Source organism: Streptomyces sp. Y2F8-2, assembly GCF_014905555.1.
GTDB classification, from domain to species: Bacteria; Actinomycetota; Actinomycetes; order Streptomycetales; family Streptomycetaceae; genus Streptomyces; species Streptomyces cynarae.
Window position 1 is genome coordinate 224,373 of record NZ_BNGS01000003.1, and the last position, 113,320, is coordinate 337,692.

General features: G+C 71.5%; 101 protein-coding genes and 2 pseudogenes (2 of these 103 only partly in view). 76 read left to right on the top strand and 27 right to left on the bottom strand.

Going from position 1 to position 113,320, the window contains the following annotated elements:
* The 19 genes from rpmD to SY2F82_RS11135 form a co-directional block, all read left to right on the top strand.
* Positions 1–103: the 3' portion of a 50S ribosomal protein L30 gene (gene rpmD / locus SY2F82_RS11045; RefSeq protein ID WP_009190145.1), read on the top strand. It extends 80 nt beyond the left edge of the window; the window shows 103 of its 183 coding nt (coding positions 81–183); the start codon falls outside the window, past its left edge; its stop codon occupies positions 101–103.
* 2 nt (positions 104–105) lie between these two features.
* Entirely contained in the window at positions 106–561 is a 456-nt protein-coding gene (rplO, locus tag SY2F82_RS11050; RefSeq protein WP_059127184.1) for a 50S ribosomal protein L15, read from the top strand.
* 251 nt (positions 562–812) lie between these two features.
* Positions 813–2,126, top strand: a complete 1,314-nt coding sequence (gene secY, locus SY2F82_RS11055) for a preprotein translocase subunit SecY (protein ID WP_200418831.1) — start codon at positions 813–815, stop codon at positions 2,124–2,126.
* Positions 2,126–2,788, top strand: coding sequence for an adenylate kinase (locus tag SY2F82_RS11060; protein WP_200418832.1), 663 nt, complete (start codon positions 2,126–2,128; stop codon positions 2,786–2,788). Before secY ends, SY2F82_RS11060 begins: the two co-directional genes overlap by 1 nt.
* Before the next feature lie 190 nt (positions 2,789–2,978).
* Positions 2,979–3,815 carry a type I methionyl aminopeptidase gene (map, locus tag SY2F82_RS11065; RefSeq protein ID WP_200418833.1) on the top strand — a complete coding sequence of 279 codons (837 nt, stop codon included), beginning with the start codon at positions 2,979–2,981 and terminating at the stop codon, positions 3,813–3,815.
* 347 nt (positions 3,816–4,162) lie between these two features.
* A complete protein-coding gene (gene infA, locus SY2F82_RS11070; RefSeq protein ID WP_003948620.1) occupies positions 4,163–4,384 on the top strand; it encodes a translation initiation factor IF-1 in 222 nt (73 codons plus the stop codon).
* A gap of 62 nt (positions 4,385–4,446) precedes the next feature.
* Positions 4,447–4,560, top strand: coding sequence for a 50S ribosomal protein L36 (rpmJ, locus tag SY2F82_RS11075; protein ID WP_003998809.1), 114 nt, complete (start codon positions 4,447–4,449; stop codon positions 4,558–4,560).
* 199 nt (positions 4,561–4,759) lie between these two features.
* Positions 4,760–5,140 (top strand): 30S ribosomal protein S13, encoded by a 381-nt coding sequence (gene rpsM, locus SY2F82_RS11080; RefSeq protein ID WP_067240336.1) that lies wholly within the window; start codon positions 4,760–4,762, stop codon positions 5,138–5,140.
* 65 nt (positions 5,141–5,205) lie between these two features.
* Complete coding sequence (rpsK, locus tag SY2F82_RS11085) at positions 5,206–5,610, top strand: 30S ribosomal protein S11 (RefSeq protein WP_003956432.1); 405 nt, start codon at positions 5,206–5,208, stop codon at positions 5,608–5,610.
* 141 nt (positions 5,611–5,751) lie between these two features.
* Positions 5,752–6,774, top strand: a complete 1,023-nt coding sequence (locus tag SY2F82_RS11090) for a DNA-directed RNA polymerase subunit alpha (protein WP_003966937.1) — start codon at positions 5,752–5,754, stop codon at positions 6,772–6,774.
* A gap of 179 nt (positions 6,775–6,953) precedes the next feature.
* Entirely contained in the window at positions 6,954–7,475 is a 522-nt protein-coding gene (gene rplQ, locus SY2F82_RS11095; protein WP_200418834.1) for a 50S ribosomal protein L17, read from the top strand.
* Positions 7,476–7,548: 73 nt separating this feature from the next.
* Positions 7,549–8,412 (top strand): tRNA pseudouridine(38-40) synthase TruA, encoded by an 864-nt coding sequence (gene truA / locus SY2F82_RS11100; protein ID WP_200418835.1) that lies wholly within the window; start codon positions 7,549–7,551, stop codon positions 8,410–8,412.
* Between the two features lie 237 nt (positions 8,413–8,649).
* A complete protein-coding gene (locus tag SY2F82_RS11105) occupies positions 8,650–10,179 on the top strand; it encodes a glycosyltransferase family 2 protein (RefSeq protein ID WP_236041343.1) in 1,530 nt (509 codons plus the stop codon).
* Entirely contained in the window at positions 10,176–11,195 is a 1,020-nt protein-coding gene (locus SY2F82_RS11110) for a glycoside hydrolase family 26 protein (protein WP_200418837.1), read from the top strand. Before SY2F82_RS11105 ends, SY2F82_RS11110 begins: the two co-directional genes overlap by 4 nt.
* The gene (locus tag SY2F82_RS11115; RefSeq protein WP_200418838.1) at positions 11,192–13,048 is read left to right on the top strand and encodes a glycosyltransferase family 39 protein; all 1,857 of its coding nucleotides are present in this window, start codon (positions 11,192–11,194) and stop codon (positions 13,046–13,048) included. Before SY2F82_RS11110 ends, SY2F82_RS11115 begins: the two co-directional genes overlap by 4 nt.
* A complete protein-coding gene (locus SY2F82_RS11120) occupies positions 13,045–14,667 on the top strand; it encodes a glycosyltransferase family 39 protein (RefSeq protein WP_200418839.1) in 1,623 nt (540 codons plus the stop codon). The genes SY2F82_RS11115 and SY2F82_RS11120 overlap by 4 nt, the downstream gene beginning before the upstream one ends.
* 133 nt (positions 14,668–14,800) lie before the next feature.
* Positions 14,801–15,556 carry a polyprenol monophosphomannose synthase gene (locus SY2F82_RS11125; protein ID WP_200418840.1) on the top strand — a complete coding sequence of 252 codons (756 nt, stop codon included), beginning with the start codon at positions 14,801–14,803 and terminating at the stop codon, positions 15,554–15,556.
* Between the two features lie 7 nt (positions 15,557–15,563).
* Entirely contained in the window at positions 15,564–16,121 is a 558-nt protein-coding gene (locus SY2F82_RS11130) for a GtrA family protein (RefSeq protein ID WP_200418841.1), read from the top strand.
* Positions 16,118–17,209, top strand: a complete 1,092-nt coding sequence (locus SY2F82_RS11135) for a sugar phosphate nucleotidyltransferase (RefSeq protein WP_200418842.1) — start codon at positions 16,118–16,120, stop codon at positions 17,207–17,209. The genes SY2F82_RS11130 and SY2F82_RS11135 overlap by 4 nt, the downstream gene beginning before the upstream one ends.
* A 224-nt stretch (positions 17,210–17,433) precedes the next feature.
* Here the strand turns inward: SY2F82_RS11135 and SY2F82_RS11140 are convergent, their stop codons facing one another.
* Positions 17,434–18,309, bottom strand: a complete 876-nt coding sequence (locus tag SY2F82_RS11140; RefSeq protein WP_200418843.1) for a hypothetical protein — start codon at positions 18,307–18,309, stop codon at positions 17,434–17,436.
* A gap of 316 nt (positions 18,310–18,625) precedes the next feature.
* Here SY2F82_RS11140 and rplM point away from each other — a divergent pair, with 316 nt between their 5' ends.
* From rplM to glmM, 3 genes are all read left to right on the top strand, one after another.
* The gene (gene rplM, locus SY2F82_RS11145; protein WP_200418844.1) at positions 18,626–19,069 is read left to right on the top strand and encodes a 50S ribosomal protein L13; all 444 of its coding nucleotides are present in this window, start codon (positions 18,626–18,628) and stop codon (positions 19,067–19,069) included.
* Between the two features lie 42 nt (positions 19,070–19,111).
* Positions 19,112–19,624 (top strand): 30S ribosomal protein S9, encoded by a 513-nt coding sequence (rpsI, locus tag SY2F82_RS11150; RefSeq protein WP_200418845.1) that lies wholly within the window; start codon positions 19,112–19,114, stop codon positions 19,622–19,624.
* 400 nt (positions 19,625–20,024) lie between these two features.
* Complete coding sequence (gene glmM / locus SY2F82_RS11155; protein ID WP_200418846.1) at positions 20,025–21,383, top strand: phosphoglucosamine mutase; 1,359 nt, start codon at positions 20,025–20,027, stop codon at positions 21,381–21,383.
* Here glmM and SY2F82_RS11160 read toward each other — a convergent pair.
* Both SY2F82_RS11160 and coaA read right to left on the bottom strand, forming a co-directional pair.
* Positions 21,380–22,327, bottom strand: a complete 948-nt coding sequence (locus tag SY2F82_RS11160) for a DUF389 domain-containing protein (protein WP_200418847.1) — start codon at positions 22,325–22,327, stop codon at positions 21,380–21,382. The two genes, glmM and SY2F82_RS11160, sit on opposite strands and share 4 nt — an antisense overlap.
* 16 nt (positions 22,328–22,343) lie before the next feature.
* Positions 22,344–23,312 (bottom strand): type I pantothenate kinase, encoded by a 969-nt coding sequence (gene coaA / locus SY2F82_RS11165; RefSeq protein WP_200419408.1) that lies wholly within the window; start codon positions 23,310–23,312, stop codon positions 22,344–22,346.
* A gap of 341 nt (positions 23,313–23,653) precedes the next feature.
* On the opposite strand from coaA, the gene glmS reads away from it, so the two are divergent.
* Positions 23,654–25,501: a glutamine--fructose-6-phosphate transaminase (isomerizing) gene (gene glmS / locus SY2F82_RS11170; protein ID WP_200418848.1), complete on the top strand. Its 1,848-nt coding sequence runs from the start codon at positions 23,654–23,656 to the stop codon at positions 25,499–25,501.
* 51 nt (positions 25,502–25,552) lie between these two features.
* On the opposite strand, the gene SY2F82_RS11175 is transcribed toward glmS, so the two are convergent.
* Both SY2F82_RS11175 and SY2F82_RS11180 read right to left on the bottom strand, forming a co-directional pair.
* Positions 25,553–27,352 carry a pitrilysin family protein gene (locus SY2F82_RS11175; protein WP_236041345.1) on the bottom strand — a complete coding sequence of 600 codons (1,800 nt, stop codon included), beginning with the start codon at positions 27,350–27,352 and terminating at the stop codon, positions 25,553–25,555.
* 14 nt (positions 27,353–27,366) lie between these two features.
* A complete protein-coding gene (locus SY2F82_RS11180; RefSeq protein ID WP_200418849.1) occupies positions 27,367–28,314 on the bottom strand; it encodes a hypothetical protein in 948 nt (315 codons plus the stop codon).
* A gap of 149 nt (positions 28,315–28,463) precedes the next feature.
* Between SY2F82_RS11180 and SY2F82_RS11185 the strand changes: the two genes are divergently transcribed.
* Entirely contained in the window at positions 28,464–28,619 is a 156-nt protein-coding gene (locus tag SY2F82_RS11185) for a hypothetical protein (protein ID WP_308437756.1), read from the top strand.
* Between the two features lie 78 nt (positions 28,620–28,697).
* On the opposite strand, the gene SY2F82_RS11190 is transcribed toward SY2F82_RS11185, so the two are convergent.
* Positions 28,698–29,174, bottom strand: a complete 477-nt coding sequence (locus SY2F82_RS11190; RefSeq protein WP_200419409.1) for an Rrf2 family transcriptional regulator — start codon at positions 29,172–29,174, stop codon at positions 28,698–28,700.
* Between the two features lie 152 nt (positions 29,175–29,326).
* On the opposite strand from SY2F82_RS11190, the gene SY2F82_RS11195 reads away from it, so the two are divergent.
* The gene (locus tag SY2F82_RS11195) at positions 29,327–30,055 is read left to right on the top strand and encodes an SDR family oxidoreductase (RefSeq protein WP_200418850.1); all 729 of its coding nucleotides are present in this window, start codon (positions 29,327–29,329) and stop codon (positions 30,053–30,055) included.
* Positions 30,056–30,197: 142 nt separating this feature from the next.
* Here the strand turns inward: SY2F82_RS11195 and SY2F82_RS11200 are convergent, their stop codons facing one another.
* Positions 30,198–30,371: a CsbD family protein gene (locus SY2F82_RS11200; protein WP_200418851.1), complete on the bottom strand. Its 174-nt coding sequence runs from the start codon at positions 30,369–30,371 to the stop codon at positions 30,198–30,200.
* Between the two features lie 211 nt (positions 30,372–30,582).
* Between SY2F82_RS11200 and SY2F82_RS11205 the strand changes: the two genes are divergently transcribed.
* The 7 genes from SY2F82_RS11205 to SY2F82_RS11235 all read left to right on the top strand — a co-directional run bounded on the left by SY2F82_RS11205 (position 30,583) and on the right by SY2F82_RS11235 (position 36,453).
* Entirely contained in the window at positions 30,583–30,750 is a 168-nt protein-coding gene (locus SY2F82_RS11205) for a hydrophobic protein (RefSeq protein ID WP_200418852.1), read from the top strand.
* Positions 30,751–31,059: 309 nt separating this feature from the next.
* Positions 31,060–31,431, top strand: a complete 372-nt coding sequence (locus tag SY2F82_RS11210; protein ID WP_200418853.1) for a holo-ACP synthase — start codon at positions 31,060–31,062, stop codon at positions 31,429–31,431.
* 85 nt (positions 31,432–31,516) lie between these two features.
* Positions 31,517–32,950, top strand: a complete 1,434-nt coding sequence (locus SY2F82_RS11215) for an NAD(P)H-hydrate dehydratase (RefSeq protein WP_200418854.1) — start codon at positions 31,517–31,519, stop codon at positions 32,948–32,950.
* A 209-nt stretch (positions 32,951–33,159) separates the two neighbouring features.
* Positions 33,160–34,323: an alanine racemase gene (gene alr / locus SY2F82_RS11220; protein ID WP_200418855.1), complete on the top strand. Its 1,164-nt coding sequence runs from the start codon at positions 33,160–33,162 to the stop codon at positions 34,321–34,323.
* Between the two features lie 68 nt (positions 34,324–34,391).
* Positions 34,392–35,624, top strand: a complete 1,233-nt coding sequence (locus SY2F82_RS11225; protein WP_200418856.1) for an alpha/beta fold hydrolase — start codon at positions 34,392–34,394, stop codon at positions 35,622–35,624.
* Complete coding sequence (gene tsaE, locus SY2F82_RS11230; protein WP_103837516.1) at positions 35,593–36,120, top strand: tRNA (adenosine(37)-N6)-threonylcarbamoyltransferase complex ATPase subunit type 1 TsaE; 528 nt, start codon at positions 35,593–35,595, stop codon at positions 36,118–36,120. The genes SY2F82_RS11225 and tsaE overlap by 32 nt, the downstream gene beginning before the upstream one ends.
* 150 nt (positions 36,121–36,270) lie before the next feature.
* The gene (locus SY2F82_RS11235) at positions 36,271–36,453 is read left to right on the top strand and encodes a hypothetical protein (protein ID WP_200418857.1); all 183 of its coding nucleotides are present in this window, start codon (positions 36,271–36,273) and stop codon (positions 36,451–36,453) included.
* A gap of 87 nt (positions 36,454–36,540) precedes the next feature.
* Here SY2F82_RS11235 and SY2F82_RS11240 read toward each other — a convergent pair whose 3' ends face one another.
* The gene (locus SY2F82_RS11240) at positions 36,541–37,095 is read right to left on the bottom strand and encodes a hypothetical protein (protein ID WP_200418858.1); all 555 of its coding nucleotides are present in this window, start codon (positions 37,093–37,095) and stop codon (positions 36,541–36,543) included.
* 123 nt (positions 37,096–37,218) lie between these two features.
* Here SY2F82_RS11240 and tsaB point away from each other — a divergent pair, with 123 nt between their 5' ends.
* The 8 genes from tsaB (at position 37,219) to SY2F82_RS11280 (ending at position 43,905) form a co-directional block, all read left to right on the top strand.
* Positions 37,219–37,872, top strand: a complete 654-nt coding sequence (gene tsaB / locus SY2F82_RS11245) for a tRNA (adenosine(37)-N6)-threonylcarbamoyltransferase complex dimerization subunit type 1 TsaB (protein WP_200418859.1) — start codon at positions 37,219–37,221, stop codon at positions 37,870–37,872.
* Between the two features lie 8 nt (positions 37,873–37,880).
* Positions 37,881–38,411 carry a ribosomal protein S18-alanine N-acetyltransferase gene (rimI, locus tag SY2F82_RS11250; protein ID WP_200419410.1) on the top strand — a complete coding sequence of 177 codons (531 nt, stop codon included), beginning with the start codon at positions 37,881–37,883 and terminating at the stop codon, positions 38,409–38,411.
* Entirely contained in the window at positions 38,404–39,501 is a 1,098-nt protein-coding gene (gene tsaD / locus SY2F82_RS11255; RefSeq protein WP_200418860.1) for a tRNA (adenosine(37)-N6)-threonylcarbamoyltransferase complex transferase subunit TsaD, read from the top strand. The genes rimI and tsaD overlap by 8 nt, the downstream gene beginning before the upstream one ends.
* Positions 39,498–39,755, top strand: coding sequence for a hypothetical protein (locus tag SY2F82_RS11260; RefSeq protein WP_200418861.1), 258 nt, complete (start codon positions 39,498–39,500; stop codon positions 39,753–39,755). Before tsaD ends, SY2F82_RS11260 begins: the two co-directional genes overlap by 4 nt.
* Before the next feature lie 72 nt (positions 39,756–39,827).
* The gene (locus SY2F82_RS11265) at positions 39,828–40,877 is read left to right on the top strand and encodes a LacI family DNA-binding transcriptional regulator (protein WP_200418862.1); all 1,050 of its coding nucleotides are present in this window, start codon (positions 39,828–39,830) and stop codon (positions 40,875–40,877) included.
* Positions 40,878–41,026: 149 nt separating this feature from the next.
* Positions 41,027–42,112, top strand: a complete 1,086-nt coding sequence (locus tag SY2F82_RS11270) for an LCP family protein (RefSeq protein ID WP_200418863.1) — start codon at positions 41,027–41,029, stop codon at positions 42,110–42,112.
* Positions 42,113–42,232: 120 nt separating this feature from the next.
* Positions 42,233–42,589: a YciI family protein gene (locus SY2F82_RS11275; protein WP_200418864.1), complete on the top strand. Its 357-nt coding sequence runs from the start codon at positions 42,233–42,235 to the stop codon at positions 42,587–42,589.
* Between the two features lie 44 nt (positions 42,590–42,633).
* The gene (locus SY2F82_RS11280) at positions 42,634–43,905 is read left to right on the top strand and encodes an RNA polymerase sigma factor (protein WP_268980380.1); all 1,272 of its coding nucleotides are present in this window, start codon (positions 42,634–42,636) and stop codon (positions 43,903–43,905) included.
* Here SY2F82_RS11280 and SY2F82_RS11285 read toward each other — a convergent pair.
* Complete coding sequence (locus SY2F82_RS11285; RefSeq protein WP_374707144.1) at positions 43,902–45,131, bottom strand: methyltransferase domain-containing protein; 1,230 nt, start codon at positions 45,129–45,131, stop codon at positions 43,902–43,904. The genes SY2F82_RS11280 and SY2F82_RS11285 overlap by 4 nt on opposite strands.
* Before the next feature lie 246 nt (positions 45,132–45,377).
* Between SY2F82_RS11285 and SY2F82_RS39850 the strand changes: the two are divergent.
* From SY2F82_RS39850 to groL, 4 genes and pseudogenes are all read left to right on the top strand, one after another.
* Positions 45,378–45,479 (top strand): annotated as a pseudogene (locus SY2F82_RS39850) (polysaccharide deacetylase family protein); the annotation flags it as partial.
* Positions 45,476–46,288: a polysaccharide deacetylase family protein gene (locus SY2F82_RS11295; RefSeq protein WP_236041346.1), complete on the top strand. Its 813-nt coding sequence runs from the start codon at positions 45,476–45,478 to the stop codon at positions 46,286–46,288. The pseudogene SY2F82_RS39850 and the gene SY2F82_RS11295, both read left to right, overlap by 4 nt.
* Positions 46,289–46,567: 279 nt before the next feature.
* Positions 46,568–46,876 (top strand): co-chaperone GroES, encoded by a 309-nt coding sequence (gene groES, locus SY2F82_RS11300; RefSeq protein ID WP_009190181.1) that lies wholly within the window; start codon positions 46,568–46,570, stop codon positions 46,874–46,876.
* 119 nt (positions 46,877–46,995) lie between these two features.
* Positions 46,996–48,621: a chaperonin GroEL gene (groL, locus tag SY2F82_RS11305; protein ID WP_200418865.1), complete on the top strand. Its 1,626-nt coding sequence runs from the start codon at positions 46,996–46,998 to the stop codon at positions 48,619–48,621.
* A 65-nt stretch (positions 48,622–48,686) separates the two neighbouring features.
* Here the strand turns inward: groL and SY2F82_RS11310 are convergent, their stop codons facing one another.
* The 3 genes from SY2F82_RS11310 to SY2F82_RS11320 all read right to left on the bottom strand — a co-directional run bounded on the left by SY2F82_RS11310 (position 48,687) and on the right by SY2F82_RS11320 (position 51,007).
* Complete coding sequence (locus tag SY2F82_RS11310; protein ID WP_200418866.1) at positions 48,687–49,394, bottom strand: ester cyclase; 708 nt, start codon at positions 49,392–49,394, stop codon at positions 48,687–48,689.
* Between the two features lie 75 nt (positions 49,395–49,469).
* A complete protein-coding gene (locus SY2F82_RS11315) occupies positions 49,470–50,243 on the bottom strand; it encodes an SDR family oxidoreductase (RefSeq protein WP_200418867.1) in 774 nt (257 codons plus the stop codon).
* Positions 50,244–50,332: 89 nt separating this feature from the next.
* A complete protein-coding gene (locus SY2F82_RS11320) occupies positions 50,333–51,007 on the bottom strand; it encodes an MOSC domain-containing protein (protein ID WP_200418868.1) in 675 nt (224 codons plus the stop codon).
* A gap of 81 nt (positions 51,008–51,088) precedes the next feature.
* On the opposite strand from SY2F82_RS11320, the gene SY2F82_RS11325 reads away from it, so the two are divergent.
* The gene (locus SY2F82_RS11325; protein WP_200418869.1) at positions 51,089–51,988 is read left to right on the top strand and encodes a LysR family transcriptional regulator; all 900 of its coding nucleotides are present in this window, start codon (positions 51,089–51,091) and stop codon (positions 51,986–51,988) included.
* Positions 51,989–52,264: 276 nt separating this feature from the next.
* Here SY2F82_RS11325 and SY2F82_RS11330 read toward each other — a convergent pair whose 3' ends face one another.
* Positions 52,265–52,603: a WhiB family transcriptional regulator gene (locus SY2F82_RS11330; RefSeq protein ID WP_200418870.1), complete on the bottom strand. Its 339-nt coding sequence runs from the start codon at positions 52,601–52,603 to the stop codon at positions 52,265–52,267.
* A 379-nt stretch (positions 52,604–52,982) separates the two neighbouring features.
* Between SY2F82_RS11330 and SY2F82_RS11335 the strand changes: the two genes are divergently transcribed.
* The 4 genes from SY2F82_RS11335 (at position 52,983) to SY2F82_RS11350 (ending at position 57,462) form a co-directional block, all read left to right on the top strand.
* Entirely contained in the window at positions 52,983–53,594 is a 612-nt protein-coding gene (locus SY2F82_RS11335; RefSeq protein WP_003948568.1) for a response regulator transcription factor, read from the top strand.
* A gap of 293 nt (positions 53,595–53,887) precedes the next feature.
* Positions 53,888–54,463 (top strand): sigma-70 family RNA polymerase sigma factor, encoded by a 576-nt coding sequence (locus SY2F82_RS11340; RefSeq protein WP_055493219.1) that lies wholly within the window; start codon positions 53,888–53,890, stop codon positions 54,461–54,463.
* 230 nt (positions 54,464–54,693) lie between these two features.
* Positions 54,694–56,199 carry an IMP dehydrogenase gene (gene guaB, locus SY2F82_RS11345; RefSeq protein WP_200418871.1) on the top strand — a complete coding sequence of 502 codons (1,506 nt, stop codon included), beginning with the start codon at positions 54,694–54,696 and terminating at the stop codon, positions 56,197–56,199.
* 138 nt (positions 56,200–56,337) lie between these two features.
* The gene (locus tag SY2F82_RS11350; protein WP_200418872.1) at positions 56,338–57,462 is read left to right on the top strand and encodes a GuaB3 family IMP dehydrogenase-related protein; all 1,125 of its coding nucleotides are present in this window, start codon (positions 56,338–56,340) and stop codon (positions 57,460–57,462) included.
* 302 nt (positions 57,463–57,764) lie between these two features.
* On the opposite strand, the gene SY2F82_RS11355 is transcribed toward SY2F82_RS11350, so the two are convergent.
* Positions 57,765–58,973, bottom strand: coding sequence for a nucleotide sugar dehydrogenase (locus SY2F82_RS11355; RefSeq protein WP_200418873.1), 1,209 nt, complete (start codon positions 58,971–58,973; stop codon positions 57,765–57,767).
* A 263-nt stretch (positions 58,974–59,236) separates the two neighbouring features.
* On the opposite strand from SY2F82_RS11355, the gene SY2F82_RS11360 reads away from it, so the two are divergent.
* The 10 genes and pseudogenes from SY2F82_RS11360 to SY2F82_RS11400 all read left to right on the top strand — a co-directional run bounded on the left by SY2F82_RS11360 (position 59,237) and on the right by SY2F82_RS11400 (position 76,645).
* Positions 59,237–60,943: a glycerol-3-phosphate dehydrogenase/oxidase gene (locus SY2F82_RS11360; RefSeq protein WP_200418874.1), complete on the top strand. Its 1,707-nt coding sequence runs from the start codon at positions 59,237–59,239 to the stop codon at positions 60,941–60,943.
* 306 nt (positions 60,944–61,249) lie between these two features.
* Positions 61,250–63,292 carry a serine/threonine-protein kinase gene (locus SY2F82_RS11365; protein ID WP_200419414.1) on the top strand — a complete coding sequence of 681 codons (2,043 nt, stop codon included), beginning with the start codon at positions 61,250–61,252 and terminating at the stop codon, positions 63,290–63,292.
* A 174-nt stretch (positions 63,293–63,466) separates the two neighbouring features.
* Positions 63,467–65,941, top strand: coding sequence for a protein kinase (locus SY2F82_RS11370; protein WP_200418875.1), 2,475 nt, complete (start codon positions 63,467–63,469; stop codon positions 65,939–65,941).
* Between the two features lie 174 nt (positions 65,942–66,115).
* Entirely contained in the window at positions 66,116–67,753 is a 1,638-nt protein-coding gene (locus tag SY2F82_RS11375; RefSeq protein ID WP_200419415.1) for a serine/threonine-protein kinase, read from the top strand.
* 119 nt (positions 67,754–67,872) lie between these two features.
* On the top strand, positions 67,873–69,489 hold the full coding sequence (locus SY2F82_RS11380; protein WP_200418876.1) for a serine/threonine-protein kinase: 1,617 nt from the start codon (positions 67,873–67,875) through the stop codon (positions 69,487–69,489).
* An 88-nt stretch (positions 69,490–69,577) separates the two neighbouring features.
* Entirely contained in the window at positions 69,578–71,212 is a 1,635-nt protein-coding gene (locus tag SY2F82_RS11385) for a serine/threonine-protein kinase (protein ID WP_200418877.1), read from the top strand.
* An 88-nt stretch (positions 71,213–71,300) separates the two neighbouring features.
* Positions 71,301–72,128 (top strand): annotated as a pseudogene (locus SY2F82_RS38770) (serine/threonine-protein kinase); the annotation flags it as partial.
* Between the two features lie 121 nt (positions 72,129–72,249).
* The gene (locus tag SY2F82_RS38775; RefSeq protein ID WP_236041347.1) at positions 72,250–73,032 is read left to right on the top strand and encodes a hypothetical protein; all 783 of its coding nucleotides are present in this window, start codon (positions 72,250–72,252) and stop codon (positions 73,030–73,032) included.
* A gap of 115 nt (positions 73,033–73,147) precedes the next feature.
* Positions 73,148–74,788, top strand: coding sequence for a succinic semialdehyde dehydrogenase (locus SY2F82_RS11395; protein ID WP_200418878.1), 1,641 nt, complete (start codon positions 73,148–73,150; stop codon positions 74,786–74,788).
* A gap of 51 nt (positions 74,789–74,839) precedes the next feature.
* A complete protein-coding gene (locus SY2F82_RS11400; protein ID WP_200418879.1) occupies positions 74,840–76,645 on the top strand; it encodes a GMC family oxidoreductase N-terminal domain-containing protein in 1,806 nt (601 codons plus the stop codon).
* A 101-nt stretch (positions 76,646–76,746) separates the two neighbouring features.
* On the opposite strand, the gene SY2F82_RS39675 is transcribed toward SY2F82_RS11400, so the two are convergent.
* Positions 76,747–77,322 (bottom strand): LPXTG cell wall anchor domain-containing protein, encoded by a 576-nt coding sequence (locus SY2F82_RS39675; protein WP_308437757.1) that lies wholly within the window; start codon positions 77,320–77,322, stop codon positions 76,747–76,749.
* A gap of 58 nt (positions 77,323–77,380) precedes the next feature.
* Here SY2F82_RS39675 and SY2F82_RS39680 point away from each other — a divergent pair, with 58 nt between their 5' ends.
* Positions 77,381–77,734 (top strand): hypothetical protein, encoded by a 354-nt coding sequence (locus SY2F82_RS39680; RefSeq protein ID WP_308437758.1) that lies wholly within the window; start codon positions 77,381–77,383, stop codon positions 77,732–77,734.
* Between the two features lie 802 nt (positions 77,735–78,536).
* Here the strand turns inward: SY2F82_RS39680 and SY2F82_RS11410 are convergent.
* Positions 78,537–78,827 carry a chorismate mutase gene (locus SY2F82_RS11410; protein WP_200418881.1) on the bottom strand — a complete coding sequence of 97 codons (291 nt, stop codon included), beginning with the start codon at positions 78,825–78,827 and terminating at the stop codon, positions 78,537–78,539.
* Between the two features lie 347 nt (positions 78,828–79,174).
* On the opposite strand from SY2F82_RS11410, the gene guaA reads away from it, so the two are divergent.
* A complete protein-coding gene (gene guaA / locus SY2F82_RS11415; protein WP_200418882.1) occupies positions 79,175–80,755 on the top strand; it encodes a glutamine-hydrolyzing GMP synthase in 1,581 nt (526 codons plus the stop codon).
* Positions 80,756–80,764: 9 nt separating this feature from the next.
* Here the strand turns inward: guaA and SY2F82_RS11420 are convergent, their stop codons facing one another.
* Complete coding sequence (locus SY2F82_RS11420; RefSeq protein WP_200419416.1) at positions 80,765–81,238, bottom strand: pyridoxamine 5'-phosphate oxidase family protein; 474 nt, start codon at positions 81,236–81,238, stop codon at positions 80,765–80,767.
* Between the two features lie 423 nt (positions 81,239–81,661).
* Between SY2F82_RS11420 and SY2F82_RS11425 the strand changes: the two genes are divergently transcribed.
* From SY2F82_RS11425 to SY2F82_RS11435, 3 genes are all read left to right on the top strand, one after another.
* The gene (locus SY2F82_RS11425) at positions 81,662–82,456 is read left to right on the top strand and encodes a class II aldolase/adducin family protein (protein ID WP_200418883.1); all 795 of its coding nucleotides are present in this window, start codon (positions 81,662–81,664) and stop codon (positions 82,454–82,456) included.
* Positions 82,457–82,832: 376 nt separating this feature from the next.
* On the top strand, positions 82,833–84,122 hold the full coding sequence (locus SY2F82_RS11430) for a hypothetical protein (protein ID WP_200419417.1): 1,290 nt from the start codon (positions 82,833–82,835) through the stop codon (positions 84,120–84,122).
* A 254-nt stretch (positions 84,123–84,376) separates the two neighbouring features.
* Positions 84,377–84,907, top strand: a complete 531-nt coding sequence (locus tag SY2F82_RS11435; RefSeq protein ID WP_200418884.1) for a DoxX family protein — start codon at positions 84,377–84,379, stop codon at positions 84,905–84,907.
* Here SY2F82_RS11435 and SY2F82_RS11440 read toward each other — a convergent pair.
* Together SY2F82_RS11440 and SY2F82_RS11445 are read right to left on the bottom strand one after the other, a co-directional pair.
* A complete protein-coding gene (locus SY2F82_RS11440; protein WP_236041349.1) occupies positions 84,898–85,161 on the bottom strand; it encodes a hypothetical protein in 264 nt (87 codons plus the stop codon). The two genes, SY2F82_RS11435 and SY2F82_RS11440, sit on opposite strands and share 10 nt — an antisense overlap.
* Complete coding sequence (locus tag SY2F82_RS11445) at positions 85,148–86,794, bottom strand: PspC domain-containing protein (RefSeq protein ID WP_200418885.1); 1,647 nt, start codon at positions 86,792–86,794, stop codon at positions 85,148–85,150. The genes SY2F82_RS11440 and SY2F82_RS11445 overlap by 14 nt, the downstream gene beginning before the upstream one ends.
* A 179-nt stretch (positions 86,795–86,973) precedes the next feature.
* Between SY2F82_RS11445 and SY2F82_RS11450 the strand changes: the two genes are divergently transcribed.
* The 3 genes from SY2F82_RS11450 (at position 86,974) to SY2F82_RS11460 (ending at position 89,700) form a co-directional block, all read left to right on the top strand.
* The gene (locus tag SY2F82_RS11450) at positions 86,974–88,272 is read left to right on the top strand and encodes an ATP-binding protein (protein WP_236041351.1); all 1,299 of its coding nucleotides are present in this window, start codon (positions 86,974–86,976) and stop codon (positions 88,270–88,272) included.
* Positions 88,269–88,976 carry a response regulator transcription factor gene (locus SY2F82_RS11455; protein ID WP_200418887.1) on the top strand — a complete coding sequence of 236 codons (708 nt, stop codon included), beginning with the start codon at positions 88,269–88,271 and terminating at the stop codon, positions 88,974–88,976. Before SY2F82_RS11450 ends, SY2F82_RS11455 begins: the two co-directional genes overlap by 4 nt.
* A gap of 154 nt (positions 88,977–89,130) precedes the next feature.
* Positions 89,131–89,700 carry a DUF6817 domain-containing protein gene (locus SY2F82_RS11460; protein WP_200418888.1) on the top strand — a complete coding sequence of 190 codons (570 nt, stop codon included), beginning with the start codon at positions 89,131–89,133 and terminating at the stop codon, positions 89,698–89,700.
* Between the two features lie 37 nt (positions 89,701–89,737).
* On the opposite strand, the gene SY2F82_RS11465 is transcribed toward SY2F82_RS11460, so the two are convergent.
* Positions 89,738–90,805, bottom strand: coding sequence for a C40 family peptidase (locus SY2F82_RS11465; RefSeq protein ID WP_200418889.1), 1,068 nt, complete (start codon positions 90,803–90,805; stop codon positions 89,738–89,740).
* Between the two features lie 433 nt (positions 90,806–91,238).
* On the opposite strand from SY2F82_RS11465, the gene SY2F82_RS11470 reads away from it, so the two are divergent.
* Positions 91,239–91,592, top strand: coding sequence for a hypothetical protein (locus SY2F82_RS11470; RefSeq protein ID WP_200418890.1), 354 nt, complete (start codon positions 91,239–91,241; stop codon positions 91,590–91,592).
* Here the strand turns inward: SY2F82_RS11470 and SY2F82_RS11475 are convergent.
* Positions 91,570–92,544, bottom strand: coding sequence for a tellurite resistance/C4-dicarboxylate transporter family protein (locus SY2F82_RS11475; protein ID WP_200418891.1), 975 nt, complete (start codon positions 92,542–92,544; stop codon positions 91,570–91,572). The two genes, SY2F82_RS11470 and SY2F82_RS11475, sit on opposite strands and share 23 nt — an antisense overlap.
* A gap of 234 nt (positions 92,545–92,778) precedes the next feature.
* Between SY2F82_RS11475 and pcrA the strand changes: the two genes are divergently transcribed.
* A complete protein-coding gene (gene pcrA / locus SY2F82_RS11480) occupies positions 92,779–95,289 on the top strand; it encodes a DNA helicase PcrA (RefSeq protein ID WP_200418892.1) in 2,511 nt (836 codons plus the stop codon).
* A 118-nt stretch (positions 95,290–95,407) separates the two neighbouring features.
* Here pcrA and SY2F82_RS11485 read toward each other — a convergent pair whose 3' ends face one another.
* Together SY2F82_RS11485 and SY2F82_RS11490 are read right to left on the bottom strand one after the other, a co-directional pair.
* The gene (locus tag SY2F82_RS11485) at positions 95,408–97,045 is read right to left on the bottom strand and encodes a M23 family metallopeptidase (protein WP_200418893.1); all 1,638 of its coding nucleotides are present in this window, start codon (positions 97,043–97,045) and stop codon (positions 95,408–95,410) included.
* A gap of 188 nt (positions 97,046–97,233) precedes the next feature.
* On the bottom strand, positions 97,234–98,091 hold the full coding sequence (locus tag SY2F82_RS11490) for an alpha/beta fold hydrolase (RefSeq protein WP_200418894.1): 858 nt from the start codon (positions 98,089–98,091) through the stop codon (positions 97,234–97,236).
* A 645-nt stretch (positions 98,092–98,736) separates the two neighbouring features.
* Between SY2F82_RS11490 and SY2F82_RS11495 the strand changes: the two genes are divergently transcribed.
* Positions 98,737–99,153: a cobalamin B12-binding domain-containing protein gene (locus SY2F82_RS11495; protein WP_030233524.1), complete on the top strand. Its 417-nt coding sequence runs from the start codon at positions 98,737–98,739 to the stop codon at positions 99,151–99,153.
* Between the two features lie 129 nt (positions 99,154–99,282).
* Here the strand turns inward: SY2F82_RS11495 and SY2F82_RS11500 are convergent, their stop codons facing one another.
* Both SY2F82_RS11500 and SY2F82_RS11505 read right to left on the bottom strand, forming a co-directional pair.
* Positions 99,283–100,905: a DUF5691 domain-containing protein gene (locus SY2F82_RS11500; protein ID WP_200418895.1), complete on the bottom strand. Its 1,623-nt coding sequence runs from the start codon at positions 100,903–100,905 to the stop codon at positions 99,283–99,285.
* A 41-nt stretch (positions 100,906–100,946) separates the two neighbouring features.
* A complete protein-coding gene (locus tag SY2F82_RS11505; protein ID WP_200418896.1) occupies positions 100,947–102,299 on the bottom strand; it encodes an SWIM zinc finger family protein in 1,353 nt (450 codons plus the stop codon).
* Positions 102,300–102,433: 134 nt separating this feature from the next.
* Between SY2F82_RS11505 and SY2F82_RS11510 the strand changes: the two genes are divergently transcribed.
* From SY2F82_RS11510 to sucD, 5 genes are all read left to right on the top strand, one after another.
* Positions 102,434–103,654, top strand: coding sequence for an AAA family ATPase (locus SY2F82_RS11510; protein WP_200418897.1), 1,221 nt, complete (start codon positions 102,434–102,436; stop codon positions 103,652–103,654).
* On the top strand, positions 103,651–106,005 hold the full coding sequence (locus SY2F82_RS11515) for a DUF5682 family protein (protein ID WP_200418898.1): 2,355 nt from the start codon (positions 103,651–103,653) through the stop codon (positions 106,003–106,005). The genes SY2F82_RS11510 and SY2F82_RS11515 overlap by 4 nt, the downstream gene beginning before the upstream one ends.
* Positions 106,002–107,180: a VWA domain-containing protein gene (locus SY2F82_RS11520; protein ID WP_200418899.1), complete on the top strand. Its 1,179-nt coding sequence runs from the start codon at positions 106,002–106,004 to the stop codon at positions 107,178–107,180. The genes SY2F82_RS11515 and SY2F82_RS11520 overlap by 4 nt, the downstream gene beginning before the upstream one ends.
* 513 nt (positions 107,181–107,693) lie before the next feature.
* Positions 107,694–108,875 carry an ADP-forming succinate--CoA ligase subunit beta gene (gene sucC / locus SY2F82_RS11525; protein WP_200418900.1) on the top strand — a complete coding sequence of 394 codons (1,182 nt, stop codon included), beginning with the start codon at positions 107,694–107,696 and terminating at the stop codon, positions 108,873–108,875.
* A gap of 21 nt (positions 108,876–108,896) precedes the next feature.
* Positions 108,897–109,781: a succinate--CoA ligase subunit alpha gene (gene sucD, locus SY2F82_RS11530; protein ID WP_200418901.1), complete on the top strand. Its 885-nt coding sequence runs from the start codon at positions 108,897–108,899 to the stop codon at positions 109,779–109,781.
* A 131-nt stretch (positions 109,782–109,912) separates the two neighbouring features.
* Here the strand turns inward: sucD and SY2F82_RS11535 are convergent, their stop codons facing one another.
* On the bottom strand, positions 109,913–110,719 hold the full coding sequence (locus SY2F82_RS11535) for a sigma factor-like helix-turn-helix DNA-binding protein (protein WP_200418902.1): 807 nt from the start codon (positions 110,717–110,719) through the stop codon (positions 109,913–109,915).
* 108 nt (positions 110,720–110,827) lie between these two features.
* Here SY2F82_RS11535 and SY2F82_RS11540 point away from each other — a divergent pair, with 108 nt between their 5' ends.
* Complete coding sequence (locus SY2F82_RS11540) at positions 110,828–112,414, top strand: DUF6350 family protein (RefSeq protein ID WP_200418903.1); 1,587 nt, start codon at positions 110,828–110,830, stop codon at positions 112,412–112,414.
* Positions 112,415–112,614: 200 nt separating this feature from the next.
* On the opposite strand, the gene SY2F82_RS11545 is transcribed toward SY2F82_RS11540, so the two are convergent.
* Positions 112,615–113,320: the 3' portion of a hypothetical protein gene (locus SY2F82_RS11545; RefSeq protein WP_200418904.1), read on the bottom strand. 71 nt of this gene lie beyond the right edge of the window; 706 of the gene's 777 nt are visible here — the last part of the coding sequence; the start codon falls outside the window, past its right edge — the gene reads right to left on this strand; it ends in the stop codon at positions 112,615–112,617.

Here is a 113,320-nt window from a genome sequence, read left to right on the forward strand (position 1 = left end):
CCTCAAGCGCCTGGGTGACGTGGTCGTCAAGGAGGACCGTCCCGAGTTCCGCGGCATGGTGCACACCGTCCGCCACCTCGTGACGGTCGAGGAGGTCGACTGATCATGGCGGAGCAGAACCCGCTCAAGATCCACAACCTCCGTCCCGCCCCGGGCGCCAAGACCGCCAAGACCCGTGTCGGTCGTGGTGAGGCGTCGAAGGGTAAGACGGCCGGTCGTGGTACCAAGGGCACGAAGGCCCGCTACCAGGTTCCGGAGCGCTTCGAGGGTGGCCAGATGCCGCTGCACATGCGCCTCCCGAAGCTGAAGGGCTTCAAGAACCCGTTCAAGACCGAGTACCAGGTCGTGAACCTCGACAAGCTGGCCGCGCTCTACCCCGAGGGTGGCGAGGTCACCGTCGAGGGTCTGGTGGCCAAGGGCGCCGTTCGCAAGAACGCGCTCGTCAAGGTGCTCGGCCAGGGCGAGATCTCCGTGGCGCTGCAGGTGACGGTCGACGCCGTCTCCGGCTCCGCCAAGGAGAAGATCACCGCCGCCGGCGGTACCGTCACCGAGCTCGTCTGAAACCTTCGGGCGTCTCGATGACCTGAACGAACCCGACCGGGGATACCTCACACAGGGGTATCCCCGGTCGGTCGTTCCAAGGGGGGCAGTCTCGCCGGTATGGTGGCCTGCACTGCCCAGTTTCACCGGGTGTCGCGGTTCGGGCACCCGGGGCGGCAGTCGACCGTTACGTATGTCGTTGTTGTCCTTGTTCAGTCGGAAACTCAGACCGTCACCCTTGACGCAGTTGCGCGGGGGTCGCAGGAGGCACCGTGCTCACCGCGTTCGCCCGGGCGTTCAGGACGCCCGACCTGCGCAAGAAGCTGCTCTTCACGCTCGGGATCATCGTGCTCTACCGGGTCGGTACGCACATCCCGATCCCCGGCGTCGACTACAAGAGCGTTCAGACCTGTATCGACGTGGCCAAGGGACAGCAGGGCCTGTTCGGTCTGGTCAACATGTTCAGCGGCGGCGCGCTGCTGCAGATCACGGTTTTCGCGCTGGGCATCATGCCGTACATCACGGCGAGCATCATTCTCCAGCTGCTGACCGTGGTCATCCCGCGCCTCGAGGCCCTGAAGAAGGAGGGCCAGGCGGGTACGACGAAGATCACCCAGTACACCCGCTACCTGACGGTGGCGCTGGCGATCCTCCAGGGCACCGGTCTGGTGGCCACCGCCCGCAGCGGCGCCCTGTTCTCGGGCTGCCCGGTCGCGTCCTCGATCGTGCCCGACCAGTCGATCTTCACCACCATCACGATGGTCATCTGCATGACCGCCGGTACCGCCGTCGTCATGTGGCTCGGCGAGCTGATCACCGACCGCGGCATCGGCAACGGCATGTCCATCCTGATGTTCATCTCGATCGCCGCGACCTTCCCGTCCGCGCTGTGGGCGATCAAGAAGCAGGGCACCCTGGCCGGCGGCTGGATCGAGTTCGGCACGGTCATCCTGGTCGGCCTGGTCATGGTCGGCCTGGTGGTCTTCGTCGAGCAGGCGCAGCGGCGCATCCCCGTGCAGTACGCCAAGCGGATGATCGGACGCCGGTCCTACGGCGGCACGTCCACGTACATCCCGCTCAAGGTCAACCAGGCGGGTGTGATCCCCGTCATCTTCGCGTCGTCGCTGCTCTACATCCCGGCACTGATCGCGCAGTTCGCCGGGGGCAACTCCGGGTGGAAGTCCTGGATCCAGCAGAACCTCACCAAGGGCGACCACCCGATCTACATCACCCTCTACTTCCTGCTGATCGTGTTCTTCGCGTTCTTCTACGTGGCGATCTCGTTCAACCCCGAGGAAGTCGCGGACAACATGAAGAAGTATGGTGGCTTCATCCCGGGCATCCGGGCCGGTCGGCCCACCGCTGAGTACCTGTCGTACGTACTCAACCGGATCACCTGGCCGGGATCGCTGTACCTGGGTCTGATCGCTCTCGTACCGACAATGGCGTTGGTGGGCTTCGGGGCGAGCCAGAACTTCCCGTTCGGTGGCACCAGCATCCTGATCATCGTGGGTGTCGGCCTCGAGACGGTGAAGCAGATCGAGAGCCAGCTCCAGCAGCGCAATTACGAAGGGTTCCTCCGCTGATGCGAATCGTGCTCGTCGGGCCGCCTGGTGCCGGCAAGGGGACGCAGGCCGCGTTCCTCGCCAAGAACCTGTCGATCCCGCACATCTCCACGGGCGACCTGTTCCGCGCCAACATCAGCCGGCAGACGGAGCTCGGGAAACTCGCGAAGTCCTACATGGACGCGGGCAACCTGGTGCCCGACGAGGTCACCATCGCGATGGCCAAGGACCGCATGGAGCAGCCGGACGCCCAGGGCGGCTTCCTCCTGGACGGCTTCCCGCGCAACGTCTCGCAGGCCGAGGCGCTCGACGACATGCTCGAGGCCGAGGGCATGAAGCTGGACGCGGTGCTCGACCTGGAGGTCCCCGAGGACGAGGTCGTCAAGCGCATCGCGGGCCGCCGGGTGTGCCGCAACGACTCGTCGCACGTGTTCCACGTGTCGTACAAGGCGCCGAAGCAGGAAGGCGTCTGCGACGTCTGCGGCGGGGAGCTGTACCAGCGGGACGACGACTCCGAGGAGACGGTCCGCAAGCGCCTCGAGGTCTACCACACGCAGACCGAGCCGATCATCGACTACTACAAGGCCCAGGGCCTGGTGGTCACGATCTCGGCCCTCGGCAAGGTGGAAGAGGTCACGGCACGCGCGATGGAGGCGCTCCAGCAGAAGGTGGGCGACAGGTAGTCGCTCCCGGCGCTCCACGGCCGCGGTCCCCGGCGGGGGCCGCGGCCGTCGTGTGGGGTGCCACTGCTGTGCGCCCCCGGGCGCGGGTGCCGACCCGACGGCCGTTCGGAAGCGCCGGACGGGCTGGACGTGCCGCCCCGTATCTTTGTTGGTGTCCGTCTCTCCCCGGTCCAGAAAGGCCGCAGCCCCCATGGTGCAGATCAAGACCCGCGAGCAGATCGCCAAGATGCGTGAGGCGGGGCTGGTCGTCGCCGCCGTGCACGCGGCCACGCGCGAGGCGGCCGTGCCGGGCGCCACGACGAAGGACCTGGACGAGGTCGCCCGCAAGGTGCTGGCCGAGCACGGGGCGAAGTCGAACTTCCTGGGGTACGGCGGATTCCCCGCCACCATCTGCACCTCGGTCAACGAGGTCGTCGTCCACGGCATCCCCTCCGACGAGGTGGTCCTCAAGGACGGCGACATCATCTCCATCGACGCCGGGGCGATCGTGGACGGCTGGCACGGTGACGCCGCGTTCACCGCGTTCGTCGGCTCCGGCCACGCCCCGGAGCTCATCGAGCTGTCCCGGGTGACCGAGGAGTCCATGTGGGCCGGCATCGCGGCGGTGAAGCAGGGCAACCGCCTCGTCGACGTCTCCCGGGCCATCGAGACGTACATCCGGCGGCAGCCGAAGCCGGGCGGCGGCCGGTACGGGATCATCGAGGACTACGGCGGCCACGGCATCGGCACCGAGATGCACATGGACCCGCACCTGCTGAACTACGTCGACCGGCGCCGCGGCAAGGGCCCGAAGCTGGTGCCCGGTTTCTGCCTGGCGATCGAGCCGATGGTGTCGCTGGGCACCCCGAAGACCGAGGTCCTGTCGGACGACTGGACGGTCATCACGACGGACGGCACGTGGTCGTCCCACTGGGAGCACTCCGTCGCCCTCACCGAGGAGGGCCCCCTGGTGCTGACGGCTCCCGACGGGGGCAAGGCGAAGCTCGCCGAGCACGGGGTCGTCGCCGCGCCGGATCCGCTGGGCTGACGTCGGCCTGGACCCACGACCGCCGGTCGGAGGCCGGCGCAGCCGCTCGAAGCCTGTGCGGCGCCCCAGGCGCCGAGCCCGCGAGAGCGGCGTCGAGGAGAGGTCGGGGGCAGGGCGAAGCTCGCCGAGCACGGGGTCGTCGCCGCGCCGGATCCGCCGGGCTGACGTCGGTCAGGGAACCGTTCCCCCGTGCATAGCGATCACCCCGATGGGGCAGACTTTCGCGATTCGTCTTTCCGGGTGCGCTGACGTAGACTGACTCGTCGGCTCTTGTGCACCCGCATGTCCGCATGCACGCGTAAGACGCACCAGGAGTCGATCAAGGTAGTCGATTCGAAGGGCGAAGCGTGGCCAAGAAGCAAGGTGCCATCGAGATCGAGGGCACTGTCGTCGAGTCTCTTCCGAACGCCATGTTCAAGGTCGAGCTCCAGAACGGCCACCAGGTCCTGGCACACATCAGCGGCAAGATGCGTATGCACTACATCCGCATCCTCCCTGACGACCGGGTCGTGGTGGAGCTGTCTCCGTACGACCTGACGCGTGGCCGGATCGTCTACCGCTACAAGTAGATCTTGCCCACGCCCCGTGTGAGCGGGGCCGCCGGCAACTGACCCGGAGAACCTCACATCCCATGAAGGTCAAGCCGAGCGTCAAGAAGATCTGCGACAAGTGCAGGGTGATCCGCCGTCACGGCCGGGTCATGGTCATCTGCGAGAACCCGCGCCACAAGCAGCGCCAGGGCTGACGCACGACCGACCGCACCCTCTGCACCGCTATCGCAGAGTTTCGCGCGACGCGAGCTGAATTTGTTCATACGCAGGGCCCAAGCCGCTCGAGGCGGCTTGACACCCCCGGTTCGGAGGCCGGGGACCCAGTTCGTACCTGATACGGCGACTGGGAACCGGTCCTGTGGAAGACCTCCGAAGATCACCAGGAGCCATTGAATGGCACGCGTTTCCGGTGTCGACATCCCGCGCGAAAAGCGCGTGGAGATCGCCCTCACCTACGTGTTCGGCATCGGCCGGACCCTCTCGAAGGAGACGCTGGCTGCGACCGGCGTCGACCCGAACACCCGTGTTCGGGACCTGACCGAGGAGCAGCTGGTCGCGATCCGCGAGTACGTCGACAACAACATCAAGACCGAGGGTGACCTCCGTCGCGAGATCCAGGCCGACATCCGCCGCAAGGTCGAGATCGGTACCTACCAGGGTCTGCGTCACCGTCGCGGTCTGCCCGTCCGCGGTCAGCGCACCAGCACCAACGCCCGTACCCGTAAGGGCCCGCGTCGCGCCATCGCCGGCAAGAAGAAGCCGGGCAAGAAGTAGTCCGCAGCGGACACCTGTCCACGGTCTTCGCTGTAGGACCGACCACCTCCCGTAGGAGTTAAAGGATGCCCCCCAAGGGACGTCAGGGCGCTGCCAAGAAGGTGCGCCGCAAGGAAAAGAAGAACGTCGCTCACGGTCACGCGCACATCAAGAGCACGTTCAACAACACCATCGTTTCGATCACCGACCCGTCCGGCAACGTGATCTCCTGGGCCTCCGCCGGCCACGTCGGCTTCAAGGGCTCCCGGAAGTCCACGCCGTTCGCCGCGCAGATGGCCGCCGAGTCGGCCGCCCGCCGCGCCCAGGAGCACGGCATGCGCAAGGTCGACGTGTTCGTCAAGGGCCCGGGCTCCGGTCGTGAGACCGCGATCCGCTCCCTGCAGGCCACGGGCCTCGAGGTCGGCTCCATCCAGGACGTCACCCCGACCCCGCACAACGGCTGCCGCCCGCCGAAGCGTCGTCGCGTCTGACGTTCGCTTCTTCGGGCCTTCGGGCGGTACGGCTCGCTTGAGCCGTATCGCCCGTACCCTTGCAGTATCCGCACCCCTCCGGGTGCGGTGTGGTCGGGCGTCATATAGCGGGCGCCCCCGACTGAAGGATTTGATCCACACATGCTGATCGCTCAGCGTCCCTCGTTGACCGAAGAGGTCGTCGACGAGTTCCGCTCCCGGTTCGTGATCGAGCCGCTGGAGCCGGGCTTCGGCTACACCCTCGGCAACTCCCTCCGCCGTACGCTCCTGTCGTCGATCCCCGGCGCTGCTGTCACCAGCATCCGCATCGACGGTGTCCTGCACGAGTTCACCACCGTGCCGGGCGTCAAGGAGGACGTCACCGACCTGATCCTCAACATCAAGCAGCTGGTCGTCTCCTCGGAGCACGACGAGCCGGTCGTGATGTACCTGCGCAAGCAGGGCCCGGGTCTGGTGACCGCCGCCGACATCGCGCCCCCGGCCGGTGTCGAGGTGCACAACCCCGACCTGGTCCTCGCCACGCTCAACGGCAAGGGCAAGCTGGAGATGGAGCTCACGGTCGAGCGTGGCCGCGGTTACGTCTCCGCCGTGCAGAACAAGCAGGTGGGCCAGGAGATCGGCCGTATCCCGGTCGACTCGATCTACAGCCCCGTGCTGAAGGTCACGTACAAGGTCGAGGCCACGCGTGTCGAGCAGCGCACCGACTTCGACAAGCTGATCGTCGACGTCGAGACCAAGCAGGCGATGCGTCCCCGCGACGCCATGGCCTCCGCCGGCAAGACGCTGGTCGAGCTGTTCGGTCTGGCCCGCGAGCTCAACATCGACGCCGAGGGCATCGACATGGGTCCGTCCCCGACGGACGCCGCCCTTGCCGCCGACCTGGCGCTGCCGATCGAGGAGCTCGAGCTCACCGTTCGGTCGTACAACTGCCTCAAGCGTGAGGGCATCCACTCCGTGGGTGAGCTGGTCGCGCGCTCCGAGGCGGACCTCCTCGACATTCGTAACTTCGGTGCGAAGTCCATCGACGAGGTCAAGGCGAAGCTGGCCGGCATGGGCCTGGCCCTGAAGGACAGCCCGCCCGGATTCGACCCGACCGCGGCTGCGGACGCCTTCGGTGCGGACGACGACGCGGACGCGGGCTTCGTCGAGACCGAGCAGTACTAAGAGCTCGGGCCAGACGGTCCGTACTTGGGTGCGGGTGCGCTGTGCTTGATCGCGCAGTTCCCCGCGCCCCTTCCGGGGCGCCCCTTCGGGGACGCCCCGGATCTCCGACGGGCGACCGCCCGCTCGGATACTGACCCCGGTACCTGACACGGCCGGGGCAGACACCTAGGAGAAACACGATGCCGAAGCCCACCAAGGGTGCCCGCATGGGCGGCAGTGCCGCGCACGAGAAGCACATCCTCGCGAACCTCGCGAAGTCGCTGTTCGAGCACGGTCGTATCACCACCACCGAGGCGAAGGCCCGCCGCCTGCGCCCGTACGCCGAGCGTCTGATCACCAAGGCGAAGAAGGGCGACCTTCACAACCGCCGTCAGGTGCTCCAGGTCATCACGGACAAGAGCATCGTCCACACGCTCTTCACCGAGATCGGCCCGCGCTACGAGAACCGTCCGGGTGGTTACACCCGCATCACCAAGATCGGTAACCGCCGTGGCGACAACGCGCCCATGGCCGTCATCGAGCTGGTCGAGGCGCTGACGGTGCAGCAGAAGGCGGTCGGCGAGGCCGAGGCGGCGACCAAGCGTGCCGTCAAGGAGTCCGAGGCCAAGGCCGAGGAGACCAAGGCCGAGGAGACCAAGGCCGACGAGACCACCGAGGCGCCGGCCGAAGAGGCCGCTGCCGAGGAGTCGAAGGACGCCTGAGGTTTCACCTCGCGCTGAGCGGGTCCGCCCTTGCCGGGCGGACCCGCTTTCGCGTACCTGAGAGGATTCCCACGTGAGTGACGAAGTACAGCCCGGTTACGTCCGCATCCGCCTCGACCTGTCCTACGACGGCACCGAGTTCCACGGATGGGCCAAGCAGGCCGGCGGCAGGCGGACCGTGCAGGGGGAGATCGAGGACGCCCTGCGCACCGTCACCCGCTCCCAGGAGACGTACGAGCTGACCGTCGCCGGACGGACCGACGCAGGGGTGCACGCCCGGGGACAGGTCGCCCATGTCGATCTGCCGCTTCACGTGTGGGGCGAACACCGCGGGAAGCTGCTCAAGCGGCTCGCCGGACGGCTGCCCAAGGACGTCAGGGTGTGGGCCCTGCGCGAGGCCCCCAGCGGCTTCAACGCCCGCTTCTCCGCGATCTGGCGGCGCTACGCCTACCGGGTCACCGACAACCCCGGTGGGGTTGATCCGCTGCTGCGCCACCACGTCCTGTGGCACGACTGGCCCCTGGACGTCGAGGCCATGAACGAGGCGGCGCGCGGGCTGCTCGGGGAGCACGACTTCGCCGCCTACTGCAAGCGGCGGGAGGGCGCGACGACCATCCGTACGCTGCAGGAGCTGAGCCTGGAGCGGGGAGCGGACGGCATCATCACCGCCACGGTCCGGGCCGACGCGTTCTGCCACAACATGGTGCGCTCGCTCATCGGCGCCCTGCTCTTCGTCGGCGACGGCCACCGCCCGCCCGACTGGCCCGCCAAGGTGCTGGCCGCCGGTGTGCGGGACTCGGCGGTGCATGTCGTACGACCGCACGGGCTGACGCTGGAAGAGGTCGGCTACCCGGCTGACGAGTTGCTGGCGGCGCGGAACAGGGAAGCGCGAAACAGGCGGACGTTGCCCCTCGGTACCGGCTGCGAAACCTGCTAGTAACGCAGAGTTTCGAGGGAAATATCGCCCATGTCGGAACGTAATGGGCGTAAGAAACTTTGCTGCCCCTTACATATGCCTTACCACTCGGTTACTCTTGCGACGCTCGGCCAATGATTCGAATGGGGACGCCGAGTATGGGTGGGGTACCGGGCCGGTTCGGCCCTGGGGGTTTCTTTCATGAGTAGTGCAGTGCGTGCTGACGCGCGCACGTCTCAGCGCCGCAGGCGCAGGAGGGTGGCCGAAAGCCACGGGCTCCTGCCGCAGCCGCCGGACGAAACAGAGAAGTATTCGTACACCCGCAGGCATCTGTGGATGCTGACGATCGGTTCGCTGATCAGCTTCGCGTGCCTCGCGGTGAGCCAGGCCCTGTTCACGGCATCGAGCCCGTGGTTCTGGCTGACGATGCCGCTGCTCGCCTGCGTCGTCGCCGACTACCTGATCTCGCTGTACCTGGACGGGCTCAGCAAGGACTTCGACATCAAGGCGCACAAGCAGCTGGTGCGCGACTGGCGGCCCGCCGTCTACCCGAGCGTCGACGTCTTCCTGCCGGTGTGCGGCGAGCCGCTGGAGGTGCTGCACAACACCTGGGTCAACGTGAACCGGCTGGCCGGCACCTACAGGGGCGTCGTCAACGTGTACGTCCTCGACGACGGCGACGACTCCGAGGTGGGCGCGATGGCGCACGACTTCGGCTTCCACTACGTGGTGCGGCCCAACCGCGGCTGGTTCAAGAAGGCCGGCAACCTGCACCACGCCTTCGGGATCACCGACGGCGACCACATCCTCATCCTCGACGCCGACTTCGCCCCGCGCGCCGACCTGCTCGACGAGCTCCTGCCGTACATGGACGCCGACGACAAGATCGGAATCGTGCAGTCGCCGCAGTTCTTCCGGATCACCGACCGGCAGAACTGGATCGAGCGCGGGGCCGGCGCCGTCCAGGAGCAGTTCTACCGCTCGGTGCAGACCTCCCGTGAGGACAAGGACGGATCGATCTGTGTCGGCTCGTGCGCGGTGTACCGGCGCGCGGCCCTCGCCCAGATCGGCGGGATCACGCTGATCGAGCACTCCGAGGACATGTACACCGGATTCGACCTGCGGGCGCTGGGCTGGAAGCTGCGCTACGTGCCGGTCGCGCTGTCGGTGGGCGTCTGCCCGGACACGGCGGGCGCCTTCCACAACCAGCAGTACCGCTGGTGCATGGGCTCGCTGGAGCTGATCACCGGCAAGCGGTTCTGGGAGCTGGACCTGAAGTTCACGACACGCCTGTGCTACATCTCGGGCTTCCTGTACTACATCCAGACGGCCCTTGCCACCTTCATCACGCCGATCATCCCGCTCTCGCTGATGATCCTGCGTCCCGACCTGCTGCGCGCGGAGGCCGCCCTGTGGGTGCTGCCCAGCGTGGCCTATGTGACGCTGGTGCTGCCGCTGTGGCACCGGGCGCCGTACCGCCTCGAGGCCTGGGCGGTGCGCGTGATGTACGGCTGGTCGCACGTCTTCGCCGTGTGGGACGTGCTGCGCGGTCGCCCCATGGGCTGGAAGCCGACGGGCTCGCAGGGCGCCAAGAAGAACGGCATGCGCAGGTACTGGATCGGCATGATCGGATGGACCGGCGGCACCGCCGTGCTGTGGGTGATCGTGGCCGGCTGGCGCATGCTCACCGAATACCCGCCGGACTTCGCTCTGATGCTGTCCGCCGGCCTCTTCTACGCCGTCGTCGTCGCACGCGTGCTCGTCCAGCCCCGGGAGCGCACCGCGTGAGCCGACAGATCCGCGCGCTGGCCGTCCTGCTGATCGCCTGCGCGCTCCTTGCGGGCTGCAGCACCTTCTCCGACAAGGGCCGGCAGCAGTACAAGCAAGCCGAGGGCAAGAACCCGGGCGGGAGCGAGGCGTCCGGGTCGCAGACCGAGAAGCCCGTGCCGCCGTACGACGTACGGCCGCTGCTCGCGCCGGCGAAGAAGTACCTCGGCGTGGCCGCCGACGGTGCCCCTGCCAGCATGAAGAACATCACGGACTTCGCGAAGGCGGCGGGCAAGAAGCCCAACCTGATCGAGTTCTACTCCGCGTGGGGCGATCAGTACGAAGCGCGTCTGGTGCGCAGTTCCTGGGACTACGGGGCGCTGGCCTTCATCGCCTGGGAGCCCTTCAAGTCGTCGCTGAAGGAGATCGCGTCCGGCAAGGACGACGCATACATCCGTGAGTACGCGAGTGCCGTCAAGGAGCTCAACCTCCCGGTGGCCATCAGCTTCGCGCACGAGATGAACGGCTTCTGGTACCCATGGGGCACGAAGAAGGCCACCGCGGCGCAGTTCGTCTCCGCCTTCCGGCACGTCCACGACGTCTTCGACGAGGTGGGCGCCACCCAGGTCATCTGGGTGTGGAGCCCGAACGTGGTCAACCCGATGCCCAAGGTGAAGCTGAAGCCGTACTGGCCGGGCGAGAACTACGTCGACTGGGTCGGCGTCATCGGCTACTACGCCAAGACGGGACCGTCCACCTTCCGCACGCTGTACGGGGCGACCTTCGACCAGGTCCGGGCCCTCACCAAGAAGCCGGTGATCATCGCGGAGACGGCCGCCGAGGCAGGGGGCCGCAAGCCCGCTGACATCACCGATCTCTTCCACGGCACGGCCGCGCACGACGACGTGATCGGCTTCGTCTGGTTCAACTTCAACAAGGAAACGGACTGGCGCATCAGCAGCGGACCTCTGTCGGAGCAAACGTTCCGTCGGCAGGCGGCCAGTGACCGTTTCGGATTCGACGTGACGAAGCCATGAGCAGCAGACAGCCGTCCGGTCCGTGGGCGGAGCAGCAGGCGTACGGACAGCCCGGCCCCCATCAGGGACAGGAATACGGCGGACAGGCGTACGGGTCGGAGGCACTTCAGGCTGACGGCCACCCGGCGTATGAGCAGGAGTACGCACAGCAGTCCGTTGCGCCCCATGCGTACGAGTGGCCCCAGCAGCAGGCGGCGCACCCGGGCGCCGCGCAAGCCGCCGATGCGTATCCGCCGTACTACGACGCCTACGACCCCTACGCGGAGCCTGAACCCGAGCCGGCCGCGCAGCCGACGGTGATTGTCGGCGAGGCCGAGCGGGCGCCGGGCTACACCCTGCCCGACGTCCAGGAGTCAGCCTGGGACGTGGACACCCGGCGCAGCAAGTTGCTCGGCCGCGTGGCCCTGCTCTTCCTGCTCCTGGTGCAGGCCGGGCTGTCGCTCAGGCTGAAGGGGACCGCGTTCCAGGACGAGGCCCTGTACATCGCGTCCGGCCACTACGAACTCGACAACCTGTTGCACGGCACCAAGCTGCCGGCGGACTTCGCGAGCTACTTCTCGGGCCACCCGAAGCTGTACCCCGTGCTGGCGGCGGCCGTGGACTCCGCGTTCGGGCTGACCGGCGTCCGGATGGTGAGCCTCGGCTTCATGCTGAGCTCCACCGCGCTGCTGTACGCCCTGACCCGCCGGTTGTTCAACCTGCGGGCGGCGCTCGGTGCCGCCGCGTTGTTCTCCGTGGTGGAGTCCACGACGGTGCTCGGCAACTTCGCCACCTACGACGCCGCCGCGATCTTCCTGCTGACGCTGGCGATGTACGCCGTCGTGCGCACCGACCGGATGCCCGCGGTGGCCGTCCTGCTGGCCGCGCCCCCGGCGGCGCTGGCTTTCGCCGTGAAGTACGCCTCCGGCCTGTACCTGCCCACCTTGGTGGTGCTGGCGATCGTCACCGCCCATCGGCACCGCAGTGTGAAGGCGGCCGGCCGCGGTGTGGTGCTGGGGGCCGGCATCGGGGCCCTCCTCGGTGCCGGATACACCCTGTCCGGTCCGCTCGGCGGCATCAGCTCCACCACCACCAACCGCGCGCACGGCTCGGACTCCGCGCTCACGCTGCTGGAGCACAGCGCGGAGTGGGGCGGCCTGGTCTTTCTCGCCGCCCTGGGCGGCTCGATCGCCTACGCGCTGCGCGGCCGCATGGGTGAGATGCCCTGGATCGAGGGAGTCACCCCGGGACGCTGGCGCCGCGCCGCACTCGGGGCGCTGCTCACCGGGACGGCGCTGCTGGCCCCGGCCTACCAGATCCACCTGCACACCCAGGTGTCCCTCTTCAAGCACGTCGGCTTCGGCCTGCTCTTCGCTGCTCCCATGGCCGGACTCGGCCTGGCCCGCCTTGTCGGCCCGCATTTCCGCCACCCGCAGCTCGGGATCATGCTGTACGTCCTGACGCTGGTGTTCGGCATGGTGCAGGCTCAGCAGGCGTACAGCTTCCCCGACTCCTCCCAGATGACCGCGTACCTGCGCACGATGGTCGACCACAAGGGACGCTATCTGGCCGAGGAGCAGGAGGTGCCCGCGTACTACCTGCGGGACGTCACCGGCTGGAAGCAGTGGCAGAACACCTACTTCATGGACTACAGGGACAAGGCCGGCAAGCAGTACACCGGTCCCGACGCCTACCGGCAGGCGGTGCGCGACGGCTGGTTCGACGTGATCGTGATGCACGGCAACGTGACGCCCGACACGTACCGGGCGGTCCAGGCGGGGCTGAAGGGCAACACGCATTACCGCCTGGCCGCCGTGTTCCCGTACACGACGAGCAGCGGCGAGAGCGCCTACCGGGTCTGGGTCAAGCGATGAGCAGCGATACGACGACCGACTACGCCCCCGCAGGGCACGAGGAACCCGTCCCGGGCGGCCGAAGGTTCCGCCGGGAGACCGAGCGGGCCGACGGCCCCGGCGGCGGACGCCTCACGGCCGCCCTGGTGTTCCTGGTCCCCACCGCCGCCGCGCTGGCCGTGATCCTCCGCGGAATCGGAGTGCGGCAACTGTGGCGCGACGAGCACGCCACCTGGTGGGCGGCCACGCTCTCCTTCCACGAGCTGAGCCATCTGATCCGCACCATCGACGTGGTCTTCACGCCGTACTACGTGCTGATGCACGCGTGGATCGCCGTCGCCGGCGACTCGCCGACCGCGATGCGCCTGCCGGAGGCCGTCGCGATGGCGTGCTCGGCCGGGCTGCTCGCGCTGCTCGGACGGCGGCTGTTCACCACGCAGACAGGCGTCCTCGCGGGACTGGCGTTCGCGGTCGTGCCCACGGTGACGCGGTACGGGCAGGAGATCCGCCCCTACGCCTTCGCCGTGGCCGCCGTGCTGCTGTCGACGCTGCTGCTGGCCCGGGCCCTGGACCAGCCGTCCTTCAAGGTGTGGGTGGGCTACACACTGTCCGTGCCGCTGATCGGCTGGAGCCATCTGGCCTCCATGGCGGTGCTCGGGGCGCACCTGACGATGATCCTGATCGCACGACGCTCCGGGGACCGGATCGCGGGCTGGGCGTACGCGGCGGCAGGCACCCTCGGCCTGTGCTTCGTCCTCCCGGCGGCCATCCAGGGCTCGGGGCAGAGCGGGCAGATCGCCTGGAACAACCCCGTCCAGAAGGACCTGCTGGAGTTTCCGAAGAACCTGTTCGGATCCTGGGCCGTGGCGGTGCCGGTGCTGGCGCTCGGGCTTGTGGGCCTCTTCTTCGCCGGAAAGCGGGCGCTGCCGTTGGCCGTGTGGGTCGTGCTCCCGCCGCTGGCGACCTATGTGACGGCCTCGAAGCTCCACCTCTTCCTGCCGCGCTATCTGCTGTTCACCCTGCCGGCCTGGGTACTGCTCGCGGCGGTCGCCGTGACCCGGCTGGCCGGTCCGGTCGCGGGCGCTAAGGCCGGGACGGGGGCGGCGGTGCGGCGGGGGTTCGGCTGGGTGCTGGCCGCGGCTGCCGTCGCCGGGCTCCTGTGGCAGGCGCTGCCGGGCATCCGGGAGACCCGCCAGAACGCGCAGGGGGAGCCGGACTTCCGGGGCGCCGCCCGCATCATCAGGGCCGAGCAGCGCAAGAGCGACGGGATCGCCTTCAGTGGGGTGATGGCGGAGCGCCGGGCCATGGCCTACGAATTGCGCGACGACCCCGGGCGGCCGCGTGACGTGCTCATGTACTGGACCCCGCAGGAGCTGGGCTCCTTCGGGGCGGGCGAGTGCCCGCAGCCCGCGCCGTGTCTGGCAAAGGCCAAGCGGCTGTGGCTGGTGTCGACCACGTTCGACGGGCAGCCGCTCAGTGGGATGCCGAAGCAGACGGCGGCCGCGGTCGAGAGCGGGTTCCGCGTGGTCAGGACCCGGAAGCTGACCGGCCTCCAGCTGGTGCTGCTGGAGCCTGTGAAGAAGGCCGCGGACGACACAGCGGACAAGGACGACGCGTCCCGGCGCAAGGTGCACGCCTGAGCCGTCCCAGGACGCTCGGGGGACTGGTCGGGAGGGGGTCCGCCGGACCCCCTCCCGACGCCCGGCTGCCGGCAACGGCACCCGGGTGGGCGGAAACGCAACAACCAGGGGATTTCCACGGAGGGGAAACGACATGACGTACGACCTGGGGGGTGTCCGCGTCACCGTGGTGATGCCCACCTACAACGAGGCGGCGAACCTGCCGCGGATGGCCGAGGCGGTGCTGGGACTGCCGATCGACGGTCTGCACCTGAAGGTCGTCGACGACTCCAGCCCGGACGGCACCGGGCGGATCGCCGAGGAGCTGGCCGAGAAGCACAACTGGGACGGCCGGTGGCGGATGAGCGTGCTGCACCGCACCGAGAAGGACGGGCTGGGGCGCGCCTACGTGGCGGGCATGAGCGCCGCACTCGCCGAGGGCGCCGCGTACGTCGTCCAGATGGACGCCGACGGCAGCCACCCGGTGGAGGCGGTGCCGCGGATGCTCGGCACGGCCATGGCCTCGGGGGTCGGCCTGGTGATCGGCAGCCGGTACGTCGAGGGCGGAGCGCTGGACGAGGAGTGGGGCAAGCACCGGGTGCTGCTGTCCCGCTTCGCCAACCGGTACGCCCGAACCGTGCTCGGCACCAAGATCCGGGACATCACCGCCGGCTTCAACCTGTGGTCCGCGCAGACCCTCCGGGACGTCGACCTGGCCACCGTGGACAGCGCCGGCTACAGCTTCCAGGTGGAGCTGAAGTTCAAGGCCGTCCGGGCCGGCCACAGCGCCGTCGAGATCCCGATCCGGTTCGAGGAGCGCACCGAAGGCGTGTCCAAGATGAACCTCGCGACGCAGGTCGAGTCGGCGCTCGTGCCGCTGCGACTGCGGATGCGCAACCGACGGAGCTGACCTCACCATGAGCGGACGGCACGCGCTGCCCTCGCGGCTGGGGAACCTGTACCGCGAGATCGCGAAGTTCGGACTGGTGGGGCTCTCGGGATTCGTACTCAACCTCGCGGTCTTCAATCTCATCAGAAGTGTGGCCCACTGGCAGACGGTCAGGGCGAGCGTGGCCGCGACCGCTGTCGCCATCATGGGCAACTACATCGGCCTCCGGTACTTCGCATACCGGGACCGCGGCCAGGAGGAGCGGAGCGGCCAGAAGAAGGAGCTCGGTCTCTTCCTCTTCTTCAGCGCGGTCGGCCTGGTCATCGAGAACTCGGTCCTCTACGTGACCACCTACGCGTTCGGCTGGGACAGCACGCTCGCCAACAACATCTGCAAGTTCCTCGGCATCGGCATCGCGACCCTCTTCCGCTTCTGGTCCTACCGGACGTGGGTCTTCAAGACGGCCGGCCGCCGGCCGGAACACACGGAGGTGGTCTCCCGTGGTGCTGCGCCCACCTTCCCCGCACCGCAGGCCGAGCCCGCGGAAACCTACTTCAGCTTCTCCGGCGAGAGGACATCATCATGAGCGAAGCCATCCTCCTCGTCGGAGGCAAGGGCACCCGGCTGCATCCGCTGTGCACCTTCACCCCCAAGCCGCTGCTGCTCGTCGCGGGCGTGCCGCTGCTGACCCACCAGCTGGCCCGCGCCGCGGCGGCGGGGGTGACCCGGATCGTCTTCGCCACGTCCTACCTGGCGGAGCTGTTCGAGCGGGAGTACGGCGACGGCGCCGGACTGGGCCTGGAACTCGTGTACGTCACCGAGACCGAGCCCCTGGGCACCGGTGGCGCGATCCGCAACGCCGCCCGCCATCTGACCTGCGGCCCCGACGAACCCGTCCTGGTGTTCAACGGCGACATCCTCAGCGGTCTGGACATCCGGAGCCTCAGGGACGGTCACGTCGCCTCCGGCGCCGGCGTCAGCCTGCACCTGACCCGGGTCGCGGACCCGCGGGCCTACGGGCTGGTCCCCACCGACGAGCACGGCAGGGTCATGACGTTCCTGGAGAAGCCACAGCGCCCCGAGGAGATCGTCACCGACCAGATCAACGCGGGCTGCTACGTCTTCACCCGCTCCGTCATCGACACCATCCCCGAGGGCCGGGTCGTCTCCGTCGAGCGGGAGACGTTCCCGGGCCTGCTGGCCTCGGGCGCCCTCCTGCGCGGCGTCGTCGACGAGACGTACTGGCTGGACCTCGGTACGCCGTCGGCCTTCGTCACCGGGTCCGCCGACCTGGTGCGCGGCCATGTGTCCTCACCCGCACTCCCCGGCCCGACGGGGGACGCCCTGATTCTGCCGGGGGCGCGGGTCGACCCGCTGGCGGTGCTGACGGGAGGCACCGCGGTGTGCGACGGCGCCGTGGTGGAGGCGGGGGCCGTCGTGGAGGGCAGCGTCGTCCTGCCCGGGGCGCGCATCGGCCGGGGGGCGCTGGTCCAGCGGTCCGTGGTGGGGCGCGACGCGGTCGTCGGCGAGTGCACCAGCGTCGTCGAGGCGGTGGTCGGCGACCACGCCCATCTGGGACCGCACAACGAGGTCCCGGCGGGCGTGCGCGTCGACTGCGGTGTTCACCTGCCCGAGCGGGCGGTCCGCGTCTCCGTGCCCACACACCTCGGCTGACCCCGGCCCGGCATCCCGCCCGCCAGGCCCACACCCGCGCGGCCGCCCAGGTCGGGGCGGCCGCGCGGGTGTCCGGCATGAGCCGGGCCTGCCCGGCCGGCCCCTCAGGTCGTGGGGCCGGGATGCTGTGGCGCCGTGATGCCCGAGCAGCCGGTCAGCTCGGCGCAGGCCGGACCGGTTCCCCGATCGTCCGACGGCTTCGCCCCCGGCGGCGGTGCGGCAGGTCACTGGTTGGCCGCCGCCGACGCCTGGGCCTCGCCGCGGCGGCGGATCTGGCGGAACGTGAACTCGGCCAGGTCGTCGCCGGCCTGGAAGACCTTGGCGTCCTTGGTCGTCACGTCCTTGCCGTTGGTGAACCCGGCGAGCGTGAAGTACGCGTAGCGGCCGTAGGTGTTGGTCGTGGAGCGGCAGACGGCCGTACGGCAGAACGCGGGCACGCCCTGGCCGCTCAGCGACGCGATGATGCTCTTGTTGTCGGCTTCCTGCCTGGCCTTCGTGGCCTTGGCCGCGGTGTCGAACAGGGCCACGCCGACCGTGACCGCGACGCCGTCCTTCGTGTAGGTGGCGCGGATCACACGGGTGCAGCCGTTCCTGGTGAGCACCGCGGGCAGGGTGCGCAGAGCGGCCGACGCACAGTTCGTGGTGGAGGCGGTGGGGCCCTTCTTGTACACGTTCGTGCCCATGGTCAGCTGGGTGCCGGGGAACAACGTGTCCGCGCTGATCGGGGCCGTGTCCTTCTTCGCGCTGGATATGAAGTCCATCGGATTCAGCGGCGGAGGGGCCGAGGTCGGCGCGAAGGACGGGGCGGCGTCGGCGCTCTCACTCGGGATGTTCGCCGCACTCGGCAGGGCGCTGGCCGGCCTGTTCGAGGCCCCGCTGCCGCCGTTCGCGGACACCACCGCCACGGCGACGGCGGCGCCGATCCCGACCGTGGCCAGGGCACCGCCGACGATCATCAGCAGCCGGCGGCGCTTGTTGCGGGCCTCCGAGGCCTCGGCAAGCGCGGCCCAGTCCGGCGAACTGCTCTGACTGCCCCACTGGGGTTGCTGGGAACTCGGTTTCCAGGGATCCCACTGGGGCTCCCCCTGCCCATAACTCATGCGGCGCATCTTAGACGGGCGACGGGCACGCTTGTTCCCGTTCGGTAACCCCTGCAGCGACCGCACAGCCACCGGACCCGAGGCGCAACAGCGGCGAAGCCCTCGTTTTGACCCTTCTCATGGGCGCCGTTATCCTGGCTGTTCGTTGTGTGTATTGGCTTGCTCATTCTCACGTGAGGGGCCCTTACACCGGTCCACCGGGCCGATGACCAGCGACCAGCACGCGGCTTGCGTCACCGCTGTGCGGTCAGGGCTGTCGTGATCGTCTTCGGTGACCTTGTCAGGAACCTCACTGAAGAAGCGAAGGCTACGAACCGTGCGTACGTACAGCCCCAAGCCCGGCGATGTGACGCGTCAGTGGCACGTCATTGACGCGCAGGACGTCGTCCTGGGCCGTCTGGCCACCACCGCTGCCACTCTCCTGCGTGGCAAGCACAAGCCCATCTACGCGCCCCACGTGGACGCGGGTGACTTCGTCATCATCATCAACGCGGACAAGGTCCACCTGTCCGGCAACAAGCGGACCCAGAAGATGGCGTACCGCCACTCCGGCTACCCGGGTGGTCTGCGCTCGATCCGCTACGACGACCTGCTGGCGAACAACCCCGAGAAGGCCATCGAGAAGGCCGTCAAGGGCATGCTCCCCAAGAACTCCCTGGGCCGTCAGATGCTCTCGAAGCTGAAGGTCTACAAGGGTGACCAGCACCCGCACGCTGCCCAGCAGCCGGTGCCGTTCGAGATCACCCAGGTCGCGCAGTAAGTCCGGCCACCCCCTAAGACTGAAGAGAATCTGAGGAGAATCGTGGCCGAGATCACTGCCGAGCAGCCGCTCGAAGAGCTTGACATCGACAGCTACACCACCGAGACCGAGGTCCCGCTGGAGGGTGAGTACACCTCCGAGTCCCTCGCCTCCCGCTTCGGTGAGCCCCAGCCGGCCGCCGGCCTGGGCCGCCGCAAGAACGCCATCGCCCGCGTCCGGATCGTCCCGGGCACCGGCAAGTGGAAGATCAACGGGCGCACGCTCGAGGACTACTTCCCGAACAAGGTGCACCAGCAGGAGGTCAACGAGCCCTTCAAGGTGCTCGAGCTCGAGGGCCGCTACGACGTCATCGCCCGTATCGCGGGTGGCGGCGTCTCCGGTCAGGCCGGTGCGCTCCGTCTCGGTGTCGCCCGCGCCCTGAACGAGGCGGACGTCGACAACAACCGCGGTCCGCTGAAGAAGGCCGGCTTCCTGCGCCGCGACGACCGTGCGGTCGAGCGCAAGAAGGCCGGTCTGAAGAAGGCCCGCAAGGCGCCGCAGTACAGCAAGCGCTAATCGCGTCCGCTGGTCACAGCGGGCGACCCCCTGCCTGCTGTGCGCATGCACGCATCGCCCCGGCAGCACGTTCCGTGCCGCCGGGGCGGTTCGTTTACGGGGGACGGTGCTTATCACCGGCTTTTGGAGCTTATGGAGCAATCCCGACAGTCCCGGCGGGGGCTTCGGGGAAGCCATCACAGGACAGGGCCGCGGCACGTGGGCCGGTGTGGCGTAGGGTCTGCGGACGCACGTCGGCGGGACATGCCTCTGTGGCGCATACGTCCACAGGATGTACGTTCGCGGAATTACGCCGGCGGGGTGATGTCGGCGGACGGCGTCGGCGGGACGTACGTATTCCGCTCCTGTCCGGACACTCGACAAGAGCCGCACATTCGCAGCAAGTTCGGAGGACACCACAGTGGGACGACTCTTCGGCACGGACGGCGTGCGCGGTGTCGCCAACGCGGATCTCACGGCCGAGATGGCGCTCGGCCTGTCCGTCGCGGCGGCGCACGTACTGGCCGAGGCGGGCACGTTCGAGGGCCACAAGCCGAAGGCGGTGGTCGGACGGGACCCGCGCGCGTCCGGGGAGTTCCTGGAGGCCGCCGTGGTCGCCGGTCTCGCCAGCGCCGGCGTGGACGTGCTGCGGGTCGGCGTGCTGCCCACCCCGGCCGTCGCGTATCTGACGGGCGCCCTCGGCGCGGACCTCGGCGTGATGCTGTCCGCCAGCCACAACGCCATGCCCGACAACGGCGTCAAGTTCTTCGCCCGCGGCGGCCACAAGCTCGCCGACGAGCTGGAGGACAGGATCGAGGGCGTGTACGAGGAGCACCGCACCGGCGCCCCCTGGGACCGGCCCACCGGGGCCGGGGTCGGCCGGGTGACGTCGTACGACGAGGGCTTCGACCAGTACGTGGCCCATCTGCTGAGTGTCCTGCCGAACCGTCTCGACGGGCTGAAGATCGTCCTCGACGAGGCGCACGGCGCCGCCTCCCGGGTCTCGCCCGAGGCGTTCACGCGCGCGGGCGCCGAGATCGTCACCATCGGCGCGGAGCCGGACGGCCTCAACATCAACGACGGCTGCGGCTCCACCCACCTGGACAAGCTGAAGGCCGCCGTCGTCGAGCACGGCGCCGACCTCGGCATCGCGCACGACGGTGACGCCGACCGCTGCCTCGCCGTGGACCACACCGGCGAGGAGGTGGACGGCGACCAGATCCTCGCCGTGCTCGCGCTGGCGATGCGGGAGCGTTCCGCGCTGCGCTCCGACACCGTGGTCGCGACGGTCATGTCCAACCTGGGCTTCAAGCTGGCCATGGAGCGCGAGGGCATCCAGCTCGTGCAGACCGCGGTCGGCGACCGGTACGTGCTGGAGGAGATGAAGGAGAAGGACTACGCGCTCGGCGGCGAGCAGTCCGGCCACGTCATCATCCTCGACCACGCCACCACGGGCGACGGCACACTGACCGGCCTGCTGCTGGCCGCGCGGGTCGCCCAGACCGGCCGTACGCTGCGGGAGCTGGCGTCCGTGATGGAGCGGCTGCCGCAGGTGCTGGTCAACGTGCCGGACGTGGACAAGTCCCGGGTCGGCTCGTCCCCGGACCTGGCCGCCGCCGTGACCGAGGCGGAGCGGGAGCTGGGCGCGACCGGGCGGGTGCTGCTGCGGCCGTCGGGCACCGAGCCCCTCGTACGGGTCATGGTCGAGGCCGCGGACATCGACCAGGCGCGGTCGGTGGCGGGACGGCTGGCGGACGCGGTGAAGTCGGCGCTCGGCTAGAGACGCCTCGCCTTGCGGGAACGTTCGCGCTGCTTGGACCAGATCCACTTCTGGGCCAGCAGCGTGAGCGTCCCCGCCACCACGATGCCCAGCAGGTTCAGCAGGAGCTGTTTCGTGGAGCCCCAGGTCTGCCCGGTGTCGCCGTAACTCAGCGCGACGGCCGCGTTGGCCGCGGCCGGGACCGTCGTCACGGAGATGGCGACCCCTACCAGAGCGCCGGACTTGGCGGAGGTCAGGGAGAGCGTGCCGGCGGCTCCGGCGAGGACCGCCACGACGAGGGAGAACCAGTCGGGGGCGTAGACGAAGCCGGTGTTGGGCCGGGCGCTCTCCAACTGCTCCTTGCTGAACAGGCCGACCGCGTCCATGAACAGGCTGAACCCCACCGTCACGGCCATCGCCACAGCGAACCCCACCAGCAGCGCGGTCAGCGAGCGCAGCGCGAGCCGGGGCGCCCGCTGCACCAACGCCGTGCCGATCCCCGCCAGTGGGCCGAACTCCGGACCCACCGCCATCGCGCCCACGATCAGGATCGCGTTGTCGAGCACCACACCGCACGCCGCGATCACGGTGGCCAGCGTGATGAACGCGAGGTAGGTGATCGACAGCGTCGACTCCTCGTGCGTGGCCTCCGTCAGGTGCTCCCACAGCACCGCGTCCGCGCCCTCGCCCGGGGCCTCCGCCTCGGCCTTGTCGGCCCGCTTGGACAGCGACAGGTCGATGTTCTCGACGGCGATGGAACCGGTGCCTTCCAGGCCCATCTCCTGGAGCGCGCTGAGGAGTTCGTCCGTGGCCTCGCGCGCGACGTCGCACATCACGACGTCCCCGGCGGGGTTACGGGCGGCACCCGGTAGGACGACGAGGTGCGTGGTGCCGACCGTCCCCTCGATCAGACGCACCGCCTCCGCCGTCTGCTCGGTGGGGGTGATCAGGCGCAGATGCAGCATGCCCGCAGGGTAGCCGTCACAGTTTGCGCAGGCTCAGCCGCTGCACCTTGTGGTCCGGGCCCTTGCGCAGCACCAGGGTGGCGCGGCCGCGGGTGGGGGCGATGTTCTCCACCAGGTTGGGCTTGTTGACGGTGCGCCACATGGTGCCGGCGTAGTCGAGGGCCTCCTCCTCGGAGACCTGGGTGTACTTGCGGAAGTACGAAGAGGGGTCCTGGAAGGCGGTCTCGCGCAGCTTGCGGAACCGGTTGAGGTACCACTGCTCGATGTCCTCGGTGCGCGCGTCCACGTACACGCTGAAGTCGAAGTAGTCCGCGAGACCGACCCGGGTGCGGCCGTCCTTGCCGGGCAGGGCGGGCTGGAGGACGTTCAGCCCCTCGACGATCAGGATGTCCGGGCGGCGCACGGTGAGCTTCCGGCCGGGGACGATGTCGTAGATCAGGTGGGAGTAGACGGGCGCCGTCACCTCGTCCTTGCCGGCCTTGATGTCGGCGACGAAACGGGTGAGCGCGCGGCGGTCGTACGACTCGGGGAACCCCTTGCGCGCCATCAGGCCCCGCGCCTGCAGTTCCCGCGTGGGCAGCAGGAACCCGTCCGTGGTCACCCGCTCGACCCGCGGGTGCTCCGGCCAGCGGGACAGCAGGGCCTGGAGAAGGCGGGCCACGGTGGACTTCCCGACGGCGACGGAACCGGCGACGCCTATCACGAACGGTGTCCCGGACTGGGAGCCCTGCTCGCCGAGGAAGGTGTTCAGGGCGCCCCTGAGGCCGTCCGTGGCCTTCACGTACAGGTTGAGCAGCCGGGACAGCGGCAGGTAGATGTCCCGCACCTCGTCGAGGTCGATGACGTCACCCAGACCGCGCAGCTTCTCGACCTCCTCGGCGGTCAGCGGCAGCGGCGTCTTGTCGCGCAGCGCACTCCACTCGGCACGGGTGAGGTCGACGTAGGGAGTCGCCTCCGGCCTGGGCCGGTGGGCGCTCCGGGGCATCGAGGAGACCGGAGAGATCACAGTCCATTGTTAACGGAGTTTGAACGAGGTGGGGGGTGGGCTGCGTCACGCCGGGGGAGCGCAGAGCGCGATCCGGCCGGTGGAGCGCTGGCCGGCAAGTGATCACCGAGATGGCTGATTGTCGACCTCCGCTTCGGCCTGTGCCTTCGGCCTGTGCCTTCGGCCTGTGCCTTCGGCCTGTGCCTTCGGCCTGTGCCTTCGGCCTGTGCCCTTCAATCTGTGCCTTCGGGCCCGTCCGGCGTTCGTACCCCGGTGGGAATTTCCGATTTCGGGCACGCGAGGGCGGGTATCGGCGGGCGTCGGACCGTAGGCTGCGGATCATGTGCGGAATCGTGGGTTACGTGGGATCGCAGTCGGCACTCGACGTCGTGATGGCCGGGCTGAAGCGGCTGGAGTACCGGGGCTACGACTCGGCGGGCGTCGCCGTGCTCGCGGACGGCGGGCTGGCCGCCGCGAAGAAGGCCGGGAAGCTGGTCAACCTGGAGAAGGAGCTGGTCGACCGGCCGCTGCCGACCGGCACCACCGGTATCGGGCACACCCGGTGGGCCACCCACGGCGCGCCGAACGACCCCAACGCGCACCCGCACCTCGACAACGCGGGCCGTGTCGCCGTCGTCCACAACGGGATCATCGAGAACTTCGCGCTGCTGCGCGCCGAGCTGGAGGAACGGGGCCACACCCTCACCTCCGAGACGGACACCGAGGTCGTCGCGCATCTGCTCGCCGAGGAGTTCTCCGCGACCGCGGACCTCGCGGAGTCGATGCGGCTGGTGTGCCGCCGCCTGGAGGGCGCGTTCACCCTGGTCGCGGTGCACGCCGACGAGCCCGACGTGGTGGTGGGCGCGCGACGCAACTCGCCGCTGGTCGTGGGCGTCGGCGAGGGCGAGGCCTTCCTCGCCTCGGACGTCGCCGCGTTCATCGCCCACACCCGGTCCGCGATCGAGCTGGGCCAGGACCAGGTGGTGGAACTGCGCCGCGACGGCGTCACGGTCACCGGCTTCGACGGCCGGCCCGCCGACGTGCACTCGTACCACGTCGACTGGGACGCCTCGGCCGCCGAGAAGGGCGGCTACGACTACTTCATGCTCAAGGAGATCGCCGAGCAGCCCAAGGCGGTCGCCGACACGCTCCTCGGCCGTATCGACGCGGCTGGTTCGCTGCGCCTGGACGAGCTGCGCATCTCGCCCGCCGAACTGCGCGAGGTCGACAAGGTGGTGATCGTGGCCTGCGGGACCGCCTTCCACGCCGGGCTGATCGCCAAGTACGCCATCGAGCACTGGACGCGGATCCCCTGCGAGGTCGAACTGGCCAGCGAGTTCCGTTACCGGGACCCCATCCTCGACCCGCGCACCCTGGTCATCGCCATCTCCCAGTCCGGCGAGACCATGGACACCCTGATGGCCCTGCGGCACGCCCGCGAGCAGGGCTCCAAGGTGCTGGCGATCTGCAACACCAACGGCTCGACGATTCCCAGGGAGTCGGACGCGGTCCTGTACACGCACGCGGGGCCGGAAGTCGCGGTGGCCTCCACGAAGGCGTTCCTGACGCAGCTCGTCGCCTGCTACCTGGTGGCCCTGTATCTGGGCCAGGTGCGCGGCACCAAATGGGGCGACGAGATCCACGTCGTCATCCGCGATCTGTCGAAGATCTCCGACGAGGTCGAGCGGGTCCTGGAGACCATGGAGCCGGTACGCCGGCTGGCGCGTTCCCTCGCCGACAAGAACACGGTGCTGTTCCTCGGACGGCACGTCGGCTACCCGGTCGCCCTGGAAGGCGCCCTCAAGCTCAAGGAACTGGCGTACATGCACGCCGAGGGCTTCGCCGCGGGGGAGCTGAAGCACGGGCCGATCGCGCTGATCGAGCAGGACCTGCCGGTGGTCGTGGTGGTGCCCTCGCCGCGCGGACGCTCGGTCCTGCACGACAAGATCGTCTCCAACATCCAGGAGATCCGGGCGCGGGGTGCGCGCACGATCGTGATCGCGGAGGAGGGCGACGAGGCGGTCGTCCCGTACGCCGACCACCTGATCAGCATCCCGGCGACCCCTACCCTGCTCCAGCCGCTGGTCGCGACGGTGCCGTTGCAGGTCTTCGCGTGCGAGCTGGCGACCGCCCGGGGCAACGAGGTGGACCAGCCGCGGAACCTGGCGAAGTCCGTCACGGTGGAGTAGGGGGCGTCCGGCACCCGGGCCCGGACGGCGCGGGCCCGGGCGGCACGGGGGTCAGCCGCGGGGGAGCTTGGCGCGGCGGTACGCCCGGAGGGTGTAGCGGATCAGCACCGCGGCCGGCAGGACCGCTCGGGCCAGGATGCTCCACGCCGGGTGGGTCTCGTCGGACAGGCGGACGACGGCGAACAGGAGCCCCAGCCCGAACAGCACGTCCAGCGCCACCATGAGGACCAGGCCGACGGGCCACCTCCGGAACGCCGCCTTCCTGCCGTCGCCGCCCTGCCCCGTCGGCACGGTGGTCTCCCGCTTCCGCGGCTGCGGGATCTGCTCCGGTTCACGGGCCGGCAGCGGGACGACCGCGGCGGTGGGGACGGCCGCGTCCAGCGCGGCGATACGCTCGGCCGTGACGCCCTCGAACAGGGTCGGCTCGACGGCCACGCGGAAGCCGTCGAGGCCGGTCAGCACGCGGCTCCCGTCGGGGCGGGTGGTCATCGCGGCGCATGCGTCGTACCGCACGGTGACCGGGCCGCCCGGCAGCAGCAGGCTCACACCCTCGGCGCCGATGACCAACGTGACGCCGTCGTCCTCCAGCGACGGGTGCCGGGTACCGGTGAGCGCGGACGACGAGTACTGCGGGGCCGGCGCGAAGCCCGCCCAGTCGGCTCCCCGGGTGGGCACCTGGAGCAGTCCGCCGTCCCATGCCTCACGGGCGACCTCGCGCAGGTCCGCGACCGTGACCGCCCGCAACTCGGCCATGTGCTGCTCGGGGGAGAGGATGCGGTGGCCGAGCAGCAGACTGAGCGCGTACGACGGCAGCAGCGCGGCGCCGAGGCCGGGAGTGTCGTACCGCTTGAGCATCTTGCCGCGCGCGGAGTCCAGTTCGGCCTGCTCGATACGGCCGGCGCGGAGGCGGGCGAGCGTGTCGACGAAGCCGCCGACCACCGCGGCCTGCTTCTTGGGCAACGCGTCGGCGTACGCGGTGAGGGTGGCGAAGTCCGCGTCGCGCGGGCTGTAGTCGGCCTCCGCCGTGTACGAGTACCCGCCCTCGTGGCGCAGGTCCTGGAAGAGGGCGCGGCCCAGGACGTCGGCGAAGACGGCGGCCGAGGTGGAGCGGCGCAGTACGGAGTTGAAGACGACGTGGCCGTCGTCGCCGCGGATGTAGGCGGGCGTGACGGGCAGTGCGCTGGACGCGGCCGGTGCCGGGATGCGGTGGCCGGTGGGCAGGGTGAGGTCCAGGCCGTCCGGTACCCGGTCACCGGTGATCCACAGCACGGCGTTGTCCCGGGTGAAGCGGGTCCCGGCCCAGTCCCCTACCTGCTCGGCCGTCAGTCCCCAGGTGCCCAGTTCGTCGTAGCTGGACAGGCCGTAGCCCTGGGCGCCGTAACGCCACAGCGGCATCTGGGAGTTGACGCCGTTCGCCCGGCCCGCCGCCTCCGTGCGGAGGATCTCCTTCTCCGTCTCCAGACGCTCCAGCGGCAGGTCGCGCAGGGCCGCGCAGACGTCGTTGAGGTAGGCGACGACCTCGTGCTCGCCGCCGGTGACGTGGAAGAGGGTGTAGGTGTTGGCCGTGGCGCCGTTGTAGTGCCCGTCGGACATGCCCAGGCGGTGCAGCGCGAGGTGTTCGACGAGGTGGGTGACGCCGGACGTGGCCAGGGTCTCGTCGGCACGGCCCACGCGGAAGAAGAGGCCGGCGGTGATGTCGCCGGGACGCGGGGCGTGCAGGACGGGGATGCCCTGGACGGTGGTGTGGGCGACCAGGCCGTCGAGAGCGGTGAGTTCGGTCAGGTCGGTGAGGCGGGGGAGGCCGGTGAGGTCCGCGGCCTCAGGTCTCATGGTCGCGTCGTGCGTGGTCATCTTCCGTCTCCCCCTCAGAGCGTCGACAGCGCGGCCGTGCGGTACTTCGCGAACCGGCTCTTCCAGTCGGCCAGGTACTGCCACGAGGACTTGGCGGCCGTGTTGCCCAGAGCGGCGAAGTGCGGGGCGGCGTCCTCCAGGTGGCCGCCGAGCGAGAAGGCCAGGGCGAAGGTGCTGTGCCCGGTGATCCAGTGCCAGCCGGGCCGGTAGTCCGTATGCAGCACGGACACCTGGGCCGCGTGACGGAGGTCGTCGCGGACGGGCAGGCCGCGCATGTAGGCCGTCGCCTCGCTCCCGTCCAGCTCCAGCCAGTGTTCGATGTGGGCCTCCGCCACCAGGATCCCGGCGTGTGAGCCGTCCGGCGCCGCGCTCGCGCACTGCTGGGCGAAGCCGTGCGCGTCCTCCCAGGAACCGCCCCACTTCGGGCAGAGCTGTTGCAGCAACTGCGACTGGGCGCGGAAGTGGTGCGGATGATGGACCGACAGCCGGTCGTAGCGGCGCCGGGCCTCCGACTGCCCCAGCTCCAGCCCACGAGCCGTCAGCAGCCGGGCGGTCCAGGCGGGGGCGTACGAGGGCTGCTCCGCGCACACCTCGATGAGTATCTGCTCGGCCCTGCGCAGCCAGGCGTGGAACTGGTCGAACTGCTCCCGCGAGACGTGCTTGGCACGGGCGCCGCTGCGGATGTCCCAGCCGACGCGGATGTACCGCTCGGCGAGCAGCGTGGCCGGCAGCGGGTTGCCGGGCAGCGCCGCGGCGGCCTTCTCCAGGTACTCCTCGGTCCCGTCGACGTCCGCGAGGACGCCGACCGCGAAGGACACCTTGTCGACGGAGTCGAGCCCGGCGAAAAAGGCCTGCGTGGCCGCCCAGTCACCGGCACGTGCGGCGGTGCGCAGCGGGGCGAGTTCGGGCAGCGCGTCGAACGGATCGGTCACCGGCTCCCACGTCGTGCCGGTACTGCTCATGCGTCCGCCCCCCTGGCGTTTTTCGGATGCACCTCGACTGCGCGGCGCGCCGACTGTTCCCCCCAGGGCGCGCGATCGAGCCTGCGCAGGCTAGCAGGGAGCCGTGTCCCGAGGGGACTCGGTTTTGAGGGCCTCGGCGAAGGCGGCGGATGCGGTGGAGCTCCTCGTCGTGGACCGGCATTGCCGCCGCTGTCGGACGCTTCGACACCGACATCCGCGTCATCGGCCCACCACAACTGACCCGTGCGTTCGGCGAACTGGCCGCGCGCTACGCCGACGCGGGCGGCGGGGCATCCGAGACGTAGCCGGGGGTTCTCTCGTCCACGGCCCGAGCGGGACGGGGGAGGAGGCGGCCTCTCCAGGCTTCACCGGCCCAGTGTTTTTCAGGCTTCCGGCGTGGTGAGCCACGCGCTGATGCGGGCCAGCGCGGAGGGGCCGGAGTCCGAGGCGACGTCCTGGACCAGATCGGCGATCGAGACCGCGCGCAGGGCTTCCCGCCAGGCCGTGTCCGCCGCGGTCATCGCGCGGGCGATCGGGCAGGGCGCGGTGCACGCCTCGGCCGGAGTGGCGAGCGGGCCGCGCCGGCGGATCTCCGTGCAGGTGAACGCCTGGCCGGGGCCGTCAACCGCCTGGACCACATCGAGCACCGTGATCGAGGCGGGTTCCCGGGTGAGTACATAGCCGCCCGACTTGCCCTGCACCGAGCGCACGAGCCCGGCCCGGGAGAGCGCCTGCAGCTGCTTGGCCAGATAGCTCGCCGAGACGTCGTGCAGCTCCGCCAGCCTGGTCGCGGGCACGGGCTCCTGGACCGACGTGAGCACGACGCAGCAGTGCAGGGCCCACTCGACTCCGCCGGACATCTTCACTCGCCCACTCTAATCAGACCGCTTGACTCGGACAAATTATGTCCGTGTATAGTCCCGGACAGATCTTGTCCGAGTTTGGCGCATGGCACGCCCAGGTATGGGTTCATATGCCATATTGCGGACATGTAGCCGACGAAAGGCGTGTCATGAAGTTCGCAGTCATCGGGGGCACCGGGTTGATCGGGTCACAGGTCGTCAAGGACCTGAACGCCGCCGGGCACCAGGCGGTACCGCACTCGCAGTCCACCGGGGTCGACGTCATCAGCGGCCAGGGGCTGGACGCGGCGGTGGCGGGAGCCGACGTCGTCGTCAACCTGACGAACTCCCCGACCTTCGACGAGGCCTCCCCGGCGTTCTTCCAGATCTCGATGGACAACCTTCTGGCCGCGGCCCGCAAGGGCGGCGTCGGCCACTTCGTCATCCTCTCGATCGTCGGCGTGGACCAGGTGCCGGAGCTGGACTACTACCGGGCCAAGGTGCTCCAGGAGAACATCCTCGCGGCCGGGCCGATCCCCTACTCGATCGTCCGGGCGACGCAGTTCATGGAGTTCATGGACGCCGTCATGTCCTGGACCGCAGAAGGCGACACTGTGCGGCTGCCCGCCACGCCGATCCAGCCGATCGCCTCGAAGGACGTGGCCGCAGCGGTGGCGGAGGTGGCCGCGGGCGCCCCGCTGAACGGCATTCGCAACATCGCCGGACCCGAGATCTTCGACCTGGACGAGCTGGGCCGGATCACCCTGTCCCACAAGGGTGACAGCCGCACCGTCGTCACCGACCCCACCGCCGGCATGTTCGCCGTCGTCAAGGGCGACGTCCTCACCGACAGGGACGCCCACCTCGCCCCCACCCGCTACACCGACTGGCTCTCCTGATCCCCCGCGGGACAACTCGGCGCCATTCGGCGACCATTCAGCGAGAACCAATGACGAGAACCAATGAGGGTGAAAAGAAAAAAGAACGGCAGGTCCGGGCACCCCATTCGGTGTGAGTGCCCGAACCTGCCGAGAGCGGGGCTCAGTGCCGGAAGACGTCCTTGGTCTTCTCCTTGGCCTCGCGGGCGTCGCCGCGCGCCTGCTCCATTCGGCCCTCGGCCTCCATGCGCTCGTTGCCGACGGTGCGGCCGACGGACTCCTTGACCTTGCCCTTGGCCTGCTCAGTCTTGGCCTGCGCCTTCTGGTTCTCAGCCATGGGTGTCACATCCCTACGTCGTCACTGAGTTCGGTGACGTTCGGATTGCCCCCGTCGTAACGCCCAAACCTCGCAGTAATACGCTGTGCCGTGCACGAGGATTCACGGCGAACCAATCAGAATTCCACTGAAGGCCTCGAAGGAAACCCGAGTTCTTCGGTGCATGCCGAGCCGTCGGCGGGGAACTCGTTCGGCCGGAGGTTGATGAAACATGGTTCCCTTGCTTCTGGTTCTTCTTCTGGCCCTCGTCCTTTTCGGTGCGGGCTTCGCCTTGAAGGCGCTGTGGTGGCTTGCCGTCATCGTGCTGGCGGTGTGGCTGCTGGGCTTCGTCGTCCGCCCGGCGAGTGGCGGTCGACGGGGTCGCTGGTACCGCTGGTAGCGGCGCGCGTCGACGCGTCGCGTAGGGCCCCGGCCGTGTCCGGGGCCCTACGCGTGTCCGCCGACGTGTGTCCGCCGACGGGCCTGTCGTCCGCTCGGTCGTCACATACGAGTGGAAAGGGTGAAAAGGTGCGTACGTTCCTGCTGCGAGGGCATCCGTGGCCCGTCGGGCGCCGGTGCGCAACCGGAACCAGCGGCCTCCAACCCGGCGCCCGGCCCTCGGGCCCCGTCTGACGAAGGGTCGTCGTGCGAGGCCAGGCCCCTTCGTCGCATGGCCAAGGAGCGGTCGGGGCCGCATAGGGTGCCCCGCATGAGCATCATCGGAGTCGGCATCGACGTGGCCGAGATCGATCGCTTCCGGGCCGCCCTGGAACGCACCCCCGGGCTGGCCGAACGGCTCTTCCTGGAGCGCGAGTTGCTGCTGCCTGGCGGTGAGCGGCGCGGGATCGCCTCGCTGGCCGCGCGGTTCGCGGCGAAGGAGGCGGTGGCCAAGGCGCTCGGCGCGCCGGGCGGGCTGCACTGGACCGACGCCGAGGTGTACGTCGAGGACAGCGGTCAGCCCCGGCTGCGCGTGTCGGGCACGGTCGCGGCCCGCGCGGCCGAACTCGGCGTGAAGTTCTGGCATGTGTCGCTCAGCCACGACGCGGGTGTCGCCTCGGCGGTGGTCGTCGCCGAGGGATAGCGTGCGATCCCGGCCCTCGGGGCGGGGCCGGACAACTCCCGCGCCCTCCGTCATGGTGTGAGCGCGGTGGGGGAGACTCGGCCGTATGCGTACTGCGTACAGCGTGGAGACGGTGAGGACGGCCGAGCGTGCGCTCATGGCCCGGCTTCCGGACGGGGCGCTCATGCAGCGCGCCGCCGCCGGACTGGCCGCGGCCTGCGCCCAGTTGCTGGGGCGGGTGTACGGCAGCCGGGTGGTGCTGCTGGTCGGCAGCGGGGACAACGGCGGCGACGCCCTGTACGCCGGGGCTCGGCTCGCCCGGCGCGGGGCCGGCGTGACGGCGGTACTGCTGTCGCCCGAGAGGACCCACCAGGGCGGGCTCGCGGCCCTTCGCAGGGCGGGCGGTACGGTGGCGGACCCCTCTGACGCCGCCGAGGAGGCGGTCCGGGCCGCCGACCTCGTCGTCGACGGGATCGTCGGGATCGGCGGCAAGGGCGGGCTCCGGCCCGACGCCGCACGGCTCGCCGCGCTCGCCGGCGCCTCGCGCGCGGTCGTCGTCGCCGTGGACCTGCCGAGCGGTGTCGAGGCCGACAGCGGACAGGTGCGGGGGGACGCCGTACGGGCGGATCTCACCGTGACGTTCGGCACGCACAAGCCGGCGCTGCTCATCGATCCTGCGCGGGAGTACGCCGGTTCCGTACGGCTCGTCGACATCGGGCTCGAACTGCCCGAGCAGGCCGAGCTGGAGGCGTTGCAGCACGCGGACGTGGCCGCGCTGCTGCCGGTGCCGCCGGCCGAGAGCGACAAGTACCGGCGGGGCGTCGTCGGCATCGCCGCCGGGTCCGCGCGCTATCCCGGAGCGGCCGTGCTCGCGGTCTCGGGGGCGCTGCGCGGCGGGGCCGGGGCCGTGCGGTACGTGGGGCCCGCCGGGAGCGCGGTGATCGCCCGCTTCCCGGAGACGCTGATCTCCGACCGGGGGCCCGCCAGGGCCGGACGGGTGCAGGCCTGGGTGGTCGGTCCGGGCGCGGGCGACGACGCGGCGACCGTGGCCGAGGTGCTGGAGGCGGACGTACCCGTCCTCGTCGACGCGGACGGGCTCAGGCTGGCCGACCGGGACGCCGTACGCGCCCGTACGGCGCCGACGCTGATGACCCCGCACGCGGGCGAGGCCGCCGCACTGCTCGGCGTGGCGCGCGAGGAGGTCGAGGGCGCGCGGCTCGCGGCGGTACGGGAGCTGGCGTCCCGCTACCGGGCGACCGTCCTCCTCAAGGGCTCGACGACGCTGGTGGCGGACCCCGACGGCGGCCCGGTACGCGTGAACGCCACCGGCACCCCGTGGCTGGCGACCGCGGGCAGCGGAGACGTGCTGTCCGGCCTGGCGGGGTCGCTTCTCGCGGCCGGCCTCTCGGCCCGGGACGCGGCGAGCGTGGCGGCGTACCTGCACGGCCTGGCGGGCCGCTACGCCGCGGACGGCGCGCCGGCGGGGGCGCACGACGTGGCCGGCGCCATCCCCGAGGCGTGGCGGGACGTGCGGGGCTGAGCGGGTGGGCCCCGATGGGCCCTGGGGAGCCCTGAATGGGCGTGGACGGCCCTGGCTGGGCGTGCACCGGCCCGAATGGCGTGCATGGGCCGGGCCTGGTCCGGACCAGGCCCGGACCAGGCCCGGTTGAGGGACACCGGCCGCCGGAACGCTACCCGCCGGTACCGTCGTCCCCGTGCCGTCCGGCCCCTCTGAGACACTGGGGCGCGATGGAACGAATCGAGACAGCACCCCTGCGCGCCCGCGCCGAGATCGATCTGGCGGCCCTGCGGGCGAACGTGCGTGCCCTGCGCGCCCTCGCGCCCGGCTCGGCCCTGATGGCCGTCGTGAAGTCGGACGCGTACGGCCACGGGGCCGTTCCGTGCGCCCGCGCGGCCCTCGAAGCCGGCGCCGAGTGGCTCGGCACGGCCACGCCCGAGGAGGCCCTCGCGCTGCGCGAGGCAGGAGTGCCAGGCCGCGTCCTGTGCTGGCTATGGACCCCCGGCGGTCCCTGGCAGCGTGCCGTCGAGGCCGACATCGACGTGTCCGTCAGCGGCCTGTGGGCCCTCGACGAGGTGCGCGAGGCGGCCGCCGCCGCGGGCGTGCCCGCCCGGGTCCACCTCAAGGCCGACACCGGCCTGGGCAGGAACGGCTGCCAGCCCGGCGACTGGCCGGAACTCGTCGCCGAGGCCCTGCGCGCCCAGGCCGACGGCCTGGTCACCGTCGTCGGCCTGTGGTCCCACTTCGCCTGCGCCGACGAACCCGGCCACCCCTCCGTCCAGGCCCAACTGGCCCGCTTCCGCGAGATGGTGGCGTACGCCGAGCAGCAGGGCGTGCGCCCCGAGGTGCGGCACATCGCCAACTCGCCCGCCACGCTGACCCTGCCCGAGGCCCACTTCGACCTCGTACGCACCGGAATCGCGATGTACGGCATCTCACCGAGCCCCGAACTCGGCACCCCCGCCGACCTCGGACTGCGCCCGGTGATGACCCTCAAGGCCTCGCTCGCCCTGGTCAAGCAGGTTCCCGGCGGCCACGGCGTCAGTTACGGCCATCTGTACACCACCCCCGGCGCCACCACCCTCGGCCTGGTCCCGGTCGGCTACGCGGACGGCATCCCACGCCACGCCTCCGGTACGGGACCGGTCCTGGTCGACGGCAAGCTGCGCACCGTCGCGGGCCGGATCGCCATGGACCAGTTCGTGGTGGACCTGGGCGGCGACGAGCCCCCGCCCGGCACCGAGGCGGTCCTCTTCGGCCCCGGCGACCGGGGCGAACCCACCGCCGAGGACTGGGCGCAGGCGGCCGGAACCATCGCTTACGAAATCGTGACCCGGATCGGAACCCGCGTCCCGCGCGTCTACGTAAAGGTGAACGCGGAACAAGATGGGTAATCCACACGGGTGAGCCGGGGCAGACGTACGGCTGAACGAGCGGGGGCCCCGGCACGAAGGAGCGGGACGTGAGCGAGAGCAGCGCGGAGACGGCGGGAGCCGTCGTGGGCGCGACCGCCGCTGCCGCCGGCAACTGGCGTCTCGCCGGTCTCGCCGGCGCCGCGATAGGCGTGGTCGCGGCGGGTGCCGCGGCCGGCGTCGCGATCGAGCGGATGACGGTCGGCCGCGGTATGCGCAGGAAGGCCCGGCTGGCCCTCGACTCGGCGGGGCCGTACGGCACCCTCCGCGGCATCCCCGGCAAGGCGTACGCGGACGACGGCACCGAGCTGTACTACGAGGTCGACGACGTCGAGCGGGCGGAGAGGATCCCCGCACAGCGGCGCCGCCGGCTCTTCGGACGCAAGGCCCCGGCCCCGGTCACCGTCGTCTTCAGCCACGGCTACTGCCTCAACCAGGACTCCTGGCACTTCCAGCGGGCCGCGCTGCGCGGCGTCGTCCGTACCGTGCACTGGGACCAGCGCAGCCACGGCCGCTCCGGGCGGGGCATGGCGCAGGCCGACGGCACACCGGTCTCCATAGACCAGCTCGGACGCGACCTGAAGGCCGTGATCGACGCGGCCGTGCCCGAGGGGCCGATCGTGCTCGTCGGCCACTCCATGGGCGGCATGACGGTCATGGCCCTCGCCGACCAGTACCCGGAACTGATCCGCGACCGGGTCGTCGGCGTCGCCCTCGTGGGTACGTCGTCCGGGCGGCTCGGTGAGGTCAACTTCGGACTGCCCGTCGCTGGCGTCAACGCGATACGCCGCATCCTGCCCGGAGTGCTGAGAGCGCTCGGGCAGCAGGCCGAGCTGGTGGAGAAGGGGCGCAGGGCCACCGCCGACCTGTTCGCGGGGATCATCAAGCGGTACTCGTTCGCGTCCCGGGACATCGATCCGGCCGTCGCCCGGTTCGCCGAGCGGATGATCGAGAGCACGCCGATCGACGTGGTCGCCGAGTTCTACCCGGCCTTCACCGACCACGACAAGACCGAGGCGCTCGCCCGATTCGCCGACCTCCCGGTGCTCGTCCTCGCCGGAGTGCAGGACCTCGTCACCCCCAGCGAGCACAGCGAGGCGATCGCCGACCTGCTGCCGGACGCCGAGCTCGTGCTCGTCCCGGACGCCGGGCACCTGGTGATGCTGGAGCACCCCGAGGTCGTCACCGACCGCCTCGCCGACCTCCTGATGCGCTCGGGAGCGGTCCCCGCAGGGGCTACCGTGGGGGGCTATGGAAGCACCAGCACCGCACAGCCCGGCTGAGGCCCCCACGCCGGGCGTCACCGTCGAGCTCACCGTCACCTCCCCCGAACAGATGCAGGAACTGGGGCGCCGGCTGGCCAAGCTGCTGCGCGCCGGCGACCTCGTGCTGCTGAACGGCGAGCTGGGCGCGGGCAAGACCACGCTGACCCGCGGGCTCGGCGAGGGCCTGGGGGTACGGGGGGCGGTCACCTCGCCGACCTTCGTCATCGCCCGCGTGCACCCCTCGCTCGGGGACGGCCCGCCGCTGGTCCACGTGGACGCGTACCGGCTGGGCGGCGGCCTGGAGGAGATGGAGGACCTCGACCTCGACGTCTCGCTGCCGGAGTCGGTGGTCGTCGTGGAGTGGGGCGAGGGCAAGGTCGAGGAGCTGACGGAGGACCGTCTGCACGTGACGATCCACCGGGCGGTGGGCGACACGACGGACGAGGTCCGGCATGTGACGCTCGCGGGGTTCGGGGAGCGCTGGGCGCAGGTGGATCTGGGAGCGCCCCTTTAGCAGTGCGGGATGCCTGCACCATGCGGGTAACGTCCCGACAAGGCGTCGGCAAGATATTGCGCCGCGGGCATCCGGCGTGGTCACATGGGCGGTAAGGACCGTGGTCAGGTCTGCCTAACCCTGTCGCCCCCGCGACACCAGGAGGCGTCCATGCCGGCTTCAGAACGCGACGAGGCGCAGCCGCGCGTGGTGCCCGGACCGGGCGACGTGTCGATGAAGGATCTGCTCGCGTCGTGCGCCGCGGCCAAGGCGGTCTCGACCCCGCCGAGGGACCCGGCGCCCGACAAGCCCCAGCCGGCTCCCGTGACCGAGGACCGGCGCAAGGCCGCGTAGGGCGCGGCGTCCGCTACGTGCTGCCGCTACGTGATGGCGATACGCGATGCCGATACGCGATTGGTGCCCGCCACGGGACGGCGACCACTACCTGACGACGACCACCTTCTGGTTGATCGTCGCGAACTCCCACATCGTCGTACCGTCCGCACGCGACTCGCGGATCCCGCCCAGCTTCTTGGACGCGTCCGGCTTCGGTGTCGAGCCGTCCACGGCCGCGCTGAAGCCGAACACCACGCCGTCGCTCACCGCGAACCGCACGATGTGCTCCACCTGCTTGCCGTCCGAACCGGTCCCGGCCGCGGTCCGGGACGTCACCGCGTACGTCCCAGGGGCGGGGTCCACCGACCCGGGCATCACGGTGAAGGTCCGTTCCACCTTGTTGTCCGTGTCGACCAGCCACACCCGGTCGTCGCCGAGCGAGTACACCACCCGCTCCCCGGTGCCGGAGTCCCCGGGCAGCGCCGCCGGGTTCGCCTTGTCCCGCGGGGCCTTGGGCGCGCCGGCCCCCGGCGACTTCTTCACCTGCGGCTTGCCCAGCGTGTCGGGCACGTGCGCCGACGCCTGGTAGGCGAGGAAACCGACCGCGGCGACGGCCGCCACGGTGAGCCCGGCCACGAATCCCGAGCTGCTCCTAGCCACCCTTGCCCACCTCTCGACACCGTGCACGCGCTTGCGTCGCACACCTTTGCTGTGACGGTAGCAGCAGCCGCGATGCGGACCGGCCCGGCCGTGCGAGGGGCGCGGGCGCCGTACGCTGTTTGCGTGCTCTTGCTCGCTCTGGATACCGCCACCCCCGCCGTGACCGTCGCGCTGCACGACGGCACGTCCGTCGTCGCCTCGACGAGCCAGGTCGACGCCCGGCGGCACGGGGAACTCCTGCTGCCCGCCGTCGACCGGATCCTCGCCGAGGCGGGCACCCGTCTCGACGCCGTCACCGGCGTCGTCGTCGGTGTGGGCCCCGGCCCGTACACCGGGCTGCGGGTCGGTCTGATGACCGCCGACACGTTCGGACTCGCGCTCGGTGTGCCCGTGTACGGCCTGTGCACCCTCGACGGCCTCGCGTACGCCTCCGATCTGACCGTGCCCTTCGTGGTCGCCACGGACGCACGCCGCAAGGAGGTCTACTGGGCGCGCTACGACGATGCCCGCACCCGTGTCACCGAGCCCGCCGTCGACCGTCCCGCCGAGATCACCGAGAAGGTCGCGGGCCTGCCCGCCGTCGGCGCCGGCGCACTGCTGTACCCGGACACCTTCCCGCACGTCCACGAGCCCGAGCACGTCTCGGCGGCGGCCCTCGCCTCCCTGGCCGCCGAGAAGCTCGCCCGGGGCGAGGAACTGCCCGCGCCGCGTCCGCTGTACCTGCGCCGCCCCGACGCACAGGTGCCCAAGAGCTACAAGGTGGTCACGCCGAAGTGACCGAGCCCGTGACCCCGCCCGAGACGCCCCGGCTGCGCGAGATGCGCTGGTGGGACATCGACCCCGTGCTGGAGCTGGAGAAGGACCTCTTCCCGGAGGACGCCTGGTCGCGGGGCATGTTCTGGTCCGAGCTCGCGCACTCCCGGGGCCCGGAGGCCACCCGCCGCTACGTCGTGGCCGTCGAGGGCGAGCGCATCGTCGGCTATGCGGGGCTGACCGCCCAGGGTGAGCTCGCCGACATCCAGACCATCGCCGTGGCCCGCGACCGGTGGGGCACGGGGCTCGGCGGGCGGCTGCTGACCGAGCTGCTGCGCGCCGCGACCGCGTTCGAGTGCGCCGAGGTGATGCTCGAGTGCCGGGTCGACAACGTACGCGCGCAGAAGCTGTACGAGCGCTTCGGCTTCGAGGCCATCGGGTTCAGGCGCGGCTACTACCAGCCGGGGAACGTGGACGCCCTGGTGATGCGCCTGACCACCACGCCCGACGGCGACTTCGCCGCGGGCTCCCCATCAGTACGAGGAACCGAGATCAATGGCTGACCAACCCCTGGTCCTGGGGATCGAGACGTCCTGTGACGAGACCGGTGTAGGCATCGTCCACGGGACCACCCTCCTCGCGGACGCCGTAGCGTCCAGTGTCGACGAGCACGCGCGCTACGGCGGGGTCGTCCCGGAGGTCGCGTCGCGCGCCCACCTGGAAGCGATGGTGCCGACCATCGAGCGCGCGCTGAAGGACGCGGGAGTCTCCGCGAAGGACCTCGACGGCATCGCGGTCACCGCCGGGCCGGGCCTGGCCGGCGCCCTGCTGGTCGGCGTGTCCGCGGCGAAGGCGTACGCGTACGCGCTCGGCAAGCCGCTGTACGGCGTCAACCACCTGGCCTCGCATATCTGCGTGGACCAGCTCGAGCACGGCGCGCTGCCGGAGCCGACGATGGCGCTGCTGGTCAGCGGCGGCCACTCGTCGCTGCTGCTCTCCACGGACATCACCTCGGACGTACGGCCGATGGGTTCGACGATCGACGACGCGGCAGGCGAGGCCTTCGACAAGATCGCGCGCGTGCTGAACCTCGGCTTCCCGGGCGGCCCGGTCATCGACCGGTACGCCAAGGAGGGCGACCCGGAGGCGATCGCGTTCCCGCGTGGTCTGACCGGCCCGCGCGACCCCGCGTACGACTTCTCCTTCTCCGGTCTGAAGACGGCCGTGGCCCGCTGGATCGAGGCCAGGCGCGCGGCGGGGGAGGAGGTGCCGGTCCGTGATGTGGCGGCGTCCTTCCAGGAAGCGGTGGTGGACGTGCTGACCCGCAAGGCGGTGCGCGCCTGCAAGGACCAGGGCGTCGACCATCTGATGATCGGCGGCGGCGTGGCGGCGAACTCCCGCCTGCGCGTCCTGGCCCAGGAGCGGTGCGAGGCGGCCGGTATCCGCCTGCGCGTGCCCCGCCCCAAGCTCTGCACGGACAACGGCGCGATGGTCGCCGCGCTGGGCGCGGAGATGGTCGCCCGGGGCCGTGCGTCGTCGTCCTGGGATCTGTCGGCGGACTCGTCGCTGCCGGTGACCGACCCGCATGTGCCGGGCAACTCGCACGACCACGACCACGTGCACGAGGTGAGCAAGGAGAACCTCTACTCGTGACGGTCGCGCTGATGTGGGAGGCCCGGGCGGTCGCCGGCCGGGGTGAGGACCTGCTGGCCTGGGCCCGCGCCCAGGAGCTGACGCCCCCGCCCCTGCGCCGTGAGACCTTCCGGGCACCGCAGGACCGCGTCCTCGTCATCACGTGGTGGGACGCGGAGTTCACCGCCGACCTCCCCGAACTGCCGGAGCCGGACGGCGAGTTGGTCACCCGGACGGTGCATCGGTGGCGGTTCGAGTCGGTGACGGCGGACTGACCGCCTCAACTCCCTTTCCCTGCCGAATCTTTCGGGTGGTGCGCCGAATCTTCCGGGCATACGATCCCGCCCATGACTTCCGCGCAATCCGCCGGCACGAACGGAGGGCGGCGCTCCGCGCAGACCGCCACGCTCGCCGAGATAGCCCGTGAGGCCGGGGTGTCGGCGCCCACGGTGTCCAAGGTGCTCAACGGCCGGGCCGACGTCGCCCCGGCGACCCGGGCCCGCGTCGAGGAACTGCTGCGTGCCTACGGCTACCGCCGGCGCCGGGCCGAAGCGAGCCGTGCGCCCCTGATCGACCTCGTCTTCCACGAGCTGGAGAGCGCCTGGGCGATGGAGGTCATCCGTGGGGTGGAGAACGCGGCGCGCGACGCGGGGCTGAGCGTGGTGCTGTCCGAGAGCGCGGGGCGGCTCACACCCGGCCGTACCTGGGCCGACCAGGTCGCCGCCCGCCGCCCGCACGGTGTGATCCTCGTGCTGTCCAGTCTCGACGCCTCCCAGCGTGCGCTGCTGACCAGCCGTTCCATCCCGTTCGTGGTCATGGACCCGGCGGGCGACCCGGGCGACGACGTGCCGTCCATCGGCGCCACCAACTGGCACGGCGGTCTGGCCGCGACCCGGCATCTGATCGAGCTGGGGCACACCCGGATCGGCGCGATCAGCGGGCCCGCGCGCATGATGTGCAGCCGCGCGCGGGTCGACGGCTACCGGGCGGCCCTGGAGACCGCCGGGCTGCCCGTGGATCCGGGCCTGGTCCGGACGGGGGACTTCCATCACGAGGCGGGCTACCGGCTCGGCCGTGAACTGCTGTGCCGCCCGGACCGGCCGACGGCTCTCTTCGCCGGCAACGACCTCCAGGCGCTGGGGGTCTACGAGGCGGCGCGCGAGCTGGGGTTGCGCATCCCGGAGGACCTCAGTGTGGTCGGGTTCGACGACCTGCCGGTGGCTCGCTGGGTGGGGCCGCCGTTGACGACCGTACGGCAGCCGCTCATGGAGATGGCGGAGGCGGCGGCACGGCTGGTGCTGGACCTCGGCCGTGCGGAGGCGCCCACGGCGGCGACCCGCGTCGAGCTGGCGACCAGCCTGGTGGTGCGCAGCAGCACCGGGGCGCCGACCGCGTGACCGATAGGTCCCTGCCGACCGGCAGTTGACGTACCGGCCTCCGAAACTTTCGCGCTTTTCCGCAGTGCCGTCGGGCGCAGGCGGGGCGAGAAGGTGAGATTTTCCGAAGAATGACGCTCCGCTGTCTCTGCTCGCAATAATTCGGACTTATGTTCCTCCGTGTGGCTTCGGTTGATGCACACGGGGGCGGGGACGGGGACGGGGATGGTGACGGGGGCGTGGGGAGACGCGGCGGCCGGCGGACACGGCTGATCAGATTCGTCGGCGCGGTGATCGCGTGCGGCGTCGTCCTCACGACCGCCGGGGCGGCCTGGGCGTACTGGCATCTCAACCACAACATCAAGAGCGTCGACATCGACGGCGCGCTGGGCAGCGACCGCCCGGCGCGCCCGACACCCTCGGTCTCCGCGTCCGCATCGCCCCTGCCGAGCGGCGCCCTGAACATCCTGGTCCTGGGCTCCGATTCGCGCAGCGGCAAGCAGAACGCCGCCCTCGGCGGGGGCGACATCTCGGGTGCCCGTTCGGACACGGCGATGGTGGTGCACATCGACGCGGGCCGCACGAAGGCCACCGTGGTCAGCATCCCGCGCGACACCCTCGTCACCCGGCCGTCGTGCCCGCCGGCGTCGGGCGGCAGGACGGCGGTGGCGTACGGGGTGATGTTCAACACCGCCTACGAGCTGGGCGGTCCCGTCTGTGCGGTCAAGACGGTCGAGTCGATCACACGGATCCGCATGGACCACTTTCTGGAGATCGACTTCTCGGGGTTCGCCAAGCTGGTGGACGCGCTCGGCGGCGTGACGGTGACGACGGACCAGGACATCGACGACGACAAGAGCCACCTGGACCTGAAGGCGGGCGCCCACCACCTGAACGGCACCCAGGCCCTGGCCCTGGCCCGCACCCGGTACGGCATAGGCGACGGCAGCGACCTCGGCCGCATAGCCCTCCAGCAGAAGCTGGTGAAGGCGCTGCTGGACCAGCTCGCCTCGACGGATCTGCTCACCGATCCCGCGAAGCTGTACCGGGTCGCCGACGCGACCACCGGCAGCCTGACCACGGACACGGGCCTGGACTCGCTGCCGGTGCTGACGCGTCTGGGCGAGAGCCTGAAGGGCCTGACGTCGAAGAACGTGACGACGGTGATGATGCCGGTGGTGCCCGCACCCTCGGACGCCAACCGGGTGGTGGCGAAGGAACCGGAGGCGAGCGAGCTGTGGGCGTCGCTGCGGTGAGAACGGCCCGGAAAAAAATCATCGAAGAAAATCGCGGGACGTGTCGATCCCCGGCGCGGTCGTTCGACGTAAGGGGTGTGAGGCCGGGAACAGCCCGGCCGCCGTACCCGAGGAGTCACCATGCCGCGTTTCCTGTCGATCGTGCGCGTCGACGAGACCACCGCGCCCGCTGAGGGCCCCAGCCCCGAGCTGATGCAGCGCATGGGTGAGCTGATCGAGGAGATCACCAAGGCCGGGGTCATGCTCGACACCGCCGGGCTCACGCCGGCCGCCCAGGGCGCCCGGGTGCGCTGGGAGGGCGGGAAACTCTCCGTCACGGACGGCCCGTTCACCGAGTCGAAGGAGGTCATCGGCGGCTACGCGCTCATGCAGTGCAAGGACAGGGCCGAGGCGATCGAGTGGGCCAAGCGGTTCGTGAAGGTGCACGAGGAGTACTGGACGATCACCTGTGAGGTCCGGGAGATCGCCGAGGCGTGAGGGCCGCTTTGCGTCCGCGCGCCGAGGGTGTTGCATGGTGGGCTGTGGAACAGCAGCCCGCCCCCGCCCCCGACGGCCCGGTCGGCGCCATCGAGACCGTCTTCCGGATGGAGTCCCCGCGCGTCATCGCCGGTGTCACGCGGATCGTCCGGGACGTCGGGATCGCCGAGGAGCTGGCGCAGGACGCCCTGGTCGCCGCGTTGGAGCAGTGGCCGCGGGACGGCGTGCCCGACAACCCGGGCGCCTGGCTCATGGCCGCCGCCAGGCACCGCGCGATCGACCTCGTGCGCCGCCGGGAGAGGTACGCGCGCAAGCTGGAGGAGGTCGGGCGGGACCTCCAGGCGGCGCCGTACCACGTGGACGTGCCGTCCGACCCGGACGACATCGACGACGACCTGCTGCGGCTCGTGTTCACCGCCTGCCACCCGGTGTTGTCCGCCGAGTCCCGCATCGCGCTCACCCTGCGGCTGCTCGGCGGACTGACCACGGCCGAGATCGCACGCGCGTTCCTCGTGCCGGAGGCCACCGTCGCGCAGCGCATCGTCCGCGCGAAACGGACACTCGCGACGAAGGGCGTCGCCTTCGAGGTGCCGTACGGCCCCGAGCGCGAGGCCCGGCTCGGGTCCGTGCTCGAGGTCATCTACCTGGTCTTCAACGAGGGGTACGCGGCCACGGCCGGCGACGACCTGCTGCGCCCCGCCCTGTGCGAGGACGCCCTGCGGCTGGCCCGGGTGCTGGCCGAGCTGATGCCCAAGGAACCCGAGGTGCACGGGCTGGCCGCACTGCTGGAGTTCCAGGCCTCCCGAACCGCGGCCCGCACCGGGCCGGACGGCGGGCCCGTGCTGCTGAAGGACCAGAACCGGGCCCGCTGGAACCGCCTGCTCGTCGCCCGCGGCATCGCTGCCCTCGGCCGCGCCGACGCGGTCGCCGCAGGGGCCCCTGGCCCGTACGTCCTGCAGGCCGCGATCGCCGCCTGCCACGCGCTCGCGTACACGTACGAGGAGACGGACTGGGCACGGATCGCCACGCTGTACGGTCTGCTGGCCGACCGCTCCCCCTCACCGGTCGTCGAGCTGAACCGCGCGGTCGCCGTCTCGATGGCGGAGGGACCGGGCCCGGCCCTGGAGATCGTCGACCGGCTGGCCGCTGAACCGGCCCTGCGCGACTACCACTTGCTGCCGAGCGTCCGCGGAGACCTGCTGGCCCGGCTCGGACGCAGGGCCGAGGCTCGTGAGGAGTTCGTCCGGGCCGCCGCCCTCGCCCGCAACGAAAGGGAACGTGAGCTGCTCACGGCACGCGCGGAGGACTGTCGTTAGGCGGGGTGCCCGAGCAGCATCGTCGGCGCCCCGGCGACCCGGGTCAGGAACACGGTCACCGCGTTCGGGCCGTGCGGCTTGGGCAGGACCTTGCGGCGCAGTTCCTCCGGTTCGACGGCCGAGCCGCGCTTCTTCACGGTCAGGATCCCGACCTCCCGCTCCCGCAGCAGCGCCTTCAGCTTCTTCACGTTGAAGGGGAGCCGGTCGGTGATCTCGTACGCGGTGGCGTACGGGGAGCCGCGGCGCCCGTCGGCCGTCACATAGGCGATCGTCTCGTCGATCAGGCCGCCGTCCACGTCCTCGGCCACCTCCGCCACCAGGTGGGCGCGGATCACGGCGCCGTCGGGTTCGTAGAGGTAGCGGCCGAGCGGACGCACCGGCGGGTCGGGCAGGCCGCGACCGCGCAGCACGCGCGGTCCGGGCAGGAGCGTGGCCCGAACCTCGCCCGGCCGCGTGCCGAACCACAGCACCGCCTCCTTCACGTCCCCGCCGTCCGAGATCCACTCGGCCTCCGCCTCGCCGGGCACCATCTCGTGCGGGATGCCCGGCGCCACCTTCAGGGCGGCGTGCCGGGCCTTCAGGGCCGTGGCCACGGCCCAGGACAGCGGGGGCGAGTACGCCTCCGGATCGAAGATGCGGCCGCGCCCTCCTCGCCGCGCGGGATCGACGAAGACGGCGTCGTACGAGGAGACGTCCACCTCGGTGACGTCGGCCTCGCGGACCTCGATCAGGGAGGCGAGGCCCAGCGCGTCGGCGTTCGCGCGCGCCACGGCCGCCGTCAGCGGGTCGCGGTCCACGGCCAGGACGCGGATGCCGGCCCGGGCGAGCGCGATGGCGTCGCCGCCCACGCCGCAGCACAGGTCGGCGACGGATGTCACCCCGAGGGCCCGGAAACGCTCGGCGCGGTGGGTGGCGACCGTCGCCCGGGTGGACTGCTCGACGCCGTTCGGCGTGAAGAACATCCGCTGTGCGTCGCCCGCGCCGAACTTCGCCGCCGCCCGCTCCCGCAGCCGTGCCTGTGCGAGGGCCGCGGACACCAGCTCGGCCGGGTGCTCGCGGCGCAGCCGGGTGGCGACGGCCAGCTCCCGCGCCGGGTCGGTGCCGCGCACCTCGTCCAGGAGGGCGCGGCCCTCGGGGGTGAGCAGGGAGGCGAAGGAGAGGTCGTTCACCCGGTCATTGTCGGCCAGTCGGTGGATGGCGTGCGCCGGGTCGCGGTGTCGGCCCACCGTGGCGGACGGTGGCTGGAAGGATCCGGCACCATGCGACTCGTAGGACAGGATGACAAAAAGTGCGCAAAGTGCACTGATGTGCGTGTGCCGCGCTTGACGGGTCCTGGGTCGACGGTCGCGGCCCGCACGAGCCTCGCCGTCCTGGCCGCCACCGCCCTCGCCGTCGGGTGCACCGGTGGCGAAGGGGTGCACGGCATGCACGGCGCGCACGGCCCGCAGGAGCCCTTCAAGCCTCCGGCGGCGCGGGCGGACCGGAACGGCAAGATGCCCGACCTGATCCGCAGGTTCCCCAAGAAGGTGACCGGCGAGGGGTACGCGGTGGCACGCCTGGAGGACTACCTGTGAGGGCACGGCGGCTGCGCGCACTGCTGGCAGCGGTCCTGGCCGCCGCGGTCCTGGCCGGAGCGGCCGGCTGCGCCCAGTCGGTTGACCCCATCGAACGGCTGGGCAAGAAGGCGGCGCAGAGGGTGCGCAGGTCGTACGGCCCGCACGAGGGGGCGTACCGCCGCTGGGGGCTCGCCGCCCCGCTCGCGCCACCGCCCCGCCCGGCCCGCCCCCTGCCTCGCCACGTCGAACCGGAGGACGAAGGGCTGCCGGAGGTCCTCGACCGCGTCCCCACCCACGACAGGGTCGTCTTCCTCACCTACGACGAGGGCGCCGAGCGTGACCCCCGGTTCGTCGAGATGGTCCGGGACCTGCGGCTGCCCGTCAGTGTGTTCCTCACGGACAGTGGCGACGGACCCGGGTACGCGCGCATCGGCCGGCTGCGGGCTGCGGGGGCGACCATCCAGAACCACACCCTGGACCACGCCGGACTGCGCGGCCGTCCCTACGCGGAACAGCGCGCCCAGATCTGCGCCGGGCGGGACCGTCTGCGCTCCCGCCTGGTCCGGCGGCCTCTTCTGCTGCGCCCGCCCTACGGCAGGTACGACCGCACGACGCTGCGGGCCGCGGCGGACTGCGGCATCAAGGCCCTGATCCTGTGGCGCCCGGCGCACGCCTACGGAAGGTCCACGGCCCTCCATCCGGGCGACATCCTCCGCCCCCACGAACCGGGCCGCCCCCAGACCTCCCTGACCACGGAGACCACCCGGGTCCTGCGCCGCCTGCAGTCGAGGGGCTTCACGGTGGCCCGCTTGGAGGACTACCTCTGACGGGCCGACAGCGGGTCTGGGGCGGAGCCCCCAGGGCGGTCACCCCACCACCGGGTGAACACCGACCGCCGGGCAACCGAACTCACCACGGCGCGCGCGCCAGGCATTGGCACTCCGCTTGACCGAGTGCTAATCGCGGTCATAGTCTCGGCTCTGGCACTCACCACCGGAGAGTGCCAACAAAGCGACGGGCAGGTCCGGCACCCGCGACGACGGATCGACCTGGTCGCCACCTCAGACAGTTAACCCCGTGAGATCTCCGAAGGGGGAGGTCGGATCGTGACGACCGCCAGCTCCAAGGTTGCCATCAAGCCGCTCGAGGACCGCATCGTGGTCCAGCCGCTGGACGCCGAGCAGACCACGGCCTCTGGCCTGGTCATTCCGGACACCGCCAAGGAGAAGCCCCAGGAGGGCGTCGTCCTGGCCGTGGGCCCGGGCCGCTTCGAGGACGGCAACCGCCTTCCGCTCGACGTCAAGGTCGGCGACGTCGTGCTCTACAGCAAGTACGGCGGCACCGAGGTGAAGTACAACAACGAGGAGTACCTCGTTCTCTCGGCCCGCGACGTGCTCGCGATCATCGAGAAGTAGTTCACCTCGAAGCACTCCTTGCTTTGAGCTGCGCCCCTGGCCCCCGCGACCGATAAGAGAAGCCGGGCGCCCGGGGCGCAGTTTCGTTCATCCAGATTTCCGAGAGGGCTCCCGCTGCCATGGCGAAGATCCTGAAGTTCGACGAGGACGCCCGTCGCGCCCTCGAGCGCGGCGTCAACAAGCTGGCCGACACGGTCAAGGTGACCATCGGCCCCAAGGGCCGCAACGTCGTCATCGACAAGAAGTTCGGCGCCCCCACCATCACCAACGACGGCGTCACCATCGCCCGTGAGGTGGAGATCGAGGACCCGTACGAGAACCTCGGCGCCCAGCTGGTCAAGGAGGTGGCGACCAAGACCAACGACATCGCGGGTGACGGCACCACCACCGCCACCGTGCTCGCCCAGGCGCTGGTGCGCGAGGGTCTGCGGAACGTCGCCGCGGGCGCTTCCCCGGCCGCCCTGAAGAAGGGCATCGACGCCGCCGTCAAGGCCGTCTCCGACGACCTGCTGGCCACCGCCCGCCCGATCGACGAGAAGTCCGACATCGCCGCCGTCGCCGCGCTGTCCGCCCAGGACCAGCAGGTCGGCGAGCTGATCGCCGAGGCGATGGACAAGGTCGGCAAGGACGGTGTCATCACCGTCGAGGAGTCCAACACCTTCGGTCTGGAGCTGGACTTCACCGAGGGCATGGCCTTCGACAAGGGCTACCTGTCGCCGTACTTCGTGACGGACCAGGAGCGTATGGAGGCCGTCCTCGACGACCCGTACATCCTCATCAACCAGGGCAAGATCTCCGCCATCGCGGACCTGCTGCCGCTGCTGGAGAAGGTCATCCAGGCCGGTTCCTCCAAGCCGCTGCTGATCATCGCCGAGGACGTCGAGGGCGAGGCCCTGTCCACCCTGGTCGTCAACAAGATCCGCGGCACCTTCAACGCGGTCGCCGTCAAGGCCCCCGGCTTCGGTGACCGCCGCAAGGCGATGCTGCAGGACATGGCGGTCCTCACCGGCGCCACGGTCGTCTCCGAGGAGGTCGGCCTCAAGCTCGACCAGGTCGGCCTGGACGTGCTGGGCTCCGCCCGCCGCGTCACCGTCACCAAGGACGACACGACCATCGTCGACGGCGCCGGCAAGTCCGAGGACGTCGCGGGCCGCATCGCCCAGATCAAGGCCGAGATCGAGACCACGGACTCCGACTGGGACCGCGAGAAGCTCCAGGAGCGCCTCGCGAAGCTGGCCGGCGGCGTGTGCGTGATCAAGGTCGGCGCCGCCACCGAGGTGGAGCTGAAGGAGAAGAAGCACCGCCTGGAGGACGCCATCTCCGCGACCCGCGCCGCGGTCGAGGAGGGCATCGTCTCCGGTGGTGGCTCCGCCCTCGTCCACGCCTCCAAGGTGCTGGCCGACGGCCTCGGCAAGGAGGGCGACGAGGCCACCGGTGTCGCCATCGTGCGCCGCGCGGTCGTCGAGCCGCTGCGCTGGATCGCCGAGAACGCGGGCCTGGAGGGTTACGTCATCGCCTCCAAGGTCGCCGAGCTGGAGAAGGGCAACGGCTACAACGCCGCCACCGGCGAGTACGGCGACCTGATCAAGGCCGGTGTCATCGACCCGGTCAAGGTCACCCGCTCCGCCCTGGAGAACGCCGCCTCCATCGCCTCCCTGCTTCTGACGACCGAGACCCTGGTCGTCGAGAAGAAGGAAGAGGAGGAGCCCGCCGCGGCCGGCCACGGCCACGGTCACGCCCACTGACGTACGTCCTGCGTCGCCGAAGGCCCGGCACCCCGAGGGGTGCCGGGCCTTCCCGCTGCACCGCCCTACCGCTCCAGCTCGTCCAGCGCCCCCAGCTGCTCCATCAGCCCCAGCTGGTCGTGCTGCCACCAGGTCTCGGCGATCTTCGCGTCCGCACCGAAGCGGAAGAGGGTCATACCGGACATGCCGACTTTCCTGCCGGTGGACGGGATGCCCAGGAACTCGCCCTTGTGCGTGGCGTCCCAGGTCCACCGCGCACACACCCGGTCGCCCTGCTCGATCAGGTCCTCGATCGTGAAGGTGAAGTCGAAGGCGTCCCGCCACATCCGGTACTCGCGCCGGATGGCGTCCAGGCCGATGGTGTCCTGCGGGTTGACGGGGTCGTGGCTGTGGCAGCCCTCCGCGATCAGGTCGTTGAGCGGTGGCAGTTCGCCCGCAGTCGCCAGCGTGTCGAACAGGCGTCGCACCGCATCCGTGTACAACTGCTCGTCCCGCACCACCTCCAGATCGACGAAGGTGGGCATCTCGTCACACAGGGCGACCATCTCGCGGAAGACCTGGTCGGTCTCCGGGAGGTTGGAGTTCCGCATCGCCTCCTCGTAGGAGGGGAACTCCACGATCTCGATGAAGTGCGAGGCGTCGGACCGGTCCCTGCCGATCACGTCGTGGGTCGCCGTCCGCCTGCCTCTGGTCTTCTCGACCCATCTGTCCATGATCCGGTTCATCTCGTCGAACCGGCTGGTCTTGCAGTCGATGAGCTGCACGAATGTCATGACGCCGCCTCCGGCCCCCTGGGTCCTGACGCAGATATGCCCTATTTTCCCACCCGAGGGGCGGCGTCACCCGTGCTACTGCGGCCCGTACTTGCGCCCCGTCCGCGAGCTGATCCCGCCCAGCAGCGCGCGCGGCGTCACCTTCACCATGCCCATCAGCACCTTGTACCGCGGGTCCGGGATCGACAGCGTCTTGCCGCGGGCCAGGTCGGCGAGCGCGGTGGCGACCAGCTTGTCCGCGTCCAGCCACATCCAGTTCGGGATGTTGTCCGTGCCCATCCCGGCCCGCTGGTGGAACTCGGTGCGGACGAAGCCCGGGCACAGCGCCATCAGCCGTACGCCCGACCCGGCCAGGTCCTTCGCCGCGCCCTGCGTGAACTGCACGACCCACGCCTTCGACGCCCCGTACGTGCCGCGCGGCACGAACGCCGCGACCGAGGCCACGTTGACGACCCCGCCGCGACCGCGCTTCCGCATCGCCTCCGCCGCCGCGCTCGTCAGCCGTAGCACCGCCTCGCAGTGCACCTTGAGCATCCGCAGCTCGTCGGCCATCGACACGTCGAGGTAACGGCCCTTGTTGCCGAAACCCGCGTTGTTCACGAGCAGGTCGACCGGGTTCTTCAGGTCGGACAGGCGGCCGGCCACCGCCTCGATCCCCTCGTCGGTCGCCAGGTCCGCCGTCAGCACCTCGGCCTCGATGCCGTGCCGGTCGTGCAGCTCGGTCGCCTGCTCCCGCAGCCGCTTGGTGTCACGCGCCACCAGGACGAGGTCATGGCCGTCGGCGGCCAGCCGCCGTGCGAACGCGGCACCGATGCCCGCGGTCGATCCCGTAATCAGAGCCGTTGTCATGACCCAACGATAGTGACCCGGAGTCGGCGAGTCCGCCTGGCGGACCGGGCATTTCACCGGTCGCGCCGCCAACGTCGGTGCGCCTGGGACTAGTTCCGTCCCGCGTACTTGCGCGCGTACTCCCGTGCCGCCGTCACGCTCTCCGGGTGCAGCGCGTCACCCGCCGCCAACAGGCGCGGGAGCAGGTGCCGTTCCGTGGTCACGGCCCGGAACTGGAGGGCGACCGTGACGTCGTGGTCGGGCCGGTGCACGACGGTGATGGGGTCGCCGGCCCGTATCTCACCCGGCTCGATCACGCGCAGATAGGCGCCCGGCGCGCCCTTGTGCGTGAACCGCTTCACCCAGCCGCGTTCGCCCAGGTGCTCCTGGAAGGTACGGCACGGAATCCGCCCGCAGGTCACCTCCAGGACCAGCTCCGCGCCGATCCGCCAGCGCTCGCCGATCCGCGCGCCGGCCACGTCGAGACCCTCAGTGGTGAGGTTCTCGCCGAACGAGCCGCTCGGCAGCGACCGGCCCAGCTCACGCTCCCAGCCGTCGAGGTCCTCCCGGGCGAACGCGTACACCGCCTGGTCGTCACCGCCGTGGTGCCGCAGGTCGCACACCGCGTCCCCGGCCAGCCCGCTCGCGCCGGTCCCCTTCGGCCCGGGCGCGGTCACCCGCACGGGCCCGTCCACCGGCCGCTTGTCGATGCCGGTCAGACCCTCCGGCTGGTCGGTGTAGTCGACGGGCACGGGCCGGCCCACGTTCAGAGACAGAAGCTTCATGCCCGCACGGTAAGGGAGGTGCAGTCAAAGCGTCGACGCATTATTCGCAACCGTGCCCAAGGTTCGCTTATGCTCACCGGCGTGATCGAGGCTCGACATCTCCGTGTGCTGCGCGCCGTCGCCGCCACCGGCTCCTTCTCTGCGGCGGGGCGCGAGCTGGGCTGCACCCAGCCCGCCGTCAGCCAGCAGATGAAGGCCCTGGAGGCGTCGGTCGGCACGCCGCTGCTGGTGCGCAGCGGCCGCGAGATGCGCCTGACGGAGGCGGGCGAGGCGCTGGTGCGGCACGCGGCGGGCATCCTGGCCGGGCTGACCGCCGCCGAGGAGGAGGTCGCCGCCATCGCGGGCCTGAGGGCCGGCCGCGTCCGTCTCGTCTCCTTCCCGAGCGGCAGCTCCACGCTGGTCCCGGCCGCGCTCGCCGCCCTGCGCGCCGCGCACCCGGGCACCCGGGTCTCCCTGGAGGAGGCCGAACCGCCCCAGTCCGTGGAGAAGCTGCGCGCCGGTGACTGCGACATCGCGCTGGCCTTCCGCTACGAGGGCGCGGAGGCGGGCGTCGAGGAGTGGGACGACCTGGTCGTACGGCCGCTGCTCACCGACCGGCTCGTCGGGCTCGTCCCCGAGGGGCACCGGCTGGCGCGCGCGGAGTCGGTCGCCATCGGCGAACTAGCGGGGGAACCGTGGATCGCGGGCTGCCCGCGCTGCCGGGGACAGCTCGTGCAGGTCTGCGCGAGTGCCGGATTCACCCCGCGCATCGACTTCGCGACGGACGACTACCCGGCGGTGGTCGGCCTGGTCGGCGCCGGCCTCGGCGTGGCGGTCCTGCCTCAGCTCGCGATCGAGTCCGTACGTCCGAGAGGGGTGCGCCCGGTCGCGCTGGAACCGGCGGTACGGCGGGAGATCGTCGCGCTCACGCTGCCGGACCTGGCCCAGGTGCCGGCGGTGGCGGCGACATTGGGGGAGCTGGCGCGCGCGGCCGTGCGGTGAGGAAACCGTGGCGGAGACTCTCGCACCGGCGGCGGGTTCTCGGCGCGCTGCGGCGGGTTCTCGAAGAGCGGTGGGGCGGCCCTGAGGCGTGTACGGAACGGCCCCCGAGGTATCCCTTGATCCCCCTGAACGGCCCCCCGGCATCCCCCACAACGGCCCGACCCCGTGAAACGGCCCCCTCGCGGGCGGTGCCTGCCCCCTGAAACAGCCCCCTCTGGGCGGTAGAACGCCCCAAGCCGGGCACATGCGCGTGCCCGTGCGCGAAGAAACGTTCCTTCAGTTGTTCGAGGCGGCGTGGCCGCGGCCTCCACCGGTTGCCGAGGCCGGTACCAGCCGGTTCCGCGCCCGCCCCATGAGCTCTTCGCGCTCGTCCTCGGTCAGCCCTCCCCAGACCCCGTACGGCTCGCGCACCGCCAGGGCGTGGGCCGCGCACTCGGCGCGGACGGGGCACCTCATGCAGACCTCTTTGGCCGAGTTCTCGCGAGCGCTCCGGGCCGCCCCGCGTTCACCCTCCGGATGGAAGAAGAGCGAACTGTCGACCCCACGGCAGGCCGCATGGAGCTGCCAGTCCCACAGATCCGCGTTCGGACCGGGAAGGCGGGAGAAATCTGCCATTGCGTGTCCCCTTGATGCCGTTCTGGGCGGATATGTGTTCTCGACCGTACATCGACGATCTTATGAGATGAAAATATGACTCATTGCGAATCTAGCGCCAGACACCAGCTAACGGGAAGAAAAGCGGCTAAATGGGGCATAGGTTGTGATGAAAGTTGGGGGTTACGCTGCGCGTGTCTGCACCGTGTCCGTGCCCTCACGTACAGTGCCGAAGATGGCTTGCTGCACCGTAACTCTTTCGAGTGACCATCGTTGAGAGTGCGGAGGCGGTTGAAACAACAAGCGCTCGGGCAGGCGTCCGAGGGCGTCGACCGCACAGGTGACGATTCGTACCAGCCTGGAGGCTCAAGGTGACGCGCATCAGCTGCGGAGGGCGGTCATGACATCCGTCCTCGTCTGCGACGACTCCCCGCTTGCCCGAGAGGCGCTCCGCCGCGCGGTGGCGACCGTGCCCGGTGTCGAGCGCGTGACGACGGCGGCCAACGGCGAGGAAGTCCTCCGCCGCTGGGGGGCCGACCGTTCGGACCTGATTCTGATGGACGTACGCATGCCCGGACTGGGCGGCGTCGAGACCGTGCGGCGACTGTTGTCCGCCGACCCCGGTGCGCGCATCATCATGCTCACCGTCGCGGAGGACCTGGACGGGGTGGCGCTCGCGGTCGCCGCCGGCGCGCGCGGCTATCTGCACAAGGACGCCTCGCGTGCGGAGCTGCGCGCGACCGTCACGCAGGCGCTCGCCGACCCGACCTGGCGGCTCGCGCCCAGGCGGCTGCGCTCGGCCGAGATGGGTGCCGCGCCCACGCTCACCGCACGGGAGATCCAGGTGCTGGAGGGCATGAGCCACGGCCGTTCCAACGCGGAGATCGGCCGCGAGCTGTTCCTCTCCGAGGACACCGTGAAGACGCACGCCCGGCGTCTGTTCAAGAAGCTCGGCGCGTCCGACCGCGCACACGCGGTGGCGCTCGGCTTCCGGTGGGGCCTGGTCCGCTAAGTGGATCACCGCGGGGGTGCGCAGATCCCCGCCTGCCGCAGGGCGGGCGGGGCACGGCGACCTCAGGGAAGCTCCTCCCTGGAGCCGCCCGGCGAAGGGGCCCGCCGGATGCCCGCTGCTCGTTTCGTCGCGGATGCCGCATCCTTGAGGGTGTGGAGTTCCTCGGGGACGAGTCGATCGAGCGGGAGGGGAGGGCGCAGGAGATGAGTTCCGGCGCACCTGCTCATAACGCTTCGGTGCACAACTACGGACGCGGTGCCACGGACCGGACGACGCCGAGGCACCATGGACCGATGCGCGACGACGAGACAACGCTGATCGGTGCACTCGTCCATCGCGCCGTCGACGGCGACGAGCAGGCGACCCACGATCTGCTCGCCCGCGTCCACCCTCTGGCGCTGCGCTACTGCCGCACGCGACTGTCCAGGCTGCCCGGCGACGCCCGGCACTTCGTCGAGGACCTGGCCCAGGAGGTCTGCGTCGCGGTCCTGCTCGCCCTGCCGCGCTACAAGGACACCGGGCGTCCCTTCGAGGCGTTCGTCTTCGCGATCGCCGCGCACAAGGTCGCGGACCTGCAGCGTGCGGCGATGCGTCACCCCGGCTCGACGGCGGTCCCCTCGGACGAGATGCCCGAACGACCGGACGACTCCCTCGGCCCCGAGGAGCGTGCCCTGCTCAGCAGCGACGCCGAGTGGGCCAAGAAACTCCTCGCCAACCTCCCGGAGAACCAGCGCGAGCTGCTCCTGCTCCGCATCGCCGTGGGCTTGACGGCGGAAGAAACGGGTCAGATGTTGGGAATGTCACCGGGAGCGGTGAGGGTGGCCCAGCACAGGGCCTTGAGCCGCCTGCGGGCGCTCGCCGAGCAGTAACGAGTTCCTGTCCGCCCTGACGGCGACCAGCCACGACGGCGCAGTTCCGGCGGTGCCGAACTCAGTTGCCCGTGGGGACGGAGGCCGTCGGGCCCGTGCATGAACAGGCAGCTCACCGACTCCGTAGGAACATACGAAGCCGAGCAGCACCCTCAACCGTGGAATGAGAGCCCCATGCTTCCCGTTAGCATGGACATCCGCACCGATCAAGGCCATTTGGGGAAGGTGTCATGACTGCAAACGTCGACGGAGTGCCCGAGAAATTCGCGACACTCGGGCTGACCTACGACGACGTGCTGCTGCTGCCGGGAGCGTCCGAGGTGCTCCCGAGCGCGGTCGACACCTCGTCCCGCATCTCCCGCAACGTCCGGGTGAACATCCCGCTGCTCTCGGCGGCGATGGACAAGGTGACCGAGTCCCGCATGGCGATCGCGATGGCCCGCCTGGGCGGCGTCGGCGTGCTGCACCGCAACCTCTCCATCGAGGACCAGGTCAACCAGGTCGACCTGGTCAAGCGGTCCGAGTCCGGCATGGTCACCGACCCCATCACCGTGCACCCCGAGGCGACGCTCGCCGAGGCGGACGCCCTGTGCGCCAAGTTCCGCATCAGCGGCGTCCCGGTCACCGACCCGGCCGGCAAGCTGCTCGGTATCGTCACCAACCGCGACATGGCCTTCGAAACCGACCGTTCCCGGCAGGTGCGCGAGGTCATGACGCCGATGCCGCTGGTCACCGGCAAGGTCGGCATCTCCGGCACCGACGCCATGGAACTGCTGCGCCGCCACAAGATCGAGAAGCTTCCCCTGGTCGACGACGCCGGTCTCCTCAAGGGCCTCATCACGGTCAAGGACTTCGTCAAGGCCGAGAAGTACCCCAACGCCGCCAAGGACGCCGAGGGCCGCCTGCTCGTCGGTGCCGCCGTGGGCGCCAGCCCCGAGGCGCTCGAGCGCGCCCAGGCCCTCGCCGAGGCCGGGGTGGACTTCCTGGTCGTCGACACCTCGCACGGCCACAACAGCAACGCCCTCAGCTGGATGTCGAAGATCAAGTCGAGCGTGGACGTCGACGTGATCGGCGGCAACGTCGCCACCCGCGACGGCGCCCAGGCCCTGATCGACGCCGGCGTCGACGGCATCAAGGTGGGCGTGGGCCCCGGCTCGATCTGTACGACCCGTGTGGTCGCCGGCATCGGTGTCCCGCAGGTCACCGCCATCTACGAGGCCTCCCTCGCCGCCCGCCCGGCGGGCATCCCGCTGATCGGCGACGGCGGCCTGCAGTACTCCGGCGACATCGGCAAGGCGCTCGCCGCCGGCGCCGACACCGTGATGCTCGGCAGCCTTCTGGCGGGCTGCGAGGAGTCGCCGGGAGAGCTGCTCTTCATCAACGGCAAGCAGTTCAAGTCGTACCGCGGCATGGGCTCGCTCGGTGCCATGCAGTCCCGCGGCCAGGGCAAGTCGTACTCCAAGGACCGCTACTTCCAGGCCGAGGTCTCCTCCGACGACAAGCTCGTGCCCGAGGGCGTCGAGGGCCAGGTGCCCTACCGCGGCCCGCTGTCCAACGTGCTGCACCAGCTCGTGGGCGGTCTGCGCCAGACCATGGGCTACGTGGGCGCCGCCACCATCGAGGAGATGGAGTCCAAGGGCCGCTTCGTGCGCATCACCTCGGCGGGCCTGAAGGAGAGCCACCCGCACGACATCCAGATGACGGTCGAGGCGCCGAACTACAGCGCCCAGAAGTGACGCACGCGCACGCGTGAAGCTCGCGGCGAGGGCGGTCCCGGACTCCGGGGCCGCCCTCGCCGTACCTGCGGAGGGCCGTCGTCGCAGCCGTCGGCGATACTGGAAGACGCTGAAACGCATCAGGGAAAGGCCACAGACGTGACTGAGATCGAGATCGGGCGCGGCAAGCGCGGCCGCCGGGCGTACGCCTTCGACGACATCGCCGTCGTCCCCAGCCGCCGTACGCGGGACCCGAAGGAGGTCTCGATCGCCTGGCAGATCGACGCCTACCGCTTCGAGCTGCCGTTCCTGGCCGCCCCCATGGACTCCGTCGTCTCCCCGGCCACCGCGATCCGCATCGGCGAGCTCGGCGGCCTCGGCGTGCTGAACCTCGAGGGCCTGTGGACGCGGTACGAGGACCCGCAGCCGCTGCTCGACGAGATCGCCGGGCTGCCGGCCGACACCGCGACCCGGCGCCTTCAGGAGATCTACGCGGCCCCCATCAAGGAGGAGCTGATCGGCGCGCGCATCAAGGAGGTGCGCGACTCGGGCGTGGTCACCGCGGCCGCTCTCTCCCCTCAGCGCACGGCGCAGTTCTCCAAGGCGGTCGTCGACGCGGGCGTGGACATCTTCGTCATCCGCGGCACCACGGTGTCGGCGGAGCACGTCTCCGGCTCGCACGAGCCGCTGAACCTGAAGCAGTTCATCTACGAGCTCGACGTCCCCGTGATCGTCGGCGGCTGCGCCACGTACACCGCGGCCCTGCACCTGATGCGCACCGGCGCGGCGGGCGTCCTGGTCGGCTTCGGCGGCGGCGCCGCGCACACCACGCGCAACGTGCTCGGCATCCAGGTGCCCATGGCGACGGCGGTCGCGGACGTGGCGGCGGCCCGCCGCGACTACATGGACGAGTCCGGCGGCCGGTACGTGCACGTGATCGCGGACGGCGGCGTCGGCTGGTCCGGTGACCTGCCCAAGGCGATCGCCTGCGGTGCGGACGCGGTGATGATGGGTTCGCCGCTCGCGCGTGCGACCGACGCCCCGGGCAAGGGCCACCACTGGGGCATGGAGGCCGTGAACGAGGAGCTGCCGCGCGGCAAGAAGGTCGACCTCGGCACGGTCGGCACCATCGAGGAGGTCCTCACGGGCCCGTCGCACACGCCGGACGGCTCGATGAACTTCTTCGGCGCGCTGCGGCGGGCGATGGCCACGACCGGGTACAGCGAGCTGAAGGAGTTCCAGCGGGTCGAGGTGACGGTGGCGGACTCGCAGCACCGGCGGTAGCCGTACGGCGTTCAGGGGCCCGGTTCACCCTTCGGGGCGGACCGGGCTTTTTCGTATGCGCTGTGCGTTTTCGCAGGTGGGGGCACGTGCGGTGGGACGGGGGCGCACGGTTGCCTTCGAGGCCGATACGCCGGGGGAGGGCTGTTCAGCGGCCACCCCCAAGAGAGCTAGGGGTGGACACTCCGATCACTTTTCAGGAGCCTGCCGCAGTGGCCGCTGCGGGCTCCACCTGTTCCGTACCGTAGCGGCGGAGCCGGCCGCGCCACCAGCCCCAGAGTCTCAGCCACCCGCACGCGCCCCCTTCACAACCGGTGCGCCGCCCCCGTAGGCGTGGCCCCCCGCGTGTCCAGCAACAACTGCGCTTTCACCGACAGCCCCTGAAGGTCGTACGTCCGGTGCTGTTGCAACAGAACCGTCAGGTCCGCCCCCGCCGCCGCCTCGTACAGGGAATCCGCGCGCGGGATCGGCCGGTCGAGGACGCTCCACCCGGGGACGTACGGGTCGTGGTAGCTGACGGACGCGCCCAGTTCCATCAGCCGTAGCGCGACCTCCTGAGCGGGGGAGCCGTGCAGGTCGGCGACGTCCGGCTTGTACGTCACGCCGAGCAGCAGGACGCGGGCGCCGCGGGCCGACTTGCCGTGCTCGTTCAGGAGGGTGGCGGCGCGCTGGACGACGTACTGGGGCATACGGCCGTTGACCTGCTGGGCCAGTTCGACCATCCGCAGGGTGCGCCCGGCCGTGCCCGACAGGTCCTGGGCCACGGAGTGGCCGCCCACGCCGGGGCCGGGGCGGAAGGCCTGGAAGCCGAACGGCTTGGACTCCGCGCAGCGGATGACGTCCCACAGGTCGACGCCGAGGTCGTGGCAGAGCACCGCCATCTCGTTGACCAGGGCGATGTTGACCTGCCGGTAGTTCGTCTCCAGCACCTGCACGGTCTCCGCCTCGCGGGGTCCGCGCGCCCGTACCACCTTGTCGGTGAGGCGCCCGTAGAAGGTGGCGGCCGACTCGGTGCAGGCGGGGGTGAGACCGCCGATGACCTTGGGGGTGTTGGCGACGTGGAAGTCGCGGTTGCCGGGGTCGACGCGGCTCGGTGAGTACGCGAGGTGGAAGTCGCGTCCGGCGCGCAGCCCGGAGGTCTTTTCGAGGAGCGGGCGCAGGAAGCCCTCCGTGGTGCCCGGCGGCACCGGTGACTCCAGGATCACGGTGGTGTGCGGGCGCAGCCGCGCGGCGAGAGTGCGGGCGGCGGCCTCCACCTGGGTGAGGTCGAGCCCGCCGTCGGCGCCGCGCGGGGCGGGGGCGCAGATGACGGCGGTGCGGACGCGGCCGAGCTCGGCGGGGTTGGCGGTCGGGCGGAAGCCCCGCGCGAGCATCCGGCGCAGTTCGGCGGCGGTGAGGGAACCGGCCTCGGGGCCGGTCCGGTAGCCGAGCGTGGAGATGTCGGCGGCGACGGCGGCCTGGGCCAGGGGCAGGCCGAGATGACCGAGTCCGATGACGGCGAGATCTGCGGGCATGGCGTGGGCCGTCCTTCCCAATAGCCGAGGTGGGAGAGGTGCGCAAGCGCTGTGGACAGAACGAGCGAGCGCAATGTCAGACTAAGAGTAAATATGACCGATTTGCGGTATTGACTGGTGGCGTTTCCGTGAGTGTTGTCCACAGGCCGTGGGCGCGTGGTGGCCGAAGTCGGGCATCACGGTCAGACTTTGGGCATGGGGGAAAGGAGCAGGGCTTCGCCTGACTGACGGGTGCGGCCGGCGCGACCGAGCGGGAGGCAGCGGTGAGGACAGCGGCACTGGGGCCGGCGCAGCGCGCCGAGTCACTGGCGGGAATGGCCGAGCGCGAGCTGGACGTGCTGGTCGTGGGCGGCGGTGTGGTCGGTGCGGGCGTCGCGCTGGACTCCGTCACCCGTGGTCTGTGCACCGGCCTGGTCGAGGCACGTGACTGGGCGTCGGGCACCTCGAGCAGGTCCAGCAAGCTCATACACGGCGGCCTGCGCTATCTGGAGATGCTGGACTTCGCCCTCGTGCGCGAGGCGCTGAAGGAGCGCGGGCTGCTGCTGGAGCGCCTGGCGCCCCATCTCGTGAAGCCGGTGCCGTTCCTGTATCCGCTCCAGCACAAGGGCTGGGAGCGGCTGTACGCGGGCTCGGGCGTCGCCCTCTACGACGCCATGTCGATGGCCCGCGGCCACGGCCGGGGCCTGCCGCTGCACCGTCACCTGAGCCGTCGTCACGCCCTGCGCGTGGCCCCTTGCTTGAAGAAGGACGCGCTGGTCGGGGCGTTGCAGTACTACGACGCGCAGATGGACGACGCCCGCTTCGTCGCGACGCTGGTGCGCACGGCCGCGTGGTACGGCGCGAAGGTCGCCAACCGCGCGCGGGTGACCGGCTTCCTGCGGGAGGGCGAGCGGGTCGTCGGCGCGAGGGTGCAGGACGTGGAGGCCGGCGGGGAGTACGAGATCCGCGCCCAGCAGGTCGTCAACGCGACGGGGGTGTGGACCGACGACACCCAGGCGATGGTGGGTGAGCGGGGCCAGTTCCACGTGCGGGCGTCCAAGGGCATCCATCTGGTGGTGCCGAAGGACCGGGTCAACTCCACGACGGGCCTGATCCTGCGGACCGAGAAGTCGGTCCTCTTCGTCATCCCCTGGGGCCGGCACTGGATCATCGGGACGACCGACACCGACTGGAGCCTCGACAAGGCGCACCCGGCGGCCTCCAGCGCGGACATCGACTACCTGCTGGAGCACGTGAACTCCGTCCTGGCGGTACCGCTCACCCGCGACGACGTGGAGGGCGTGTACGCGGGCCTGCGGCCTCTGCTCGCCGGGGAGTCGGACGCGACCAGCAAGCTCTCCCGCGAGCACATCGTGGCGCACCCGGTACCCGGCCTGGTGGTCGTGGCGGGCGGCAAGTACACGACGTACCGGGTGATGGCCAAGGACGCCGTCGACGAGGCGGTGCACGCCCTGGACCGGCGGGTCGCCGACTGCGTCACCGAGGACGTCCCGCTGCTGGGCGCCGAGGGCTACCGGGCGCTGTGGAACGCACGGGCCCGCACAGCGGCGCGCACGGGGCTGCACGTCGTGCGGGTGGAACACCTGCTGAACCGCTACGGCTCGCTGGCGGAGGAAGTGCTCGACCTGATCGCCGACGACCCGTCACTGGGCGAACCGCTGCAGGCGGCCGACGACTACCTGCGCGCGGAGGTCGTCTATGCGGCGTCGCACGAGGGAGCGCGCCACCTGGACGACGTGCTGACCCGGCGGACCCGCATCTCGATCGAGACGTTCGACCGCGGCGCGCGCAGCGCCCGGGAGGCGGCCGAACTGATGGCGCCGGTGCTCGGCTGGGACGGCGACCAGATCGAGCGCGAGGTGGAGCACTACGAGAAACGGGTCCAGGCGGAGAGGGAGTCCCAGCGGCAGCCCGACGACCTGACGGCTGACGCGGCGAGGCTGGGAGCGCCGGACATAGTCCCCTTGTAGACAGGGCGAGGAAGGGCGAGGAAGGGTGCGGGCAGTGTGGGGGTGACACGTACGGCCTGAAGGCGCGTCACAGCACTGTGCGGGGACGCCGGCGGGCAGGCCGTGGCGGTGCGGTGCGGCAGGGTGCGACATCGGCGCGATCCGGGTGCCCGGCGCACGCCCGGGCCGCCGCACCGCCCCGGTGCGCCGCCTCCGGGCGTCCTCCGACCGGGGGGAGCCGTCGAATCAGGGGCACCCTGGGCGTGGGGCGGTCCGCGCGTGGGGGACAATGGAGGCTCTGTCAGGGCGGGTTGCATGAGGGGACGCATGTCGGAGGCGGAGCGGGCGGGGACAACCCGTCAGGACAAGAGCGAACGTCTCCTCGCCGGGCGGTACCGGCTGGGGGACGTACTCGGCCGCGGCGGCATGGGCACGGTGTGGAGGGCCGAGGACGAGACCCTGGGGCGTACGGTCGCCGTCAAGGAGCTCAGGTTCCCGTCGAACATCGACGAGGACGAGAAGCGCCGGCTCATCACGCGCACGCTGCGGGAGGCCAAGGCGATCGCCCGGATCCGCAACAACGGCGCGGTGACCGTCTACGACGTGGTCCACGAGGACGACCGGCCCTGGATCGTCATGGAGCTGATCGAGGGCAAATCGCTCGCCGAAGTCATCCGCGAGGACGGTCTGCTCGAACCGAAGCGCGCCGCCGAGGTCGGGCTCGCGATCCTCGACGTGCTGCGCGCCGCGCACCGTGAGGGCATCCTGCACCGCGACGTGAAGCCGTCGAACGTGCTGATCGACGAGGACGGCCGGGTCGTGCTCACCGACTTCGGCATCGCCCAGGTCGAGGGCGACCCGTCCATCACCTCCACCGGCATGCTCGTCGGCGCCCCCTCCTACATCTCGCCGGAGCGGGCCCGCGGGCACAAGCCCGGCCCGGCGGCGGACCTGTGGTCGCTCGGCGGACTGCTGTACGCGGCCGTCGAGGGCGTGCCGCCGTACGACAAGGGGTCGGCCATCGCCACCCTGACCGCGGTGATGACCGAGCCGCTCGAGGAGCCGAAGAACGCCGGCCCGCTGAAGAACGTCATCTACGGCCTGCTCACCAAGGACCCGGGGCAGCGGCTCGACGACGCGGGCGCGCGGGCGATGCTCAACGAGGTCATCCACGCGCCCGATACGGAGGAGGAGGTGCCGGCGGACGCGACGCGGGTCGTGGCGTTGCCGCCGGTGCCGGAGGAATCCAAGGAGAAGGAGAAGCGCGCGTCGGGCTCCGGGGCCAAGCGGGGCGAGGAGGCCGCGGATCGGCTGCGCGGGGCCCTGCGGTCGGTGCGCAAGGCGGCTGCATCGGCGGGCGCGGCGACGGCCGGTGCCGCGACGGCCGCGCGGACCAAGGGGTCCGCCCCCGCCAAGGTGGCCGAGGGCGCGGTGGCCGAGCGTGTGGACGCTCCCGCGACCGGGGCCTCCGACGCCGGACGCGCGGGGTCCGCCTCGGCGGACGCACGGTCACACACGGCTGCCGTCGGATCGAACTCCGGTCCGGCGAAGCCGAGTTCGGGGTGGCCCATCGTGCCGGACCCGGACCGGCCGCCACGGCCGGTGACGCCGCCCCGGGCGCCGCTCACCGACGTGGTGCCCAAGCGGACACTGGTGATCGTCGCCGTAGTCGTGGTGCTCGCGGTGCTGGGGACCGTGCTCGCGCTCATCCCGTGGGGCGGGGACGGCGGCTCGCAGACCGGCTCGAAGGGCGCCACCAAGCCCGCCGTGACCACCGGCGGCGGCAAGGGCAGCGGTGGCAAGGGCGGTGGCGGGACCCCCTCGGGCAGTGGCAGCAACGGCACGACCACGACGGACGGATCGGACCAGCAGAACGCGTCGGACAGCACGCCCGCCGCGAGCGCCAGTGCGTTGGCCTCCGGCGCGGCGGGCGGCGGAGCCGCGGTGACGACGCACAAGGGCGGGCAGGGCTACTCGATCGGGCTGCCGGCCGGCTGGAAGTACGCGTCGTCGGACGACGCCGGCGACCGCTTCACCGGGCCGAACGGGCAGAAGCTGCTGGTCGCCTGGACGTCCACGCCCAAGGACGACCCGGTGGCGGACTGGAACAGCCAGGAGCGCTACATGGTGCGCCCCCAGTACCACCGGATCGCTATCGAGGAGGTGGACTACCGCGGCTGGAACACCGCCGACTGGGAGTTCACCTACGTGGACTCGGGCACCACCTACCGGGTGATCGACCGCGGATTCGTCGTCAACTCGCACCTGGGGTACGGGCTGATGTACACGGCGAAGGCGGACGACTGGAACGGGGACCTGCGCAAGAACACCTGGAATACGCTGACCCAGACGTTCCGGCCGAAGTCGTGACGTACCAAGCGTCCGTCTGACGTTCCGTCCGATCGTGTCGCGGGCAGATATGACATCCCCGGGTTGCGGGTTGCCTCCGGCACGTATCGTGAAGGACGGATCGCGAACCGTACGCATCCGGAACAGGACGCGGGGCGAACGGACTTGACCGACCGGGCGGCCGGGGGAGGCATCGTGGACGACTATGCGGGACGGGTACTCGCCGACCGCTACCGCCTGCCGCTGCCCCCCGCCGACGAGTACGAGTTCGCCGAGACACGGGCCTTCGACACCTACAGCGGGCAGGAGGTGCTGATACGGCAGGTGCCGTTGCCCGAGGTCGTCGAGGCGGAGGTGCTCGACGCGGACGGGCTGCCCGCGGGGTTCGTGGCACGCGACGGCCGCGGCGGCCCCGGCGGTGGTCCGGGCCGGACGACGGCCACGCGCCGGCCCACCGATCCGGCCGTGCGGCGCGCCGTCGAGGCCGCGCAGGCCGCCGCGCAGATACCCGACCACCCACGCCTCGACCAGGTCTTCGACGTGTTCGCAGAGGGCGGCTCGCTGTGGATCGTGAGCGAACTCGTGGCCGCGACCCCGCTCGCCGCGCTGCTCGCGGAGCAGCCGCTGACGCCGTACCGCGCGGCCGAGGTCGCCTCCGACGTCCTCATGGCGTTGCGCGTCCTGCACGCCCACGGCTGGGTGCATCGCAACATCACCGCCCGCACGGTGCTCGTCTGCGAGGACGGCCGCGTGATACTGACCGGCCTGGCCGCCGGAGCGGCCGAGGAGGCGCTGTGCGGGTACGACCCGGTGCCGGCACGGGAGCCGGAGCCGGAGTCCGGTACGACGGACCGGGACCCCACGGCCCCGGTGCCCGTCCCCCGGCCCGGTGGATCCGGCGGCGGCCCGTTCGGGCCCGGCGGGTCGCTGCGCGGTGTGGACGCCGATGCCGCGCGGCGGGCAGCGATCGAGGCGCGGGCGAACGGCGCCGCTCCGGGCGCGGGCCCGGCCGGTGCCGGTCTGCCCGCCGTGGCACCCCGCACGCTGGAGTCCGCGGAGGACGTACGCGCGGCACGGGCCGGGGCGATCGCGGCCTACCGCGCCGGAGCCCGGGCCGCGGCACGGGTGCAGGGGGAACAGCGCGGCACCCACACGGCGTTGCCCGCACCCCGCCCGGCCGAGACCGGCCCCGACACCCCGCCGCAGCCGCCGTCCGGCCAGGGCGGCGGCCCCGACACCCCGCCCCCGGGCCGGATCGCCGACCCGTACGGGACGAGCCGTACGGCGTCCTGGCACGGCGCCGTCCCCCGCCCCACGGCCCCCACCGCCGACGCCGCACCCGGGCCTCAGAGCAACGGCAGCGGCACGTACGACAAGGCCGCGCTCCCCCCTTCCGCCACCCCCTGGTCCCACCGCGGCCCCGCCACCCCCCTCGCCGCCGAGCGGGCGCGGCAGGCCCGGATGGCCGTGGTCGGGCCGGTCACCGAGCGGTGGGCGCCCGAACAGGCCGGGCCCGTGCACGAGAACTGGCAGCTGGCACCGCCGATCGGCCCCGCGACCGATCTGTGGGCGCTGGGCGCGCTGCTGTTCCGGGCCGTCCAGGGGCACGCGCCCTACCCCGAAGAGAGCACCGCCGAGCTGGTGCAGCTCGTCTGCTCCGAGCCGCCCGCCTTCGCCGAGGAGTGCGGCCCGCTGCGTCCGGTCGTGGAGTCGTTGCTGCGCCAGGACCCGACCGAGCGGCCCGACTTCGAGGAGCTGCGCGGCTGGTTGCGCTCCCTCGTGCGGTCCGCACCCGAGCCGGAGGCGGGGGCGCACGTCATAGCGGCACCGCCCGTCGACCCCGCCCGGCTGCCGATCGTGCGACGCCGGGGCGAACTGGTCCGCAGGAGGCGCGCCGGGCTGCCCGCGACCACCCACGCCCGCCACAAACGGGCCAAGGACGGCCGTCCCCAGCCCCGCCGCCTCGGCCGCACCCTTCTTCTGCTGATCCTGCTCGCGCTGGCCGCGGCGATCGCGTACGCGATGGCGTTCATGCCGAAGGCCGGGACCAGCGGCGGCAGCGGCGCGGCGGGGGAGCGCACCGGCGCCGCCGGGGAGGCGAGTCCCGCCCCGCACCAGTCGGACACGGACGGCGCGGATCAGCCGCAGCAGGGCGGCTCCACCAGCCCCTCGAAACCGGCCGACTCACCGCAGACGCAGGTCACCGGCACCCACGTCGCCCAAGGGTTCACCCTGCGCAAGGACCCCGAAGGCTTCAGCGTCGCCGTGGCCGACGGCTGGGACCGGACGCCGAAGAATGCACAGGGTCAGGTCGTCTACTCCCAGGGCGACTTCCAGCTGATCGTCGTGCCCGGACGCGACACCACCGGCAGGTACGGCAGCGACCCGCTGAGGTACCAGCGGGAGTCGGAGCCCGAACTGCAGCCGTTCCGCGACTCGACCTGGGCCACCTCCAGCGGGATGCGGCGCATCGACGTCGGTGGACGAACCATGGCCGAGGGCCAGTTCACCTGGACGAACGGCAACGGGCAGGAGCTGTTCGTGCGCAACCTCGCCGTCCTCGTCGGCGGCCACTACCACGTGGTCCAAGTGCGCGGCCCCGACGCGGAACGCGACGAGGTCACCCGGCTGTTCGAACAGGCGGAGGCGACCTACAGGGTGACGAACTGACCGATCCCGGGCCCCACAGTGGTCCGATTGCGCTGAGTGTGCGGTGGTTCCGTCCCGTACGGGGAAGGGAGAACCGTCACAGTGCGGTCTCCGTTACGGCCCCGCCGGTTCCCTGCACGGGGACCGCTCTTTAATGTGACCTCGTCAAGAACATTGCGGGGAAACGTGAATCAGATGCAGGGCCTGCTCCTCGCGGGCCGCTACCGGCTCGTCGACTCGATCGGCAGCGGCGGCATGGGCCGGGTGTGGCGCGCCCACGACGAGGTGCTGCACCGGGCGGTCGCCATCAAGGAACTGACGGCCGCACTGTACGTCACGGAAAGTGACCGAGCCGTACTCCTCGCCCGTACCCACGCCGAGGCACGGGCCGCCGCGCGCATCAACCACTCGGCCGTCGTCACGGTGCACGACGTCCTGGAGCACGACAACCGGCCGTGGATCGTCATGGAGCTCGTCGAGGGCGGCTCGCTGGCCGACGCGGTCAAGGAACGCGGCCGGGTCGAGCCCACCGAAGCCGCGCGGATCGGGCTGTGGGTGCTGCGCGCACTGCGCGCGGCACACTCCGCGGGCGTGCTGCACCGCGACGTGAAGCCCGGCAACGTCCTGCTCGCCGCCGACGGGCGGGTGCTGCTCACCGACTTCGGGATCGCGCAGGTCGAGGGCGACACCACCATCACCCGCACGGGAGAGATCGTCGGTTCGGTCGACTACCTCGCGCCCGAGCGCGTCCGCGGCCACGACCCGGGCCCGGCCTCCGACCTCTGGGCGCTCGGCGCCACGCTGTACACGGCGGTGGAGGGCAGGTCGCCGTTCCGGCGGACCTCGCCGCTGACCACCATGCAGGCCGTCGTCGACGAGGAGCCGGAGGAGCCGCGGTTCGCGGGCGCCCTGGAACCGGTGATCTCGGGCCTGCTGCGCAAGGATCCAGGCGAGCGGCCCGACGCGTCGCGGCTGGAGCAGATGCTGGCCGAGGCGGTCGAGGGACGGCGGCCGAGGGCGGCACAGGAGTACGTGGCGACGCAGCACGTCGAGCTGAGCGGGTTCGGGGACACGACCGGGAACGTGCCGCACCCCCGGCAGGCGCGCGAGGCGGCGACGGCCCGCGGCACGGTGCCCCAGCCGGCCATGCCGCCCGCACCCCGGCCCCGCAAGCGGCACCGGGCCCGTACGGCCGCGCTCGTGCTCGCGCTGGCCGCGGTCGTCGGCGCGGGGGGCGCGGTGGCGTGGCAGAAGTGGGACGGGGGCGACCGGCAGGCCGGTGCGTCCGTCTCCTCCTCCGCTTCGCCGTCCCCGGTGCCCAGCGCCCAGGGAACGCAGGAGGCCGACGCGACGGGCGACCTTCCCGCCGGCTGGGTGCGCCACCGCGACCCCTACGGATTCAGCCTCGCCGTGCCCTCCAAGGACTGGAAGCGGAAGGTGTTCGACGAGGCCACCCACCAGGTCGACTACACCCCCGACGGCGGCGAGCACTTCATCCGCATCGCTGTCGACAGCTCACCCGACTTCGAAACCGCGTACGACCACCAGATCGATCTGGAGCAGCAGCTCCACCGGCTGGTCGACTACAAGCGTGTGGTCCTGCGGAAGAACATCTACCGCGACCGCCCGGGCTCCCTGTGGGAGTACACCTGGACCGCGCTGGCGAAGGACTCGACGACCGCCCCCGGGCCGCGCCACGCCGTCGAGGAGACGTACTTCTCCCGCGACGGCGTCGAGTACGCCATCTACATGTCCGGCCCGGAGGCGGACTGGACGACGACGCGGCAGCGGTTCCAGGCGGTGCTGCGGGGGTGGCGTCCGCCTACGGATTGACGGGCGCCGGGCCCGGGCGGGCCGTCGTACGCGGCTCGTGAGCCCCGGTGGGTCGGTTGTCGGCCACCGTCGCGGCGTCGGTCCCGGAGGCCCTCCTCGGGTGCGGCATGATGGGGCGCATGGGGACCGAGGGGGAGAACGGCTGGATCGTAGCGGGGCGTTACCGGCTTCAGGAGCGGATCGGCCGCGGCGGCATGGGCGTCGTCTGGCGGGCGTCCGACGAACTCCTCGACCGGCAGGTGGCCGTCAAGGAGCTTGTCCTCGACCTCTCCCTGTCCGCCGAGGAGGCCCGGCTGCACCGTGAGCGCACCCTGCGCGAGGCGCGTGCGGTGGCGCGGTTGCGGCACCCGCACATCATCGTCGTCCACGACGTCGTGGAGCACGACGAACGCCCGTACATCGTGATGGAGCTGATCGTCGGCGGCTCGCTCGCCCAGCGCATCGCCGCCCGCGGCCCGGTCGACGCCCGGGAGGCCGCCCGCATCGGCATCGCCCTGCTCGGCGCGCTGCGCCGCGCGCACGAGGCGGGCGTGCTGCACCGCGATCTGAAACCCGCGAACGTCCTGATGGAGGCGGGCACCGGCCGCGTCGTCCTCACCGACTTCGGCATCGCCCAGGTCACGGGTGCCACCACGCTCACCGAGACCGGCGCCTTCGTCGGGTCTCCCGAGTACACCGCGCCCGAACGGATGTCCGGCGAACGGACCGGGCCCGAGTCCGACCTGTGGTCCCTCGGGGCCCTGCTGTGCACGGCTCTGAGCGGCGAGTCGCCGTTCCGCCGCGATTCGTTGGGCGGCATCCTGCACGCGGTGGTCGCGGGCGAGATCCGCCCGCCCGAGCAGGCCGGGCCGATCCTGCCCGTCATCCGGGGGCTGCTGGAACGCGATCCCGACCGGCGCCTGGACGCGGCGGAGGCGGAGCGGCTGCTGCGGGAGTTCCTGGAGACCGGGCGTACACCGGCGGCGTCCGTCGCGTACACGCCGACGCAGCGGGACGTGCCTCGCAGCGCCCCGCCATCCCCGCAGGAGGCGCCCGTGGCGCAGGCCTCCGGCAGACAGTCCGTGCGGGGCGTGTTCGTGGCGGCAGCCCTGGTCGCGGCCATGGCGGGCGCGGGTGTCTCGGCGGCGGCGCTGCTGCTGCGCGACGGCGGCGACGGCGGGGGAGCGCCGGCGGGCCCGGGGCCGGCGCGCACGTCGGCGAGCCGGGGGACGACGCTCCCGTCCACCGCCGCGCCCGCCCCCACGGTGACGGTGACGCGTACGCCGGCCTCGGCGACGTCGGAGGTCACCCGCAGGGCGCCCTCCGGGTACCGGCTGGTGCGGGATCCGAACGGTTTCTCGCTGGCCGTACCGGACGGGTTCACCCGCAGTCCCCAGGGCGAGCGGATCTTCTACATGTCGCCGGGAGGGACCTTCCGCCTCGGCGTCAAGGTGGCGGACCCCGCGGCGGGCGGCCCCCTCGCGGTGATGCGGCGCTCGGACGCCGAAGGGCCGTCCACCAACCCGGGCTACCACGACGGCCGGGTCACCGGGACCTCGCACCGCGGAAACCCGGCGGCGCTGTGGGAGTTCACCTGGGACGGCTTCACCGCGGCCGAGGGCCCGCGGCACACCTACGACCTGTGCTGGGACGAGAGCGGCCGGATGTACGACGTATGGGTGTCGGCGCCGGTCGGGAAGGTCCGGGAGGCGAAGGAGTACTTCGACGTGGCGGTGGACACGTTCGCTCCGGGGTGACCCCGTACGAAGCCCCCGCGTCACGGGTCTGTGACTGCAAGGGGACAAGGGTGGCTGAGGGGGCGGCCGACGCGATAAGCATGAGCGCATGAGCGACCACGGGGGAGCACCTCAACAGGCGGGCGAACCGACGAGTTTCGGACTGCAACCGCCGCGGCCGGCCGTGCCGTACCCGGGAAACCCCTACGCCCGGCCGCAGTCGGAGACCCGTGCCGTCCCCACCCAGGCCGCCCCCGAGGCGCCGCGGGACCCGGGCGCCGGGCGGCTCGTCGCCGGACGCTACCGGCTGCTCGCCAAGCTCGGGCACGGCGGTATGGGCACGGTGTGGCGGGCCAAGGACGAGACGGTGGACCGGGAGGTCGCCGTCAAGGAACCCAGGGTCCCCGACCACCTTCCCGAACGTGAACAGGCCAACGTCTACGAGCGGATGCGCCGTGAGGCACGGGCCGCCGCCCGCCTCGACCACCCAGCGGTCGTCGACGTGCACGACGTCGCCGTCGTGGACGGCAGGCCGTGGATCGTGATGGAGCTGGTGCGGGGCCGCTCCCTGGGCGATGCCCTCCAGGAGGGCACGCTCGGCGTGCGCGAGGCGGCACGGATCGGCCTGGAGGTGCTCGGCGCCCTGGAGGCCGCCCACGCGGCGGGCGTCCTGCACCGCGACGTGAAGCCCGACAACATCCTGCTCGGCCGGTACGACCGCGTGGTGCTCACCGACTTCGGCATCGCACAGATCGAGGGCGACACGAAGCTGACGGAGACGGGCGGCTTCGTCGGCTCCCCCGAGTACATCGCGCCGGAGCGGGTGCTGGGCCGGCGCCCGGGCCCCGAGTCCGACCTGTGGTCGCTGGGAGTGGTGCTGTACGCGGCGACGGAGGGTGTCTCGCCGTTCCGGCGCACCAACACGCCCGCCACCCTGCAGTCGGTCCTCAACTCCACACCGGCGCCCCCGGCCTCCGCCCGGGGCCCGCTCGCCGACGCCATCGGCGGCCTGCTGAACAAGGACCCGGCGCGCCGCCCGAACGCGGCCGAGGTGCGCCGGCTGCTTCAGGAGGCGGCGAGGGAACCGGCGCCCGTGCAGATCCTCGTGCCCGGTCGCAAGCGCGTCCGGCTGGGCCGGGGCACCCTGCTCGCGGCCGGGGCGGCCGTCGTCGCGGCCGCGGTGGCGGCGTACCTCGTGGTCGCGGACCCGTTCGCCGGCCCGCTGCCGGGCGGCTGGCGGCAACACCCGGAGAAGGCGCTGGGCGCCACACTCGCCGTGCCCGCCGACTACCAGCCGAGCCGGCCGAAGAAGGACGACACCGACAAGAACTGGGTGACGTACACCGACTGGAGCGGCAGCATCTCGATCGGTCTGCACCTTGCGAGGAAGTCCCAGGACACCTCCCACCAGATCAAGGACTCGTCGGCAGCCGAGATGTACGCCGACAACGACGCCTTCAAGAACAGCGGCGCCTACCAGTTCGACATGCCCAAGGGCCCGAGGACGGCCCCGAACGACGGCATCACGTACCACGACAGGAAAGCCGCCGAGAACACCGTCGCCTACGCGACCGACGACACCCTGAATCCGCGCCCGCGCGAGCTGACGATCTTCTACTACAAGAACTCGCGGGGGGACATGTACAAACTGACGGTCGGTTACCCGGGAAAGGGCGACTTCACGGAACGCGGCCGCGAAGTGGCGCGGACGGCGATGGCGAACCTGGAGATCGACACGCTCTGACCCCCATGTGCCTCGCCTCAGGACGGTATGCGTCCGACGACCGGGACCCGCTTCGACAACTCGTGACCCCGCACGGTACTCATGGGACATGCGTACTGACGCGGGACGTCTGATCGACGGTCGCTACCGGCTGACCGAACGCCTCGGCTCCGGCGGCATGGGCACCGTGTGGCGTGCCGTGGACGAACTCATGGAGCGCGACGTCGCCGTCAAACAGCCCCATCTGCCCGGCGATCCGGAGGACGAGGCACACCGGCGCGCCGCCCACCGGCTCTACCGCGAGGCTCGAGCCGCGGCCCGCGTCGAGCATCCCGCGGCCGTGTCGATCCACGACGTGATCGTCGAGGACGGATGCCCCTGGATCGTCATGGAGTTGGTCCGAGGGGAGTCCCTTGCGGACGCGCTGCGCCGTGGGCCGCTGCCGGCCGAGGAGGCGGCGCGCATCGGGCTCGCCGTCGTCGGCGCACTGGACGCGGCGCACCGCGTCGGCATCGTGCACCGCGACGTGAAGCCGGCGAACGTCCTGCTGGGTCCGCGCGGCCGAGTGGTCCTCACCGACTTCGGCATCGCACACGCCCAGGACGAGGAATCCCTCACCGTCACCGGGGAGTTCGTCGGTTCGCTGGAGTTCATCGCGCCGGAACGGATGTCCGGCCGGTGCGCCGGTCCCGCCTCCGACCTGTGGTCGCTGGGCGTGCTGCTGTACGCCGCCGTCGAGGGATCGTCCCCCTTCCGCCGTACGACGGTGGAGTCCACGCTCGCCGCGATCCTCGCCACCGATCCTCCCGAACCCCGGCAGGCCGGGAGGCTCGGGCCGCTCATCGCACGGCTGCTGGTCAAGGAACCCGAGCGGCGGCCCGACGCGGAGGAGGTCGGTGCGGTGCTGGAGACGGTGGCCGGGGGGTGGCCGGTGCCGGGTGCGGAACGGGGGGAGTCGACGGGCGCTCAGGATGCCTCCGAACTGAGGGAGTTCGCCGACGACGGCGGGACGGTACGGTTCGGGGCCGCGGCCTGCCGAGGGCGACGGTCCCGGCGCCGTGGACGACGGCGGTCCCGACACGTCACCGGACACCGCGCCGCAGGCGGAGGCCGCCCCGCCGTCCGAGCGGGGGGCCGTCAAACCGTCCGAGCCGGCCGACGCCAAGCCGTCCGAGCCGGAGGCCCCCGCGCCGTCCGCCCCGGCGACCGTCGCCGTGGCGGTGCCGGTGGCGCAGCCGAAGCGCCCCGCCCTCCTCCGCCCGGCCCCCGTCGCCGCGCTCGGCGTTCTCCTCGTCGGCGGCACCTGGTTCGGCACCTCCTACTTCGACACCCCCGAGAGAGAGGGGAGCACCGAACACACCGCCACCTACAGCTCGGCCCCGGCCATCGCCTCCGCCGGCTCCTGGACCGCCCACCGGGAGGCGAAGCTCGACGCGGTCGTCTCCGTACCGTCGGACATCGCCCGGGGCGCCGCCACGGACCGCACGGTCACCTACGGCGACGACACCGTCCGGCTCCGCCTGACCCGGGAGACATCGGTTCCCACCCCCCTGAAGGCCTGGGCACGGCAGGCCACCGCCTCCTGGCCCGCCGACGACCCCGGCACCCTCTACACCCCCACGAGCTTCCACGGCGAGGACGCCATGCTCACCGACACCACCTACACGGTGGGGAAGAAGCGGTACCGCGTCCTGCAACTGCTGATCGCCACGACCGCCCGCGAGTACTACGTGCTGCGCGTGGACATGCCGAAGGGCACCCCGGACGAGAAGCGCGGCACCTCGCTGTTCAAGGGCGCCCGGGACCGCCTGAAAGTGGGCAAGGACATGATGGGGTCCTGACGACGCCCTGATCAGCGCATTCGCTGCCAGCGGTCACTGGCACGGTGTGGACGCCCGGTGAAAGCGCGTTACCGACGGGTACCCAAACGCTCCGCCCCGGCATACCCTGCGCCTCATGACGGACTCGCAGGCCCCGGAGAAGGCCACCGCACAGACCGGTACGGGCACGGCCGGCACGAACCCCCTCGCTCCCGCCCCCACGGGCGCCCGCACCGCCGTCGACGTGGTGACGCCCGAGCTGGTCGCCCAGCTCACCAAGGGCGTGGCCGGCTCGGGCCGCACCGCCAACCACACGCCGTTCACCGGCGAGAAGCTGGCCGACCTGCCCGAGTCCACCCCCGAGGACGTCGCCCTCGCCTTCGAACGGGCCCGCGCCGCCCAGGTCGCCTGGGCGGGGACCCCCGTACGGCAGCGCGCCGCGGTGCTCCTCCGCTTCCACGACCTGGTGCTGGAGCGGCAGGCCGAGGTCCTCGACCTGATCCAGCTGGAGACCGGAAAGGCCCGTCTGCACGCCCACGAGGAGGTGCAGGCCGTCGCCGTCGCGGCCCGGCACTACGGCCGCAAGGCGCCCTCGTACCTGAGGCCGAAGCGGCACACCGGCGCCGTACCGACGCTGACCAAGGTCACCGAACTGCGCCACCCGCGCGGCGTGGTCGGCCAGATCGCCCCCTGGAACTACCCGCTGGAGCTGTCCGTCGGCGACGCGCTCCCCGCCTTCGCCGCGGGCAACGCCGTCGTGATGAAGCCCGACACGGAGACCTGCCTGACCGCGCTGTGGGCGCGCGACCTGCTGATCGAGGCCGGACTGCCCGCCGAGGTCTTCCAGGTCGTCATCGGCGACGGCCCGGTGGTCGGCCCGGAGGTCGTCAAGCACGCCGACTACGTCTCCTTCACCGGCTCCACCCGCACCGGCCGCGAGGTCGCCCAGGGCGCCGCCGCCCGGCTCGTCGGCGTCTCCCTCGAACTCGGCGGCAAGAACGCCATGCTGGTCCTCGAGGACGCGGACATCGAGAAGGCCGCCGAGGGCGCGGTGCGGGCCTGCTTCTCCTCCGCCGGGCAACTGTGCATCTCCATCGAGCGGTTGTACGTCCACGAGTCGATCGCGGACGCCTTCCTGGAGCGGTTCGTCGCCCGCACCAAGGCCCTGCGGCTCGGCACGTCCCTCGCCTACGGCGCCGACATGGGGTCGCTGGTCGGCGAGCGGCAGCTCGAGACCGTGACCCGGCACGTCGAGGAGGCCGTGGCCAAGGGGGCGAAGGTGCTGGCCGGCGGGGTGGCCCGCCCGGACGTCGGCCCGTACTTCTACGAGCCGACCATCCTCGACGGCGTCGAGGCCCCGATGGCGGTGTGCGCGGAGGAGACCTTCGGCCCGGTCGTGTCGATCTACCGCTTCAAGAGCGAGGACGAGGTGATCGAGCGCGCCAACGCCACGCCGTACGGCCTGAATTCGTCGGTCTGGACGAAGAACGGCCGGCGGGGGCGCGAGGTCGCGGCCCGGCTGCGCACGGGCACGGTCAACGTCAACGAGGGCTACGCGCCGGCGTACGGCAGCGTCCAGTCCCCGATGGGCGGCATGAAGGACTCCGGCCTCGGCCGCCGCCACGGCTCGGAGGGCATCCTCAAGTACACCGAGGCCCAGACGGTCGCCCAGCAGCGACTGCTGCCGATGGCCCCGTCGCTGGGGATGGACGACGAGAAGTACGCGGCGTTCATGAGCCGGAGCCTGAAGGTGATGAAGGCGCTCCGCCTCCGCTAGTTCCCCGCTGGTTCCCCCACAGGCAACCCCCGTTCTCGACGAGGAGAGCACGTGTCGCAGGAGAAGTCTGTCCAGACCCGGGACGATGACGGGTACGACTACGACGTCATCGTCGTGGGCTCGGGGTTCGGTGGATCCGTCTCCGCGCTCCGGCTGACCGAGAAGGGGTACCGCGTCGGTGTCCTGGAGGCGGGCCGCCGCTTCACCCGCGAGACGCTGCCGAAGAACTCCTGGGACCTGAAGAACTACCTCTGGGCGCCCGCCCTGGGCATGTACGGCATCCAGCGCATCCACCTGCTGGGCAACGTCATGGTCCTCGCGGGCGCCGGCGTCGGCGGCGGCTCCCTCAACTACGCCAACACCCTCTACGTGCCGCCGAAGGCCTTCTTCGACGACCCGCAGTGGCGGGGGATCACCGACTGGCAGGAGGAGCTGAACCCGTACTACGACCAGGCCCGGCGCATGCTCGGCGTACGGCTCAACCCGACCATGACCCCCTCCGACGTGCACCTCAAGGCGGCCGCCGAGCGGATGGGGGTCGGGGACACCTTCCACCTGGCACCGGTGGGCGTGTTCTTCGGTGACGGCGAGGACGCCGACGGAACGGTGAAGGCGCGGCCCGGCGAGGAGGCCCCGGACCCGTACTTCGGCGGCGCCGGCCCGGCCCGCCGGGCGTGCACCGAGTGCGGCGAGTGCATGACGGGCTGCCGGCACGGCGCGAAGAACACCCTCAACGAGAACTACCTCCACCTCGCCGAGAAGGCGGGCGCGGTCGTGCACCCGATGACGACGGTCGTGTCGGTCACGGACGACTCCCAGGGCGGGTACGCCGTGGCGACCCTGCCGACGGACGACCGGCGCAAGGGCCGGGGGCGCGTCTTCAAGGCACGGAAGGTGGTGCTCGCGGCGGGCACGTACGGAACCCAGACCCTGCTGCACCGCATGAAGGCGAACGGCCAACTGCCGTACCTCTCCGACCGGCTGGGCGAGCTGACCCGCACCAACTCCGAGGCACTGGTGGGCGCGCAGACCGACAACCGGCGCTACCGCACCGCGCACGGTGCGCCGAAGGTCGACTTCACGCGGGGCGTGGCGATCACGTCCTCGATCCACCCGGACGAGAACACGCACATCGAGCCGGTCCGCTACGGCAAGGGCTCCAACGCGATGGGCGGCCTGTCGATCCTCCAGGTCCCCTACGCGGAAGGCCGCTCCCGCGCCCTGGCCTGGCTCACGAACGCGGCACGTCACCCGTGGCTGATGGTCCGCTCCCTGTCCAACCGGCGCTGGTCGGAGCGGACCATCATCGGCCTGGTGATGCAGTCGCTGGACAACTCCCTGACGACGTATCTGAAGCCGAACGGCGTCGGCAAGGGCCTGCTGACGGCCCGCCAGGGTCATGGTCGGCCCAACCCGAAGCAGATCAGGGCGGCCTCCGAGGCGGCGTCCGTGCTCGCCGCCGAGATCAACGGTTTCGCGGGCAGCAACGTCGGCGAACTGATGGGCACCCCGCTGACCGCCCATTTCCTCGGCGGCTGCCCGATCGGCGACTCCCGCGAGACCGGCGTCATCGACCCCTACCACCGGCTCTACGGCCACCCCGGCATCTCGGTGGTCGACGGCGCGGCGGTGTCGGCGAACCTGGGCGTCAACCCCTCGCTGACGATCACCGCGCAGGCCGAGCGGGCCATGTCGTACTGGCCGAACAAGGGCGAGGCGGATCCGCGCCCGGCGCAGGGGGCGCGGTACGAACGGCTCAAGCCGGTGGAACCCCGTCACCCGGCGGTGCCGGCCGAGGCGTTCGGGGCGCTGCGGCTGCCGTTCCTCGGGATGCCGGCGGTGCCGCCGAAGCAGTAGTGCCGGAGAAGTGACGAAGGACCTGAGCCCCCCTCCGAGCCCAGGTCCTTCTCCTTCGTGCGAGGCGAACCGCTCACACGGTCCGCCCACGCCCACGACCGTTACGCGGCGGCGTGGCCCCCGGCCTTGCGGCGCCGCACCGCGAAGACCACGCCACCACCGGCGACGACGGCGACACCGCCGACGAGCGCGATGGTCGGCAGCGCGGAGGAGGAACCGGTGGAGGCCAGGGTGCCGGTCACCTCAGGCGTGCTGCTGCCCGGCTTCGTGTTCGTGACCGGGGCCTTGCCGCCCTCCTGCGGCTTCGTACCGTCGGTGTCGGTGCCGGCTGCGACGATCTGGAACTTGTACGCGATCTCGCCGAGACCGATGCACTTCTCGGCGTTGTCGTCGTAGATCGTCGCGCCGAGTGAGAAGCCGGCGCCGACCGGGGCGGACGACGTGACGTTGATGCGCATCGGGATGTCGATCTCGTAGTCGGGCTTGAGTTCATCGGCGGTGCCGACGTAACCGACCGCGTAGCCGTCCTCGTTGAGGGTCTCCCACTTCTTGCTGTCCGGGTTCCAGGCCTGGAGCTGAACCTGCTTGCTCTTGAACAGGTCGTCGCCGTTCTTGTCGGCAGAGGCCCCGGCGAAGAAGCTGAGATTCTCAAGCGTCGAGTCCGAGTTGTTGGCCACGTTCAGTGAGAACTTGTGCCAACCGCTGCCCGCGGCGATCTTGCCCGGCAGTCCGCTGATGCTGACGTCGGCCTTGGAGTCCGTGCACTCGCCGACGGGCTCGGTGGGCTCGTCGCTCGGCGTGGAGGTGTTGCTCGGTGTGCCGGCCGGGGTGGACTGCGAGGCGGACGACGAGGCGGATGACGACGCGGAGGAGGACGCCGACTGGCTCGCGGACGCGGAGGCGCTGGAGGACGCCGACTGGCTCGCGGACGTGGACGCGCTGGCGGACGACGTGTCGGACGGGGAAACGGTGGCCGACGGGGACGACGTGTTGTCCGACGCGAACGCGGCCGGCGCCGACAGCAGCGCGAGCGGGGCTATGGCAGCCGTCGCCGCCGCGGCGGCCAGGGCACGGCGAAGCTTCATGTAGACCTCGAAGAGTCCGGTGCGCCGCTACGACGCGACGCATCTTGGGGGGAGCCGCCGCGTGGCGGCGCGGGTGTGTCCCGTGATTCGCCAGGTGTGACCTGTGTGCGATGTGAATGGTTGCGCTCCCATTCACAGAATTCTTATGTGCGCTGCGTCACACGGGACTTGACCCTCGGCAGAGCCGTGGGACGGCGAAAGGCCCCGCGGCGGGGGGACCCCGGCTCGGCGTGGCCGGGCTCGGGGAATCCGCGGGGCCCTTCTCCGTCGGCACCGACGTCAGGGCAGCGCCGGTGCCCGGGGAGCGGCGCCGGGGGGTTGCGCCGCTTGCCTGCGTGACCGCCGGTGGTGCGCTCCGGCGCGCGCGAGGAGCGCGCGTGGTGTCGACCATTGGCAGTCGGCGGGAGGAGCGATGCTGTTGTCTGCCAGGGGCCGTGCGGGGGTGCCGTCGACTCTCTGTTCCCCGCATCGTGCTGGATGGGTCACGGCCTCCGCAACCGTTTCGACCACCTCTGAACAGATTCCGCCGGTCGGCTCCGGGCGTCCCCGGAGCCGACCGTTTACTGGGTGACCGGGCTGCTGTCCCCTGCCGTCCGGTCACATCCCTGGAGCGAGGTCCCACGACGCACGGCACGATGCGTGCGTCTCATCGCTCCAGCGGAGCCACGCGTGGTTCTTTCGGGCCCGCCCCTGGCTGGCACGGACGCCCGGCTCAACGAAGTCGCCGCGGGCCCGGTCACGCGCCGTACGGGTGAGGGGGTATGCGTACGTACGTCCGCGGAACGCGGATCCGGCCGGGGCCGGCCTCAGATCCGGCCCCGGCACAGCTCCAGCAGGGTCATCGCGAGGGCCGTGCCGGGCTTGCCCAGCGCGTCCCGGTAGTGGCCGAGGACCTCCATCTCACGGGAGAGGTTCACGCGCCGGCCGCCGGAGGCGATACGGGCCTCCTGGATGACGGCGGAGACGGCCATCCGTTCCTGGATGAGACCGATGATCCGGTCGTCGAGCGAGTCGATGCGTTCACGGGCGTCGCTGATCAGGTGCGCGGCGTCGTCGCTGCGGGCGCCGGTCTTCTCGGTGGCTGCGGTGGCGGTCATGCGGGGCTCCTCGTGGACGGGTGCGCGGTGCCCCGGAGCGACAGGACCCGGGAAAACGCCAGGCGCCCCGGACCTTGTCGGCCCGGGGCGCCTGGGAAGTCGCTTGTCAGTAGCTCAAGCAGCACGACCATGGCAGCCGGCGGGCCGGTTGCCATAGGTAAAGACGAAGATCGTCGCGCGCTTGAACATGGGGCCAGTATGCCGTGGGGGAGGGCGGCGTCCAAAGCGGCCCGCATGGTGAGACGTGCTCCACAGGCGGCCGCCCTGGCAGCGGCGGGACGGCACCCACGGCCACCTCGGTAGAATCGGGTGGCACAAGGACCCGCCCAACCGCCGGAAGGCACCCCGTGTCATCAGCGACCCCCGCTGCCGCCGCTCCCGACACCGTCCTGGTCGTCGACTTCGGTGCGCAGTACGCCCAGCTCATCGCCCGTCGCGTCCGCGAGGCCCGGGTCTACAGCGAGATCGTGCCGAGCACCATGCCGGTGAAGGAGATGCTCGCCAAGAACCCGGCGGCGATCATCCTCTCCGGCGGCCCCTCGTCGGTGTACGAGGAAGGCGCCCCCCGTCTCGACCGCGAGATCTTCGAGTCCGGCGTCCCCGTCTTCGGCATGTGCTACGGCTTCCAGCTGATGGCGCAGACCCTCGGCGGCACCGTCGACAACACCGGAGCGCGCGAGTACGGCCGTACGGCCCTCGCCGTCTCCAAGCCGTCGTCCACCCTCTTCGAGGGCACCCCGGCCGAGCAGTCCGTCTGGATGTCCCATGGCGACGCCTGCTCCGCCGCCCCCGAGGGCTTCACCGTCACGGCCTCCACGGACGTCGTCCCGGTCGCCGCCTTCGAGAACGACGAGAAGAAGCTGTACGGCGTCCAGTACCACCCGGAGGTCATGCACTCCACGCACGGCCAGCAGGTACTGGAGCACTTCCTCTACCGCGGCGCGGGCCTGAAGCCCACCTGGACCACCGGCAACGTGATCGAGGAGCAGGTCGAGGTGATCCGCGCGCTGGTCGGCGACAAGCGCGCGATCTGCGGGCTGTCCGGCGGCGTGGACTCCGCCGTCGCCGCCGCCCTCGTCCAGAAGGCCATCGGCTCCCAGCTGACCTGCGTGTACGTCGACCACGGCCTGATGCGCAAGGGCGAGACCGAGCAGGTCGAGAAGGACTTCGTCGCGGCCACCGGCGTCCAGCTGAAGGTCGTCGACGCGGAGGAGCGCTTCCTCAAGGCGCTCGCCGGGGTCAGCGACCCCGAGGAGAAGCGGAAGATCATCGGCCGCGAGTTCATCCGGGTCTTCGAGCAGGCCCAGGCCGAGATCATCGCGGACGAGGGTCCGGCGGTCGAGTTCCTCGTCCAGGGCACCCTCTACCCCGACGTGGTCGAGTCCGGTGGCGGCACCGGCACCGCCAACATCAAGTCGCACCACAACGTCGGCGGCCTGCCCGAGGACCTCGAGTTCAAGCTGATCGAGCCGCTGCGCAAGCTGTTCAAGGACGAGGTCCGCATGGTCGGCCAGGAGCTCGGCCTGCCGGACGAGATCGTCCAGCGCCAGCCGTTCCCGGGCCCCGGCCTCGGCATCCGTATCGTCGGCGAGGTCACCAAGGAGCGCCTGGACCTGCTGCGCGAGGCCGACGCCATCGCCCGCGAGGAGCTGACGGCGGCCGGCCTCGACCGGGAGATCTGGCAGTGCCCGGTGGTCCTGCTCGCGGACGTCCGCAGCGTCGGCGTCCAGGGCGACGGCCGCACGTACGGCCACCCGATCGTGCTGCGCCCGGTCTCCTCCGAGGACGCCATGACCGCCGACTGGTCCCGGCTCCCGTACGACGTCCTGGCGAAGATCTCCACCCGGATCACCAACGAGGTCCGCGACGTCAACCGCGTGGTCCTGGACGTCACGTCCAAGCCGCCGGGCACCATCGAGTGGGAGTGAGCCCGCAGGTCACGTCCGTTTGAGAGTGCGCACCGGCTCTCCGGGCCTCCAGACCTGGACGACGAGGTACGTGTCGTCCTCGACGCAGGTCCTGACGACCTCCGTCAGCTCGGTGCGGAAGAGGTGGAACGGCTCCGGCGGTTCCACCTCTTTCACGTACGCGCCCTTGGTCCTGTCGTCCTCGACCTCCACGGCCCGCCCGCTGATCCGCACGTCACCGCCGCCCATCCCGGTGCCCGGTCCCGGGTTCGCCTGGAGCGCGAAGCGGGGGTCGCGGCGCAGGTCGAGTGCCTTGAGCGAGCCGGGCATCATGCCGAGCCAGAGCTCGCCGTCCAGGAAGCGGACCTCCAGACCGGTGGTGCGGGGCGAGCCGTCCCTGCGCAGCGTCGCCAGGACGTGGTGGGTGAAGGATCCGAAGCGTTCCTCGACGGTCCGGGCGAGGTCCGGTTCCGCTTCGGCGAAGGCGGCCCAGTTCATCGACATGCTCGTTGCCATACGGCGAGTCTGACGCCGATACCCGACATCTTCTGTCGGGTATCGGATCCGCGGTGGGAGAGGGGGTCGGATCCGCGGTGGGTTGGGGTGTCGGGTCCGCGGGGGTTGGGGTGTCGGGTCCGCGGGGGTTGGGGTGTCGGGTCCGCCGGTCTCGGGTGTCGGGCCTGCGGGCGTCGGGGTGTCGGGTCCGCCGGTCTCGGGTGTCGGGCCTGCGGGGGTCGGGTGTCTGGCCTGCGGGGGCTGGGTCTGCGGGGCTCGGGCCCGCAGGGCTCGGGTGCTGGACGCACCCGGCTCGGGTTCAAGCCGCCTCCCGGCACCACCTGCGCCGCATCTTTACCAATCAGCGCTGTCATCCTCGCCCGACCGGCGGTACCTTCCGGCCCGTTGACGAAGTCAAGTGCCGGAGGACCCATGCACGGCCCCACTCCGCCCCCGCCCCTGCCCACCGACCAGCTGCGGTTCGCCATGCCGCCGATGCACGAGTCGGTCGAGGACGAGCGACGGCACCGCAAGGAACGGCTCGCGGGCGCCCTGCGGATCTTCGGGCGGCTCGGATTCGAGGACGGGGTGTCCGGACACATCACCGCACGCGACCCGGAGTTCACGGACTGCTTCTGGGTCAACCCCTTCGGAATGTCGTTCCGGCACGTCACCGTGAGCGACCTGGTGCTCGCCAACCAGGACGGGCAGGTGATCGACGGCCGGTACCACGTGAACCAGGCCGCGTTCACCGTCCATGCCCAGGTCCACGCCGCTCGGCCCGATGTCGTCGCCGTCGCCCACTGCCACTCGGTGCACGGACGGGCCCTCGCCGCACTCGGCGATCTGCTGGACCCCATCACCCAGGAGTCCTGCGCCTTCTACGAGGACCACGCCGTGTACGAGGCCTACACCGGCGTCGCCGTCGACGCCGAGGAGGGCCGCCGGATCGCGACCGCGCTCGGCAGCCGCAAGGCTCTCGTCCTGCGCAACCACGGGCTGCTGACCGTGGGCGACTCGGTGGACGCGGCGGCCTGGTGGTTCCTGTCGATGGAACGCTCCTGCCAGGTGCAGCTGACCGCGAAGGCCGCGGGACGCCCCGTCCTGATCGACCACCGACAGGCGGTGGCCACCCGGGAGCAGCTCGGCGGCGACCTGGTGGCCTGGATCAACTACCAGCCGCTGTGGCAGGACATCACCCGCAGCGAACCGGATCTGCTCGGCTGACCCGCCGACGCCGCAACGCCCAGAAGCCGCGCAGCACGACCGGCAGCGTGGCAGCGAAATCCTCGTCCGTTCCCGCAGCGGTGTCCGTACTCGCAGCCGGATCACCAGGGGTATTTTGGCGGCGGTCGGTCAGGGACCTGCCTATGGCGGCCGGTCAGGGACCTGCCGATGGCGGCCGGCGAGGTCAACCGGGGGTTCGCGCTTTCACCCGCCCTGACCGGACCTCACGGACGAGGGAGGCGTTCCGTACGGCACAATTCGCTGTCGTCACACGGCAGTTGTACGGCGGGGCCGGGTGGCTCCGGTGAGCGTACGTCCGGCCCGATCGGCGGCCGGGCGCGGTGTGGTGTTCGGGCGCGGGAAGGCGGCAGCGGGCGTGACGGTGCAGGAGGCGAGGCAGGGCGAACGGCGCGGGAGCGGCCCGCGTGCGCACGAGGGTGGCTGCATCTGTGGGGACTGCCCGCACGGCGCACGCGAGGGACACCGGCGCGCGGTCGCCGAGTTCCTGGCGAAGCGGGAGGAGTTCGCGTCCGGGCGGGGGCTGCCCGCGGCGGTCGCGCACTCCGCGTCCGCGTCCCGTCAGTGGGTGTCCGACGAGCTGACCCAGTCCGCCGCGGTCGTCGCCGAGCGCGGTCGCGCGGACGCCGAGGCCTGGCTGGGCCGGCTGTGGCGACGCACGGCGATCGCGGTGTGGGGTGCCGTCGGCGTCCTGCTGCCGGCACAGGCGCTCACCGCGATCGGCGCCGGGTGGACCGTGGCGCGCACGGCCGGGCTGGTCGCGGCGGTGCTGGTGGGAGCGGCGCTGACGGCCGCCGGGTATCTGCACCGGGCGCGCGGTGGGGTGTTCGCGCCCGTCATCGGGGAGGACAACCGGCTGTCGACCTCCCGTGCGGTGGCGGCGGGCTGGGTGTTGTTCGTCCTGTACGCGGTGCTGGTGCTGGTCGTCGAGCTGACGGCGGCCTCGGCCGAGGGCCGGCGCGACGAACTGATCGCCGGGCTCGGCCTCGCGCGCGGCACGGGTGTGGTGACCGTGGTCGCCGTGGTGTGCGGGATCGCGGTGCTGGTGCGGCGGGTGGTGGGGCTGCGGGTGCTCGGTCAGCGGCTGCAGAAGGTGCGCGCCGACCGGCCGCGGGCGGCGGACCTGCTCACGGACGACTCGGGGCGGGGCAGCTTCCCTGACACCCAGTACGTGATCGTCAGCGCCGTCGCCCTGGTCTTCGCGGTGGTACGGCTGGCCCGCCGCCCCGAGCAACTGCCCGACCTGCCGTGGGGACTCGCGCTGCTGGTCCTGGTCTCGGCGGCCACCTACCTCGCCGGAAAGTACGCGGAAGGCGGACGTCCGGTGATCCTCTCGGTGGTCCGGGCGCGGGAGGCGGGGGACCTGGACGCGCCGATCCGCACGGGCGACGACATCGAGATCCGCGGCGCCGGTTTCGTACCGCCCGGCGCCCAGAACGCGGACCGGCTGTCCCGGATGGTGGTCCGGATCGGCGCCGTGCACGTCCATGTCCCGCTGGTTCCGGTCACCGGCGGCTTCAGCAACCCGACGGACACCCTGCTCACGGTGCCGGTGCCGGCGGATGTGGAACCGGGCAGGGTGGAGGTGCAGGTGGTGACGGCTGCCGGGGTGGAGACCAACCGGGTGGCCATCGACGTGACGGAGTGACCGGGCACGGGCTGGGCGAGCAGGCTCCGGAGTCTCGTGACCGCCGGGTGCGGTGCCCCGTTCGGCCCAGCCGGGGTGCCTCCGGGTCCGCCCTGCCGATCGGCGGTGTCCTGCCGTCGGTCCGGGGCCGATGCGGAACTCCCGGGCCAAGGAGCCGGAAAAGTGTGTGCGCAATGGTTGAGCGGTTGCCCCCTTTCGTACGTATGGTCTGTTGAGGGCAAGGGTTGGCACGGCGGGCGAGAGGCGGCGGCACGATGGTTCATGGCATTCGCACGGACTCCCACACCTCCTACGTCGACGAGGGCAGGACCTGGCGGGACACCGCCGTGCGGTACGCACTGCTTCCACTGCGCGTCTTCCTCGGCATCACCTTCATCTACGCGGGCCTGGACAAGCTCACCAACAGCGCTTTCATGCATGCCTCCGGCTCCGGGTCCATCGGCGAGCTGATGCACTCCGTGCGCGGCTCGTCGGCGATCCCGGCCCTGGTCGACCTGGCGTTGAAGCATCCCGTCGGATTCGGCTACGCCATCGCCTTCGGTGAACTCGCCGTCGGAATCGGCACGCTCGTCGGCCTGTTGGGGCGCCTCGCCGCGCTCGGTGGCGCGCTGATCTCGCTGAGCCTGTGGCTGACCGTCAGCTGGGCCTCGACTCCCTACTACTACGGCAACGACCTCGCCTATCTGATGGCCTGGATCCCCCTGGTCCTCGCCGGCACCCCGGTCCTGTCCCTCGACGCCGCCCTGCGGGCCCGACGACGGCAACGCGCGGGCGGCTACCGCTGAGTCGGCGGCACCGCGGCCGCCCTCGCCCCCTCCGGTTCGGCCTGCCGGCCGGTGCGGGGCGCCCGGCGCTTGCGTATCGCGCGGGCCAGCAGGCCGGTCACGGCCGCGAGGCACAGGCCGCCGATCACGATCGGGATGATCGCGAACCAGGGTGTCTCCCACGCCCCGCCGGCATCACCGACGTAAGCGAGGCCCGCGCCGGCCAGGAAGGCCCCGGCCACGAGCCGGCCCGGCTGGAACTCATGACGCGGCACGGTCCACCTCCACCTGGCCCACGCCGACCTCGAGGTCGAGGCGGAGCGTGGCCGCCTTCTTCGTCCCCGCCGCGGGGGTGAGCGTCACCGTCCGGTGCTTGCCCGGCTTCACATCCACGTCCTTGCGGGTCTCCCCCGGCAACCGGATGTCGCCCACACCCGTGTCGATGTTCAGCTCCACCGTCGCCTCCCTGGGAACCAGCACCTTCAACTGACCCACCCCCACCCGGGCCCGCGTCGTCACCGTCTGGTCCCCGGCGAGCCTGAGACGGCTGAGATCCAGAGTGCCGACGCCGGTGCCCAGGTCGTACTTCTCCCGCACGGCGGCCACCGAGGCCGGCGCCCAGGTGGCATGCCTCCACTGGGTGCCGATGTCCTTCGGCAGGGCCGCCGAGGCGGCGAGCAGGGCCGCCGTGAGCACCGCGAGGAAGACCGAGCCCGCCCCCGTACGCCCCAGGAACGAGCTGACCGCGATGCCCACGCCGAACACCACCAGCGCGCACGCCAGGCCCGTCTGCAGACTCGTGCCGAGCGCCCGGTCGTCCCAGGTCAGCAGGGTGCCGAGGCCGCCCGCGAGCAGGGCGAGGAGAAACACCCAGCCGCCGATCCAGCGCGGCCCCCGAGGTCTGTGCCGCTGCTCGGTCCGTATGCGCTCGGCGTACGAGGAACCGCGTGCGATGGCGACCGCCGCCGCGACGTCTCTGCCTGCGGTGTCGGTCGGGCCCCACAGATAGCCCGTGCCGCCCACGTGGGTGCCGTCCTTGACGATGGGCTCGCGCCACCAGGAGGGGTAGGAGGCGGGGACCGGCGGTGCCGTGGCCTCCGGCGGGGCGTCGGCCACCGCCTGCGTGGTGAGCGGGTCGGCGTCGGGAGCGCCGCGCTGCCGCGACCAGTACGCCGCGCCGGCCAGGAGCAGGGACAGGACGGCGGCGAAGGTCAGCACGCTGCCGTTCCTGAGCATCGACAGGAAGATTCCGCAGCCCACCAGGGCGAAGAGCACCGCGGCCAGGGCCTGACCGTCGACGCGGCCCGTCAGCAGCTTGCGGATCTCGTTCTCCTCCTCGTCCTCGTAGGGCACGAGGAGCCAGACGAAGCCGTAGAAGATGAGGCCGAGGCCGCCCGCCGCCGAGAGCACCGCCAGCACGATCCGAAAGATCACCGGATCCATGTCGCACTGCCGGGCCAGGCCCGAACAGACCCCCGCCAGCATCTTGTGCCGCCGCTCACGCCGGAACCGGCCGGGATCCTCGGCCACCGCCGCGTGGTCGGACGTGGCGGTTCCGCCGCGTCCGGGCGTGTCCTTCCCGGCCCCGGCCCGCTCGCGCGCCGCAGCACCCGTGCGGGCGCCCGGCTCCGGGGGTCCGCCCGCGTCCTGGTCCATGCCGGCGTCCTCGCCTCCGTTCTCGCGCACGGCCGCATCCTGCCGCACGTCCGCGCCCCCCTGCGCGCGCGGCTCCTCATCCGCAGCGGGCGCGGCAGGGCCGGACGCGGGCACGGCGTGCTGCGGGGCGGCGTCCGGCGCGCCGTCCCCCGGCGGCCGGCCACCCCGCTCCCCGCCGGGGCAGCGCCCCGCGGTGGAGGCGTGCCCCGCACCAGGGCCGTGCCCCGCTGCCGCGTGCTGCTGATCTGTCATGCGTCCATGGTCGCCGCCGCGGGCGCCGGGCGGCAGTCGGGACGACCCTGGCCCAACCCTGAAATCTGCCCTGACGGGCTGCCGGGGGAAGTGTTCGATCACCCGTCATTCGAAGATCAGGGGTGTCTAAGGGGCCGACCCTGATGCCCGGCCGGTCCGGTCGTGTGACCATCGTTGGCATGCCGGACGCCGCAACCCTGCCCCTCGCCGATCCGCGGCCGCCGCGCAAGCTCTACCGCAGCAGCGACGGACGCTGGCTCGGGGGCGTGGCGCGGGGGCTCGCCGGGCATCTCGGGCTGCCCGTGATCTGGGTGCGCCTCGTCTTCGTCGGCCTGTTCCTGGCACACGGCTTCGGCGCGCTGCTGTACGCCGCGTTCTGGTTCTTCGTCCCGCTCGGGGTCGGCGGCGTCGACGACCGCCGCTCCCCGTCCCCGTCCCTCGTCGGCACCGAGACCTCACCCCACGGCCGCCGCAAACTGGTCGCCCGCAAGCCCGACCGGGGGCAGATCGTCGCTCTGCTCCTGATGGTCGTCGTCGCGCTGACCTTCGTGGGCAGCATGAAGCTCGACGGCGTCGCCAAGGTCTACCTCATACCGGCCGTGCTCGTCGCCGCGGGCGTCGCCCTGGTCTGGCGCCAGGCGGACAACGCGCGACGGGCCCGCTGGATGGAGGTCGGCAGCCGCCGTCGCACGCTCACCCTGCTGCGTGCCGCCGCCGGTGTCCTGCTGGTCACCGCGGGTGTCTCCGGCATGTTCGTGCTGCAGGGCTCCGCCGCCCACCTCGGCTCGGTCCTCCAGGCGGCGCTGGCGGTTCTCGTCGGCATCACGCTGCTCGCCGGACCGTACTTGGTGCGGATCACCCAGGACCTGTCCGAGGAGCGCCTGATGCGCATCCGCGCCCAGGAACGCGCCGAGGTCGCCGCCCACGTCCACGACTCGGTGCTGCACACCCTGACCCTGATCCAGCGCAACGCGGAGAACGCGAACGAGGTGCGCCGCCTCGCCCGCGCCCAGGAGCGCGACCTGCGCGCCTGGCTGTACAAACCGGAGGGCACCGGCAAGGACGAGGCCGAGGAGCCGGACACCCTGGCGGAGGCGGTCCGGCGCAACGCGGCGGAGGTGGAGGACAAGCACGGCGTCCCCATAGAGGTCGTCATCGTCGGCGACTGTCCCCTCGACGAACGGATCGGCGCACAGATGCAGGCCGGGCGCGAAGCGATGGTGAACGCCGCCAAGTACGGTGGCGAGGGCGGCGCCGTCCAGGTCTACGCCGAGGTCGACGGCAAGACGGTGTTCGTGTCCGTCCGTGACCGTGGCCCCGGCTTCGACCTCGACGCGATACCCGCCGACCGCATGGGTGTCAGAGAATCGATCATCGGCCGTATGGAGCGCAACGGCGGCACGGCACGGCTGCGCGCGGTACCCGACGGCGGCACGGAGGTCGAGCTGGAGATGGAGAGGGCGGAGACGACGTCATGAGCGACGCGAACGGGGAGGCCGCGGTGTCCGGTGGAAACGCGGACCGGCGGGTGCGGGTCGTACTTGTCGACGACCACCGTATGTTCCGTACGGGAGTCCAGGCCGAGATCGGGCAGACGGAGCTGACCGGCGTCGAGGTCGTCGGTGAGGCGGCCGACGTCGAGCAGGCGGTCGCCGTCATCACCGCCACCCGTCCCGAGGTCGTCCTTCTCGACGTCCACCTGCCGGGTGGCGGCGGGGTGGAAGTGCTGCGCCGCTGCGCCTCGCTCACGGCCGACCCCGAGCAGCCGGTGCGGTTCCTGGCGCTGTCGGTGTCGGACGCCGCCGAGGACGTGATCGGCGTGATCCGCGGTGGCGCCCGCGGCTATGTGACGAAGACGATCACCGGCTCGGACCTCATCGACTCCATCTTCCGCGTCCAGGAGGGCGACGCCGTCTTCTCCCCGCGCCTGGCCGGCTTCGTCCTGGACGCCTTCGCCTCGACCGACGCGCCGCCCGTCGACGAGGACCTGGACCGCCTCACCCAGCGTGAACGCGAGGTGCTGCGCCTCATCGCCCGCGGCTACGCGTACAAGGAGATCGCCAAGCAGCTGTTCATCTCGGTGAAGACGGTCGAGTCCCATGTCTCGGCGGTCCTGCGCAAGCTCCAGCTGTCGAACCGCCACGAGCTGACACGGTGGGCGACGGCACGTCGGCTGGTGTGACCGTCCGGTACACGCCGCCCACCAGCGGTACCAGGGCGCCAGAAGATCGTTGCAGGCCCAGGCGGCAACCCGTCCGGTGTCTTCGTACGGATCCGGACCGGCGAAGGCGCTGTGCGGGTGCCGACCACCCCGTCACCGAAAGGACAGGGACCCCGTGACTGCTCTCCCTGCCAGGACCGACCGCGCTGTAACGCTCCTGCGCGAGTTCGGCGCCGAAGGCATCGCCCACCCCGGCGGCTCCCTCCTTGCCCACCTCCAGCGCGTACAGGCGCGGCTCGCTGCGTGGAGGGCCCGGCCGGCCCTGCAACTCGCCGGGCTGTGCCACGCGTTCTACGGCACGGACGGCTTCTCCGGAGTTCTGCTGCCACTGGACCGCCGCCAGGACCTGGCAGCCGTGATCGGCGCCGAGGCCGAGGCCATCGTGTACTTGTATGCCTCATGCGACCGGAAGGCCACCTATCCGGCTCTCAGCGAGGTCGATGCCGCCTTCCACGACAGGTTCACCGGCCGCTCCTGGACTCCGGAGCCACAGTTGCGCCGGGACTTCGCCGAACTCTCGGCCGCCAACGAACTGGACCTCGCCGACGTCGACCCGGCCTTTCGCGACAAGTGGGGCCCTGAGTTGTTCGCCCTGTTCACCCGACTGCAGGACCTGCTGAGCGCTGACGCCTGGCACGAGTGCCGCACGGTACTCGCCGCACCTGCGCACCAGACACCCCGCTGACACCACCGGACTGCTCCGCCGGATGGGCTATGCCGGCTCACGCCACCCGCGTGGCTCCCGCGAACGGCATCTCGTCGATCGGTGCCAGGCGGACCGGTGCCGACGGGTTCGGGGCGTGGATCATCTGGCCGTGGCCGACGTAGATCCCCACATGGCTGATCCCGGAGTAGAAGAACACCAGGTCACCGGGGAGGAGTTCGGAGCGGGCGACGCGCCGGCCCGCGCCGATCTGGGAGTAGGTCGTCCGGGGCAGCGAGATGCCCGCCGAGCGGTACGCGGCCTGCACCAGGCCCGAGCAGTCGAAGGCGTTCGGGCCGGTCGCGCCCCAGACGTAGGGGCTGCCGAGCTTGCCGTACGCGTACGCCACCGCAGCCGCCGCCCGGGCGTCCGGCGCCTCGGCCGTCGCTGTCGCGGCCGACACGGCGCCCAGCAGATCGCGCCCCACGGACCGTGACGTCCGTCCCGCGCCCCCGTCCGCCGAGGCCCCTGCCCGCTGCCCCTGCGTGAGCTGGGACAGCAGCTGCCGTGCTTCGCCCAGCTTTTCGGTGATCGTCCGCTTCTGCCGCCGCAGCTCCGCCTGCCGGGACGTCAGGGAGGCCAGTTCGACCCGTGCCGCACCGCGCAGCCGTTCGATCTCCCGCAGTTGGTCGCGTACGCGCGTCACGGCCGCCGCCTGGCGGTCGTCCACCCGCTCGGCGAACGCGGCGTTGTCGAGGTACTGCCCGGGATCCGAGGAGAGCAGCAGCCGCACCGCGGGGTCGAGGCCCCCGTCGCGGTACTGCGCCGCCGCCGAGGAACCCAGGGCGTCCCGGGCGGAGTTCAGCCGATCCGTGCGGCGGGCCGCCTCGTCCCGCAGGCCGTTCAGCCGTTTCTGTGCCTCCTCCGCCTGCTCCTTGGCGCCGTCGTACTTCTGGGTGGCGGCCTCCGCCTCCTGATACAGCTTGTCGACCTTGGCCTTGACCTGAGCCGGCGAGAGGGGCGGCTCGGCGTGCCCCGTGCCGTCGAAGCCGGTCGCGGTAGCCGCTCCCGCGAGGGCGATCGTGGCGGCGGTGCGGGCCGTGCCGCCCCCGAGCGAACGCTGTCTGGGCTTGCGGTGCGCTGCCACCTGGACGTCACGTCCTTTCGTACGACCGCCGGGGCCGCGGGCGGTGTCACGCGTCCGGCGGCGGTCCGCACAGGGGGAACAGGCCGCCGCCGGACCTTCTCGGCGGTGGTGCCCGACGGCCGCCCCTGGCCCGGGCGGCGATGGGGAGCCGGGCACCTGGGGGAGGACGCTAAACCCGTCCGTGAGGCAAGGGTGACCGGATGTACGGAAGTGGCCCGACCGGACTGACGGTGACCGTATGTGACCGTGATCCCGGCGCCGGGTCGCCGTCTTCACGTTCTGCGATGACCAATGCGGTGGATCCGGCGCACCGGGCGGCCGTCGAGTGCTATAGGGCGCATATATGCGGCCGGTTCGGAGGGCCGAGCGAGCGGCGTCACATCCGCCGGGGCGGTGTCGGCGTGCACAGACGCGCTGATTAGGCTCCGGCCCCATGGACGTACTCATCCACCTCTTCGTCGGACTGCACATCGTCGGCATCGCCGCGCTCCTCGGCGGCTTCCTCACCCAGATGAAGGCGATGGGCCAGGGCACGGCACGCTTCGTGCCCGCCATGCTGCACGGCGCGCTGACCATGCTGGTCACAGGGGTGGCGCTGGTCGGCCTCAACCAGGCGGACGACCACTCGGTCAACACGATCAAGATCGGGATCAAGCTGGCCCTGCTGATCGTCATCCTGGGCCTGGTCTATGTGAAGCGGGACGAGGAGACCGTCGAGAAGCCCCTCTTCGGCCTCGTCGGCGCCGCGACCCTGGCGAACATCTTCATCGCCGTGCTCTGGACCTGATGCCGTCCACGGCCGACGCGACGGCTCCGGTGAGGACCAGGAGCCAGGCGGCCACCGCGATCCACAGCAACACCCGGCCGAGGCCGCGCAGCCACGGCACGCCGACGGAGGAGGCGACGGACAGCGCCGCCACCGCCGTCATCCCCATCGGGAACACGGTCGACCAGCGCCGGACGTCGTAGCGGAACCGGGGCCGCAGCACCTCCGCCATCGCCAGGACGACGTAGCAGACCAGGGCGAGGACGAGAAGGGCGACGGTCACACCGCGCAGGACGCCGCTGTCGTCGTTGTTCCACAGGTAGAGCCCTTGGTGCGCGGCGCTCATGAGCTGCGAACCGGCCAGCGCCGAGAGGGCGAGTGCGCCACCCGAGATCCACTGGTCGCCCGGCCCGGTCACCACCTGCCGAGGGTCGAAGCAGCCCAGCCCGATCAGGTAGAGAACCAGCCCGAACCAGAAGAACACCAGCGCCGTGTGGGCGAGCCACGCCACCCCCACGGCCGCCGCGAGCACCGCCCCGAGCACCGCGATCCCCTCCGTCGCCACGCACCCCAGGAACACCGCGCCGGGCATCCGGCGCTCCCAGTCCGGCACGGTCAACGGGACCAGGCAGGCCCAGAGCACCACGGCCAGTGCGAGCAGTGCCTCGGCGAGCGGCTGCCCGTTCAGAGCGGACACCCCCGAGCCCAGCACGGTGGTCGCCGGCACCATGGTGAGCGCGGCCGGCGAGCCGGCCCGGGCCCGCCACTGCTCCCGGTCCCACAGCAGTTGCAGGGCGATGTCGGCGGCGAGCCCCAGCCAGGCGGCACCCGCCAGGACCAGGGCGAGGCGGGAGAGGATCTGCTGGCCGGTCAGGTGGAGCCCGACCGACAGGATGCCGGTCGCCATGACGGCGGACCCGGTGGCGGGCGGACGCGGCGCCCACCAGGTGCGCAGCGCGGAGGTGCCTGACATGCGCCCGATGCTAGGGACGCGCACACGGGTTGCGTACGGGGGCACGCGCGCGACGACGGAAAACAACCCCACGCGCGCGTGCCCGGCCCCATGGGTCAGGAGGCACAGCGTTCTTCCGGAGCGCAGGGTGAACGGCGGATTCTGGCCAGTGGGACGGCTCGGGCGGTCGCTTTCGCGGGCGAGTTTCCAGGGCGGCGACCGGCTGTCGGTGGGGCGGCCTAGACTCGGAGAGCGATGAGCAGCCTCTTTGACGACAGCTTCCTGGCGGACCTCAAGGCCACTCCGGCCCACGAGGAGGAGCCCCCGCCGCCCGAGGACCAGCACGCTCCGGAGCCGGTTCCGGACGATCTGTTCGGCGGGAAGTTCGACCTGCCACCGGACAGGGACGCGTACTACCGCAACGGCGCGCACCGCCCTGCCGTCGACATGGCGGCGCTGCTGGAGGGGCTGAACGAGAACCAGCGCGCGGCCGTCGTGCACGCCGGTTCCCCGCTGCTCATCGTGGCCGGCGCCGGCTCCGGCAAGACGCGTGTGCTCACCCACCGCATCGCGTACCTGCTGGCCGAGCGGGGCGTCCACCCCGGGCAGATCCTCGCGATCACCTTCACCAACAAGGCCGCGGGCGAGATGAAGGAGCGGGTCGAGCAACTCGTCGGCCCGCGCGCGAACGCGATGTGGGTGATGACCTTCCACAGCGCCTGCGTCCGCATCCTGCGCCGGGAGAGCAAGAAGCTCGGCTTCACGTCCTCCTTCTCCATCTACGACGCCGCCGACAGCAAGCGCCTGATGGCCCTCGTCTGCCGTGACCTGGACCTCGACCCCAAGCGCTTCCCGCCCAAGTCCTTCAGCGCCAAGATCTCCAACCTGAAGAACGAGCTGATCGACGAGGAGGACTTCGCCGCCCAGGCGGCCGACGGTTTCGAGAAGACCCTCGCCCAGGCGTACGCGCTCTACCAGTCCCGGCTGCGCGAGGCGAACGCCCTCGACTTCGACGACCTGATCATGACGACGGTCAATCTGCTGCGCGCCTTCCCGGACGTCGCCGAGCACTACCGCCGCCGTTTCCGCCACGTCCTCGTCGACGAGTACCAGGACACCAACCACGCCCAGTACGCCCTGGTGCGCGAACTCGTGGGCACCCGCGCGCACGACGAGGACGTCCCGCCGAACGAGCACGACGTCCCGCCCGCCGAACTGTGCGTCGTCGGCGACGCCGACCAGTCGATCTACGCCTTCCGCGGCGCGACCATCCGCAACATCCTCCAGTTCGAGGAGGACTACCCGAACGCCACGACGATCCTGCTGGAGCAGAACTACCGCTCCACGCAGACGATCCTCTCCGCCGCCAACGCGGTCATCGAGCGCAACGAGTCCCGCCGTCCGAAGAACCTGTGGACCAACGCGGGCGCCGGTGCCCGGATCACCGGCTACGTCGCCGACACCGAGCACGACGAGGCGCAGTTCGTCGCCGACGAGATAGACCGCCTCACGGACGCGGGCGAGGCCAAGGCCGGGGACGTCGCCGTCTTCTACCGCACCAACGCCCAGTCCCGTGTCTTCGAAGAGGTCTTCATCCGCGTCGGCCTGCCCTACAAGGTCGTCGGCGGCGTCCGCTTCTACGAGCGCAAGGAGGTCCGGGACGTCCTGGCCTACCTGCGGGTGCTGGCGAACCCGGAGGACTCCGTTCCGCTGCGGCGCATCCTGAACGTGCCCAAGCGGGGCATCGGCGAGCGCGCCGAGGCGATGATCGACGCCCTCGCCCAGCGCGAGAAGATCAGCTTCTCGCAGGCGCTGCGCCGCGTCGACGAGGCGTACGGCATGGCGGCCCGCTCCACCAACGCGGTCAAGCGGTTCAACGCGCTGCTGGAGGAGCTGCGCACGATCGTGGAGTCGGGCGCCGGACCGGCCACGGTCCTCGAGGCCGTCCTCGAACGCACCGGCTACCTTGCCGAGTTGCAGTCCTCGACCGACCCTCAGGACGAGACCCGGATCGAGAACCTTCAGGAACTCGCCGCCGTAGCCCTGGAGTTCGAACAGGAGCGCGGCGAGGGAGCGGAGACCGCAGGGGCTGCCGTCCCCGGCGGCACTCTGGCCGACTTCCTGGAGCAGGTCGCACTCGTCGCCGACTCCGATCAGATCCCCGACGGCGAAGAGGGCGACGGCGTCATCACGCTGATGACCCTGCACACCGCGAAGGGCCTCGAGTTCCCGGTGGTCTTCCTGACCGGCATGGAGGACGGCGTCTTCCCGCACATGCGCGCGCTCGGACAGACGAAGGAACTGGAAGAGGAGCGGCGCTTGGCGTACGTCGGCATCACGCGTGCGCGGGAGCGGCTCTACCTGACGCGGTCGGCCATGCGCAGCGCCTGGGGCCAGCCGTCGTACAACCCGCCCTCGCGGTTCCTGGAGGAGATCCCGGAGCAGCACGTGGAGTGGAAGCGGAAGGGTGGTTCCTTCGCGGCGCCGTCGTCCGGGCCGCTCTCGGGGGTGGCGGCCTCGCTGTCGTCGTCCCGTTCGCGCTCGTCGGCGGCGGGTGCGTCCGGGTTCGCCACGCGCCGGGGCGGTATGACGGAGCGGCCGGTGGTCTCGCTGGCGGTGGGCGACCGTGTCACCCATGACCAGTTCGGCCTCGGGACGGTCGTCGCTGTGAAGGGCACGGGGTCGAACGCGGAGGCGACGATCGACTTCGGGGATGAGAAGCCGAAGCGGCTGTTGCTGCGGTACGCGCCGGTGGAGAAGCTGTAGCTCCGCTTCCGGGCCCTCGCTGAACGGCGGGGGCTCGTCGCGGCGTCGGTCGGTCTGGTGAGCCGGTCGACAACCGGTCGTTCGGGGGAGCCGGTCGGCCGGGTCGAGCCCGAGCCGGTCAGGTGGGGTCGAGCCCGTGGCTGCGCAGCCACGGCAGCGGGTCTATCGCGGCGCCTCCGCTGGGTCGCACCTCGAAGTGGAGGTGCGGGCCCGTGGAGTTGCCCGAGTTGCCGGAGTACGCGATCGGCTCACCGGCCTTCACGGTCGTACCGGACGGCACCCGGTAGCTGGACAGGTGGCAGTACCAGGTCTGCGTGCCGTCCTTGGCGGTCAGGATCAGCATGTTGCCGTACGCGCTGTTCCACTTGGTCTGCACGGTGCCGTCGGTAGCGGCCATCACCGTCGTCCCGTACGCCACCGGGAAGTCGATGCCGGTGTGCACGGACATCCAGTTGACACCCGCCTGGCCGAAGTAGGCGCTGAGGCCCCTCTGCAGGACCGGCAGCGCGAACTTGGGGCGAAGCCGCTCCTTGAGCGCCGCCTCGGCCGCCGCCTTCTTCTGCTCGGCCACTTGCTGGGCCTTGAGGTCGATACGTTCCTGGGTGCGACTGGCCCGGTCCGCGAAGTCGTTGGCGTCGGCGGAGAGGTTCGCGAGCTGGGAATCCAGCTTCTTGTTGGCGGCGGACGGCTTCACCGGTGTGTCGGCGGCGCTCGCCGTGATGTCCTTGCCGTCGTCTCCGCCCACACCGACGGTCGCCGCGGCGACCCCGGCGACCCCCATGACACACACCGACGGCACCGCGACCGTGAGCAGCGCGGACCGCCTCGCCGGGGTGCGACGCCGGGAACGGCTCGCGGCGCGGGATGCGGCACGCGCGGGCGGGAGGGGTGTGTGCTCTTCCTGGTCGTCGAGCAGCGAGACGTCGTCGGCCGCTCCTGACGGGGCGTCGTCGTCGGTGCGCCGCTCGGACGGGAGCTGATCGAAGGTGGCGGTGGCTGCCTGGTGTTCGAAGGGCTCGGCGCCGGCGAAGGGGTCGGGGACGGCGTGCTCGAAGCCGCCGGTAGCCGCATGTTCCGACTCGTGTTCTGGGTTTCCCCCCGAGTTCCACTGCGTGGCGTCGTACGTGCCCGTGTCGAAGGTCTGCGTGCCCCACTCCCACTGCTGGGTGAAGACCGCCGACTGCTCCGCCTCGAGCCAGGCCTGCGCGTCCCACTGGCCGGTGGCGTCGGGGGCCTGGGCCTGCGCGGGAATGGCGGCCAGCTGCTGGTATCCCGTCGCCCACGCCGCCGTGTCATGGGCGCCGGTGTCGAACGCGGCGTGATGCTGGGCGGCGTACGGGTCGTAGTGCAGCGCCTGGTGCGTGCCGGTGCCGAAGGTCTCGTGGCTGCCGGTGTCGTGGCTGCCGGTGGACCACTGGCCGGTGTCGTACGAACCGGTCCCGCCGTCACCCGGAAGGTCGCCGAAGAGGGGATCGGTCGCGAAGGTCGCGGTGGAGTCGGCGTAGGTCGCGGTGGAGTCGGCGTAGGTCGTGAACTCACCGTACTGGCCACCCTGCGGGCCGTACGGCGCGTACTGCGCCGAGGCGGCATCGGGGGCCGGAGCCGGGGGAGTTGCGGTCCCCGACGGGTGACGGTCGTGCACCGACTTCTCTTTCGCCTCGACAACAAGGGCTGCCAGAGCAGTGCGGCGACTGTACCCGGCAGTACGCGGGCGCGACAATCTTCCGCAGGTTTCCGGTGGGCAGGAAACGGGCATTCGGCCGTGTTTCGGGGGTCACCGCACAAGGCCTTGGTGCTGCGTTCGATGAATGTTCGAGTACATGCGGGTGTCGGGGAGGTGAGGGCGGCTGTGCTGGTGCCGTGCCGAGCGCGAGTATCGGGTGGCCGGACGCCGGGTCGGGAGCGGACGCCGGGCGCTGTGTCAGGCGTGGCGCGCGGCGGGGCTCACGCCACCGTCAGGCCGCCGGTGTGGGCCGCGGCCGCCGTCGGCTCCTCGAGATCCAGGGCCTGCCGTATCCCGGCCGCGACCGCGGGGTGTACCGGCAGGGCCAGATGGCCGATGCCGCTCACCCGAATGTTCTGCGCGACCAGGTCCGGATGGTCGACGCACGCCGCCTCGAGCGGATCCATCAGCGGGTCCAGATCGCTCCAGAAGCTCACGAAGTGCGTACGGCAGCCGGGCGCCGGCTCACGCAGCTCCTCGATCAGCTCCGAGCCCGGACGCATCTGGCGGACGATGGGGTGCGCGTTCGCGAGCGGGGCGACGCGGGTGCCGGAGTGGGGTGTACCGAGTGTGACGAGCCTGCGGACGCGGAGGTCGCCACCGAGCCGCTGCACGTAATACCGGGCGATCAGACCGCCCAGGCTGTGTCCGACGATGTCCACCTGTCGCTGGCCGGTGCGCTCGCAGATCTCCTCCACATGACGGCCGAGCAGCTCGGCCGCGATGCGGATGTCACACGTCAGCGGAGAGTAATTCAGCGACTCGATGTGCTGACGGCCGTGCTGTGCGAGGTTCCGGCGCAGGAGGACGAAGACCGAGCGGTTGTCGATGAACCCGTGCAGCAGGATCACCGGAGGCTTGGCCTCGGTGGGGAGCGTGGTGGTGTCCGGAGGGGGCGGGAGCGGGGCGCAACGGCGCTCCTGGATGATTCCCGACGGGTAGAGGAGCACATGTCCGGCGAGGATCGCCAGCTCCAGGGCGGTCGCCTTCAGCAGCGCGATGGAGAGTCCGGCCAGTCTGCTGGGGAACAGGCGCTGGCACAGCGGAACCAGAGGCTCTACTACCCCGGTGACCTTCATTGGCCGACCTCCCGTCGGCACGCGCGAGGACGTCTCCGTGCCCCCGTGTGCCCTCATGGAAAGCCGTGGCGGTGGCCTGTGGGGCAGGTGCCGCGGGTACGGCCGTGCCGCGGGTGCGGCGCGTACGGCGCCGGTGACGCGACGGGCGCCGTTTTCGTCGTGGTGACATGAACCCGCCCGTCCTCCTGGCGCGGTGTCCCGTCCTCCTCGTACGGGTGGTGCTCCCCGCTTTCGTGCCCTTGCATTCCTTTCGCCGGCGCACCCCACCACCACGGCGCCCCGCTGGTGGGGCGGTGGTGCGGCCGCCTTGGTGCGGCTCTCCTTGCGCACGATCCCCTCGGTCCACGGCGCTCGAGCCGCTGCCGCGGCGCGTGTGCCGCGGGGAGGGGGGACCCTGCGCGGCGAACGTGTCCCATTGTGTGATTTCCCCCTCGGTCACCACCGTGAAACTGCCGGTTGCGGGATGCTGGCGATAACGTTCGTTCACTTCCCGGGTCGGTACGGCGCGGGGCGCCGGTGCCGGCGGGGCCGATCCGCCGGTTCGAGGCGTGCCGACCGTGCGGTCCGTGTGTCCGCCGGTGCGGTGATGTGGCGGCAGGCGGTCCATCGGTACAGGGTGTGTGTAGTCGCTTCATGGAGGCAGTGATGGGTGTGGCAGCCGGTCCGATCCGCGTGGTGGTGGCCAAGCCGGGGCTCGACGGCCACGATCGCGGGGCCAAGGTGATCGCGCGGGCGCTGCGCGATGCGGGAATGGAGGTCATCTACACGGGTCTCCACCAGACGCCCGAGCAGATCGTCGACACGGCGATCCAGGAGGACGCCGACGCGATCGGGCTGTCGATCCTGTCCGGCGCGCACAACACGCTGTTCGCCGCGGTGATCGACCTGCTGAAGGAGCGCGACGCGGAGGACATCCTGGTCTTCGGCGGCGGCATCATCCCCGAGGCCGACATCCCCCTGCTGAAGGAGAAGGGCGTCGCGGAGATCTTCACCCCCGGGGCGACGACCGCGTCGATCGTGGACTGGGTACGGGCGAACGTACGTCAGCCGGCCGGGGCGTAACGCTCCGTAGCCGTCGTCGTCGCGCCTGCGCAGGTGCCACCTGGCGGAGGCCGGGCACAGCCCGCCGGCCGCGGCGGGCTGATCGGCGTCTGACGCGGAGGGACCGAGGGGCTGGGGTGGGCCCACGGCTCACGCACCCCGCAGTTCCTCCGCCATCGCCGCCCGCAGCCGCAGCGTCGTCGTCAGACGCTGGAACGCCTCCGCCCAGTAGCCGCCCGCACCGGGCGACGCGTCCTCCGGCTCGTCCGGTATCGCCGTCAGCGCGTCCAGGCGGCTCGCCTCCGCCGGGTCCAGGCACCGCTCCGCCAGCCCCATCACCCCGCTGAAGCTCCACGGGTAACTTCCGGCGTCCCGCGCGATGTTGAGGGCGTCGACGACGGCCCGGCCCAGGGGAGCGGCCCAGGGCACAGCGCACACCCCGAGGAGCTGGAACGCCTCCGACAGGCCGTGCGTGGCGATGAACCCGGCGACCCAGTCGGCCCGGTCCCCGGGAGCCAGCGTCGACAGCAGCTTCGCCCGCTCGGCCAGGGACACCGCCCCCGGGCCCGCGGCCTCCGGTGCGGACGGCGGGCCGAGCAGGGCCCGGGACCATGCGGCGTCCCGCTGCCGTACCGCCGCCCGGCACCAGGCCGCGTGCAGTTCGCTCCGCCAGTCGTCGGCCACCGGCAGAGCGACGATCTCCTCCGGCGTACGCCCCCCGAGCCGCGCCGGCCATGTGCCGAGCGGCGCGGCCTCCACCAACTGGCCGAGCCACCACGACCGTTCACCTCGTCCCGCCGGTGGCTTCGGCACCACCCCGTCGCGCTCCATGCCCGGATCGCACTCGTGCGGCGCCTCGACCGCGATCACCGGCTCCCCCTGCGTGGGGTCGACGGCGACGCAGGCCGCCGCCCGCGCCGCCATCCGCCCGGCCAGAGCCGAATCCGGCAGTGCGGACAGCAACTCCGCCGCCGTCGCCCGCACATTGCGGCTGCGGTCGGAAAGCGCCTGCTCCAGGAAGGGCTCGTCCGCCGGCTGAAGTCCCGTGCGCAGCGAGTCGAGGAACATCAGGCGGTCCTCGGCCCGCTCCGTCGCCCAGGTGCCGGCCAGCAGGTCCCGGGCGAGAGCGGGGTGCTGAGCGCGGAGCGAGGTGAGCAGGGCCACCCGCTCGGCGAACAGGCCCTCCTGCCACAGTCGGCGGACGCGGTCCGGCTCCTGAGGCGGCGGCAGGTCGGAACCGCCGCCGGGCACGGAGCGCAGCGCGAAACGCCACTCCGGGTTCATCCGGGCCAGCCACAGGGCGCGCGGGCCGGCGAAGGCCAGCGCCGCCGGTCGCAGATCCGTGCGGGCGCGGGCCGCGTCCAGCAGCGCCGGCAGCGCCTGCGGGGGTGGCGCGTAGCCGCGTTCGTTGGCCAGCGCCAGCCACTGCGGCAGCAACTCCATCAGGTCGGGTGCGGCCCCCCGGCGGCCGCCGCCGCCCGTGCCGGGGCGGTCCGACAGCAGCAGGGCCAGTCTGCGGGCCGCCGCGGGCGGCAGCGGTGGGCGGGGGTCCGCCGCCGCGGGCTCCGGGCGCGGTCCGGCCGGTGCGGGGCGCAGCCCGGCCCTGCGGCGGACGGTCTCCACGGCGGCCAGGTCCAGCAGCGCGGCCGAAGCCTGCGGGCCGGACGGCAGCCAGGGCGGGGTGCGCCGGTCGGTGCCCAGCAGGGCCACCGTGACAAGCTCCTCCCAGGGCACGGCGGGGGACGTGCCCGGGAGAGCGGGAGTCGCATTCATGTCGGCCCCTTCCGGGTCGGTACCGAGTCGCTCGGATGTCGTCAGCACAGCGGGACCGCCTCTCCGGCACCCTCCGGCCAGGCGGTGAGCGGAGTGAAGCCGCGGTGGCCGCACTCGCCGAAGACCGTGACCGGAGCACCGCCCGACAGCGCGACCAGCCGCCACAGGCCCGGTCGGGTGCCCGCCGACGGCGTCAGCGGCAGCGCCGTGCCGCCGTGCGCGTCCGCCAGTTGCCAGGAGCCGTCCAGCGGGGTCGGTATGACCCGGCCCAGCGTCACGGGGTACGAGTCCAGCCACGGGTCGGTCCGGAGGGCTTCCCCGTACCGCGCCGCCGCGTCCGCAGTGGTCACGCCCGGCGGTCTGGTCGCCGCCGGGGCCGGGGGCGTGAACTGCTCACCCAGCGCCGCCCGCAGCTGCCCCGCGCCCGGGTAGGGCGACACATCGGCCTCGAAGGCCAGCCCCATCGGCAGGGACAGCTCCGGCGCGCGCCCTGCCGCTCCATAGGAAAGCAGGAGCACCGTGCGGTCGGACTTCTCCCCGTACAGCCAGATCCGGCGTGTGGTCAGCCGGCCGTCCGAGGTGTCGTACTGCGCCAGCACCAGCCAGCGGTCGCGGACGGGCGGGCTGTCGGGCGAACCCGCCAGGCCGACGCGCGAACGGACCGTCGCCGCCAGCGCCTGCGGCAGCCGTTCACGCCTCAGCCAGCCCTGGTCCAGCAGGTGCAGCAGCGCGCACTCCTCCAGCAACCGCACCGGCCAGCCCGGCCCCGACGCCGGGAGCGCCCCCAACTCCCGCACCCGCCCGGCGAGTCCCGGAGCCTGCGCGTCCACCATGCGGGCCGCCGTCTCCTCCCACAGCCCGTACCCAGCCTGCTCGGCCGTGGCCAGGCCGCCGCGCAGCAGGTCCGCCAGGCGCTGCTCCAGCTCCGTCGCCCCCGCCGTGATCCGCTCGGCCCGTCGCTCCGCCCTGCGCCGGGCCGCCTCCGGATCGGCGGACGCGGCAGACGGGGAACCACCGGCCGCCCGCTTCTCCTGTGCACGCCGACGGCGCCCCTTGACCCACTGCTCCGCCCAGTCGGGCTCCTGTCCCCGCGGCACCGCGCCGTCCCCGCCCGCCCAGAGCAGCAGCAGGCCCAGCGCGTGCTTGCACGGGAACTTCCGGCTCGGGCAACTGCACTTGTAGGCAGGCCCGGCCGCGTCCGCGATGTCGACGACCGTCTGATACGGCTTGCTGCCACTGCCCTTGCACAGCCCCCACACCGTCCCCTCGTCGGAACTGCCCGCCTCCGACCACGGCCCGGCCGTGCCGAGTTTGCTTCCCGCTTTGCGTGACGCCGCATCAGGTGCCAGTGCCAGCACCTGCTCCGCGGTCCAGCGCTCCCCCAGCCAAGTCATGTCGTCGACGGTAGGTCCCGGCACTGACAATCGACCCTCGCGACGGCGTTCGCGCAGGTCACCACGCATTGTCAGTGGTGTGGTGCACGGTTGGTGACAGATCCGAACCGGCCGAGCTGGAGGGGGATACGGCCATGCGTGCGTCCGTTGACCAGAAGTCCGTCGAAGCGAACCCGAGCCCGTCCGCGCCCGCGAACGGAAGCGGGGACGCGAGCCCCGGCGGGCCCGAGTCCGCACCCGTGCCCACACCCGGGCAGGAGAAGGGGACCGCGCCCGCGGAAGCGCTGCGGCCGCACGCCGAGGACGCCTTCGCCCATGAACTCGCCGCGCTGGCCGCCCAGGACGACCGGCCGCGACCGGCCCGTTGGAAGCTGTCTCCGTGGGCCGTGGCCACCTACCTGCTCGGCGGCACGCTGCCGGACGGCACCGTGATCACACCGAAGTACGTGGGCCCGCGCCGCATCGTCGAGGTCGCCGTCACCACGCTCGCCACCGACCGCGCCCTGCTCCTGCTCGGCGTGCCGGGCACGGCCAAGACCTGGGTGTCCGAGCACCTGGCGGCGGCCATCAGCGGCGACTCGACCCTGCTCGTGCAGGGCACCGCCGGGACCCCGGAGGAGGCGATCCGCTACGGGTGGAACTACGCGCGGCTGCTCGCGCACGGCCCCAGCCGCGACGCCCTGGTGCCGAGCCCCGTCATGCGGGCCATGGCCGAGGGCATGACCGCCCGCGTCGAGGAACTGACCCGCATCCCGGCCGACGTCCAGGACACGCTGATCACGATCCTGTCGGAGAAGACGCTGCCGATACCGGAGCTGGGCGAAGAGGTGCAGGCGGTCCGCGGCTTCAACCTGATCGCCACGGCCAACGACCGCGACCGCGGGGTCAACGACCTGTCGAGCGCGCTGCGCCGCCGCTTCAACACGGTGGTGCTGCCGCTCCCGGACAGCGTGGAGGCCGAGGTCGACATCGTTTCCCGCCGGGTCGACCAGATCGGCCGCTCGCTCGACCTGCCGGCCGTGCCCGACGGCATCGACGAGATCCGCCGTGTGGTGACGGTCTTCCGCGAACTGCGGGGCGGGGTCACGGCGGACGGCCGGACCAAGCTGAAGTCGCCCAGCGGCACCCTGTCCACCGCGGAGGCGATCTCCGTCGTCACCAACGGACTGGCGCTGGCCGCCCACTTCGGCGACGGCGTGCTGCGTCCGAGCGACGTCGCCGCGGGCATTCTCGGCGCCGTCGTCCGCGACCCGGCGGCCGACCGCGTCGTCTGGCAGGAGTACCTGGAAGCGGTGGTCCGCGAGCGCGACGGCTGGACCGACTTCTACCGCGCGTGCCGGGAGGTGACCGCGTGAAAGACTCCGACTCCCCGCGGAGGGGACCGCTGCTGCTCGGGGTGCGGCATCACGGGCCGGGATCCGCGCGGGCCGTCCGGGCCGCGCTGGAGGCGGCGCGACCGCGGACGGTGCTGATCGAGGGGCCACCGGAGGCGGACGCCCTGATCCCGCTCGCGGACCACCCGGACATGCGGCCCCCCGTCGCCCTGCTCGCTCACGCCGTCGACGAGCCCGGACGATCGGCCTTCTGGCCGCTGGCCGAGTTCTCCCCGGAGTGGGTGGCGATCCGCTGGGCCCTGCACCAGGGGGTTCCGGCCCGGTTCATCGACCTGCCGGCGGCGCACACACTGGCGTGGGACAAGGAAGAAGCCACGGGGACCGAGGCCGAGGCGCCCGACGCGGTCGACGGCTCCGACGCCGCCGTCCGTGTCGACCCCCTCGCCGTGCTGGCCGAGGCCGCCGGGTACGACGATCCGGAGCGATGGTGGGAGGACGTCGTCGAGCACCGGGGCGTGGGGACGGGGGACCCGCTCGCGCCGTTCACCGTGCTCGGGGACGCCATGGCCGCCCTGCGGGAGGAGTACGGCGCAGGGGGACACGAGCGGGACCTCGTGCGGGAGGCCTGCATGCGGCTCCAGGTCCGCGCGGCCGAGCGGGAGTTCGGGGCCGACGTGGCGGTGGTGTGCGGGGCCTGGCACGTGCCCGCGCTGCGCGAGCGGACCTCCGTCACCGCGGACCGCGCGCTGCTGAAGGGCCTGGCCAAGGTGAAGACGGACATGACCTGGGTGCCGTGGACCCACCGCAGGCTCGCCCGGGCCAGTGGGTACGGGGCGGGCGTCGACTCGCCGGGCTGGTACGGGCATCTGTTCCGCGCTCCGGACCGGCCCGTCGAGCGGTGGCTGACCAAGGTCGCCGGGCTGCTCCGCGAGGAGGACCGGATCGTGTCCTCCGCGCACGTCATCGAGGCCGTGCGACTGGCCGGAACGCTGGCCGTCCTGCGCGGGCGCCCGCTTCCGGGCCTGTCGGAGACGATCGACGCGGTGCGGGCGGTGATGTGCGAGGGCTCGGACGTGCCGCTGGCGCTGGTGCGTGACCGGCTGGTGGTCGGCGACGACATGGGGGAGGTGCCGGAATCGGCCCCCGCCGTGCCGTTGCAGCGGGACCTCGCCCGGCTGCAGAAGCGGCTCAGGCTCAGACCCGAGCCGCTGGAGCGGGAGATGGAGCTGGACCTGCGCAAGGACACCGATGCCGAGCGCAGCCGGCTGCTGCACCGGCTGCGGCTCCTCGGGATCGGCTGGGGGGAGCCGGCGGCCTCGCGGGGCAGTACGGGGACGTTCCGGGAGACCTGGCGGCTGCGCTGGGAACCGGAGCTCGCGGTACGGGTCGCCGAGGCCGGGGTGTGGGGGACGACCGTGCTCGCCGCCGCGACCGCCAGGGCCGAGGCGGACGCGACCGCCGCGCAGGCCCTCGCCGACGTCACCGCGCTCGCCGAGCGGTGCCTGCTGGCGGAGCTGCCGGCGGCGCTGCCCGTGGTGATGCGGGTCCTCGCCGACCGAGCCGCCCTCGACGCCGACGTCGGCCACCTCGCCCAGGCCCTGCCCGCCCTGGTCCGTTCCCTGCGCTACGGGGACGTGCGCGGTACGGACACCCGGGCGCTCGCGGACGTCGCGGCGGGTCTCGCCGAGCGCGTGTTCGTCGGGCTGCCACCGGCGTGCGCTGCGCTGGACGCGGAGGCGGCCGAGGAGATGCGGCGCCATGTGGACGCCGTGCACGGCGCGGTGGGGCTGCTCGGGGACGGCATCGCGGCGGACCACGGCGACATACGCGGGCGATGGCGTGCCGTCCTGCGGGTGCTCGGCGGACGGGACACCGTGCCCGGGGTGATCCGCGGCAGGGCCGTGCGGCTGCTCCTGGACGAAGGGGAGCTGGCGCAGGACGAGGCCGCGCGGCTGATGGGGCTCGTGCTGTCGCCGGGGACGCCGCCGGCGGACGCCGCCGCGTGGATCGAGGGGTTCGTCGGAGGCGGCTCCGGCGGCGGGATGCTGCTCGTGCACGACGAGCGGCTGCTCTCGCTGGTGGACGCCTGGCTCACCGGGGTGCCGGCGGACGCGTTCACCGACGTACTGCCGCTGCTACGACGGACGTTCTCGGCGTACGAGCCCGGAGTGCGGCGCACCCTCGGCGAGCTGGTGCGCCGCGGGCCGGACGCACGGGGAAGCGCGGCGGCCACCGGCGCGGGTGTCCCCGGGTTCGGCACCGACCTCGACACGGGACGGGCGGACGCCGTGGTCCCGGTGCTGCGCCTGCTGCTCGGCCTGGACGAATCCGACGGCAGCGATGTCAACGACCTGGTGGGGGTGGCCGGATGAGCACGCACACGACCGACGGGGCCAACACGGCCGCTGCCGACGAGCGGCTGCGGCGCTGGCGGCTCGTCCTCGGCGGAGACGCGGCGGACGGCACCGGGTACGCGCTGAGCGGGCAGGACGCGGCGATGGACGGGGCGCTGACCGCGCTGTACGGGAAGGGGGACAGACCGCAGCAGGGGCGGGACCGTTCGGCGGGGCTCGGGGCGTCCGCGCCGTCCGTGGCGCGCTGGCTCGGCGACATCCGCACCTACTTCCCCTCGTCCGTCGTCCAGGTCATGCAGCGCGACGCCATAGACCGGCTCGGGCTGTCCGCACTCCTGCTCGAACCGGAGATGCTCGAGGCGGTCGAGGCCGACGTGCACCTGGTCGGCACGCTGCTCTCGCTCAACAAGGCGATGCCGGAGACCACCAAGGAGACGGCGCGGGCGGTGGTGCGCAAGGTCGTCGAGGATCTCGAGAAGCGGCTCGCCACCCGCACCCGGGCCACGCTCACCGGCGCCCTCGACCGCAGCGCCCGCATCACCCGCCCCCGCCACCGGGACATCGACTGGAACCGCACGATCGCCGCCAACCTCAAGCACTATCTGCCGGAGTACCGCACGGTGGTGCCGGAGCGGCTGATCGGGTACGGGCGGGCGTCCCAGTCGGTGAAGAAGGAGGTCGTCCTCTGCATCGACCAGTCCGGGTCGATGGCGGCCTCGGTGGTGTACGCGTCCGTGTTCGGGGCGGTGCTGGCGTCCATGCGGTCCATCGCCACCCGGCTCGTCGTCTTCGACACGGCCGTCGTGGACCTCACCGACCAGCTCGACGACCCGGTCGACGTGCTCTTCGGCACCCAGCTCGGTGGCGGCACGGACATCAACAGGGCGCTGGCGTACTGCCAGTCGCAGATCACGCGGCCCACGGAGACGGTCGTGGTCCTCATCAGCGACCTGTACGAGGGAGGCATCCGCGACGAGATGCTCAAGCGGGTGGCGGCGATGAAGGCGTCGGGGGTGCAGTTCGTGGCGCTGCTCGCGCTCTCCGACGAGGGGGCACCCGCGTACGACCGGGAGCACGCGGCAGCGCTCGCGGCGCTCGGAGCACCGGCGTTCGCGTGCACGCCCGACCTCTTCCCGGAGGTGATGGCGGCGGCGATCGAGAAGCGGCCCCTGCCGATACCGGAAACGGCCTGACGGCGACGAGCGAGGAATCCCGAAGCCGGACCCCTCACTGTGCCGGTCGGCACCGGGACATTCCTGAGTTCCCCGATCAGGGCGGCACCTCCGGGCGGCACCTCCGGGCAGCACCTCCCCGTGAGACCTGGGGGGACGGCCGAAAGCCGTCGATTCGTCCGCCCGGAACCTCGCGGAAAGGGCGCGCCGGCCCCCATTGGGGTGGGAATCAGCCGTCCTGAGCCCTACGCGGTTGTTCAAGGGGCCTCACCGGGGCGACCCCATCACGGTGAGGCCCTTCACCGATGGCACGCCGTGCCAGAGAGCGCGGCATCATGTGACAGGTATCACCGCTCAGGTGTGACCCCCGATTTATGGAGGCCCCGCGAGCGGCGATAACCTGCGAGACGGACATGCCGCGCGCTCGGACACCGTGTGCGCCTCCCTTGTGACACAGAGCGGACGTCACGTTGCCCTTCGCGGCACGCCCACGCATCCAACGAACCGCGAGATCACTGATAGGGACGGAAGCGCGTGGACCTGTTCGAGTACCAGGCGAGGGACCTCTTCGCCAAGCACGGTGTACCGGTGCTGGCCGGTGAAGTCATCGACACGCCTGAGGCGGCGCGCGAGATCACCGAGCGGCTGGGCGGCAAGTCGGTCGTCAAGGCGCAGGTGAAGGTCGGTGGCCGCGGCAAGGCCGGCGGTGTCAAGCTGGCCGCCACCCCGGACGAGGCGGTCGCCCGCGCGACGGACATCCTCGGCATGGACATCAAGGGCCACACGGTCCACAAGGTGATGATCGCCGAGACCGCCCCGGAGATCGTCGAGGAGTACTACGTCTCCTTCCTCCTCGACCGCGCCAACCGCACCTTCCTCTCCATCGCCTCCGTCGAGGGCGGCATGGAGATCGAGGAGGTCGCGGCCACCCGCCCCGAGGCCGTCGCCAAGATCGACATCGACGCCATCGACGGCGTGGACAAGGCGAAGGCGCAGGAGATCGTCGCCGCGGCCAAGTTCCCGGCCGAGGTCGCCGACAAGGTCGCCGACGTCCTGGTCAGCCTCTGGGAGGTCTTCATCAAGGAGGACGCCCTCCTGGTCGAGGTGAACCCGCTGGCCAAGGTCGCCTCCGGTGACGTCATCGCCCTCGACGGCAAGGTGTCCCTGGACGACAACGCCGAGTTCCGTCACCCCGAGTTCGAGGAGCTCCACGACAAGGCGGCGGCCAACCCGCTCGAGGCCGCGGCCAAGGAGAAGAACCTCAACTACGTCAAGCTCGACGGCGAGGTCGGCATCATCGGCAACGGCGCGGGTCTGGTCATGTCCACCCTCGACGTCGTCGCCTACGCCGGTGAGAAGCACAAGGGTGTCAAGCCCGCCAACTTCCTCGACATCGGCGGTGGCGCCTCCGCCGAGGTCATGGCGAACGGCCTGGAGATCATCCTCGGCGACCCGGACGTCAAGTCCGTGTTCGTGAACGTCTTCGGCGGCATCACCGCCTGTGACGCGGTCGCCAACGGCATCGTGCAGGCCCTGGAGCTCCTCGAGTCCAAGGGCGAAGAGGTCAACAAGCCGCTGGTCGTGCGTCTCGACGGCAACAACGCCGAACTGGGTCGCCAGATCCTGGACGACCGCAACCACCCGCTGGTCCAGCGTGTGGACACCATGGACGGCGCGGCCGACAAGGCCGCCGAGCTGGCTGCTGCCGCGAAGTAAGGGACGAGGTCACAGAACACCATGGCTATCTTCCTCACCAAGGAATCCAAGGTCATCGTCCAGGGCATGACCGGCTCCGAAGGCCAGAAGCACACCCGCCGCATGCTGGCGTCCGGCACGAACATCGTCGGTGGCGTGAACCCGCGCAAGGCGGGCCAGACCGTCGACTTCGACGGCAACGAGGTACCCGTCTTCGGCTCCGTCAAGGAGGCCATCGAGAAGACGGGCGCCGACGTCACGGTCATCTTCGTCCCGGAGAAGTTCACCAAGGACGCGGTCGTCGAGGCCATCGACGCCGAGATCCCGCTCGCCGTCGTCATCACCGAGGGCGTCGCGGTGCACGACACGGCGTCCTTCTGGGCGTACGCCGGCAAGAAGGGCAACAAGACCCGCATCATCGGCCCGAACTGCCCCGGTCTGATCACCCCGGGTCAGTCGAACGCCGGCATCATCCCGGCCGACATCACCAAGCCGGGCCGCATCGGCCTGGTCTCGAAGTCCGGCACGCTGACGTACCAGATGATGTACGAGCTGCGGGACATCGGCTTCTCGACCTGCGTCGGCATCGGCGGTGACCCGATCATCGGCACCACCCACATCGACGCGCTGAAGGCGTTCCAGGACGACCCCGACACCGACCTGATCGTCATGATCGGTGAGATCGGCGGCGACGCCGAGGAGCGGGCCGCTGCCTTCATCAAGGAGAACGTGACCAAGCCGGTCGTCGGCTACGTCGCGGGCTTCACCGCGCCCGAGGGCAAGACCATGGGTCACGCGGGCGCCATCGTCTCCGGTTCGTCGGGCACCGCCCAGGCGAAGAAGGAGGCGCTGGAGGCCGCGGGCGTCAAGGTCGGCAAGACGCCGACGGAGACCGCGAAGCTCGCGCGCGAGATCCTGGCCGGCTGAACTCCGCCCGGCTGAACGCGTGGTGGGCCCGTACCCCTTGGGGTGCGGGCCCACCGGGCTTTCCGGGAGCCTCCGCACCGGCTGAGCGGCTGACCGGCTGACCGGCTGAACCGGCTGAGCGACTGACCGGCTCAGCGGGGCTGCGGTGTCAGTCGGGCCGGGCCATGGTGCGGGGCCGACATCAGCTTGCCGCGCAGCGCCGTCTGCGGCTGGGACAGGGGCCCCTGAGCCAGGGGCGGGGGAATGTCCCGGACGGGAGTGCCCCGGCCCACCGGGGCCTCGTAGTGGTCCGCGGCGGTGCGCAGGGTCAGGGTCGTCGCGCCGATGACCGCCGTCGTCAGGGCGATCGCAGCGCGGGCGCAGCGGCGGGTGCGGCGTTCGCAGCGGGAGCGGACCGAGGGCGCCTCGGGGGCGCGGAGGCCCTCAGAGGAGGCCAGTTCGGCGAGCCGGCGGGGCAGGACCTCCGGTTCCGCCTGGTCCGGTACGAGCCTGGCCAGCGTGGCGCGGGCGCGCAGCAGACGGCCGGCGGCGGCCGGGGTGCTCGCCTCCGTCTCGGCTGCGACGTCCGGCAGGTCGAGGCCGAGGCCGTCGTAGAGCAGCAGGGTGCGTCGTTGGGTCGGCGGCAGTTTCAGGAGCGCGTGCAGCAGGGCGCGGTTCGAGGGGCCCGGAGGCGGCGGCTCGGGGAGCCGGTGGTGGAGGCGGAAACGATGCCAGGGGGAGAGAGCCCGGTCGTGCACCGCTGCGCGTACCCAGCTCCCGGGATCGCGGTCCACGGCCACCTCGGGCCAGCGCTGCCACGCCAGCTGGAAGGCACGCTCGACGGCCTCCCGGGCCAGGTCGCGCCGGCCGGTGAGCAGGTACGCCTGCCGTACGAGGGCGGGGGCGCAGTACTCGTACAGCGCGTCGAAGGCCTGCTGAGGCGTCAGGGTCTGCCTCATCGGGCGGCCGGCCCACCGTGCCGAAAAGTACATAAAAGTATTTTTAGCGACACATCCGTGTTTCATGGGTTACGCCGGGAAAGCGCGTGTCGTTGGGAGCATGGCGGCGTGACTCAATGGACCGACCGCCGCATTCCGTTGCCGTCCCTGCTCGCCCGGTCGCGCGACCGGTGGCCCGGGCTCGGTGCGAGCCTGCTCGGTGGAGCCCTTGCCGCGGTCGCGGGGCTCGGTGCGTTCGCCCTGCTCGCGATCGGGCTGTGGATCAGTGCGCCGTACCCGGACGACGGGCCCGATGGGGCGCTGAGGGTGGCGGCCGCGTCATGGCTGCTGGCGCACGGTGTGGTGCTCTTCCGCACCGAGACGCTGTCCGGGGTGCCGGCGCCCGTCGGCATCACGCCGCTGCTGGCGGCCGTGGTGCCGGTGTGGCTGCTGTACCGGGCGGCGCGGGAGGCGACGGAGGGGGAGGCCACCGAGGGCCTGGAGACCATGAAGGGCATGGAGGGCCCGGAGGTCACGGGAGGAGCGGAACCCGTTGCCCTCGGGCCGGCCTGGTGCGGTGTGGCGGCGGGCTACGTCGGGGTGGGGCTGGCGGCGGCTCTGTACGCCTCGGCGGGGACGCTGCGGCCGTCGTGGACGTGGACCCTCGTCTGCCTGCCACTGGTGACCGTGGTGTCGGCGGGGGTCGGGGTGTGGAGGGCGTACGAGCGGCCGAGCGGGGCGTTGCGTGTTCTCAACCGTGACGAACAGGAGTTGCTCTCGAACGCCGGACGGGGTGCCCTGGCCGGGACGGCCGTGCTGGTCGGCGGGGGTGCGCTGCTCGTGGGGCTGTCGCTGGTGCGGCACGGCGAGGTGGTGCGGGAGTCGTTCCTCCAGGTCACGCAGGGTTGGGCAGGACGGGGAGCGGTGCTGCTGCTGGCGGTCGCCCTGGTGCCGAACGCGGCGGTGTGGGCGGTGGCGTACGCGCTGGGGCCCGGGTTTCTGCTGGGCGCGGGGCATGGCATGGGGCCGTGGTCGCCGGGGACGGCGCCGTCGCTGATGCCGCCGTTTCCGCTGCTGGCGGCTGTGCCCGGGAGCGGGGGCGGGGGCGGGCTGCTGGGCTGGGCGGTGGGCGTGGTGCCGGTCGCGGCGGGGCTGGTGGTGGGGTGGTTCATGGCGCGGTGCGCTCGCGCCGAGCGGGGGCGGGGTGCGGTGTGGTCCGCCGGGCGGACGGTGACGGGTGTCCTGGGCGCGGCGGTGATGTGCGGCCTGCTCCTCGGAGGGCTCGCGGAGGTGTCCGGGGGGCCGCTCGGGGTCGCGGCGTTGGCGCGGTTCGGGCCGGTGGGGTGGCGGGTCGGGGGCGCCGCTGCGGGATGGGTCGCGGGGGTGGGGGTGCCGGTCGCGGTGGTCGTGCGGTGGTGGTCTCTGCGACAGCTGGAGGCGCGGCGGGTCGAGGTCCCGGGGATGGAGGCCCGGGAGGCGGAGGAGCGGCGGGTCGAGGTTCCGGTCGCCTCCGCCGTGACGCCCGTGCCGGCGACGGCGGCGTCCGAACCGGTGGGGGCGCGGGCGGACGGGGCCTGGGAGGACCAGGACCTGTTTCCGTACGAGGTGCTGGCGGCGGACGTGGATCCGTTTCTGCCGGACGGGCCTGACGGGCCTGACCGTCCGGGCGGGCCTCACCGGCCTGACCCGACGCCCACCCCACCGGAAGAGTCGTGACGGCGCGGTCCGTCCACGTGACGGGAGGGGCTTCCGGTCACGGGACAGGGGGCTTCAGCCCACCGGACCGGAGGGGATTGCGCCCACCGGACCGGAGGTGATTGCGCCCACCAAACCCGAGGGGATTGCGCCTACCAGGATCCACGGCACCGGAGAAGATTCCGTCCACGGGCGCGGATGCGATACGGCCGGGGGGAAGGTCAGCCGTTCGTCCCCAGAACCCCCCGCAGGTCCTTCGGCAGAAGGTCGTTGCAGGACTGCTTGGACGCCGCCGTCAAGGCGTCGTTGACGCACGTGTAGTAGTCCCGGTAGACCAGCTGGGCCGCGAACGTGGTGGCCACCAGCGCCAGCGCCAGCGACGCCGTGACCAGGCCGCTGATCGCCGCCGTGGTCTGGGGGCGGGCCGGAGGCGCAGGGCTGTCCGGGGCGGGGGTGCCGGGCTTCGCGCGCAGGGCGCTCACGCCCCAGTACAGCGACAGCGCGCCCAGCAGCAGCGCCACGTACTGCCAGCTGAACAGCGCGAAGAAGAACGCCCACATACCGCCCAGCAGCGCGTACCGCGCACGGCGCTGGACCGGGTCCGTGGGGTCCCAGCGCGGTCCCGCACCGGGGCCGGGGGAGCCCGGACCCTCAGGGCCGCCCTGTCCGCCGGGGCCGCCCGGGCGTTCGCCGAAGCGGCCGCCCGCCGCGGGGCCCGGCTGCCGGTCGCTCCACTGGCTGCCCCAGGGCGAATGCCCGCCGTCCCCGGAGCCGTCCTGCCCCTGGCCGGGGCGGCGCGGCTGCCAGGGCCGGTCCGGTGCCCCTTCCGGCGGTGGCGCGAACGGATTGTCGTCCGCCGGTGCCTCCTCGGGCCTCCGGCCGTCCCCGACGGATCCGCCGCCCGCGGACGGTGCCCCGTCGCTCTCC

Excerpts from the sequence above, each read along its gene's own strand:
- rplO (WP_059127184.1), top strand. The coding sequence starts at position 106 with ATGGCGGAGCAGAACCCGCTCAAGATCCACAACCTCCGTCCCGCCCCG.
- SY2F82_RS11060 (WP_200418832.1), top strand. The coding sequence starts at position 2,126 with ATGCGAATCGTGCTCGTCGGGCCGCCTGGTGCCGGCAAGGGGACGCAG.
- map (WP_200418833.1), top strand. The coding sequence starts at position 2,979 with ATGGTGCAGATCAAGACCCGCGAGCAGATCGCCAAGATGCGTGAGGCG.
- rpmJ (WP_003998809.1), top strand. The coding sequence starts at position 4,447 with ATGAAGGTCAAGCCGAGCGTCAAGAAGATCTGCGACAAGTGCAGGGTG.
- rpsM (WP_067240336.1), top strand. The coding sequence starts at position 4,760 with ATGGCACGCGTTTCCGGTGTCGACATCCCGCGCGAAAAGCGCGTGGAG.
- rpsK (WP_003956432.1), top strand. The coding sequence starts at position 5,206 with ATGCCCCCCAAGGGACGTCAGGGCGCTGCCAAGAAGGTGCGCCGCAAG.
- SY2F82_RS11090 (WP_003966937.1), top strand. The coding sequence starts at position 5,752 with ATGCTGATCGCTCAGCGTCCCTCGTTGACCGAAGAGGTCGTCGACGAG.
- rplQ (WP_200418834.1), top strand. The coding sequence starts at position 6,954 with ATGCCGAAGCCCACCAAGGGTGCCCGCATGGGCGGCAGTGCCGCGCAC.
- SY2F82_RS11115 (WP_200418838.1), top strand. The coding sequence starts at position 11,192 with ATGAGCAGCAGACAGCCGTCCGGTCCGTGGGCGGAGCAGCAGGCGTAC.
- SY2F82_RS11120 (WP_200418839.1), top strand. The coding sequence starts at position 13,045 with ATGAGCAGCGATACGACGACCGACTACGCCCCCGCAGGGCACGAGGAA.
- SY2F82_RS11125 (WP_200418840.1), top strand. The coding sequence starts at position 14,801 with ATGACGTACGACCTGGGGGGTGTCCGCGTCACCGTGGTGATGCCCACC.
- SY2F82_RS11130 (WP_200418841.1), top strand. The coding sequence starts at position 15,564 with ATGAGCGGACGGCACGCGCTGCCCTCGCGGCTGGGGAACCTGTACCGC.
- SY2F82_RS11135 (WP_200418842.1), top strand. The coding sequence starts at position 16,118 with ATGAGCGAAGCCATCCTCCTCGTCGGAGGCAAGGGCACCCGGCTGCAT.
- SY2F82_RS11140 (WP_200418843.1), bottom strand. The coding sequence starts at position 18,309 with ATGAGTTATGGGCAGGGGGAGCCCCAGTGGGATCCCTGGAAACCGAGT.
- SY2F82_RS11160 (WP_200418847.1), bottom strand. The coding sequence starts at position 22,327 with ATGCTGCATCTGCGCCTGATCACCCCCACCGAGCAGACGGCGGAGGCG.
- coaA (WP_200419408.1), bottom strand. The coding sequence starts at position 23,312 with ATGCCCCGGAGCGCCCACCGGCCCAGGCCGGAGGCGACTCCCTACGTC.
- glmS (WP_200418848.1), top strand. The coding sequence starts at position 23,654 with ATGTGCGGAATCGTGGGTTACGTGGGATCGCAGTCGGCACTCGACGTC.
- SY2F82_RS11175 (WP_236041345.1), bottom strand. The coding sequence starts at position 27,352 with ATGACCACGCACGACGCGACCATGAGACCTGAGGCCGCGGACCTCACC.
- SY2F82_RS11180 (WP_200418849.1), bottom strand. The coding sequence starts at position 28,314 with ATGAGCAGTACCGGCACGACGTGGGAGCCGGTGACCGATCCGTTCGAC.
- SY2F82_RS11185 (WP_308437756.1), top strand. The coding sequence starts at position 28,464 with ATGCGGTGGAGCTCCTCGTCGTGGACCGGCATTGCCGCCGCTGTCGGA.
- SY2F82_RS11190 (WP_200419409.1), bottom strand. The coding sequence starts at position 29,174 with ATGTCCGGCGGAGTCGAGTGGGCCCTGCACTGCTGCGTCGTGCTCACG.
- SY2F82_RS11195 (WP_200418850.1), top strand. The coding sequence starts at position 29,327 with ATGAAGTTCGCAGTCATCGGGGGCACCGGGTTGATCGGGTCACAGGTC.
- SY2F82_RS11200 (WP_200418851.1), bottom strand. The coding sequence starts at position 30,371 with ATGGCTGAGAACCAGAAGGCGCAGGCCAAGACTGAGCAGGCCAAGGGC.
- SY2F82_RS11205 (WP_200418852.1), top strand. The coding sequence starts at position 30,583 with ATGGTTCCCTTGCTTCTGGTTCTTCTTCTGGCCCTCGTCCTTTTCGGT.
- SY2F82_RS11210 (WP_200418853.1), top strand. The coding sequence starts at position 31,060 with ATGAGCATCATCGGAGTCGGCATCGACGTGGCCGAGATCGATCGCTTC.
- SY2F82_RS11215 (WP_200418854.1), top strand. The coding sequence starts at position 31,517 with ATGCGTACTGCGTACAGCGTGGAGACGGTGAGGACGGCCGAGCGTGCG.
- alr (WP_200418855.1), top strand. The coding sequence starts at position 33,160 with ATGGAACGAATCGAGACAGCACCCCTGCGCGCCCGCGCCGAGATCGAT.
- tsaE (WP_103837516.1), top strand. The coding sequence starts at position 35,593 with ATGGAAGCACCAGCACCGCACAGCCCGGCTGAGGCCCCCACGCCGGGC.
- SY2F82_RS11235 (WP_200418857.1), top strand. The coding sequence starts at position 36,271 with ATGCCGGCTTCAGAACGCGACGAGGCGCAGCCGCGCGTGGTGCCCGGA.
- tsaD (WP_200418860.1), top strand. The coding sequence starts at position 38,404 with ATGGCTGACCAACCCCTGGTCCTGGGGATCGAGACGTCCTGTGACGAG.
- SY2F82_RS11265 (WP_200418862.1), top strand. The coding sequence starts at position 39,828 with ATGACTTCCGCGCAATCCGCCGGCACGAACGGAGGGCGGCGCTCCGCG.
- SY2F82_RS11270 (WP_200418863.1), top strand. The coding sequence starts at position 41,027 with ATGTTCCTCCGTGTGGCTTCGGTTGATGCACACGGGGGCGGGGACGGG.
- SY2F82_RS11275 (WP_200418864.1), top strand. The coding sequence starts at position 42,233 with ATGCCGCGTTTCCTGTCGATCGTGCGCGTCGACGAGACCACCGCGCCC.
- groL (WP_200418865.1), top strand. The coding sequence starts at position 46,996 with ATGGCGAAGATCCTGAAGTTCGACGAGGACGCCCGTCGCGCCCTCGAG.
- SY2F82_RS11310 (WP_200418866.1), bottom strand. The coding sequence starts at position 49,394 with ATGACATTCGTGCAGCTCATCGACTGCAAGACCAGCCGGTTCGACGAG.
- SY2F82_RS11315 (WP_200418867.1), bottom strand. The coding sequence starts at position 50,243 with ATGACAACGGCTCTGATTACGGGATCGACCGCGGGCATCGGTGCCGCG.
- SY2F82_RS11320 (WP_200418868.1), bottom strand. The coding sequence starts at position 51,007 with ATGAAGCTTCTGTCTCTGAACGTGGGCCGGCCCGTGCCCGTCGACTAC.
- SY2F82_RS11330 (WP_200418870.1), bottom strand. The coding sequence starts at position 52,603 with ATGGCAGATTTCTCCCGCCTTCCCGGTCCGAACGCGGATCTGTGGGAC.
- SY2F82_RS11335 (WP_003948568.1), top strand. The coding sequence starts at position 52,983 with ATGACATCCGTCCTCGTCTGCGACGACTCCCCGCTTGCCCGAGAGGCG.
- SY2F82_RS11340 (WP_055493219.1), top strand. The coding sequence starts at position 53,888 with ATGCGCGACGACGAGACAACGCTGATCGGTGCACTCGTCCATCGCGCC.
- guaB (WP_200418871.1), top strand. The coding sequence starts at position 54,694 with ATGACTGCAAACGTCGACGGAGTGCCCGAGAAATTCGCGACACTCGGG.
- SY2F82_RS11355 (WP_200418873.1), bottom strand. The coding sequence starts at position 58,973 with ATGCCCGCAGATCTCGCCGTCATCGGACTCGGTCATCTCGGCCTGCCC.
- SY2F82_RS11365 (WP_200419414.1), top strand. The coding sequence starts at position 61,250 with ATGTCGGAGGCGGAGCGGGCGGGGACAACCCGTCAGGACAAGAGCGAA.
- SY2F82_RS11375 (WP_200419415.1), top strand. The coding sequence starts at position 66,116 with ATGCAGGGCCTGCTCCTCGCGGGCCGCTACCGGCTCGTCGACTCGATC.
- SY2F82_RS11380 (WP_200418876.1), top strand. The coding sequence starts at position 67,873 with ATGGGGACCGAGGGGGAGAACGGCTGGATCGTAGCGGGGCGTTACCGG.
- SY2F82_RS11385 (WP_200418877.1), top strand. The coding sequence starts at position 69,578 with ATGAGCGACCACGGGGGAGCACCTCAACAGGCGGGCGAACCGACGAGT.
- SY2F82_RS11395 (WP_200418878.1), top strand. The coding sequence starts at position 73,148 with ATGACGGACTCGCAGGCCCCGGAGAAGGCCACCGCACAGACCGGTACG.
- SY2F82_RS39680 (WP_308437758.1), top strand. The coding sequence starts at position 77,381 with ATGCTGACGTCGGCCTTGGAGTCCGTGCACTCGCCGACGGGCTCGGTG.
- SY2F82_RS11410 (WP_200418881.1), bottom strand. The coding sequence starts at position 78,827 with ATGACCGCCACCGCAGCCACCGAGAAGACCGGCGCCCGCAGCGACGAC.
- SY2F82_RS11420 (WP_200419416.1), bottom strand. The coding sequence starts at position 81,238 with ATGTCGATGAACTGGGCCGCCTTCGCCGAAGCGGAACCGGACCTCGCC.
- SY2F82_RS11425 (WP_200418883.1), top strand. The coding sequence starts at position 81,662 with ATGCACGGCCCCACTCCGCCCCCGCCCCTGCCCACCGACCAGCTGCGG.
- SY2F82_RS11435 (WP_200418884.1), top strand. The coding sequence starts at position 84,377 with ATGGTTCATGGCATTCGCACGGACTCCCACACCTCCTACGTCGACGAG.
- SY2F82_RS11445 (WP_200418885.1), bottom strand. The coding sequence starts at position 86,794 with ATGACAGATCAGCAGCACGCGGCAGCGGGGCACGGCCCTGGTGCGGGG.
- SY2F82_RS11450 (WP_236041351.1), top strand. The coding sequence starts at position 86,974 with ATGCCGGACGCCGCAACCCTGCCCCTCGCCGATCCGCGGCCGCCGCGC.
- SY2F82_RS11455 (WP_200418887.1), top strand. The coding sequence starts at position 88,269 with ATGAGCGACGCGAACGGGGAGGCCGCGGTGTCCGGTGGAAACGCGGAC.
- SY2F82_RS11470 (WP_200418890.1), top strand. The coding sequence starts at position 91,239 with ATGGACGTACTCATCCACCTCTTCGTCGGACTGCACATCGTCGGCATC.
- SY2F82_RS11475 (WP_200418891.1), bottom strand. The coding sequence starts at position 92,544 with ATGTCAGGCACCTCCGCGCTGCGCACCTGGTGGGCGCCGCGTCCGCCC.
- pcrA (WP_200418892.1), top strand. The coding sequence starts at position 92,779 with ATGAGCAGCCTCTTTGACGACAGCTTCCTGGCGGACCTCAAGGCCACT.
- SY2F82_RS11485 (WP_200418893.1), bottom strand. The coding sequence starts at position 97,045 with ATGCCCGTTTCCTGCCCACCGGAAACCTGCGGAAGATTGTCGCGCCCG.
- SY2F82_RS11490 (WP_200418894.1), bottom strand. The coding sequence starts at position 98,091 with ATGAAGGTCACCGGGGTAGTAGAGCCTCTGGTTCCGCTGTGCCAGCGC.
- SY2F82_RS11495 (WP_030233524.1), top strand. The coding sequence starts at position 98,737 with ATGGGTGTGGCAGCCGGTCCGATCCGCGTGGTGGTGGCCAAGCCGGGG.
- SY2F82_RS11500 (WP_200418895.1), bottom strand. The coding sequence starts at position 100,905 with ATGAATGCGACTCCCGCTCTCCCGGGCACGTCCCCCGCCGTGCCCTGG.
- SY2F82_RS11505 (WP_200418896.1), bottom strand. The coding sequence starts at position 102,299 with ATGACTTGGCTGGGGGAGCGCTGGACCGCGGAGCAGGTGCTGGCACTG.
- SY2F82_RS11510 (WP_200418897.1), top strand. The coding sequence starts at position 102,434 with ATGCGTGCGTCCGTTGACCAGAAGTCCGTCGAAGCGAACCCGAGCCCG.
- SY2F82_RS11520 (WP_200418899.1), top strand. The coding sequence starts at position 106,002 with ATGAGCACGCACACGACCGACGGGGCCAACACGGCCGCTGCCGACGAG.
- sucD (WP_200418901.1), top strand. The coding sequence starts at position 108,897 with ATGGCTATCTTCCTCACCAAGGAATCCAAGGTCATCGTCCAGGGCATG.
- SY2F82_RS11535 (WP_200418902.1), bottom strand. The coding sequence starts at position 110,719 with ATGAGGCAGACCCTGACGCCTCAGCAGGCCTTCGACGCGCTGTACGAG.